Annotated in this window: 111 protein-coding genes (1 of these 111 only partly in view); 55 read left to right on the plus strand and 56 right to left on the minus strand. The window is 43.8% G+C overall.

Annotated features, from left to right (window positions below; all coding sequences use genetic code 11):
- The 7 genes from K7G75_RS09760 to uvrA form a co-directional block, all read right to left on the minus strand.
- Positions 1 to 1,009, minus strand: the 5' portion of a protein-coding gene (locus tag K7G75_RS09760) for an OmpA family protein (RefSeq protein ID WP_222984064.1). It extends 932 nt beyond the left edge of the window; only the first 1,009 of its 1,941 coding nucleotides appear in the window; its start codon is at positions 1,007 to 1,009; its stop codon lies beyond the left edge, outside the window.
- A 10-nt stretch (positions 1,010 to 1,019) separates the two neighbouring features.
- The gene (locus K7G75_RS09765) at positions 1,020 to 1,979 is read right to left on the minus strand and encodes a PorP/SprF family type IX secretion system membrane protein (RefSeq protein WP_222984065.1); all 960 of its coding nucleotides are present in this window, start codon (positions 1,977 to 1,979) and stop codon (positions 1,020 to 1,022) included.
- 41 nt (positions 1,980 to 2,020) lie between these two features.
- Entirely contained in the window at positions 2,021 to 6,547 is a 4,527-nt protein-coding gene (locus K7G75_RS09770) for a gliding motility-associated C-terminal domain-containing protein (RefSeq protein WP_222984066.1), read from the minus strand.
- A 621-nt stretch (positions 6,548 to 7,168) separates the two neighbouring features.
- Entirely contained in the window at positions 7,169 to 9,103 is a 1,935-nt protein-coding gene (locus tag K7G75_RS09775) for an OmpA family protein (RefSeq protein WP_222984067.1), read from the minus strand.
- A gap of 9 nt (positions 9,104 to 9,112) precedes the next feature.
- The gene (locus K7G75_RS09780; RefSeq protein WP_222984068.1) at positions 9,113 to 10,063 is read right to left on the minus strand and encodes a PorP/SprF family type IX secretion system membrane protein; all 951 of its coding nucleotides are present in this window, start codon (positions 10,061 to 10,063) and stop codon (positions 9,113 to 9,115) included.
- 46 nt (positions 10,064 to 10,109) lie between these two features.
- Positions 10,110 to 13,277, minus strand: coding sequence for a gliding motility-associated C-terminal domain-containing protein (locus K7G75_RS09785; RefSeq protein ID WP_222984069.1), 3,168 nt, complete (start codon positions 13,275 to 13,277; stop codon positions 10,110 to 10,112).
- 435 nt (positions 13,278 to 13,712) lie between these two features.
- Positions 13,713 to 16,490 (minus strand): excinuclease ABC subunit UvrA, encoded by a 2,778-nt coding sequence (gene uvrA / locus K7G75_RS09790; protein WP_222984070.1) that lies wholly within the window; start codon positions 16,488 to 16,490, stop codon positions 13,713 to 13,715.
- Positions 16,491 to 16,740: 250 nt separating this feature from the next.
- Between uvrA and K7G75_RS09795 the strand changes: the two genes are divergently transcribed.
- Together K7G75_RS09795 and K7G75_RS09800 are read left to right on the plus strand one after the other, a co-directional pair.
- A complete protein-coding gene (locus K7G75_RS09795; RefSeq protein WP_222984071.1) occupies positions 16,741 to 17,322 on the plus strand; it encodes a sigma-70 family RNA polymerase sigma factor in 582 nt (193 codons plus the stop codon).
- A gap of 72 nt (positions 17,323 to 17,394) precedes the next feature.
- Positions 17,395 to 17,538 carry a hypothetical protein gene (locus tag K7G75_RS09800; protein WP_222984072.1) on the plus strand — a complete coding sequence of 48 codons (144 nt, stop codon included), beginning with the start codon at positions 17,395 to 17,397 and terminating at the stop codon, positions 17,536 to 17,538.
- Between the two features lie 29 nt (positions 17,539 to 17,567).
- Here K7G75_RS09800 and K7G75_RS09805 read toward each other — a convergent pair whose 3' ends face one another.
- Positions 17,568 to 18,233 (minus strand): endonuclease III domain-containing protein, encoded by a 666-nt coding sequence (locus K7G75_RS09805; protein WP_222984073.1) that lies wholly within the window; start codon positions 18,231 to 18,233, stop codon positions 17,568 to 17,570.
- 54 nt (positions 18,234 to 18,287) lie between these two features.
- Between K7G75_RS09805 and bcp the strand changes: the two genes are divergently transcribed.
- A complete protein-coding gene (bcp, locus tag K7G75_RS09810; protein ID WP_222984074.1) occupies positions 18,288 to 18,740 on the plus strand; it encodes a thioredoxin-dependent thiol peroxidase in 453 nt (150 codons plus the stop codon).
- Positions 18,741 to 18,774: 34 nt separating this feature from the next.
- Here bcp and K7G75_RS09815 read toward each other — a convergent pair whose 3' ends face one another.
- Entirely contained in the window at positions 18,775 to 20,250 is a 1,476-nt protein-coding gene (locus K7G75_RS09815) for a TonB-dependent receptor (RefSeq protein ID WP_222984075.1), read from the minus strand.
- 76 nt (positions 20,251 to 20,326) lie between these two features.
- Between K7G75_RS09815 and K7G75_RS09820 the strand changes: the two genes are divergently transcribed.
- The gene (locus K7G75_RS09820; RefSeq protein ID WP_262420314.1) at positions 20,327 to 21,103 is read left to right on the plus strand and encodes an MBL fold metallo-hydrolase; all 777 of its coding nucleotides are present in this window, start codon (positions 20,327 to 20,329) and stop codon (positions 21,101 to 21,103) included.
- 2 nt (positions 21,104 to 21,105) lie between these two features.
- Positions 21,106 to 21,600: a hydrolase gene (locus K7G75_RS09825; RefSeq protein WP_222984076.1), complete on the plus strand. Its 495-nt coding sequence runs from the start codon at positions 21,106 to 21,108 to the stop codon at positions 21,598 to 21,600.
- On the opposite strand, the gene K7G75_RS09830 is transcribed toward K7G75_RS09825, so the two are convergent.
- From K7G75_RS09830 to K7G75_RS09870, 9 genes are all read right to left on the minus strand, one after another.
- Positions 21,597 to 22,256 carry an alpha/beta hydrolase gene (locus tag K7G75_RS09830; protein ID WP_222984077.1) on the minus strand — a complete coding sequence of 220 codons (660 nt, stop codon included), beginning with the start codon at positions 22,254 to 22,256 and terminating at the stop codon, positions 21,597 to 21,599. The two genes, K7G75_RS09825 and K7G75_RS09830, sit on opposite strands and share 4 nt — an antisense overlap.
- A gap of 9 nt (positions 22,257 to 22,265) precedes the next feature.
- Complete coding sequence (locus tag K7G75_RS09835; RefSeq protein WP_262420315.1) at positions 22,266 to 22,592, minus strand: hypothetical protein; 327 nt, start codon at positions 22,590 to 22,592, stop codon at positions 22,266 to 22,268.
- Positions 22,593 to 22,596: 4 nt separating this feature from the next.
- On the minus strand, positions 22,597 to 23,850 hold the full coding sequence (locus K7G75_RS09840; protein ID WP_222984079.1) for a dihydroorotase: 1,254 nt from the start codon (positions 23,848 to 23,850) through the stop codon (positions 22,597 to 22,599).
- On the minus strand, positions 23,847 to 25,763 hold the full coding sequence (locus tag K7G75_RS09845; protein WP_262420316.1) for a BatA domain-containing protein: 1,917 nt from the start codon (positions 25,761 to 25,763) through the stop codon (positions 23,847 to 23,849). Before K7G75_RS09845 ends, K7G75_RS09840 begins: the two co-directional genes overlap by 4 nt.
- A gap of 122 nt (positions 25,764 to 25,885) precedes the next feature.
- Positions 25,886 to 26,893: a glycosyltransferase gene (locus K7G75_RS09850; protein WP_222984080.1), complete on the minus strand. Its 1,008-nt coding sequence runs from the start codon at positions 26,891 to 26,893 to the stop codon at positions 25,886 to 25,888.
- A gap of 39 nt (positions 26,894 to 26,932) precedes the next feature.
- The gene (locus K7G75_RS09855; RefSeq protein WP_262420317.1) at positions 26,933 to 27,883 is read right to left on the minus strand and encodes a hypothetical protein; all 951 of its coding nucleotides are present in this window, start codon (positions 27,881 to 27,883) and stop codon (positions 26,933 to 26,935) included.
- Positions 27,873 to 28,562 (minus strand): SGNH/GDSL hydrolase family protein, encoded by a 690-nt coding sequence (locus K7G75_RS09860; protein WP_222984082.1) that lies wholly within the window; start codon positions 28,560 to 28,562, stop codon positions 27,873 to 27,875. Before K7G75_RS09860 ends, K7G75_RS09855 begins: the two co-directional genes overlap by 11 nt.
- A 2-nt stretch (positions 28,563 to 28,564) precedes the next feature.
- Positions 28,565 to 29,140 (minus strand): hypothetical protein, encoded by a 576-nt coding sequence (locus K7G75_RS09865; protein ID WP_222984083.1) that lies wholly within the window; start codon positions 29,138 to 29,140, stop codon positions 28,565 to 28,567.
- 4 nt (positions 29,141 to 29,144) lie between these two features.
- Complete coding sequence (locus K7G75_RS09870; protein ID WP_222984084.1) at positions 29,145 to 30,629, minus strand: S10 family peptidase; 1,485 nt, start codon at positions 30,627 to 30,629, stop codon at positions 29,145 to 29,147.
- A gap of 237 nt (positions 30,630 to 30,866) precedes the next feature.
- Between K7G75_RS09870 and K7G75_RS09875 the strand changes: the two genes are divergently transcribed.
- On the plus strand, positions 30,867 to 32,441 hold the full coding sequence (locus K7G75_RS09875; protein WP_222984085.1) for a PhoX family protein: 1,575 nt from the start codon (positions 30,867 to 30,869) through the stop codon (positions 32,439 to 32,441).
- Positions 32,442 to 32,591: 150 nt separating this feature from the next.
- On the plus strand, positions 32,592 to 34,340 hold the full coding sequence (locus tag K7G75_RS09880; protein WP_262420318.1) for a cytochrome-c peroxidase: 1,749 nt from the start codon (positions 32,592 to 32,594) through the stop codon (positions 34,338 to 34,340).
- Between the two features lie 219 nt (positions 34,341 to 34,559).
- On the opposite strand, the gene K7G75_RS09885 is transcribed toward K7G75_RS09880, so the two are convergent.
- Positions 34,560 to 35,324 (minus strand): TIGR02757 family protein, encoded by a 765-nt coding sequence (locus K7G75_RS09885; protein ID WP_222984087.1) that lies wholly within the window; start codon positions 35,322 to 35,324, stop codon positions 34,560 to 34,562.
- A gap of 4 nt (positions 35,325 to 35,328) precedes the next feature.
- Entirely contained in the window at positions 35,329 to 35,991 is a 663-nt protein-coding gene (locus K7G75_RS09890; RefSeq protein ID WP_222984088.1) for an ABC transporter ATP-binding protein, read from the minus strand.
- Between the two features lie 159 nt (positions 35,992 to 36,150).
- Here K7G75_RS09890 and msrA point away from each other — a divergent pair, with 159 nt between their 5' ends.
- From msrA to K7G75_RS09905, 3 genes are read left to right on the plus strand one after another with little or no spacing between them, the layout of a single operon-like run.
- On the plus strand, positions 36,151 to 36,708 hold the full coding sequence (gene msrA / locus K7G75_RS09895; RefSeq protein WP_222984089.1) for a peptide-methionine (S)-S-oxide reductase MsrA: 558 nt from the start codon (positions 36,151 to 36,153) through the stop codon (positions 36,706 to 36,708).
- Positions 36,709 to 36,711: 3 nt separating this feature from the next.
- On the plus strand, positions 36,712 to 37,311 hold the full coding sequence (folE, locus tag K7G75_RS09900; protein WP_222984090.1) for a GTP cyclohydrolase I FolE: 600 nt from the start codon (positions 36,712 to 36,714) through the stop codon (positions 37,309 to 37,311).
- A gap of 40 nt (positions 37,312 to 37,351) precedes the next feature.
- Complete coding sequence (locus K7G75_RS09905) at positions 37,352 to 37,630, plus strand: hypothetical protein (RefSeq protein WP_222984091.1); 279 nt, start codon at positions 37,352 to 37,354, stop codon at positions 37,628 to 37,630.
- Between the two features lie 62 nt (positions 37,631 to 37,692).
- On the opposite strand, the gene K7G75_RS09910 is transcribed toward K7G75_RS09905, so the two are convergent.
- From K7G75_RS09910 to K7G75_RS09950, 9 genes are all read right to left on the minus strand, one after another.
- The gene (locus K7G75_RS09910; protein ID WP_222984092.1) at positions 37,693 to 38,289 is read right to left on the minus strand and encodes a type 1 periplasmic binding fold superfamily protein; all 597 of its coding nucleotides are present in this window, start codon (positions 38,287 to 38,289) and stop codon (positions 37,693 to 37,695) included.
- 33 nt (positions 38,290 to 38,322) lie between these two features.
- Positions 38,323 to 40,695 carry a TonB-dependent receptor gene (locus K7G75_RS09915; protein WP_262420319.1) on the minus strand — a complete coding sequence of 791 codons (2,373 nt, stop codon included), beginning with the start codon at positions 40,693 to 40,695 and terminating at the stop codon, positions 38,323 to 38,325.
- A gap of 99 nt (positions 40,696 to 40,794) precedes the next feature.
- Positions 40,795 to 41,088: a hypothetical protein gene (locus K7G75_RS09920; RefSeq protein WP_222984094.1), complete on the minus strand. Its 294-nt coding sequence runs from the start codon at positions 41,086 to 41,088 to the stop codon at positions 40,795 to 40,797.
- A gap of 63 nt (positions 41,089 to 41,151) precedes the next feature.
- The gene (locus K7G75_RS09925) at positions 41,152 to 41,667 is read right to left on the minus strand and encodes a DUF6787 family protein (protein WP_222984095.1); all 516 of its coding nucleotides are present in this window, start codon (positions 41,665 to 41,667) and stop codon (positions 41,152 to 41,154) included.
- Positions 41,668 to 41,697: 30 nt separating this feature from the next.
- Positions 41,698 to 42,156, minus strand: coding sequence for a DUF6146 family protein (locus K7G75_RS09930; protein WP_222984096.1), 459 nt, complete (start codon positions 42,154 to 42,156; stop codon positions 41,698 to 41,700).
- A gap of 66 nt (positions 42,157 to 42,222) precedes the next feature.
- Complete coding sequence (locus K7G75_RS09935) at positions 42,223 to 42,864, minus strand: DUF937 domain-containing protein (RefSeq protein ID WP_222984097.1); 642 nt, start codon at positions 42,862 to 42,864, stop codon at positions 42,223 to 42,225.
- 69 nt (positions 42,865 to 42,933) lie between these two features.
- Entirely contained in the window at positions 42,934 to 43,884 is a 951-nt protein-coding gene (locus tag K7G75_RS09940) for a D-2-hydroxyacid dehydrogenase (protein WP_222985004.1), read from the minus strand.
- A gap of 7 nt (positions 43,885 to 43,891) precedes the next feature.
- Positions 43,892 to 44,956, minus strand: a complete 1,065-nt coding sequence (serC, locus tag K7G75_RS09945; protein ID WP_222984098.1) for a 3-phosphoserine/phosphohydroxythreonine transaminase — start codon at positions 44,954 to 44,956, stop codon at positions 43,892 to 43,894.
- A 71-nt stretch (positions 44,957 to 45,027) separates the two neighbouring features.
- Positions 45,028 to 46,023: an acyl-CoA reductase gene (locus K7G75_RS09950; RefSeq protein WP_262420321.1), complete on the minus strand. Its 996-nt coding sequence runs from the start codon at positions 46,021 to 46,023 to the stop codon at positions 45,028 to 45,030.
- 135 nt (positions 46,024 to 46,158) lie between these two features.
- Between K7G75_RS09950 and K7G75_RS09955 the strand changes: the two genes are divergently transcribed.
- The 6 genes from K7G75_RS09955 (at position 46,159) to K7G75_RS09975 (ending at position 53,692) form a co-directional block, all read left to right on the plus strand.
- Positions 46,159 to 46,512 carry a 4Fe-4S dicluster domain-containing protein gene (locus K7G75_RS09955; RefSeq protein WP_222984100.1) on the plus strand — a complete coding sequence of 118 codons (354 nt, stop codon included), beginning with the start codon at positions 46,159 to 46,161 and terminating at the stop codon, positions 46,510 to 46,512.
- 51 nt (positions 46,513 to 46,563) lie between these two features.
- Positions 46,564 to 46,692, plus strand: a complete 129-nt coding sequence (locus K7G75_RS14780; RefSeq protein ID WP_262420322.1) for a hypothetical protein — start codon at positions 46,564 to 46,566, stop codon at positions 46,690 to 46,692.
- Positions 46,693 to 46,832: 140 nt separating this feature from the next.
- Positions 46,833 to 47,927, plus strand: a complete 1,095-nt coding sequence (gene ychF / locus K7G75_RS09960; RefSeq protein WP_222984101.1) for a redox-regulated ATPase YchF — start codon at positions 46,833 to 46,835, stop codon at positions 47,925 to 47,927.
- 225 nt (positions 47,928 to 48,152) lie between these two features.
- Complete coding sequence (locus K7G75_RS09965; RefSeq protein WP_222984102.1) at positions 48,153 to 50,012, plus strand: DNA topoisomerase IV subunit B; 1,860 nt, start codon at positions 48,153 to 48,155, stop codon at positions 50,010 to 50,012.
- Between the two features lie 24 nt (positions 50,013 to 50,036).
- A complete protein-coding gene (locus K7G75_RS09970; protein WP_222984103.1) occupies positions 50,037 to 52,652 on the plus strand; it encodes a DNA gyrase/topoisomerase IV subunit A in 2,616 nt (871 codons plus the stop codon).
- A gap of 83 nt (positions 52,653 to 52,735) precedes the next feature.
- The gene (locus tag K7G75_RS09975) at positions 52,736 to 53,692 is read left to right on the plus strand and encodes a sterol desaturase family protein (protein ID WP_222984104.1); all 957 of its coding nucleotides are present in this window, start codon (positions 52,736 to 52,738) and stop codon (positions 53,690 to 53,692) included.
- Here the strand turns inward: K7G75_RS09975 and K7G75_RS09980 are convergent.
- The 3 genes from K7G75_RS09980 to K7G75_RS09990 are packed head-to-tail and all read right to left on the minus strand — an operon-like array spanning position 53,685 to position 55,321.
- Entirely contained in the window at positions 53,685 to 54,509 is an 825-nt protein-coding gene (locus tag K7G75_RS09980) for a TerC family protein (protein ID WP_222984105.1), read from the minus strand. The two genes, K7G75_RS09975 and K7G75_RS09980, sit on opposite strands and share 8 nt — an antisense overlap.
- Before the next feature lie 2 nt (positions 54,510 to 54,511).
- Positions 54,512 to 54,889, minus strand: coding sequence for a DNA topoisomerase IV (locus K7G75_RS09985; RefSeq protein ID WP_222984106.1), 378 nt, complete (start codon positions 54,887 to 54,889; stop codon positions 54,512 to 54,514).
- Between the two features lie 39 nt (positions 54,890 to 54,928).
- Complete coding sequence (locus K7G75_RS09990; RefSeq protein WP_222984107.1) at positions 54,929 to 55,321, minus strand: helix-turn-helix domain-containing protein; 393 nt, start codon at positions 55,319 to 55,321, stop codon at positions 54,929 to 54,931.
- Between the two features lie 282 nt (positions 55,322 to 55,603).
- On the opposite strand from K7G75_RS09990, the gene K7G75_RS09995 reads away from it, so the two are divergent.
- From K7G75_RS09995 to K7G75_RS10005, 3 genes are all read left to right on the plus strand, one after another.
- Entirely contained in the window at positions 55,604 to 56,716 is a 1,113-nt protein-coding gene (locus K7G75_RS09995) for a M14 family metallopeptidase (RefSeq protein WP_222984108.1), read from the plus strand.
- Positions 56,717 to 56,806: 90 nt separating this feature from the next.
- Positions 56,807 to 57,286, plus strand: coding sequence for an Lrp/AsnC family transcriptional regulator (locus K7G75_RS10000; protein ID WP_055392737.1), 480 nt, complete (start codon positions 56,807 to 56,809; stop codon positions 57,284 to 57,286).
- Between the two features lie 20 nt (positions 57,287 to 57,306).
- Positions 57,307 to 57,825 carry a DinB family protein gene (locus K7G75_RS10005; protein ID WP_222984109.1) on the plus strand — a complete coding sequence of 173 codons (519 nt, stop codon included), beginning with the start codon at positions 57,307 to 57,309 and terminating at the stop codon, positions 57,823 to 57,825.
- 7 nt (positions 57,826 to 57,832) lie between these two features.
- On the opposite strand, the gene K7G75_RS10010 is transcribed toward K7G75_RS10005, so the two are convergent.
- Complete coding sequence (locus K7G75_RS10010; RefSeq protein ID WP_222984110.1) at positions 57,833 to 58,171, minus strand: hypothetical protein; 339 nt, start codon at positions 58,169 to 58,171, stop codon at positions 57,833 to 57,835.
- 97 nt (positions 58,172 to 58,268) lie between these two features.
- Positions 58,269 to 59,324, minus strand: coding sequence for a 3-dehydroquinate synthase (gene aroB / locus K7G75_RS10015; RefSeq protein WP_222984111.1), 1,056 nt, complete (start codon positions 59,322 to 59,324; stop codon positions 58,269 to 58,271).
- A 90-nt stretch (positions 59,325 to 59,414) separates the two neighbouring features.
- On the opposite strand from aroB, the gene K7G75_RS10020 reads away from it, so the two are divergent.
- On the plus strand, positions 59,415 to 60,584 hold the full coding sequence (locus K7G75_RS10020; protein WP_222984112.1) for a proline dehydrogenase family protein: 1,170 nt from the start codon (positions 59,415 to 59,417) through the stop codon (positions 60,582 to 60,584).
- On the opposite strand, the gene K7G75_RS10025 is transcribed toward K7G75_RS10020, so the two are convergent.
- From K7G75_RS10025 to porX, 6 genes are all read right to left on the minus strand, one after another.
- A complete protein-coding gene (locus K7G75_RS10025; RefSeq protein WP_222984113.1) occupies positions 60,581 to 60,955 on the minus strand; it encodes a DUF4258 domain-containing protein in 375 nt (124 codons plus the stop codon). The two genes, K7G75_RS10020 and K7G75_RS10025, sit on opposite strands and share 4 nt — an antisense overlap.
- Before the next feature lie 5 nt (positions 60,956 to 60,960).
- Positions 60,961 to 62,160, minus strand: a complete 1,200-nt coding sequence (locus K7G75_RS10030; RefSeq protein WP_222984114.1) for an alanine dehydrogenase — start codon at positions 62,158 to 62,160, stop codon at positions 60,961 to 60,963.
- Between the two features lie 42 nt (positions 62,161 to 62,202).
- Positions 62,203 to 62,745 (minus strand): hypothetical protein, encoded by a 543-nt coding sequence (locus tag K7G75_RS10035; protein ID WP_222984115.1) that lies wholly within the window; start codon positions 62,743 to 62,745, stop codon positions 62,203 to 62,205.
- 92 nt (positions 62,746 to 62,837) lie between these two features.
- Entirely contained in the window at positions 62,838 to 62,972 is a 135-nt protein-coding gene (locus K7G75_RS14785) for a hypothetical protein (RefSeq protein WP_262420323.1), read from the minus strand.
- Positions 62,973 to 63,146: 174 nt separating this feature from the next.
- On the minus strand, positions 63,147 to 63,563 hold the full coding sequence (gene tsaE / locus K7G75_RS10040; RefSeq protein WP_222984116.1) for a tRNA (adenosine(37)-N6)-threonylcarbamoyltransferase complex ATPase subunit type 1 TsaE: 417 nt from the start codon (positions 63,561 to 63,563) through the stop codon (positions 63,147 to 63,149).
- Positions 63,564 to 63,569: 6 nt separating this feature from the next.
- Positions 63,570 to 65,114, minus strand: a complete 1,545-nt coding sequence (porX, locus tag K7G75_RS10045) for a T9SS response regulator signal transducer PorX (RefSeq protein ID WP_222984117.1) — start codon at positions 65,112 to 65,114, stop codon at positions 63,570 to 63,572.
- 36 nt (positions 65,115 to 65,150) lie between these two features.
- Between porX and K7G75_RS10050 the strand changes: the two genes are divergently transcribed.
- The 21 genes from K7G75_RS10050 to hisIE all read left to right on the plus strand — a co-directional run bounded on the left by K7G75_RS10050 (position 65,151) and on the right by hisIE (position 84,596).
- On the plus strand, positions 65,151 to 66,374 hold the full coding sequence (locus K7G75_RS10050; RefSeq protein WP_222984118.1) for an HD domain-containing protein: 1,224 nt from the start codon (positions 65,151 to 65,153) through the stop codon (positions 66,372 to 66,374).
- A gap of 23 nt (positions 66,375 to 66,397) precedes the next feature.
- Positions 66,398 to 67,429 carry a UDP-3-O-(3-hydroxymyristoyl)glucosamine N-acyltransferase gene (gene lpxD, locus K7G75_RS10055; RefSeq protein WP_222984119.1) on the plus strand — a complete coding sequence of 344 codons (1,032 nt, stop codon included), beginning with the start codon at positions 66,398 to 66,400 and terminating at the stop codon, positions 67,427 to 67,429.
- Positions 67,413 to 68,822, plus strand: coding sequence for a bifunctional UDP-3-O-[3-hydroxymyristoyl] N-acetylglucosamine deacetylase/3-hydroxyacyl-ACP dehydratase (locus K7G75_RS10060; RefSeq protein ID WP_222984120.1), 1,410 nt, complete (start codon positions 67,413 to 67,415; stop codon positions 68,820 to 68,822). The genes lpxD and K7G75_RS10060 overlap by 17 nt, the downstream gene beginning before the upstream one ends.
- On the plus strand, positions 68,823 to 69,608 hold the full coding sequence (gene lpxA / locus K7G75_RS10065) for an acyl-ACP--UDP-N-acetylglucosamine O-acyltransferase (RefSeq protein ID WP_222984121.1): 786 nt from the start codon (positions 68,823 to 68,825) through the stop codon (positions 69,606 to 69,608). It abuts the gene before it with no gap.
- A 4-nt stretch (positions 69,609 to 69,612) separates the two neighbouring features.
- Positions 69,613 to 70,179, plus strand: coding sequence for an elongation factor P (gene efp, locus K7G75_RS10070; protein ID WP_222984122.1), 567 nt, complete (start codon positions 69,613 to 69,615; stop codon positions 70,177 to 70,179).
- A 6-nt stretch (positions 70,180 to 70,185) separates the two neighbouring features.
- Complete coding sequence (locus K7G75_RS10075; protein ID WP_222984123.1) at positions 70,186 to 71,121, plus strand: UDP-3-O-(3-hydroxymyristoyl)glucosamine N-acyltransferase; 936 nt, start codon at positions 70,186 to 70,188, stop codon at positions 71,119 to 71,121.
- A 59-nt stretch (positions 71,122 to 71,180) separates the two neighbouring features.
- Positions 71,181 to 72,053: a succinate--CoA ligase subunit alpha gene (sucD, locus tag K7G75_RS10080; protein WP_222984124.1), complete on the plus strand. Its 873-nt coding sequence runs from the start codon at positions 71,181 to 71,183 to the stop codon at positions 72,051 to 72,053.
- Positions 72,054 to 72,160: 107 nt separating this feature from the next.
- Positions 72,161 to 72,910, plus strand: coding sequence for a 3-oxoacyl-[acyl-carrier-protein] reductase (fabG, locus tag K7G75_RS10085; protein WP_222984125.1), 750 nt, complete (start codon positions 72,161 to 72,163; stop codon positions 72,908 to 72,910).
- Between the two features lie 5 nt (positions 72,911 to 72,915).
- Positions 72,916 to 74,949, plus strand: coding sequence for a vWA domain-containing protein (locus K7G75_RS10090; protein ID WP_222984126.1), 2,034 nt, complete (start codon positions 72,916 to 72,918; stop codon positions 74,947 to 74,949).
- A gap of 12 nt (positions 74,950 to 74,961) precedes the next feature.
- A complete protein-coding gene (locus K7G75_RS10095; protein WP_222984127.1) occupies positions 74,962 to 75,777 on the plus strand; it encodes a prohibitin family protein in 816 nt (271 codons plus the stop codon).
- Positions 75,778 to 75,974: 197 nt separating this feature from the next.
- Positions 75,975 to 76,832 (plus strand): ATP phosphoribosyltransferase, encoded by an 858-nt coding sequence (gene hisG, locus K7G75_RS10100; RefSeq protein WP_222984128.1) that lies wholly within the window; start codon positions 75,975 to 75,977, stop codon positions 76,830 to 76,832.
- An 11-nt stretch (positions 76,833 to 76,843) separates the two neighbouring features.
- Positions 76,844 to 77,275, plus strand: a complete 432-nt coding sequence (locus tag K7G75_RS10105) for a GNAT family N-acetyltransferase (protein WP_222984129.1) — start codon at positions 76,844 to 76,846, stop codon at positions 77,273 to 77,275.
- 2 nt (positions 77,276 to 77,277) lie between these two features.
- Positions 77,278 to 78,567, plus strand: coding sequence for a histidinol dehydrogenase (gene hisD, locus K7G75_RS10110; RefSeq protein WP_222984130.1), 1,290 nt, complete (start codon positions 77,278 to 77,280; stop codon positions 78,565 to 78,567).
- 30 nt (positions 78,568 to 78,597) lie between these two features.
- Positions 78,598 to 79,647: a histidinol-phosphate transaminase gene (gene hisC / locus K7G75_RS10115; RefSeq protein ID WP_222984131.1), complete on the plus strand. Its 1,050-nt coding sequence runs from the start codon at positions 78,598 to 78,600 to the stop codon at positions 79,645 to 79,647.
- Positions 79,647 to 80,783: a bifunctional histidinol-phosphatase/imidazoleglycerol-phosphate dehydratase HisB gene (hisB, locus tag K7G75_RS10120; RefSeq protein WP_222984132.1), complete on the plus strand. Its 1,137-nt coding sequence runs from the start codon at positions 79,647 to 79,649 to the stop codon at positions 80,781 to 80,783. The genes hisC and hisB overlap by 1 nt, the downstream gene beginning before the upstream one ends.
- A 50-nt stretch (positions 80,784 to 80,833) precedes the next feature.
- Positions 80,834 to 81,418 (plus strand): imidazole glycerol phosphate synthase subunit HisH, encoded by a 585-nt coding sequence (gene hisH, locus K7G75_RS10125; RefSeq protein WP_222984133.1) that lies wholly within the window; start codon positions 80,834 to 80,836, stop codon positions 81,416 to 81,418.
- Positions 81,415 to 81,837: a GNAT family N-acetyltransferase gene (locus tag K7G75_RS10130; RefSeq protein WP_222984134.1), complete on the plus strand. Its 423-nt coding sequence runs from the start codon at positions 81,415 to 81,417 to the stop codon at positions 81,835 to 81,837. Before hisH ends, K7G75_RS10130 begins: the two co-directional genes overlap by 4 nt.
- 3 nt (positions 81,838 to 81,840) lie before the next feature.
- Positions 81,841 to 82,620 carry a 1-(5-phosphoribosyl)-5-[(5-phosphoribosylamino)methylideneamino]imidazole-4-carboxamide isomerase gene (locus K7G75_RS10135; RefSeq protein WP_222984135.1) on the plus strand — a complete coding sequence of 260 codons (780 nt, stop codon included), beginning with the start codon at positions 81,841 to 81,843 and terminating at the stop codon, positions 82,618 to 82,620.
- Positions 82,613 to 83,128 (plus strand): DinB family protein, encoded by a 516-nt coding sequence (locus tag K7G75_RS10140; protein ID WP_222984136.1) that lies wholly within the window; start codon positions 82,613 to 82,615, stop codon positions 83,126 to 83,128. The genes K7G75_RS10135 and K7G75_RS10140 overlap by 8 nt, the downstream gene beginning before the upstream one ends.
- A 21-nt stretch (positions 83,129 to 83,149) precedes the next feature.
- Positions 83,150 to 83,905 carry an imidazole glycerol phosphate synthase subunit HisF gene (hisF, locus tag K7G75_RS10145; protein WP_222984137.1) on the plus strand — a complete coding sequence of 252 codons (756 nt, stop codon included), beginning with the start codon at positions 83,150 to 83,152 and terminating at the stop codon, positions 83,903 to 83,905.
- A 94-nt stretch (positions 83,906 to 83,999) separates the two neighbouring features.
- Positions 84,000 to 84,596, plus strand: a complete 597-nt coding sequence (hisIE, locus tag K7G75_RS10150) for a bifunctional phosphoribosyl-AMP cyclohydrolase/phosphoribosyl-ATP diphosphatase HisIE (protein WP_222984138.1) — start codon at positions 84,000 to 84,002, stop codon at positions 84,594 to 84,596.
- A 59-nt stretch (positions 84,597 to 84,655) separates the two neighbouring features.
- On the opposite strand, the gene K7G75_RS10155 is transcribed toward hisIE, so the two are convergent.
- The 5 genes from K7G75_RS10155 to K7G75_RS10175 all read right to left on the minus strand — a co-directional run bounded on the left by K7G75_RS10155 (position 84,656) and on the right by K7G75_RS10175 (position 88,484).
- A complete protein-coding gene (locus tag K7G75_RS10155; protein ID WP_222984139.1) occupies positions 84,656 to 85,378 on the minus strand; it encodes a head GIN domain-containing protein in 723 nt (240 codons plus the stop codon).
- Between the two features lie 227 nt (positions 85,379 to 85,605).
- Positions 85,606 to 86,265: a hypothetical protein gene (locus tag K7G75_RS10160; protein ID WP_222984140.1), complete on the minus strand. Its 660-nt coding sequence runs from the start codon at positions 86,263 to 86,265 to the stop codon at positions 85,606 to 85,608.
- Between the two features lie 71 nt (positions 86,266 to 86,336).
- Positions 86,337 to 87,422: a translocation/assembly module TamB domain-containing protein gene (locus tag K7G75_RS10165; RefSeq protein WP_222984141.1), complete on the minus strand. Its 1,086-nt coding sequence runs from the start codon at positions 87,420 to 87,422 to the stop codon at positions 86,337 to 86,339.
- The gene (locus tag K7G75_RS10170; protein WP_222984142.1) at positions 87,406 to 87,945 is read right to left on the minus strand and encodes a hypothetical protein; all 540 of its coding nucleotides are present in this window, start codon (positions 87,943 to 87,945) and stop codon (positions 87,406 to 87,408) included. The genes K7G75_RS10165 and K7G75_RS10170 overlap by 17 nt, the downstream gene beginning before the upstream one ends.
- Positions 87,945 to 88,484 (minus strand): RNA polymerase sigma factor, encoded by a 540-nt coding sequence (locus K7G75_RS10175; RefSeq protein ID WP_262420324.1) that lies wholly within the window; start codon positions 88,482 to 88,484, stop codon positions 87,945 to 87,947. Before K7G75_RS10175 ends, K7G75_RS10170 begins: the two co-directional genes overlap by 1 nt.
- A 169-nt stretch (positions 88,485 to 88,653) precedes the next feature.
- On the opposite strand from K7G75_RS10175, the gene K7G75_RS10180 reads away from it, so the two are divergent.
- The 4 genes from K7G75_RS10180 to K7G75_RS10195 all read left to right on the plus strand — a co-directional run bounded on the left by K7G75_RS10180 (position 88,654) and on the right by K7G75_RS10195 (position 94,712).
- Positions 88,654 to 91,059 carry a TonB-dependent receptor gene (locus tag K7G75_RS10180; protein WP_222984144.1) on the plus strand — a complete coding sequence of 802 codons (2,406 nt, stop codon included), beginning with the start codon at positions 88,654 to 88,656 and terminating at the stop codon, positions 91,057 to 91,059.
- Between the two features lie 4 nt (positions 91,060 to 91,063).
- Positions 91,064 to 91,909 carry a DUF4249 domain-containing protein gene (locus K7G75_RS10185; RefSeq protein ID WP_222984145.1) on the plus strand — a complete coding sequence of 282 codons (846 nt, stop codon included), beginning with the start codon at positions 91,064 to 91,066 and terminating at the stop codon, positions 91,907 to 91,909.
- A 153-nt stretch (positions 91,910 to 92,062) separates the two neighbouring features.
- Positions 92,063 to 93,235, plus strand: coding sequence for a vWA domain-containing protein (locus K7G75_RS10190; protein ID WP_222984146.1), 1,173 nt, complete (start codon positions 92,063 to 92,065; stop codon positions 93,233 to 93,235).
- 7 nt (positions 93,236 to 93,242) lie between these two features.
- A complete protein-coding gene (locus K7G75_RS10195; RefSeq protein ID WP_222984147.1) occupies positions 93,243 to 94,712 on the plus strand; it encodes a MoxR family ATPase in 1,470 nt (489 codons plus the stop codon).
- Positions 94,713 to 94,723: 11 nt separating this feature from the next.
- Here the strand turns inward: K7G75_RS10195 and K7G75_RS10200 are convergent, their stop codons facing one another.
- Together K7G75_RS10200 and K7G75_RS10205 are read right to left on the minus strand one after the other, a co-directional pair.
- Positions 94,724 to 95,206, minus strand: a complete 483-nt coding sequence (locus K7G75_RS10200) for a hypothetical protein (RefSeq protein ID WP_222984148.1) — start codon at positions 95,204 to 95,206, stop codon at positions 94,724 to 94,726.
- A 129-nt stretch (positions 95,207 to 95,335) separates the two neighbouring features.
- Entirely contained in the window at positions 95,336 to 96,559 is a 1,224-nt protein-coding gene (locus tag K7G75_RS10205; protein ID WP_222984149.1) for a DUF418 domain-containing protein, read from the minus strand.
- 141 nt (positions 96,560 to 96,700) lie between these two features.
- Here K7G75_RS10205 and K7G75_RS10210 point away from each other — a divergent pair, with 141 nt between their 5' ends.
- Both K7G75_RS10210 and K7G75_RS10215 read left to right on the plus strand, forming a co-directional pair.
- Positions 96,701 to 97,576 carry an alpha/beta hydrolase gene (locus tag K7G75_RS10210; RefSeq protein ID WP_222984150.1) on the plus strand — a complete coding sequence of 292 codons (876 nt, stop codon included), beginning with the start codon at positions 96,701 to 96,703 and terminating at the stop codon, positions 97,574 to 97,576.
- Positions 97,563 to 98,360 carry an alpha/beta hydrolase gene (locus K7G75_RS10215; protein ID WP_222984151.1) on the plus strand — a complete coding sequence of 266 codons (798 nt, stop codon included), beginning with the start codon at positions 97,563 to 97,565 and terminating at the stop codon, positions 98,358 to 98,360. Before K7G75_RS10210 ends, K7G75_RS10215 begins: the two co-directional genes overlap by 14 nt.
- Here K7G75_RS10215 and cysM read toward each other — a convergent pair whose 3' ends face one another.
- Entirely contained in the window at positions 98,361 to 99,245 is an 885-nt protein-coding gene (gene cysM / locus K7G75_RS10220; RefSeq protein ID WP_222984152.1) for a cysteine synthase CysM, read from the minus strand. It abuts the gene before it with no gap.
- The gene (gene epsC / locus K7G75_RS10225) at positions 99,238 to 100,032 is read right to left on the minus strand and encodes a serine O-acetyltransferase EpsC (protein WP_222984153.1); all 795 of its coding nucleotides are present in this window, start codon (positions 100,030 to 100,032) and stop codon (positions 99,238 to 99,240) included. The genes cysM and epsC overlap by 8 nt, the downstream gene beginning before the upstream one ends.
- Before the next feature lie 96 nt (positions 100,033 to 100,128).
- Between epsC and K7G75_RS10230 the strand changes: the two genes are divergently transcribed.
- Complete coding sequence (locus tag K7G75_RS10230; protein ID WP_222984154.1) at positions 100,129 to 100,809, plus strand: DUF2461 domain-containing protein; 681 nt, start codon at positions 100,129 to 100,131, stop codon at positions 100,807 to 100,809.
- On the opposite strand, the gene K7G75_RS10235 is transcribed toward K7G75_RS10230, so the two are convergent.
- Positions 100,801 to 101,211: a glyoxalase gene (locus K7G75_RS10235; RefSeq protein ID WP_222984155.1), complete on the minus strand. Its 411-nt coding sequence runs from the start codon at positions 101,209 to 101,211 to the stop codon at positions 100,801 to 100,803. The two genes, K7G75_RS10230 and K7G75_RS10235, sit on opposite strands and share 9 nt — an antisense overlap.
- A gap of 174 nt (positions 101,212 to 101,385) precedes the next feature.
- On the opposite strand from K7G75_RS10235, the gene K7G75_RS10240 reads away from it, so the two are divergent.
- Both K7G75_RS10240 and K7G75_RS10245 read left to right on the plus strand, forming a co-directional pair.
- The gene (locus tag K7G75_RS10240; protein ID WP_222984156.1) at positions 101,386 to 102,180 is read left to right on the plus strand and encodes a 3-keto-disaccharide hydrolase; all 795 of its coding nucleotides are present in this window, start codon (positions 101,386 to 101,388) and stop codon (positions 102,178 to 102,180) included.
- Between the two features lie 8 nt (positions 102,181 to 102,188).
- Positions 102,189 to 103,088 (plus strand): DUF72 domain-containing protein, encoded by a 900-nt coding sequence (locus K7G75_RS10245; RefSeq protein ID WP_222984157.1) that lies wholly within the window; start codon positions 102,189 to 102,191, stop codon positions 103,086 to 103,088.
- On the opposite strand, the gene K7G75_RS10250 is transcribed toward K7G75_RS10245, so the two are convergent.
- Positions 103,085 to 103,939: a phosphatidylserine decarboxylase gene (locus tag K7G75_RS10250; protein WP_222984158.1), complete on the minus strand. Its 855-nt coding sequence runs from the start codon at positions 103,937 to 103,939 to the stop codon at positions 103,085 to 103,087. The genes K7G75_RS10245 and K7G75_RS10250 overlap by 4 nt on opposite strands.
- 186 nt (positions 103,940 to 104,125) lie before the next feature.
- On the opposite strand from K7G75_RS10250, the gene K7G75_RS10255 reads away from it, so the two are divergent.
- Positions 104,126 to 104,539: an acyl-CoA thioesterase gene (locus K7G75_RS10255; RefSeq protein ID WP_222984159.1), complete on the plus strand. Its 414-nt coding sequence runs from the start codon at positions 104,126 to 104,128 to the stop codon at positions 104,537 to 104,539.
- Here K7G75_RS10255 and K7G75_RS10260 read toward each other — a convergent pair.
- Entirely contained in the window at positions 104,536 to 105,819 is a 1,284-nt protein-coding gene (locus tag K7G75_RS10260) for a dipeptidase (protein ID WP_222984160.1), read from the minus strand. The genes K7G75_RS10255 and K7G75_RS10260 overlap by 4 nt on opposite strands.
- A 129-nt stretch (positions 105,820 to 105,948) precedes the next feature.
- Here K7G75_RS10260 and K7G75_RS10265 point away from each other — a divergent pair, with 129 nt between their 5' ends.
- Together K7G75_RS10265 and K7G75_RS10270 are read left to right on the plus strand one after the other, a co-directional pair.
- Entirely contained in the window at positions 105,949 to 106,725 is a 777-nt protein-coding gene (locus K7G75_RS10265) for a hypothetical protein (protein WP_222984161.1), read from the plus strand.
- Between the two features lie 13 nt (positions 106,726 to 106,738).
- A complete protein-coding gene (locus K7G75_RS10270; protein ID WP_222984162.1) occupies positions 106,739 to 107,101 on the plus strand; it encodes a hypothetical protein in 363 nt (120 codons plus the stop codon).
- A gap of 421 nt (positions 107,102 to 107,522) precedes the next feature.
- Here the strand turns inward: K7G75_RS10270 and K7G75_RS10275 are convergent, their stop codons facing one another.
- On the minus strand, positions 107,523 to 108,389 hold the full coding sequence (locus K7G75_RS10275; RefSeq protein WP_222984163.1) for a sigma-70 family RNA polymerase sigma factor: 867 nt from the start codon (positions 108,387 to 108,389) through the stop codon (positions 107,523 to 107,525).
- Between the two features lie 242 nt (positions 108,390 to 108,631).
- On the opposite strand from K7G75_RS10275, the gene K7G75_RS10280 reads away from it, so the two are divergent.
- Positions 108,632 to 110,143 (plus strand): DEAD/DEAH box helicase, encoded by a 1,512-nt coding sequence (locus K7G75_RS10280; protein ID WP_222984164.1) that lies wholly within the window; start codon positions 108,632 to 108,634, stop codon positions 110,141 to 110,143.
- 3 nt (positions 110,144 to 110,146) lie between these two features.
- Positions 110,147 to 111,382 (plus strand): glycosyltransferase, encoded by a 1,236-nt coding sequence (locus K7G75_RS10285; RefSeq protein ID WP_222984165.1) that lies wholly within the window; start codon positions 110,147 to 110,149, stop codon positions 111,380 to 111,382.
- Positions 111,383 to 111,390: 8 nt separating this feature from the next.
- Here K7G75_RS10285 and K7G75_RS10290 read toward each other — a convergent pair whose 3' ends face one another.
- The 3 genes from K7G75_RS10290 to K7G75_RS10300 all read right to left on the minus strand — a co-directional run bounded on the left by K7G75_RS10290 (position 111,391) and on the right by K7G75_RS10300 (position 115,143).
- On the minus strand, positions 111,391 to 112,182 hold the full coding sequence (locus K7G75_RS10290) for a DUF1963 domain-containing protein (protein ID WP_222984166.1): 792 nt from the start codon (positions 112,180 to 112,182) through the stop codon (positions 111,391 to 111,393).
- A 38-nt stretch (positions 112,183 to 112,220) separates the two neighbouring features.
- Positions 112,221 to 113,906: an N-acyl-D-amino-acid deacylase family protein gene (locus K7G75_RS10295; RefSeq protein WP_222984167.1), complete on the minus strand. Its 1,686-nt coding sequence runs from the start codon at positions 113,904 to 113,906 to the stop codon at positions 112,221 to 112,223.
- A gap of 73 nt (positions 113,907 to 113,979) precedes the next feature.
- Positions 113,980 to 115,143, minus strand: coding sequence for a metallophosphoesterase (locus K7G75_RS10300; RefSeq protein ID WP_222984168.1), 1,164 nt, complete (start codon positions 115,141 to 115,143; stop codon positions 113,980 to 113,982).
- Between the last annotated feature and the right edge of the window lie 200 nt (positions 115,144 to 115,343).

The following is a 115,343-nucleotide window of genomic DNA, read 5'->3' on the forward strand; positions in this document are numbered from 1 at the left end:
CGGTGTTTATATCGGGCCCTAGGTTTTTGGGTGCCCCGTAGGAGTTGTTCCCCAAAATCTCCACATACCAAAGATCGGATTTACCACGGCCACCACTTCTGTCAGATGAAAAGTATAGTCGTTTTTCATCAGGGCTCAACGCAGGGTGGGCTGTGGCGTAGCCATCATTGTTGAACGGCAACTCGGTAACATTGGTCCATGAGCCATCCTCTTTTTTTTCCGCTTTATATATCTTCAGGGTTATTTCCCTATCCTTGTTTTTTCTTTTTTTGCCATCCAAATAGTTGTTTCTGGTGAAATAAACCGTCTTTCCATCCTTGGTAAAAGCAGGCGTGGATTCATGATAAGGGGTGTTTATATCCCCTTTTAACGGAGTGGGATTGGCGAGATTGCTTTCATCGTCAAGCGTAGCTTCAAATAGATCTAGATACCTAAGTCCTGTCCACTCGTGGGTTTTGCTTCCCTTGGTATTTTTGGAGGAGGAAGCGTAAACCAATTTATCCTGATAAAAGGCAGGGCCAAAGTCCGAACTGGACAACCCATCGGTGATGTTTACCACTTCATATTTTTCTGAAGTACTATACACCAAGCTATCCAGTCTCGGGTAACCTTCCATAAAGTTGTTTGCGAGATTTGTGGTTGATGAAAGGGATGCGAACTTTCCCATCATTTTTTTGGATTCATGGTATTCCCCGATACTCTTGTAGCACTGTGCGGTCCTGTAGTAATATTCAGGTTCCAGATCGGTGGGATACTTATCAATGAGCCTTTTGTACCATTGTACCGCATCCGAGTATTCCCCGTTGAAGTAGTAGGTATCGCCCAAGTTTTTATATATCTGAGCTGATTCATAGCCACTTTTGACCACTTTGAGGTAGATTTCCCGTGCATCAATATATGCGTAGGCTTCAAAAACCTCATTAGCCTTATTTATGTTACTTTTCTGTGCTTGGACTCCCAAGGTGAACAATCCTGCAAACAAAAATGTTATTGAAATCTTTCTGTACATCCTTATTTTTTTAAAAGAATCTGGGGGTCAGGACTCGATCCAATCTATTGAACACATCAAATCTTAGGAAAACCTCATACGAACCATTACTATAATCTTCTATCGCCGTGGATTGATAATCATAGGCCACACCTGCGAAAACAGACCTCGATATTTGAAAACCGACCAAAGCACTAATCGCCGCGTTCCATCGATATGAGGCCCCCAGGGCATTTTTCTCATTTATTAGAAAGTTGGCAGAAGCATCCCATTGCAATGGTGCCCCACTGACAAACTTGACCAATGTGGCAGGTTTGAATTTCAGGCTCGGACCCAGGTTGAAAACATATCCCATAATGTAGAAATAGTGCAATCGCTCCACCGCAATATCATTCACATTTTGATTTTCAAGGGAACTTTCGTCAAAATGTTTGGAGTTCAGGAAGTTTGGCACGGAAACCCCGGCATAGAACTGTTCTGTTCGATAATAGATACCTGCCCCAACTTGCAAATTAAATCTTTGGTCCACATTATTTTGGAAGAGTGCATCGTTGGGATCGGACAATTCAAGTCTGCTATAATCCACGTCCAGGAGATCTACGCCCGCTTTCAGACCGAATGAAAGTTTGCTTATAGTATAGGGCGCCATATTGATGGAGTAGGAGTAATCCACAACTGCGTTGGATTCAATGGCCGGACCAATTTGATCGTGTACTATGGAAAGTCCCAGTCCCATATTTCTATAAAGCCCAGTTGGAAAATTCACGGTAAAGGTCCCGGTTTGTGGGGAACCATCGAGGCTTACCCATTGTGTACGCCCCAAAACCCCGAAGCTCAATACCTCCCTTGATCCCGCATAGGCAGGATTAACAATTTGGGTGTTATACATATATTGGGTATACTGCGGGTCTTGTTGTGCTACCGCCACTTGGGCAATCAGGAGCCAAAAAATCATATAGTTCCACTTGGCCCTTTGCAAATTGATTGTCATTCTGTTCAAGTTTGTTGTTTTTGGTGCTGATTTTTTTGGCATTAATCCCTGCTTATATAGAGATATCCTGAATAACTTTCCTCCCCAGGATTGGAACCTACAAAAGTCAGGACATAGAAGTAGGTGCCGGTTGGAAGCGCCCTTTCCTGGGCAACGGTCGTTCTTCCTTCGGATTGTCCGTTAAAAAACCTGTTGCTTAGTCCATAACCTTCTGCCTCAAAGACCAAAACACCCCATCTATTGAATATTTTAAGTGAATTGTCTGGATAATTTTCTATACCCCTGATTTCAAAGAAATCATTGACATTATCCCCATTGGGAGTTATTCCATTAAAGATTTTAAAGTTGGGATCCACTGGGTTCGTTGGATCAATGCAGCCATCCGACACTGGGGTCAACACTTCATCAGAATCGTCGGTGATAGGATTGTTTGTGACTTCTTCCAGTGCACTTACCTGAGCTTGATTGGTTACAACTCCTGCATCTATGTCCGCTTGGGTTATAGTATACTGGGCCTCGTAGGTCCATATTTCATTAAAGGACAAAACACCATCATTGTTGATGTCATTACCCGTCAAGGGACCTGTTATGCCATTTTGCAACAAAGGGTCGACAATGCTTATCTGATATAGGCTTATCGTTCCGGTATTTTCAACTGTGAAGGTATATTGGATGGTTTCTGCGCACTCGTCTCCATCCAAATCCAATAGCGTTGCCGCTTTGATCAAGTCAATGCATGAAATGGCGGCACATGCGCCTGCTACCGAGGTGATGGTGCTGTCATCCTCACTAAAGCTATTGTCATCTGAAAGGTCAGAAACTTGACTGGATGTCAAAACTTCCATGGCACTGACCTGGGCTTGGTTGATTACCTGACCTGTGTCAATATCATTCTGTCTAATAGGATATTGGGCCTGAAAAGTCCACGTTTCATTGACGGAGAGAATGCCATCATTATTAATATCGTTGCCAAGCAGGGGACCACTAATGGTACTTTGAAGCAAGACATCGGTTAATACTACTTGCTGCAAATCTATTGAACCGGTATTGGCCACTGTAAAGGTATACTGGATTGTCTCCGGACATGCATCACCATCAAGGTCCAACAATGCCCCTCCTGCAGTTTTGATAAGCCCAATACTAGCTTGTGCAACACAAGTTCCTGCCACCGAAGTGATTGTCTGCTGGTCTTCAGCAAAGCTGTCATCATCAGAAAGGTCGGAGACAGGATTGTTCGTGCCCGTTTCACTGGCCGTAACAGTCGCTTGGTTTGCAACCTGCCCGGCATCCAGATCCGGCTGGCTTATGGGATATAGTACTTCATAGGTCCAGGTTTCGTTCAAGGATAGAATACCGTCATTGTTGACATCACTTCCCTGGGAGGGCCCTGCAATCTGTCCACCCAAATTGGCATCACTCAAAACCACTTGATTCAGGTCTGATGCCCCTATATTGCTAACGGTAAAGACATATTGTATGGTCTCGGGACATCCATCCCCATCAAGATCTAACAAAGATCCGGTTTTGATAAGTCCAATGCCAGCCTGTGCAACACAGGTATTGTTGGCTCCCAGAGGAGTGGTAATTTCGACCATGTCCGAAACTTGATTATTTGTGCCCTGTTCAAAAGCAACAACTTGAGCTTGATTGGTGATCGATCCTAAATCAATGTCATTCTGGTCTATTGGATAGATCGCTATGAACGACCATGATTCCAATGGAGATAAAAGACCATCATTATTATCATCACTGTTCGGTTGCGGACCATTTATATCACCGCCCAACATGGGATCATTAAGCACAATCTGATCGAGCGTTAAGCTACCTGTATTGGTAACCAGGAAATCGTATCGGATGGTTTCAAAACAGTTATCCCCATCCAAATCAAGAAACGATGCTATTTTAATTAGGCTGATGTTAGCCTCCGAAACACAAGCTCCTACAACCGAGGTGATTGTCTGCTGATCCTCCACAAAGCTGTCATCGTCGGAAAGGTCGGAGACAGGATTATTGGTGCCCAGCTCAAGAGCAACCACATCGGCCTGGTTAGCGACCTGTCCAGCATCGATATCGGGCTGGGCAATTGGATATTGGGCCTCGTAGGTCCAGGTTTCATTTACGGAAAGAATACCATCATTGTTGACATCACTTCCTTGGGTAGGTCCGGAAATCTGCCCTCCTAGATTGGCATCGTTAAGGACTATTTGTTCTAAATCCAACGAGCCTATATTTTGTACGGTAAAAATGTAACCAATGGTCTCCGGACATCCATCGTTGTTCAAATCGAGCAGGGCACCACTATCCGATTTGATAAGGCCGATATTCCCTAGAGAAAGACAGCCCCCCACTGTTGAGGTCGTAGTGGTATCGTCTTCACTAAAACTGTTGTCATCGGACAGGTCGGAAATTTGGTTGTTTGTTACCACTTCGAAAGCAGTGATATCCGCTTGGTTAACTACTTGCCCAGCATCGATATCCTGCTGTGTCATGGGATAGATGCCCTCATAGGTCCATGATTCGCTTACCGAAAGAATTCCATCGTTGTTGAGATCACTCCCTTGAATCGGACCTGCTATTGGACCTCCCAAAATGGGATCGTTAAGCACCAACTGATCCAGTTCAATGGAACCGGTATTGGCAACGGTAAAGGTGTAACGGATGGCCTCCGCACATCCATCAATATCCAAATCAACCAAAACCCCGTTCTTGATGAGACCAATGCCCGCCTGCGCAACACAGGCTCCAACCACGGAAGTAACGGTTTGCTCGTTTTCATTAATACTGTCATCATCAGATAGATCTGAAATTTGTGTATTGCTACCTACCTCAAAAGCGGTTACATCGGCTTGGTTCAACACCTGTCCGGCATCGATATCCTGTTGCGTTATGGGATATAAGGCTTCGTAAGTCCATGATTCGAACACGGAGAGGATGCCATCATTGTTTAGGTCGCTTCCCTGGACCGGACCAGTAACCAGGCCTCCTAATTTCGTATCGTTGAGCACAACCCGATCCAAATCCATACCTCCAGTATTGAACACTGTAAAGGTGTAATGGATGGTCTCTGGGCAGCCATCACTATCCAAATCGACCAACGCACCTGGGGCTTTTATTAGACCAATATCCGATGGGCTGCAAAATCCCATCATGGACGTAACGGTCTGGTCGTTCTCATCAAAACTATTGTCATCAGAGTGATCGAACAAAAAGATGTCAAAGCCAACAAGCTTGCCTTCAACCAGGGCATCATTTGTTATAGATCCGTTTGTTAAATCAGCCAGTGTTATGGCGTATTGCGCTTCATAGATCCAAACCTCCCCTGCTTCAAGTACAGCATTCCCGTTACCGTTATTAACTAGCGTTGGTGCCACACCCCCTAGAAGGTCATCGGTCAAACCAATTTCTTCAATATCTGCCTGTCCAACATTTTGAAGGGTAAAGGTGTATTGTATGGTCTCGGGACATCCATCGCCATTTAGATCCAAAGGACTTCCCGTTTTTATAAGCCCCATTCGGGCAAAAGCCCCTGTGCAGACTTCATCATAGGGTGAGGAGGTTGGATCATCCAATGTTGGTCCAGTTCCATATGCCCCGAGCCCAGCACTATCTTGACCATCATCATCTGAAAGATCGGAAATTTGAATTCCCTGGCCCACAGTTTCCGCAAATATTGTGGCTTGGTTTATAATGGTTCCGGATTGATTAAGATCGGCGGAATATAGTGCTTGGTATTGCCATTCTTCGCCGGGGTTCAGGATCCCATCATCGCCCACATCGGAATTGGGGGCAGGGCCCGGAACAGTTCCCCCCAATAAATTATCCTCCAAAACAATATTGTGCAAATCGAGATTTCCTATATTCCTTACTGTGAATGTGTACAGAAAATTTTCAACGCATGGTGGATTACTACCATCCAAGTCAACATAGGACCAGCCCTTAACAAGTCCGATGCTTGCATTTTGGCAATTGGAGAGGTCCACAATGGTAGGTCCATCAGCAGAAGAATCTGAAGGGTGGGAGATGTCATTAACGGAAATTCCCTGGCCTTGAACATCGGCGGTAACGGTTGCGGCTTGTGTGCCAAAAAAACCATTTTCAAGGTCATTTTGTGTGATGGGGTAGTTGAAATTAAATGTCCAGGTTTCTCCCTGAGAAAGAATCCCATCGCCACCTACTCCGCCAGTATCTCCCGAAAAATCTCCTGGATTGGGGCCGGCAAGCACCCCTCCCAAATCTGGATCGGTTAAAACAATATTGATAAGGTTTTCTGCATTGGTACTTTCGTTGGTAATGGTAAATGTAAATGGAATGCCTCCACAATCCGATCCGTTTAGTACAGGGGCCGATTTAACCAAGGTAATGCTGGGCACATAAAGGCTATTGGTCATTTCAGGCTTTTCCATAAGGTGTGTGCCGAACGAGGCTATTTCCTTTTTTTCGCCCAACACCCCAAGTTCTTGGTCCATAGCCTTGTGCAAAAGGACAGGTATAGATAAAAGCAACAAACTGGCCAAGGAACCAATAAGTTCTATTTGTCGTTTTCTTGTTTTGGTTTTATGGGAGCACATAGTATTGGAGTTAGTTGTGTAAGTGAAATTCTTTGCAAAAGAGGATATGAAACCCTGCGTTCGAGGGAATTTTTTGTTGTGTTCCCAGCCGAAAGGGGTTGTGTGACAATAGGACCCATTTTTGGGTACGGCAACTTTGAAGGAAGTGGAGCTTCTTCTGTACCGTATTTTTAGAAAAAAAGGTGCTTAGTAAAAGTCTTGTCAAAGCCGATTTGGTTTGCCCGGTCCATTTATGAAGGACATGCCTATCTTATGTATGGACACGTGTTTATACAAATTTTTCATTTTTAACCGGTTGAAAGGACCACCACTTTACCAAAGGGCGATATGATTTGACGAAAAAGGCATTTAGATTGATTGAAATTTGTCAGAATGGTCAATAAACCAGGATTCGTACCTCAGGTTCTATTTTGGAACTGGTCTGTAAGCAGTTTTGGAACAGGGCAAAAAAGTACTGGGCTTACGTTGAAATGCCAAGATTGCAAAAGAGAGCCTGCAGCGGCCCTCTTTTTGAAAATTCTATAGGTTTGGTCTATGTAATGTGTTTTTTTGCCTATGGGCCAGCAGGGGATTTTGCAAGCCCTATCAGGTATTTGATCATATCAACAAGATTATATTAGCTTAATCCTTGATTATGAACATAGATCTTCGGTTTAATTGATGCTCCCGTTCACTGCACCTTACTCCATTGGAACACCTATTGATTAACTGGGATTCGCCATAGCCTTTTGCCGAAAGCCTATTGCGGTTAATCCCTTTGCGCACCAACCATTCCAATGTGGATTGGGCCCTTTTCTCTGAAAGTATATTGTTGTAGGCATCATTACCTCTTGAGTCTGTGTGGGATTCGATATGGATTGTCAATTGGTTGTACGCTTTCATGGCCTGTAAAATTTTGGCAAGTTCCACTTCGGCATCAGGTCTGATGTTCCACTTGTCAAAATCAAAATATATGGGCTGAAGGTCCAATCGGCACCCTAAATCGTTCACAGCGCAATCTGGCGGGACCAATTCTAGATTTATATTTACTGTTCGATCTCCCAAAGGTGTGTTGATGGCCTTTTCCGTAGGTTCATATTCCTTTTCTTCGTTTGTTCCCCTAAGCGCGTAAGCTGTTCCACAATCCACTATACCATCAAATTGATAAAAGCCGTCATCCCCTGTAACCATTTGGGAAATGGTTTTGTTCTGGCCGTCCATTAAAATAACCTTGGAGCCTGAAAGCGGCTCACCGGTTTTCATATCGGAAACTATACCAGTGATTGTTATGTTGCAGCTTTCACTTACCAAATAAATATCGTCTGATATACTACCCTCACTTCCAGCACGGTTGGAAGAGAGGTATCCTATCCGTAGTTCTTCATTCATTATGAAACCAAAATCATCCTGGTTGGTATTGATGGGATTTTTTAGATTTGTTATATCGGCATATGGCCCGCTTTCATCCATGGATACCACAAAAATGTCGAATCCACCTAGACCTGGGTGTCCATCACTTGAAAAATAAAGATTGTTTTTGTCGCTTATATATGGAAAGGACTCCCGCTCGGAGGTGTTGATCTTTGATCCAAGGTTTATCGGATCTCCATAGTAGCCGTTGCGTAGGATATCAACATACCATATGTCTGATTTTCCTAGGGACCCACTCATATCGGATGAAAAATATAGTTTTTTTTCATCGGGGGCCAAAGCGGGATAAGCTACGGAGTAGGAGTCATCATTGAATGGCAGTTCTTCCACATTGCCCCAGGAGCCATCACTTTTTTTTGTTGCTTTATAGATTTTTAGACTTATCAGTCTGTCTTTTCCTCTTTTTTTCTTTCCATCCATATAATTGTTCCTGGTGAAGTAGACTGTTTGCCCATCTTTGGTAAATGCTGCCGACGATTCGTGATACGGGGTATTGATATCGCCTTCCAAAGGAACGGGATTTGACAGTTTTTGGTTTTCATCCGGAGTCGCTTCATACAGGTCCAAATAGGGGAGTCCGCTCCAGTCATGGATTTTGCCACCTCTAGGATCGGTCGATGATGAGGCGTAAACGATTTTATCACCGTAGAAAGCGGGTCCAAAGTCCGAGCTGGACAAGCCTTCAGTGACATTGATAACTGTATACTTCTTATTTTTAAAATCCACAGCATTGTCCATGGAAGCATAGTTGTGCAGATGGTTTTGTGCTTGGTTAATGTTGTCGGATGATACTGTCCATTTTTCCATCATCCTTTTCGATTCTTCGTAAGCTCCCAGGCTCTTCAAGGTTTGACCTGTACGATAGTAGTAATCAGCACCTACTTGACTTGGGTATTGGGCCACCAGTTTTCTATACCATTTGGCAGCCTCCGTATATTCGCTGTTGAAGTAGTAGGTGTCGCCCAGTTTCTTGAAAATCTGTGCGGACTCATATCCTTCCTCCACAACATCCAAATAGATTTTTCGGGCATCGATATAGGCGTAATTGTTGAATTCCTGATTCGCCTTTCTAACCTTCATTTCTTGGGCCTGTAATCCTATTGCCAATAAGAGGGTCACTATAGTAACTGTAGTTCTTGTTTTCATGGATATTTTTTAAAAGAATCTTGGGGTCATAATCCTATCACCACCGAATATGTCAAACCGAAGAAAAACCTCGTATGATCCATCACTGTAATTTTCGATATTCGTGGATTGATAATCGTAGGCCACACCCGCAAAAATGGAATTTGAAATCTGGAATCCCGCCAGGGCACTGAACGAGGCGGTCCAACGATAAGCGGCTCCCAAAGTGAATTTTTCGTTGATTAGGAAATTGGCAGAGATATCCCATTGTACAGGAGATCCGCTTACCATTTTTACTAGGGAGGCAGGTTTGAATTTTAGATTGCTGCTCAAGTCAAAGACATAGCCCGTAATCAAAAAGTAATGTAGTCTTTCTACGGCTATACTTTCTGCGTCCACGTTGTTCAATGTGCTTTCATCGAAGTGTTTGGTGTTCAAAAAATTGGGAACAGAGAAGCCTGCATAGAACCTGTCAGTGTTATAATAGACCCCGGCGCCAACTTGGGGCTGTAACTGGTTATCGACATTATTTTGAAAAAGGGGGTCTTGGCTGTCAAAAATGTTCAATTTTTCGTAATCCACATCCAAGACATCAATGCCTGCCTTTAATCCGAAGGACAGTTTGCTCAATGCATTCAAATAAATTGAATAGGAATAATCAACCGTTATATTGGATTCAATTGTTGGCCCAATTTGATCATGGACAATGGAAAGGCCCAAGCCCATATTGTCGTATAGGCCTATAGGCGAGTTCACGGTAAACGTTCCGGTAGCCGGAGCACCTTCTAAGCTAACCCATTGTGTGCGCCCAAGCACACCGAAACTGATTACCTCGCGATTGCCTGCATAAGCCGGATTTATGACTTGGGTGTTGTACATGTACTGGGTATATTGAGCATCTTGTTGTGCCTGACCCATATACATGGAGCAGCAGAGCAACGCTGCTAGGATCCAATGGTTCCTTTTTGTATTTGATTTCATAATTGGATTTAAATCTTTGTTTTTATGGATGACAGAAAGGCACCACTCAATTTCGGTTTATGTAGAGATATCCCGTATAGCTACTTTTTCCAGGATTTTCAGCCCCGAAAGTCAGTATATAGAAATAGGTGCCGCTGGGCAGTTCCCTATCGGTCGCTACTGTAGACCTGCCTTCTGAAACTCCCCGGAAAAGATTGTTGCCCAGGCCATATCCATCAGCTTCGTAGACCAATACGCCCCATCTATTGAAAATCTTCACATTGTTATTGGGATAGTTTTCGATGCCTTGGATATGAAAATGGTCATTGAAGTTGTCACTATTGGGGGTAATGCCATTGAATATTTCAAAATTTGAACCAATGGGATTATTGCCATTGCCGTCACCGTCACACGGATTGGTAATTGTCGTCAATGTTAACCCATCCTCCGCATAGCTGTTGGGGTGGGACAGGTCTGAAACCATCTGGGAAGTACCCACTTCCTCAGCGGATACACTGGCTTGGTTTTCCACTTGACCAGCTTCAATATCAGTTTCAGAAATACCATAAATGAAAGTATATGTCCATTCCTCGCCAATGGAGAGAATTCCGTCATCAGCGGTATCCCCAGAATCTGGAACCGTCAATGAAGCTCCCAACAAGCCATCCTCAACGGTGACTGTGTCCAAATAAAAATCTCCAACATTGGATACCGTGAATGTATAACGGATAGTTTCGTTACAACCATCTCCATTCAAATCGACTAGCTCGCCAACTTTTATCAGTCCAATTTCTGCTATTTGCCCGCAAGCTCCCACAGTGGAAGTAATGGTCGGATTGTTTTCTGAAAAGGAGGTATGATCGGAAAGGTCGGAATACGGATCGTTATTCAATATTAAATTGGCCCTTACCTCTGCTTGGTTAATTATTTCCGTTGCATCAACATCGGCTTGGGTGAGATTATAGGTCTGGGTATATATCCATTCCTCATTTGGTCCCAAAATACCATCATCGCCCAAGTCTCCAGAAATTGGACCTGCAATAGTGCCAAATGCCAAATCGTTATCCTCGACGACCACTTGATATATATCAACCGGACTTTGATTTCTTACAGTGAAGTTATATTGGATTTGGTCGCTACAACCATCCCCATTACCATCCATTAAGGTACCCGTTTTGATAAGGCCAATCGGTCCGTTATGGTTGTCGCAGGTTCCCACCACATTGGTTTGTGTGATTTCGTCCTCTGAATAACTATCATCATCAGAATCGTCCTGCATTTGCAAATTCAGTAAGGTTCCAGAAACATTTGCCTGATTCAGCACTTGGCCGACGTCAATATCTGATTGAAGAATGTCATAATACCTGATATATATCCACACTTCTCCTTGATCTAAGACCTCATCATTGTTATCATCACCAGATTGAGGCCCTGTAATTTCACCACCAAATAATGGGTCGTTTACGATGATTTGCCCAACCGGTATTGGACCAATATTGGTAAGACTGAAATTGTATTGTATGTGATCATCACAGCCATCACCATCCATGTCCAAAAGAACACCTTGCTTAATAAGACCAATTGGCCCAGTATGGTCGTCGCATTCATTTCCATTTAACACTGTAATGGTAAAGTCATCAAGATCAGGCTGGGCAAAATGGGAAAAATCGCTTATGTCAGTGCCATTGTATGTTGCTGCAAAGATTTCGGCAATATTCTGTACTTGGCCATTGTCAATATCGGTTTGCGTTAAATCATAAAGTGCAGTATAGGTCCATTGTTCATTAATTGATAAAACAGAATCCTCGTTTACATCACCGGAAACGGGCCCCACATTATCCGCAAGAAGCGTATCTTGAATACTGATATCAACCAAATCAACATTCCCAAGATTGAATGCTGTAAATGTATATTGGATATGGTCATTGCACCCATCATTATCAATATCTATAAGAACCCCTGTTTTTACAAGCCCGATCTCAGGTTCTTGGCACAGTGAAATATCCACAACAGTTTCATCATCTTCCAAATAGCTGTCGTCATCGGACAAATCCTGCAATTGTATGGATGAGCCTTCAATATTTGCGGTTACACTGGCTTGATTTATTACTTCGCCATAATTAAGGTCATCTGAGGTAATGGTATATAGTGCGGTATAGCGCCATTCTTCATTTGGATCAAGGAGTCCGTTGTTATTGCTATCATCGAAAGGACCTAGAATGATATTCTCCAAATCAGGTATCAAGGGATCGGTGATCACAATATTTTCAAGAACCTCTGGAACCAAGCCTTTGCTGGCTACCAAGAAATCATAAAGGATGGTTACACATACAGAGCCATTTTCCACACCATGAAAGGTTGTTCCGGTTTTGATCATGGCAATATTTGGCTGACACAAGGAAAGGTCCACTACGGTCTCCTCATTTTCCAAAATACTGTCATCATCCGAAAGATCCTGTAAAATGGTTGCCTCACCTTCTATGTTAGCTGTTACGGTGGCTTGGTTTTGTACTTCTCCATTACTGATGTCAGATGGTGTAATATCATACGGTGCTAGGTATACCCATGCTTCACCGGGATCCAGGAGATTGTTATTGTTGGTATCGCCATCCGGACCTGTTATAACATTGTCTAAATCCGGTATCAGTTCATCTTCGATTTGAATGTTTTCCAAGGTTGGAGGGTTGAAACCTTCACTGGTAACCACAAAAGTGTACACAATGACATCGCATCCCGCGTTCCCACTTTGAGGATCACCTTCGCCGCTAACGCCTATTCCTGTTTTAATCAAGGCGATATTTGGTTGGCATAAGGTAAGGTCAATCACAGTTGCATCATTGCCGGTAACTTCATCGTCATCTGAAATATCATTCACAGTTACACTGGGCTCATTCAGAAGGTTGGCAGTTACATTGGCGTTACCCGCAATTTGCGTATTGTCAACATCTGACTGCGTGATTATATATGTAGCGGTATAAATCCAGGTTTCACCTAAATCCAAGGTACCATTGTTGTTGTCATCACCAGAAATTGGCCCTGGAATAGGGTTTGGACCGAATAATGGATTATCAACAACTTCAATATTTTCCAAAACTTCTCCATTGGTACTTTGGTTGGTTACCGTGTAGGTGAATTCGATTGAATCACAGCCTTCCTCATTATCCATTGCATCATAAGTTATCCCTGTTTTTATGAGTGCAATCCCTGGAGCATAGGCCATTGAAAGATTCCCCATGACAGTATTTTCTGTGTAGGGGAAGAACTCAACAAGGTTTGTTTCAGGATTTTTATTGAAATTTAAACCGAAGGCGTTATTCAAATTGATCAATAGTGCAGCAAAGCAAGGTCCCATAAGGAAACCCCTCTGCCAAGTGGTTTTAGGAATGGAGAGAATCATAACTTATTTATTGGTTATGCCAGTTGTTTCATCGGAGTCTAAAATTCCATTAAGGAGAGCTTTAAGAACCCAATGCGGCAAATTATTGGCACTGCGATGTTATGACCATATTTAGTTTTACAAGGGGGTCAATTTGTAAAAGGGGAGGTAGGCTTGATAAAAAAGGGGTTTGAATTGACGAATTTTTTGTCAGTGGATGAAAAAACAGGAGTACTGGTCATTTACCCTGTACATTCTGTTCAAGGTGTATATGGAAATATGTTTTCCAGTTGATTAAATTTTCTCTTTCAGATATTTAGCGGTATGCGATTCATTATGGGTAACCACCTCTTCGGGAGTTCCCTGCGCAATTAAATGGCCACCTTCATCACCGCCTTCGGGGCCAAGATCAATAATATGGTCAGCGCATTTAATGAGTTCGACATTGTGTTCTATGACGATAATGGAATGGCCTTTGGCGATAAGTTCATCAAAGGATTTGAGCAATTTTTTTATGTCATGAAAGTGTAGGCCCGTGGTGGGTTCATCAAAGATGAACAGGGCTTTTTCCCTTGTATTTCCCTTTACCAAAAAGGAAGCCAGCTTAATCCGTTGTGCCTCGCCCCCGGAAAGGGTAGAGGAGGACTGCCCCAGGGTTACATATCCAAGGCCCACATCTTGGAGCGGTTTCAGTTTGGCAATGATTTTGTCCTGTTTGTGTTCTCTAAAATGAAGGATTGCATCATCAATGGTAAGGTTTAGGATATTATCGATGTTCATACCCTCAAACTGTACTTCCAAAATATCCTTTTTGAACCTTTTTCCATTGCAAACATCACACTCTAAATGCACATCTGCCATAAATTGCATTTCCACAGCAATCTCTCCCTCGCCCTTGCATTTATCGCAGCGACCACCATCAACATTAAAAGAAAAGTGCTTTGCCTGATAGCCCCTAAGTTTGCTCAGTTTTTGTGATGCAAAAAGGTTTCGGATATCATCATATGCCTTGATGTAAGTAACGGGATTGGAACGGGATGAACGTCCAATGGGGTTCTGGTCCACGAATTCCACGTGCTTTACGTGGGCAAACTTACCTTCCAATGCGGTAAACTGACCTGCTTTTTCTCCATAGCCACCTATTTCCTTTAGGATGGCAGGATATACAATTTTCTTGACCAAGGTGCTTTTGCCACTTCCAGAGACACCGGTCACCACGGTCAACATATTTAAAGGAAATGTAGCATCTATATTTTTGAGGTTGTTTTCCCTTGCACCCTTTATTTTGATGAAATAGTTTGAGGTACGACGTTTTAAAGGCACGGCAATTTCCTTGGTACCGTTCAAATAGTCCGCCGTAAGAGAGTTGGCCTTGAGAATGGCATCTAGGCTTCCAGTGGCCACTACCTCTCCCCCTAAAGTCCCTGCCTCGGGACCAATATCGATGACCTCGTCGGCAGCTTTCATGATGTCCTCGTCATGCTCCACCACAATAACGGTATTGCCCAGGTCACGAAGTGATTTTAGTACCTCAATCAGATTTTCCGTGTCTTTTGGGTGCAGACCGATGCTGGGCTCGTCCAAAATATACATGGAGCCCACCAGACTGCTCCCCAGGGAGGTGGCCAGATTGATGCGTTGGCTTTCCCCACCGGACAGGGTGTTCGATTTACGGTTCAGGGTGAGATAGCCCAGACCCACTTTTTCCAGGAAATCCAATCGGGTGGTGATTTCCTTCAACAATCGGTTTGCTATTTTTGAATCGTGCTCTGAAAGCTGCAGTTCCCCAAAAAATGGTTTCAGCCTTTTGATAGGAAGTTGGATCAGGTCTGAAATGGATTTCCCATCGATTTTTACGTAATTGGATTCCTGACGCAGTCTTTTTCCCTTGCAGACCGAGCATTTTGTCTTTCCGCGATATCTTGAGAGCATTACCCGATTCTGTATTTTATAGCTTTTCTCTTCAAGCTGTTCAAAAAACCTGTGTATGCCTGTGAAATGCTCATTGCCGTCCCAGACCAATTGTTTTTGCTCTTCAGAAAGCTCATACCAGGGCTTGTGTATGGGAAAATCAAACTTGTATGCAGAATTTACCAACTGATCCCGATACCAGGACATGCTCTCGCCCCTCCAAGGAAAAACGGCATTCTCATAGATGGAAAGTGCCGTGTTCGGAATCACCAAATCCTCATCTATACCGATAACGTCACCATAGCCCTCACACTTGGGGCAAGCACCGTATGGGTTGTTAAAGCTGAAAAGGTGTACGTTCGCTTCCAAGAATTTTATGCCATCCAGCTCAAATTGATTGCTAAAAGTCCGCACCTGTCCATTGTCCAAGTTTTCTATGGAACAAAGACCCTTGCCTTCAAAAAAGGCATTGTCGACCGCATTGGCCAACCGATTGTAGAAATCCTCATCATTTTTTACGATGATTCGATCTACAACCAAATCGAAAGTCCGGCCTATGTCTTCAGGTGCCTGGTCAATACGGATTACTGCGCCATTGTATTTGATACGTGCATACCCCTGTTTGGAGAACAGTTGCAACGATTTTAAGGGATCACGTTCTTCCTTAATATATATAGGTGCCAAGAGCAGGAGTTTGGAACCTTCCTCCAGGTCCTTTATATGGTTCATGACATCACTTACGGTATGCTTCTTTACCTCATTGCCGGAAATGGGTGAAATGGTCTTCCCGATCCTGGCATACAATAATTTGAGATAGTCATAAATCTCCGTGGTGGTGCCCACCGTGGAACGTGGGTTGGTAGAGTTAACTTTTTGCTCTATGGCAATCGCAGGGGCTATACCTTTAATATAGTCCACCTTGGGTTTATCCAATTTACCCAAAAACTGCCTTGCATAGGACGAAAGGCTTTCCACATAACGCCGCTGCCCCTCTGCATACAACGTATCAAACGCCAAGCTGGATTTTCCCGAACCAGACAGGCCAGTGATCACCACAAGCTTGTTCCTGGGGATTACCACGTCAATGTTCTTAAGGTTGTGCAGTTTGGCACCTTTTATGATTATATGGTGCTTGGGATCAATGTTTGCTAAAGTGGACATGTGTTAAATTCGGGCTTCAAAGATACGACACCAAACAGTTAATACGTATATTGCACGAGTTAACATCTAAAAATGCCCAGATCACAACATTGTTTTTTGACCGGCAACCTATTTTTCTATATTTGAGTTGTAATTAAAAATCTGATAGGCCTATACAGCAATAATTACTTTTTTAAAATTAAGCTAATAACCTCGGCTTCTTTCTTGTAAAGGGAAAGTAGCATGATATTAACCAAAAAAGTAATTTGTAATGGAACTACAGATTGATGACTCGATATTAGTAAAGAACTACATCGCCGGTGACGAAAAGGCCCTCGAGGCACTCATAAACAGGCACAACCAAAGAATTTCCAGTTTTATTTATTCCAAAGTTTTGGATAGGGATGTTGCAGAGGACATTTTCCAGGACACCTTCATCAAAGTGATCAAAACCTTGAAAAGAGGGGCTTACAGCGAGGAAGGCAAGTTTTTGCCCTGGGTGATGCGAATTGCGCACAACCTAATCATAGATCATTTTAGGAAGAACAAAAGAATGCCCAAGTTTGAGGGGAGCGACGATTTCAACATCTTCTCCGTGATCAAGGATGAAAAGTTGAATGCTGAAAAGCAGCTCATCCAAGACCAAATCGAGAGCGATCTTACGCTTTTGATAGAGGAATTGCCCGAAGACCAAAAAGAAGTGCTCATCATGCGCATCTATAAGGACATGAGTTTCAAGGAAATATCCGAAAACACTGGAGTAAGCATCAACACGGCATTGGGAAGAATGCGTTACGCGCTCATCAACCTCCGAAAAATTGTTGCCCGTAACAATATCGTTTTAACGAATTAATCTGCATTCTGTCGAACCCTGCAATATTTCCATTCTAGCGCCGTTATCTATTTGAAACATTAATGCTAGAATATGGAAAATATTTACTCTGAAGAACAAGAAACCCTTAAAACGGTAAAAGCCACCAAGGAGACCATTGATTTTTTATTGAACTATTCAAAATCACTCCACGTAGTGGGAAGCAAGAATCATCAATTTGAACTTACATTGAACTAAACAGTTCAAGTAGAGACAAAAAAAGGCCGCTAATTGCGGCCTTTTTTCGTTTTATGGTACTCATCCAGCACCGATTTACGTCCAATGGTACTGGTGATCACATCCTTTTCAAGGTCCCATCCCCGCGCCGGGGAATATTCCCTACCGTACCAAATGATCTGCAAGTGCAGTTTGTTCCATAGTTCCTCCGGAAACAACCGTTTGGCATCTTTTTCCGTTTGTACCACATTTTTGCCATTGCTGAACCCCCAGCGGTACATCAATCTGTGGATGTGGGTATCCACTGGAAATGCGGGTATCCCAAAGGCCTGGGAAACCACGACACTGGCAGTTTTATGCCCTACGCTGGGAAGTTCCTCCAACAATTCCATATTCTGTGGCACCTCGCCATCATACTTTTCTATCAAAATTTTTGAAAGACCATAAATGCCCTTGGACTTCATTGGGGAAAGCCCTACGGGTCTGATGATATCCCGTATTTCCTCCACAGTGAGCTTTACCATATCAAAAGGATTGTCCGCTCTTTGGAAAAGCAAGGGAGTTATTTGGTTAACGCGGACATCCGTGCTTTGCGCAGACAGCAACACGGCGATCAAAAGGGTATAGGGGTCTTTATGGTCCAGGGGAATGGGAATGGTCGGGTAAATTTCATCCAGTTTTTCAATAGTAAAGTTTACCTTTTCTTGTTTCGTCATTTTTGTTTAACTTTGAAGTATAAAAATTAAACAATAATTTAAAGACTGAACCATATGAATATGTTGAAAGTGGGGGATAAAGTACCTGAATTTTCCTCAAAGGACCAAGATGGCAATCAAATAAATCTCAGTGATTACAAAGGAAAAAAGCTAGTTGTTTTTTTCTATCCGAGGGCAAACACCCCTGGATGCACGGCTGAGGCTTGCAATTTGAGGGACAACTACGGGGATTTGAAGGCACAAGGATATCAACTCTTGGGGGTGAGTGATGATTCTCAAAAAAAACAGGCCAATTTCAAAAACAAATACGATTTCCCTTTTCCCTTACTTGCGGATGAGGACCACACGGTAATCAATGCGTTTGGTGTTTGGGGACCGAAAAAATTCATGGGGCGCGAATATGATGGACTTCACAGGACCACTTTTGTGGTAAACGGTGATGGCAAGGTTGAAAAGGTAATTGATAAGGTGAACACAAAGGACCACGCAGTTCAACTGCTTGCTTAGGAAGAAATAAAAAGGCGCCTTCAGAGCGCCTTTTTTATGCTTTTTGCTTTACTGTTTCTTTTTTAGTGACTGATTCCTCTTTTCTGATGAAGAGTTTTTTCTTCTTAATGATTTCAGCAATTCCTTCCGGAAGCTCTTCTTCCCATCCCTCAGAACCGTTGGTTATTTTCTTCAATACGTCCCTCGAGAAAATGTGCATCACGTCGGGATCGTAATCGATAATGTCCATAACCTTTCCATTGTATTTGAAGAATTTGTAGAGTTCCTTCATCCTCGGGTGTACCTTCAGGTTGTTGCTGGTCATTATTTGTCCAGTGTCCGGGTCTTTCATCGGATATAGGTACACCTTCAAGTCCTTGAAGAACAGCTTGCCAAAAGCTTCGAGTATGCCCCCGCTCAAATGACGGTAATACCTCTCATCAAAAATGTCCACCAAATTATTTACCCCCATGGTAAGTCCAATTTTGGCCTTGGTGTAATTGTTGAAATACTCCACGAGCTTGTAATACTCCTGAAATTTGGAAATAAGCACTGTGTGTCCCAGTGAACAGAGCAATTCGGCACGATCCATGAAATCCTGCTCGTCAATTTCTCCCGAAGCCCTAAGGTTTGACAGTGTTATCTCAAACACAACAATCGTATTTTCATACTCGACCGTTTGTTCCCTGACAAAGATGTCGTACGACTTCTTGAACATGTCCATGTTCACCTTGGTAACGGGCCTGAAACTGCCCCGCAATGCCAAAATGTTCTTTTTGTACAGCACCGCTGCTGGCAGTAAGTTGTTGCCATCAGGACCGAACATTACCGCATCGGTCATATCATTCTTAATGAGCTGGAGACTCATCAATCTATTGTCCACATCCTTGAAATTGGGTCCGGTGAAATTCACCATATCAATCTCCAAGGTGTCTTTGTCAATATGATCATACAGGTATTTCAGCAGCTTCTTTGGCTTATGGAACTTGAAATAGGCTCCGTAGATTAGGTTGACACCCAAAATGCCAAGTGTTTCCTGTTGAAGTCGCGCCTCATTCTGCTTGAACCGCACATGAAAGATGATTTCATCGTACTCTTTTTGTTTGGGGTCCAACTGAAATCGGATACCTACCCATCCATGGCCTTTGTACCTTTTCGAAAAATCGATCGTGGCCACCGTATTGGCATAGCTAAAAAACAAATAGTCTGGATTGTTTTCCCTGCTGATGCGCTCTTCCACCAAGTTCATTTCGTGGTTCAGCATACGTTTCAGCCTGGCCTGGGTCACATACCTACCATCTTCCTCCGAACCATAAATAGCATCACTAAAGGCCTTATCATAAGCACTCATCGCCTTTGCAATGGTTCCAGACGCCCCCCCGGCGCGAAAAAAATGTCTTGCCGTTTCCTGACCTGCACCTATCTCTGCGAAGGTTCCGTAAATGTTTGGGTTCAGATTTATTCTTAGGGTCTTTGCCTTTATGGAGGGAATGTTTTCAAAGGCATCTTGATTGCTCGCTATGGTAGGCATATCCAATTATTTATAGTAAACAAAGTTACACTCTTCGTTCAATCTATTAAATAAATAAGTCATAATTTTGGTTTTCATGGATGAGAAGATGACCATTACTTTTTTGGGAACGGGAACCTCACAGGGAATACCGGTCATTGGCAGCAATCATCCCGTGTGCAAAAGCAGTGATCCCAGGGACAAAAGGCTGCGCGTATCCGTTTTGGTTTCCTGGAAAAATTACAACTACGTTATCGATTGCGGCCCTGATTTCAGACAGCAAATGCTGGCCAATCCCATTGAAAGGTTGGACGGTATCCTTTTTACCCACGAACATGCCGACCACACTGCCGGAATAGACGACATCCGCCCCTTTTTCTTTAGGCAGGGTGATATTCCGATCTATGCCCACAAGCGTGTGGTCAAGCAGCTTAAAAGGCGCTTCGATTACATTTTTGCCGATGACGACAGATATCCCGGTGCTCCTGCAGTCAAGGTCACGGAAGTGGAAAAGGACAGTCCCATTCCATTGGCAGATTTACACGTGATACCCATTGAAGCCTATCATAACCGTTTGCAAGTATTTGGGTATAGATTCAAGGATTTTGTATACCTGACGGATGTGAAACAGGTCCCTGAAGACGAAATACAGAAAATACAAAACGCAAAGGTTCTCGTGGTCAATGCACTACGTGAAGAAGCACATCACTCTCACTTTAATCTGGATGAGGCTTTGGAGTTTGCCATCAAAGTGGGGGCGGAGCAAACGTATTTTACACACATAAGCCACTTATTGGGATTCCATGGGGAAGTAGAAAAAAAATTGCCCAAAAATGTGCACTTGGCCTACGATAATCTAAAAATCAAAATATAGCAATGAAGAGTAAAATTTTCCTATATCTTTTTGTATTCGCCGCCTTGATAAGCCTTTATCAGTTCGTGAGCACGAATAACCTACAAAAGGCACTCAACACCCAGGTGGATGCGTTGAAGACTGAAGTTGATGGGCTCAAGGATTCCTTGCAGGATGCCCAATTGAAAATTTTGGACATTCAATATTTTTCCTTGGAAAACAATGATGATGCCCTGGTTTATTACGACCATCTGAACCTAAAGGACCCTTCCAGATATATTGAGGACAAATTGCTCGAGACCAACGAGACATCTGGAGATAACCCGCTGATTCCTTACGCAGGGATGGAAAGTGACTTCAAAATAAATAAGATCAGGGTCCTGAACCATAAATGGATTTTGGCTGATTTTTCAGACGGGAAATACTGGGGAGATCTGGTCATCCAATACGAACTGAAAAATGATCTGAGTGTGGATTTCACCCTATTGGATCATTTGCTCTACACCAGGAGCGATTAGATCCGTTGGGAAAGCCATTTCCGAAAAGAATAAAAATTTTGGGGTGACACCCCGTGGCCCACTGGAAATTCCTCATATACGTGATCAATGTTCAAGCGTTTCAGGAAATCCGGCGTTTTTTGCGCCCATTCCAAAGGAATCACTTGGTCCACCTGACCGTGTGAAGCATAGATATCCAATCCACTGTGATCCTTTTTTTGATATCCTTCCACCAGAATATTCTCATTGATATACCCACTCAGGGCTATCAAATTCTTTACTTTTTCTGGAAAGGAAAGTGCCACGGCATAGCTTAAAATGGTCCCCTGGCTAAATCCCAAAAGGCTTATGTTCCGTTCATCCAGATCATACGCTACAATGGCCTCGTCAATAAAAGCGACAATCTTGTCCCTGGATTCCCCGGCCTGTGCATCATCGCTCCATTTTCCATACTCAGCATCAAAATTGATGGCATACCATGCATGTCCAAAGGGTTCCAAATCGAAAGGAGCCCTAACCGAAATCACCTGCAGTTCTTGGGGAAGTTCTGCAGCAAACGAAAACAGGTCCTCTTCGTTGCTCCCATAGCCATGAAACAAAAAAATGGCAGGTTTTTTATCGGTTTTAATGGAGGAAGTACGAAGTAGGTGCGTTAAAGACAAATGGGCGGGGGACATATTCTCAAATTATGGAATAAAGGTAAACCATTTCTGAAAATGTTTGCCCAAGAGGGGCAGGGGGTTGTTTTTTTCATTCAGTGCCTGAAGAAACCCATATCCCCATAGCACAAGATACAGCAGATAAAGGGGGATGGATAAATAGACAATTTCACTAAAGCTTAGCACGATGGCCAATGCATGAAAAAGAAGATGTATGCCAAATGCCTGACGAATATGAAATCGGGCAAAGGCATTCTTGGGCTCCATATTCATCGTGATGGCGATCAAACAGCCAACAAGGGTAATGTATGCGATAATTGCGGTGGTCTTACCCGCTCTTGATTCGTTCTTCAATTTGTTACAACAAAATTTGATTGTTATTGATAACCCCATAGACTTTCCCCTTGAGTTTTGCACCCAAAAACATACTGTTCTTGGATGTGGAGAGCACGTCATCCTCACCAAATGTCCATTCCATATCAGGATCAAAAAGTGTCAAACAGGCTTTTTCGCCTATTTTTAGTGCAGGGGATTCAAGTCCAAACCGTTCCCGGCCCTTGGTCAACATGGAAACGATCTGTTCCATTCCCAAAATGGGAACCAAACCGCCAAAAGCTGACTCCAATCCGATAGATCCCTCTACCGCATTGTCAAATTCCACCCGCTTCTCCTCAATGTCTATGGGAACATGATCGGAAGTAATAAAGTCGATGGTTCCGTTCTGGACTCCTTTTATGAGCGCATTGCAGTCCGATTTACTCCGTAAGGGAGGCAAAACCTTAAAATTGGAATCAAATTCCTGCAAAGTTTCATCTGTAAAAATAAGGTTGTGGACAGCCACGCTGCAACTCACATCAAGTCCTTTCTTCTTGGCGGCGGCTATCAATCGAACCGACCCGGCCGTGGATATGGTGGGAATATGCAATTTTCCACCAGTATACTCCAGTATGAAAAGGTCGCGGGCCACTTGAAGTTCTTCTGCCATAGCGGGAATTCCCTTTAACCCCAATTGTGTTGACATAGGTCCTTCATGCACCATGCCATGGCCCTTTATCTGGTTGTCCTGGGGGAACGACATCACCAACCCCCCAAAATTTTGAGCATAGAGCAAGGCTATCTTCAACAAGTTGGGATTGGCCAGCTGTTTCTTGAAATCGTAAAAGGCAACGGCCCCGGCATTTTTCATATCGAACAATTCTGCCAAGTCGTTTCCTTCGGAATGGCGGGTCAATGCCCCAATGGGATGTAGGCTTGTGGGTTTTCCCAATCCCCTTTCTTTTAAGAAAACAATATCCGAACTGGTATCCGGAAGTGGATTGGTGTTGGGGTTGAGGAGTATATCGGCAAATCCACTTTTACCCGCCACAAACAAACCATTTTTGATGGTTTCCCTTTCTTCAAATCCTGGTTCTCCAAAACTGACACTGGTATCGAACCAACCAAGGGATACATGCAGGTTTTTGGGATTCACGACTTGGGTCTTGGATGGGGTTTCAATGGAAGGGGCTATTTTATCAACAATCCCATTTATTATAAGAATGTCTCGCTTTTTCAAGTGCAATTCCTTGTTTTCAGGACTTACAATCTTTGCGGACTTCAGCAGAATGTTCATGCAACGAATTTTTGAATGATTACCTCCAACAACGCCAGTAACAACGCTAAAATAACAAACCATTTCCAATAAGCACTAATACTGCTTTCAGCTTTTAACTGTTGAAATAGCTCCTCCACGGAATCATGGATGTTTGCAGCAAGGCTTTTTTCAAGATCCATATAATTGAGCATACTCTCGTTTCGGGGAAAATTGAAACTGATGTTCCTAAGTGGAGCATCATTTTCATGTATTGTATAGGTGCCGTCAATGGTCGGGTTCTCATCAAATGTAAGCCGGGTTCTGTTGGAAAATCGTTGCTGTTGGGGAATAAACTCGTAAGAATCATTGGATACTTTTAAGATGTTGTCTCCTGTTGGTTGAACGGCAACATCCACCACTTCGGGCCGGCCCAGAGTGTGGTAGATTTTGGGGGTCTTTAATCCGGAAACTCCCATATTATAAAATGTCGGCACGATTAAGGGAGAATTCTTGAAATTGGTATTGGAAAGTTCCAATGAGGCCGAGAAAAGATAAAGGCCATCATCTCCAAAGAGGAAAGGGATATTCCCCTCCATTCCCAAAACATTTGGCAGCTTTGTCTGAATGCTGAAGTATTGACTGACTGATGGATATTGGAAGTTGGTTACGTTCTTTTCAAAAACATTCGCATATAGGGGGTGATCAAAGGAAATTGATGTAATCCTTCTATCAGCCTGCAACTTTTCCAAAAGTCGTATAGCTCCCAGCCCTGACAAAAACTGGTTGTAGTTGGCCAAATCCGCATTTACGGAAGGTACAATGATTAGGGTGCCCCCGTCGGCCCTAAAAGCGTGCAACACTTTTTGCAAACTTTGGGGAATGCTTTCCAGATTGTCCAATATGACCACAGCTTGCTTGTCCAAGACGCTATAATTGAGCTGGTCCAATTCGTTTCTTGTGAAATTGAACTCATCTTCCGTGTAAAGTCTTTCCAAATAATCACTGTCCGAATTACTGATTGCCAACACATTGATTTTGGGCTTTTGGTCGATATTGAAAAAGAATCGATTGTCATACCCCAGGCTGTTGTCCGCAATCTGAAGTCGACCATTGATGACAACCCCCGAGAGCAGTGAGAAATCAATGGAAGCCCTTCCCCGGTCATTGAATGTCGCCGAACTTTTGGCAATTAAGGTGTCTGAATTATATAACGAAATGGGCAGATCTTCCTCAGGCTGTCCACCAGATATAAAAACAGTAATCTTACGCTGCTCAGAAACAGCTTCGTGTAAAGAAACGGAATCAACGGCCACATTATATCCGCTATTCGGTTGTATTTGAACCAAATATGTGTTCAATATTGAATCTATGGTGGAACCTCTCATTCGTTGTTGGAAATCGGAAATTATGATCAGATCCTTGATTGATGCGCTGGAATTTGAAAATAGGGTTTTCGCCTTGATTTGAATCTCATCCAAGGACAATTGTCGATGGGTATAGGGTAGGGACAGGAGATTGTTCTGGATATTTTTAATGTTCACGTCCCTAAACGTGTTTTCGTTCGTGAACAGACTCAGGGTATGCTCGTCTCCCACGTTTTTAATCAAATCCTGAATGGCCTTTTGCAATAGGGGAAGCCCATTTTTTTTGGCCTGCATGCTGAAGGAATTATCCAGATAGATTACCGTTTCCTTTTCTTTCAGGGCAGCTTCGTTGGCAACAAAAGGTTGGGCAAAGGCCAAAACAAGGGAAGCGAGGAGCGATATCCGCGTAACGAGCAACAACCACTTTTTCAGGCTTTGGCTCTTTCGTGATTCAGACACCACTTTTTGTAGCATGGCCACATTGGTAAAAGGTGTTTTCTGAAAACGTCTTAGCTGGAAGAGATGGATAACAATGGGGATGAGAAGGAGAAAAAGGGCCCAAAGAATTTCTGGATGTTTAAACTGCATTCCCAATTGTGATTGGACAAATATAGGGATTAAAACATTTGGCCTTAAGCATGAACGATGTTAAGACTTTGGTAATTTCCGAGGGGAATGGTCGAGGGGCCAAATATTCAAGATTTTTATCGTCAGCAAAAGAAAAAGTAGTCCCGTGCAGCCTTTTGTCCCAACCCATGCAGATAATCCTTAATATCTGACTGTGCGGCTTCATTGGCCACAGTGATTATACTCTGTGGGTTTTTCAAGTCCTTGAGCGCTTCAAAATGAACAAGCTCCTTGCCATATATTTTCTTGCCTATCTTTTGGGGATTGTCACAGAGCCATACAAAAGGCACATTTCGTTTTTGGAGCCCCCGGGCAATGCTTTTCCCCTTAAAACCGGCTCCCCAGACTACCAAAGGCCTGGAAGAGTCATGGTCCAGCTTCAAAAAATATTGCAGTTTTATGTCCAAAAAATAGTTTTGTGCGTAATGCTCATGTGTTCTGGAAGTCCTGGAATCATAGTCCCTCCATAAATGTAACACTTCGCTACACGGGATCACTTTCAATTGGTTTTCATAAAATCGAAAGGTCAGGTCGTAATCCTCGGGGTATCTATCGGGCGTGAAAGCCCCACATCGCTCCAGATCTTCATGGTATACCATCCAGCAAGGGGAGGGGATGACACACTCTTTATAGATTTCATCATAATTGCCTCCAGTTGCCGTCAACGAATTCAACCAGGCCTGGTAGCGTTCATAGCCATTGCTGATTCCTCTGTCCGAGAAATAGCAAACCTGACCAACCGAAACATGGCCTTCCCCATGTTCAAGTAGGGAACGTGCCATAACTTCCAGGCGGTTGGGCTTCATGATATCATCTGAATCCATGCGTGTGACTAAGGTTCCGTTACTTTTGGCATATGCTGTGCGCAGCGCAGGAATTATTCCAACCCCAATATTTTTGAAAACGTGGATTCGGGCATCTCTTTGGGCATATTTTTCCATAAGTCCAAGGCTGTCGTCATCGGAATGGTCGTCCACCGCCAAAACCTCCCAGTGTGGGTAACTTTGACCAATTATGGAATTGATGCACTCTGGAAGAAAATGAGCCGTGTTTTTAAAAGGAATCAGAATGCTTACCGTAGGATGCTGCATGTAACAAAGTAACAAAAAGCCAAGGCAAAAGCATGGATTTTATTGTTGACCGCCCTGTCGTTCAAGTCCGTTGGGATTGAACTTGACCTGATACAACCTGCTGTTGCCATTTTCATAACTGTTGAGGAAGCTGCTTAGGGTGTCCATGTCCTCCAATCCTTCCGTTGGGTTTTTGGTCCTTCGACTTGTGAGATATAAAACACCATTTGATTCGTCCATAAATGGACAATAATCCATGTATGAAGAATTTATGGGCATTGGAAGTGGTTTGGCCTGGGTCCACTCGCCATCCCTCTTAAAACTGATGTACAAATCCCCGCTGCCTAGTCCATCCTCGCGATTGTAACCACCGAAAATAAGGTAGGATTCGTCTCTGGAAATGTAGGCGTTGTACTCAAAGCCTTCGGAATTAATGGAGGCCGACAGCGAGACGGGTTTTGAATATCCATCTTTAGTACGGGCGCTAAAAAAAATATCATCCTTGCCAATACTTTCAGGGCTGTCCGAAGTGAAGTAAAGATTGCCATTTTCTGCAAGGGACGGATAAAACTCATTATGTTCCGTATTCACGGGACCACCTAGGTTGATGGGCGCTGACCATTCCTTCTGAACATCGGACCGTTCCACAAACCAAATGTCAAAATCCTTGGGTTTATTGATGGAATCATGCAGTGGACGGTTTGAAACAAAATACAACCGCAGGCCATCAGGGGACAAGAAAGGTTCCATATCCCGATATCTGCCCGAGAATCTTACTAGTTCTGGAGGGCTCCATGTTTCCAGCTCTTTTTTGGCCGTCACGATTACTGATATTTCTTCCGTTTGTGACTGAATCGTGAAGTAGGCTTCTGCACCAGTGTTGTCAAGTGTGAAATCCCTTATCTTATCAAATTGGGTGAGTCCCGGAATGGCAGCTTCCGGCTGTGATACCTCTTGGCTAAAGGATAATACGGAAAAACAAAAAAGAAGAGCATAGCAACTATTTTTCATGCTCAACAGCTTCTTGGATAGCATTTTTTACCAATTTCTCCATGACGGCGTAGCCTGCTGGAGTCAAATGAACCTCGTCCGTAGTGTATTCCTTGGGCAGCCCATTTCGGGTATCTGCCATGGCAGTGAAGTAGTCCAAATAGGGGACATCCTTGTCACTGGCCATTGCCTTCAACATCTGATTCAGTTTTGGAATCTTTATATTGGGTTGTAGGCCGGGACGCCACGGATAGTCATGGGCCGGCAGCACCGAGCAAACTATGGGGCATATGCCATTTGCTTCTGCCAATTCCACCATGGAAAGAATGTTGCCCCTTATCTGCTCCAAGGTCATTGGGCCGGTGTTTCCCGCAATATCATTGGTCCCTGCAAGGATTACAACAATCTTGGGCCGAAGGTCAATGACATCCTGTCGAAACCGTAACAGCATTTGGGGTGTGGTCTGTCCGCCGATACCCCGATTAATATAGTTATTGTTTGTGAAGAAATCCGGGTTGGCATCGGGCCAACCTTCGGTGATGCTATTTCCCATAAAAACAACCCTGTTATCTTCAGCCGTGGAAGTTTTTAGCTTTTTATTGGCTTCTTGGTACTTGGTTAAATTGGGCCAATCTTGACTTACCATTTTTTTACTGGACAGAAGGGAAAAGAGCATAATTGAAACTATGAGAAATCGCATCTTTAATTCTTTGGAGGAGTTATCATAATATGCGCCCGATGTGTGCCCGGGTCCATCAGCCAAGCATGACCCGGAGGTGTGGGGGTAGTGGGCAGCCCCGTACTTTCTCCTGTAGCGTAGGGCATATAAAAGACATATCGGACATATGGATTTTCGATTTCCCCGGTTTCGGCATTCACCGTTCCAGTAAATACACAAAGTGTAGCCTTGTCCGGCATCTTCAGTTTTCCTGACTTGACCTCGGCCTCTCGAATATCAAAAATTTCCTTGCCATCCTTTCCTTCTTTTTTCAGTTGTCTCCCGCGCGCCATAAATTCGTCCAATTTCTTATGGTAGGCCGCTGTTGAAAATTTGTCGTTGGTGGGGTCATCCGCCAGCGCAATGTAATCGTTGGTCCCTTCCCGCAGGGTGATGAAGTTTCCCTTGGAATCATATCCATAGACTTTGGCACCGTCCCTATAATCTGTGGGAACTGCCATTAGGGCCGTACTGATTTGCCATTCTTTGGAGGGGATTTCTTGAGCTGACATCACAAAGACGCAAAGAAGGCCAATGGAAAGTGCAATTTTTGTTCTCATCGTTTCAATATTTGGCAGGTTCTCCTTGGGTCATGGTACGCAGGATAAAGGCCCGTAGGTCGTCGTTGGATTTTTTGAGGTCCTCGCGACGTAGATACATCATATGACCGGACCGATAGCCCCTGAACTCAAAGCGGTCCTTCATCCGGCCACTGGGGTCTATCTGCCACATGGTGTACTTGGCATTGAAATAGGTGGTGGCACCATCATAATAACCTGACTGCACCAACACATTCAAATACGGATTTTGTGCCATCGCCTGGCGCAGGTTGTCCCGCACTTCATCATCATCGTTGTTCCAGGGATGCACGGGGCCAAACATATTGTATTTTATATCAGTTTTGAAGTTCAATTCCTCTTGCAGATAATAGTTGATGGCTGGGGTAAAGCTGTGCAACCACGAAGTGAGCTCGGCTGAATAGTCTGGACTGTCGCCAAAAAGTTGACGGTCTATTCCCAAATAGCGGCTATCCAAACGCCCAACATTGTACCCTTTTTGTTTCAACAGGTTTTTCCAGAAGAATTGGGTGGGCACATCGAGATTATGGTCCAGAATATCCTTTTTGTCCAAGCCTGAATAGTAGGCCATTTTTTCGGCAATTTCATTGCGTTCACTATCTGGGATGAAACCTCCTTTGGCAATGGCGGGAATCAACTTGTTGACGGTAAAATCCTCCGATTCAGGTAGCACGTCCAACAAGTCCTTGCCTTGCAAAGGAGCCGGAAGCGCTTTGTGGTGCCAAGCGGCAGCGGTGTAGTAGGGGAGATTAAGGGCACTGGACACTGGTCCTCCAACCCGGATAACCTTATAATCTGCTGGTGACACCATGATAACCCCGTTCAGGTACATCCATTGTTGGTTTTGCAGCGCCAATGACAATCCCATCACCCGGGTACCGCCATAACTTTCTCCAATGATGTATTTTGGTGAGCGCCAGCGATTTTTCCGGGTAACAAAAGTGTTCATCCATTCAGCCAGGTATTTAACATCAGCATTGATCCCAAAAAATTTGTCCCTGTCAACATCGTCACCCGTCTCTGGAATGGTCCTGGAGTAACCCGTATTGGCCGGGTTGATGTAGACAATATCGGTAACGTCCAAAACCGAAAAGGGATTTTCCTTCACACCGTACGGTTGAATCGGGTATCCCTCATCATCAATTTTTAGTATTCGTGGACCTGTGTATGCCAAATGCATCCATACCGATCCAGAACCTGGACCCCCATTAAAGGAAAACAACAACGGCCTTGACGCCCTATCTTTTATGTTGTTTCTTGTATAATAAGTATAATGAAGTGATGCAATGGGCTTTCCAGTTTCATCCCAAACCGGTTGCGTGCCCGTTGTGGCCGTATAGGTCATGCTTTCACCATTTATGGTGACCGAATGTTGGGTTGTTACTGTAGTGTCGATGGGCAGTTTTCGGTGCTGGGAATGGGAAAGTGCAATGCACAGAAAGGTACCAAGTGCGAAGTAAATGCTTTTCATGTTGCTTGTTGAATTAGTCGTGAGCTAAAAATAAGCAATTCATGTAACATTCACCAGACACCTTTGGGAATGCGAGATTAACGTTAAGTTCAATCAAAAGAAACGCTGAGTGTACATAAACTTTACACACTAACTATTTTTTAAAATGATATTAATCCAATGAAAACATACGAATAACCAAGCCCTAAACCTTACTACATAGTTTTGGAAACAATAATAACACAAAAAACTAAACGTATGGATTTGAAAAAACTAGTATTGGGATTGGCAATTGTATCCTTGTTCACATTTGGATTGAGCAGTTGTGACGGAGAGGATGGCCGAGATGGGATTGATGGCGTAAATGGGCAAGATGGACAAGACGGACAAGATGGAGAGGATGGAGAAGATCTAACGGTCGATGCAACCATTTTCGAAAATAAATCAAGCCTGGAACCTTTGGTGGCCATTGCGCCGCAATTCAGCTTTGTTAAGGCTTATTCCTTAATCAGTTCAACGGACGAACTCTCCAATGGGTTTCGACTTGTGGGTGCCCAAGACGGAGCTGGATTCCTTAAAGATGGTGATGGATATATGTATGTGGTAAATGCAGAAGACGATTATGCAGTGGCGCGCATACGTTTTGACGAATACATGAATCCAATAGAAGGGGATTGGTTGCTTAACTCTGGCGTTGCCGATTTTGCAAGACAGTGTTCCGGAACAATGTGGGAAGCAGATATTCATGGGGGATCTACCGATTTGTTTTTGTCAGCTTCGGAAAGTTTTAACTACGATGTGAAGGGCATTGACCCCTATATTCAGACACCAACGCCTACAGCAGATTTTGGATTGGACGCCCTTGGCGAATTTGCATGGGAAAACGCGGTCCCACTTCCTAGGGACACTTATTCAGGAAAAACCGTAATTATTGGAGGTGACGACGACTCCAGTGGGTCTGAGGGACAAATCACCCTGTACTATTCTGAAAACGGGGATGCCGATCTTACAGGAGGTAAAATTTATGTGCTAAGGCTGCTTCAGGTTTCTGATGGCGTTGGTGGGGTTGTGGACGTTGCTCCAGCCACCATTTATAATGAATCAAATCTGGATTTTGGGGTTACATACGACTTTGAATTTGTAGAAATACCGGAAGGGGCATCCTTGACGAAAAATGAAATGGAAGATGCCTGTGTGGGAGTTTTTGCCACAGCATTCATGAGAGTGGAAGATGTTGATTACCAAAAGGGCTCAGCTGATAATGCCAGAAATATTTTTGTCGCGGTGACGGGCCGGGGACCTGGAAGAGGAACCTACAACGATTGGGGCACCGTCTACAAAATGGAACTGGATGAAGACGCACCTTTTACTGGAAAAATTACCCAAATCATTTCTGGTAATACAGATACCAACAACATGGATGGAAATCTCCCAGAACTACAAAGTCCGGACAATATCTGTGTTACGGAGAACTTTGTCTATACCCAGGAGGATCCCAATTCTTTTGACAGAGGCCATGCCGCGTACATTTATCAATCCGATCTAAACGGCAACAATACTCGGGTTGTTTTGGAAATGATTGTTCGCAATGATTTGGACCCAACCGGGAGTACTGGGTTCAGTGGCGAGTTTGGTGCTTTGATTGATATTTCCGATAAAATTGGGGAACCCAATACTTTTTTACTTAACCTACAGCCCCATTATTGGGAAAGTGATGACTTTAAAGGAGTTGATGGGCACGACATGGAAACCAATGCCGAAGCCATAATGGCCGGAGCAAGGGAAGACGACCAAGGAGGACAGATCGTAATCCTAAAAGGTCTGCCAAGATAGTTTAAAACCACTCTGGAAATAGGCCTTCAAATAATTTGAAGGCCTTTCCATATTTGTACCGATTTGATTATGAAACGAACTTGCCTTTTTCTTGCACTACTATGCTGCGCTTATTCTTGCCGAAATCATCCGGAATCCTCTGAAAAAAGAATGCAAGGAGAAAAAAGTATAGATTGGGCCCCTGCTCAAGAATACTATTTAAAACACATTTCAAATGCAATTTTTAGGTTGGAAGAACTTGAGAAGTTGCCCATGACCGGTCCAAAAACTGAAAAAGTATTTGCATCTGTTAGGCAATCCTTTAAAAAGGCCGAGCCCTATGCGTCCTATCTAAATCCGGAAACGGGGCACCGTGCCAATGGACCTGCCTTACCCATCGTTACTGATGATACGCAAAAGGTATTGCGCCCGATTGGACTCCAAAAGCTGGAGGAAAGCATCTACAAAGGCAACGAAAGCAAGACAAGGTATCTGGAAGAATTGTCCATATTAAAAGGGTTATTGACCAATCTTAGGAACAATGTGGCCGAAAGAGCACTTGACCCTCAAAGATTTTTTATAGCCACGCATCAGCAACTAATACGTATCATAAGTGTTTCCATATCAGGTTTTGACACTCCAGTGAGCCAACTGGGCCTTCAAGAAAGCATAGTATCCCTCAATGGGCTCAAAGAGGTTTATGAAATTAGCATTCAGCATATAATACGAGATAAAAATCCCGCTCTCGATAGTTCATTTATTGAAAATATAGCGAAAGCCGTCCATTTTGTCCAAGAGAACTTAAATTTTGAAACTTTTGACAGGTACATCTTTATAAGGGATCATATGAATCCCATAACAAGAGATTGGGTGGCCATTCGCAAAGAAAGTGGTCTTTGGGAAGGAGTGAAAAATAAACCATTCAATTTTGACGCTCCCACTTTTTTCGAGGAAGACTCTTTTAATAAAGAGTTTTTTATTCCACCTGTAAACCGAAATGCCTCAAAGGCACAAATTGAACTGGGCAAGAAACTTTTTTTCGATTCCAACCTTTCCGAAAACAAAAAAATGGCCTGCGCCACATGCCATGATCCAAACAAGGCATGGGCAGATGGTATGGTGGCGAATGTTGGCAAAAATGGAAAGCCGCTTCAACGAAATACACCCGCACTGATCAATGCAGTTTTTCAGCAGCGCTTTTTCTGGGACGGCAGGGCCCCTAATCTATTGGATCAAATCACCTCGGTATTCACCAATGATGATGAATTTGATACCACTGTCCACCAGTTTTCAGCTGACATCCTATCCGACACCACTTATCTTTCACTTTTTGAAGAAGCATATGGAGGCATCTCCAAAAGAAATACGGAAGTAATAAGGGCCATATCCTCATATATTTCAACACTGAACGGGTTCAACTCAAAGTTTGATAGAAATATAAGGGGCGAAGAAGACACATTCACCGAGGAGGAAAAATTGGGCTTCAATCTGTACATGGGCAAAGCTCTTTGTGCCACTTGCCATTTTATTCCTCTGACAAATGGCACTGTTCCACCTTTTTTCATGGAACATGAGAAGGAGGTTATTGGAGTACCAGAAACTGCTGAAAACAAAGAACTTGATGACGATTATGGCTTTTATTGGAGGCATGATGAACAATTAGAAGTTCATAGGGGAATGTTCAAGACACCCACAGTGAGGAATACAGCACTAACTGCGCCATATATGCATAATGGAGTTTACAAGACCTTGGAAGAGGTTATTGCTTTCTACAACTTGGGAGGAGGGGGAGGATTGGGCTTCGACCTTCCTTACCAAACCCTCCCGTTTGATAACTTGAAATTGACAAAAACAGAGGAAAACGCTCTAATTGCCTTTGTCAAAACACTAACCGATACCGAAGTAAACGAAAATTATTGATGTGCAAGAAACCTATTCCAACAAGACCTCAAAAATTCTATTGCGAATGGGGATAAGTTCCAGATGGAGTGGAATCTAAAAAGGTAAGCAACCCTTTTTAGGTATTGACCAAAAAAAGAGGTATATCAGGATAGTATGCGGACCTTTTCTTCAATTTGATGATGCTTACTTGACATAAAAGTAGGGCACATACCTTGAATTGAAAAATTTATGTAGTAATCAGAACTTTTCAAAAACACCCAAACCAAACAATGCAAAATCATACTTTACAGGGTCCACCGGGTCCAGTCTTCGCAAGCTTTTGTCGAGTTCCATCAGTGCGGTTGCATCATTTTGTTTCCGTTTTAATAGCTTTAGCTTGCGTGCCACCCTACCGGAATGCACATCCAAAGGACAGGATAGCTGGCTGGGACTGATATCCGTCCACAGTCCAAAATCCACTCCTGAGCTGTTGTCCCGGACCATCCATCGCAAAAACATATTGAGGCGTTTGGCCGCTGAACCCTTCCCAGGGTCGGAAATGTGCTTTGTGGTCCTTGATTGGTGGGGCAATCCAAAAAACAAAGTTTTGAACTTACTTATCGCCGGTTGCATCGATTCTTTTTCTTGATTGTTGGTGAAGACAACCTCCAAGCCACCATGGTGGGTGTAAAGGTTCTGTAGACTGGCTACAAAATAGGAAAGATCTGTGCCATTAAAGGTACGATGGACAAAAGGAGATAGCGTATCAAGGTCGGCTTTGGTATGGTTCATTATGAAATCGTGGGGGGCACTATCCAAAAGCGTCATAAGTTTGGATGCATTGTTGATGATGCTTTTTCGGTTGCCCCAGGCAATGGTGGCGGTCAAAAACGCACTTATTTCTATATCCTCCTTTTTTGTGAATAGATGTGGAATTTGTAACGGATCTCCATCCAAAAAACGTGGGTGGTTATATTGCGCCGCTTTTTCCTCCAGAAAATCCCTGATCTCTGCCCGATTCATTTTCCTAAGAAACAATCAATCCGTCCACCATGGTGAGTTTACGGTCCGCCATGTTGGCCAGTTCCTTATTATGGGTGACCAAAACAAAGGTTTGTCCGAGCTCATCCCTGAGCTTAAAAAAAAGCTGGTGCAGGTTATCGGCACTTTCCGAGTCAAGATTTCCGCTGGGCTCGTCCGCCAAAATCACCGATGGGCTGTTCATCAACGAGCGCGCGACGGCAACACGTTGTTGTTCACCTCCCGAAAGCGCATTCGGTTTATGGTCATGTCGGTCGGACAATCCCAAAAAATCCAAAAGTTCCTTGGCCCGTTTTTCTGCCTGGGCTCTGGGTGTATTCTTAATAAAGGCGGGGATACAAACATTTTCAAGGGCGGTGAACTCTGGAAGCAATTGATGAAATTGAAAAATGAATCCGATGTGTTCATTGCGGAACCGAGCCAGATTTTTATCGTTCAATTGCGTTACATCCGTGTCATTTACCAACAAGGAGCTCTCGGCAAGGTTCGAGGGTAAATCCAAAGTGCCCAAAATCTGCAACAAAGTGGTCTTTCCGGCACCGGAAGCCCCAACAATTGAGACTACTTCCCCTTTTTGTACTTCCAAGTCAACTCCCTTCAAAACCTGTAGGGGCCCATAATTTTTTTTGATGTTTTTGGCCTTGATCATTCCAAATAATGCTTATGGAAGGTGAAAGTAAGGATTACCCGCGAAGGGTACAAAGATTGATAATGAAATAAGGAATTTGGTTTTGCTACGACCTATAAAGACAAAATAATCACATGGCATAATGACTGAACCATAAACTTTGTTTAATTTTGAATAGAAATGGATAAACAAAATAACAATTTGGAAACTGCCATTCTTGCTGGCGGCTGTTTTTGGTGCACTGAAGCTGTTTTTCAGCGTTTGGATGGTGTGGAATCCGTTATTTCGGGATATACGGGAGGAAACATCAAGAATCCGGCTTACCGTGAGATTTGTACTGGGCGCACGGGCCATGCCGAGGCCATCAAAATACAGTTTGATCCCACCAAAATTACTTTTAGAGAGCTTTTGGAGGTTTTCTTCGCCACACATGATCCAACCACATTGAACAGGCAAGGGAACGACGTGGGAACGCAATACCGTAGTGAAATATTCCATACAACGCCCGATCAGAAAAAAGATGCAGAGGAGTTTATTGCCCTATTGGAAAAAGAGCGCATCTTTGGAGCTCCCATCGTCACAGCAATATCTGAAGAGAAGCCCTTTTATATTGCCGAGGAGGAACATCAGAACTATTATAACGATCATAAACAGCAGCCGTATTGTCAGTTCATAATAGATCCAAAGATCAAAAAACTGAACCAATACTTTTCCAAAAAACTAAATACAGCAGATTAAAATATGTCTCCCTACAGGAATTTAGAAGAATACAATATTGAGATTACTAACGAGGTCAAAGAACATTTCTCCAAAATTGTGGACGATATCGGAGAGGATATCACAAGGGAAGGCCTGGTAAAAACCCCTGAGCGAGCCGCCAAGGCCATGCTCTTTTTGACACAGGGCTATAAACAGGATGCCACTGAAATACTCAAAGGTGCCATGTTCGAGGAGAGTTACGACGACATGGTAATCATTAAGGACATTGAAGTGTATTCGCTTTGCGAGCACCATATGTTGCCTTTTTTTGGAAAGGCCCACATTGCCTACATACCCAATGGACATATCGTTGGGTTGAGTAAAATTCCACGGGTGGTCGATGTTTTTGCCCGAAGGTTGCAGGTACAGGAGCGACTGACCCACGATATTTTGGAATGCATCAACAACACGCTTAAACCCAAGGGTGTGGCCGTGGTGATTGAGGCAGCTCACATGTGCATGATGATGCGTGGGGTCCAAAAGCAAAATTCGGTTACCACAACTTCAGGTTTTCGGGGGCAATTTGAAAAAATTGAGACCCGCAACGAGTTTCTTAAGCTGATAAGTTCCGATTTATCCTAAGCTGTTTTCCCAATTCAATAGGAATTCCTATTTTTCCCCAATGACAAAAGAAAACGCCCCGAATTACAAGAACTTGTTGTTAGGACTCTTATTTGATGGCATTGGGATGTTGTCCTTTGCCATTCCGGGGATAGGGGAGTTCTGCGATGTTATCTGGGCACCCGTAGCAGGTTGGTTAATGACCCGAATGTACAAAGGCAGGATAGGCCAGGCGGCCGGAGTCTTTACTTTTGTGGAAGAGCTGGTCCCAGGGATGGACGTTGTCCCCACCTTCACCATTATGTGGCTGTACACCCATTTTTTTTCAAAGAAAAAATAAACAGGGTTGAAAAACTTTCCAACCCTGTCATTCTAGAACAATTTTAATGGAGTGCCAATGGGTTATTCCACAGTAAGATTGAAAGTTTCAGTAATATCGGTTTCACCACCGGCATCCACCAAGGTGCCATCGTTGGGCTTTTTGGGCTCGTGGCGCAGCGTAATGGCCAATGTACCTGTGCTGGCGCTCGTGGTAGTTATTGTGAATGCAATTCCAACGGGGTTGGTGGTCGTAAAGTTTTGACCGGTTTCCTCTGAAACGTAGTCAGATTCATCATCTGCGTAATCCACCGTGGCATTTAAACCTCCATCTATAATATAAAAGAACTGATGTTCATCTGCCTCCGCCTCAATTTCTTCATTTACATTTTCTGCCGGTGATTCGGTCTCGTTCAATAAAACTACTGTACCGGAATAGGTTGTGCCTTCCGAAAGGACAATATCCTCAGGGGTAATAACAGGTGCATTGGGGCCATCGCCATCCAAATCCTGCGATTGGAATACGATTGGTGTACCGCCACCGGTAGGAGTAAGTGTAACAATCATGGTTGTTATGATTTCCTCTTCATTGACCTCCTCAGGTGTGTTATCGTCATTGGAACACGATGCCAAAACGAATCCTGAGGCAAGCGCTAGTGATAAGATTTTAATTGTTTTCATGATTTGAAAGATTTAATATGTAACGTTTTTGGGTTAATAATTCAACTTTAATTGTAAAAGAAAATTTCTTCCTAAATCATCGGCAAAAAAGCGCTGACGGTTTAGGTACTCTCTATAGTTTGTATTTAACAGGTTGTTGACCGCCAACGCGGTGGTCAGTCTTGTCCCTTTAGACAATGGAAAAACCATCTGCGACCTCAGCGTGAGCAGTTGATATGCTTCTGGGGGTGTGTTTATTTCCAAAACAACCTCTTGCTGTTGCTCTGCAGAGAACACCAAAATATTGTCCGGCACCTCATTTTGTCGAAACACATATTGGCTCTCCAGAGAAGCTTCAAAGTCGTTCCATTCGGGTTTTGAATAAATCAATCTATTGACCAAATTCACAGCGGGAACATTGATCAGTGCCCCGTCAGTGTCAAAATCCTTGCCTTTTACCATGGAGAATTGATGCTCAGTCTTCCAGTGGGAGATCCAATTGGAAAACCCATACACATCAAATCCTAACAGGCGGGCGTCGGTTTGACGATATTCCCAGACAGGAAACGCCCCTCGCAATGTGAATTCTACGCCGGAAGGTTCCAATAGAATAAAATTCTGAATCCAATTGGCATAGGGCTCCAAAGTAAATCCCCAACTTTTGAATTCTTTTTTATAGGACAACATAAACTTGTGGGACGTTTCACTATCAATTTGCAAGTCGCCCAGCTCTATCCGGGCCGCTGAATGGTGCAGTCCATCGCTGAAAAGTTCGGAGGGATTGGGTGCCCGTTGCGCCAAGGTATAGTTGAATTTGATTTCTGTGCCCATATCGGGTGTGTAGTTGGCCCCAATGGTTCCGGAAATGTTGTGGTAGTCAAAAACAGGGTTCACAAGTAATTGCGTGCCAAGATCCTGCACGACCAAATCCTGAAAAATGGTATCATATCCACGTTCTTCCCATCGTGAGGTCTGGTAAAACTTCTGTGCATCGACTCGCGTGAAATCATAACGAACCCCCGCATCCAGAAAGAGTGAATTAGTTAGCCTGTACTCACTGATCAAAAAACTTCCAAAATCCCATTTTTCGTAATCCGGGATAAGTCGCCTTACACCTGTGGCGGGATTGGCAAAATTATCCTGATATCTTCCCAATAGACCAACATGTAACTGCCATCTTTCCCTTGCATCCCATTTAAAGTCAGTGTTCACGGTATGCGTGGTCAATTCCAAGTCGATGGAGGCTCTATCATCAAGTTCACCTCTTCGCACGTCAAATTCAAACCTGCGGTTGTTTTGAAAATCATATTGTAGGTTCCATTTTCCAAGACCCTCAAAGCGTTTATAAAACTTAAGTTTCCCCAAATGATGGGTAACTTCCTGCCGTGGGTTTTGAAGATCATAGGTGAAGGGACGAACAATTTCTGGAACACCGCTGTTGATGGCCCGGATCAAATCATCAATATTGCCGATATGGGAGGCGCGCAAAACAGCTATTTCGGAGTTGAAATAGGAATATCGGGCATCCCATCCCCAAGTAAACTGATGCTTGCCTATCTGAAGCGAGGCAGCTACCTCCCGAACCCCGGTATTGGACAATACATAATCGGGTGCTTCCTGATCCCCCAATCGTTTATAGTTTCCCTGTGCTTTTGCAAACCATCCATTCCCAAAGGCTCTCGTCAATGACGATGTGATGTTTCCACCCCTTCCGTTGGACATGCCGTTAATGATGGTTTTTCCATACAGGGTATCTTTTAAGGGCACTCTGGCCATATCCATTACAATGGTGCCTCCTATGGCATCGCCTCCGTACTGTAAGGCTGATGCCCCTTTGATTACTGAAATGGAACCAGCCGCGTTGATATCGATATTGGGAGCATGCTCATCGCCCCATTCCATATCCTGCATGCGCACACCATCGTTAAGAATCAAAACACGGCTTCCCGATAACCCATGTATCGTGGGTTTAACAATGTTGGCTCCTGTGTTCAAACTTGATACCCCGCCTAATTCCCTCAAGGCATCACCCAAATTTCCGGCACTGTAGGTCTCGATGGTACTGAGCTTGAGCGTTTCCTCTTGGGACGAATTGGTTTTGTCCTTGAAGGCATCCGCAACGACCTTGACTTCATCCAACTCTTCCAGATGGTGTTCCAGCTTGATGTCCAGCCAGGTAATGCCATCCATCTCCACTTCCATAACGGTGGTATTACAAGAAGGATGGGACACTTCCAACCGGTAAGATGTCTCACAAAGGTTCTCGATTTTGAACTTTCCATCGATATCCGTTTTTACCGCTAACTGTGATTCCAAAACCATTATGGTGGCGTTGTCCAAAGGAGTCCTACTGTGGTAGTCCACCACTTGCCCGGCAAGGACATGGTCGCATTCCTGGGAATATCCGATATGGGAAAATATCGTCATGAATATGACGAAAAGCGCTGGCTTCATTATAGAGTTCAATAAATTGATATTGTGGTGAGTTTCGCTTTCCGAAAGAAAAGTCGAAAGGTCCGCTTGGGTTTATACCAAACTAAAGGGGGGAGGGCGGGAAATGTATGACAGTCCGTATTGCTGGCTTTCCCAAACGGTTTGTTCTTGGGCAACCTCAACGGTTACCGTAGTGATGGGAACAATGGGAAGGGTGACCATGGCAACGAAAGGTACCTCAACTGTCTGGTTTTCAACTAGCACGTGGCAAATCTGGCAGTTTTCAACCGTATCGCCATTATCATCTTGATGGGAATACACGTGAAGCGCGGTTACCTTGAACATCATCAAGGTGACAAAAAGAAGAACGCCAAACACTCTTGCCATGGGCTTCATAGACAACAAAACTAGCTAATTAAAGGTACAGCAATGTGTTAACAAAACTATAAATTATGGGAAGAGAAACCCCAGTCCCATACGTTTCAACATCTTTTTTTCGAAGTTCCAGAAAAACTGAAATTGGCCGAACACCCATCCTATAAAAACCAGTAGAACCTGATAAATGGGAAAGATCAATAGAATCCGGACGGTCCAAAAAACAAAACCGTTAACTGATTCCTTTCCCAATCCAATCCAATCTACCAAAGGCCCTGCAAGCTTCGCGGAAAGACTTCCGGTTATGGCAAAGACAATGAAAATGGCAATCATCTCCCATCGGTGGTCAACCTTCCACTTGTTTTCCAATTTGTTAAAGCACCAAATAAAAAAACGCAACAAGATAAAATACAGAACAAGGGAAACTCCAATGGTGAAAACCCATTCAAACCAAGTATTGTTCAACCCAAAAAGATGTAACAGCCTCCTAGCGATTAAATATGCGGTATACATCGTGGCGATAAATCCAAGAAAGGGAAAAAGCAACTGCCAATTTTTTGCTATGTCCCAACGTGCTCTGATTTTGTCCATCCCTGAGGTTTAGATGGCAAAAATAGGATTTTAAATTCTAGGGATGTAGGGACCCAAGCGTTGGTTATATTTTCTTTGGAAGTAGATGAAGTAATTGTAGAGTTTGTAGTTCACTTCGTAGCCATAGTCAATGCCCTGCTCGTAATTGATCTGCATCTCATACAGATTGGGATTGAATTGATTGGGTTGCAACACCCTCCGGTTCCATTCCATCACATAGAGCATGTTCCTGTTTTCCATAAACTGTTGTGAATAGTAACCCTCTGGACGGGCAATACTGAGCAACCAAGCATTGAAACCAGGTTCTATGATGATTATTTCGTATTCGGATTCCTCGTCCTTAATTTCGACGGGTTCTTCGTCACTGGAAACAAACACTTCTTTTTCTTCTTCGGAAATATCGATAGCTTCTTTTTGAGTGCCACAAGAAGAAATTAAAACACACGACAAGATTAAAATACCAAATTGGAGAAGGAAATTCTTTTTCATATCCTCAAAGTACAAAAAAGCCATTTGAAATCTCAAATGGCCTTGTTAAATAAAGTTAAGAAGTGACTATTTGCCAAAAAGACCGCCAAGTAGGCCACCCAATCCACCTTTTTTGCGACCTCCACTGTTCAATACCATTCCGGCCAAATCATCAATGACGCTGCCGTCACCGTCGGCGTCCAGGAAGGACTCCACCAAGGATTGTTGTTTTGCTGCCGATCTACCGCCTCCCATAAGTCCGCCCAAAAGACCATTCAATCCTTCAGGACTGTTCACATTTTGTTGTCTGGTTTGCTTGCCCAGGTAGCCCAGTAGGATAGGAGCGGCAATCTGGAGTATTTGTGCTATGGCACCGGTGTCCAATCCTGATTTGCTGCTCAATGCATTTTCAACCTGTGGCTGTTTGGCGCCGAACACATGTCCCAATATACCTGCACCATCGTCCATTACATTTTTATCCACCCCACCGCCGAAAAGGCCTCCTAAATTTTCGAGGATACTACCGTCGTGTTTGGAGGATAGGGCGTTCATCAACCCTTGTGCTCCCCCGGGAGTTGAGGCATTTTTCTTCATGGCTCCCATCAATAGGGGCATGGCCATGCTCAAAACATCCGCAGTTTTGTTTTCGGGCTGTCCAGTTTGGCCTGCGACCCCGCTTATCAATTGTCTGCCCATAGGGCTGTTGAGTAAATCCAAAATTCCTGACATGTTAATAGTGTTTAGTTAAGGCGTTCAATGTACAAAAAGATGCCTTGAAATTTCCTGCCGAAGCAAAAATTAATCCAGTAGATTGATGATCTGGGATGCCAATTCCATACCGATGCGTTCCTGGGCCTCCTTGGTCGAGGCTCCAACATGGGGACTCAAGGATATTTTTGGATGCATCAATATTCTAATCTCGGGATTCGGTTCCGATTCGTAAACGTCCAATCCCGCAAAGGCTATTTGGTCATTTTCAAGGGCATCCAATAGGGCCACTTCATCCACAATTCCACCCCTGGAAGCGTTGACGATGCCCGCACCGGTTTTCATTTGGTCCAATTCCTTTTTTCCGATCACATAACCATTTTGGGCAGGGACGTGCACGCTCACAAAGTCGGACTGCTTCAGCACGGTCCCTAAATCGTGGTTTTCCAAATTGAATTGAATGGATTGCCCATCATAAAAGGTAAGCTCGAGAGTGATTTTATCGGTGTGATGGTCGGTGTACATAACGTTCATTCCCAATCCAAGGGCCATTTTGGCCGTGGCTTGGCCAATTCTTCCAAAACCGATGATGCCCAACGTTTTACCACGGAGTTCCGTACCATTGGCGTAGCTTTTTTTCAGTTGCTTGAACTTGCTGTCGCCCTCCAATGGCATGTTGCGATTGGAGTCGTGCAAAAAACGGACACCATTGAAAAGATGGGCAAATACCAACTCCGCTACACTTTCCGATGAAGATGACGGTGTGTTTATCACATGGATTCCTTTGGATTTGGCGTATTCTACATCGATATTGTCCATGCCCACGCCGGCACGACCAATCAATTGGATATTGGAACAAGCATCGATTAATGTTTTCGGGACTTTCGTGGCGCTTCGCACCAAGAGGACCTGTATATTGTTTTTATTGATGAAGTTTTCCAATTGCTCCTGGGCCACTTTGGTGGTGATTACCTCAAAATTGGCTTTTTTGAGCATATCGATGCCGGCTTTTGCCAGGCCATCGTTTGCTAAGATCTTTATCATTTGACTATCCCTTCTTTTCCATTTCGCTCATAATGTCCACGAGCACTCCAACACTTTCAAGGGACAGGGCATTGTACATGGAAGCCCTGTATCCGCCCACGGAGCGGTGCCCGTTTATCCCACTTATGCCTGCTTCCTTGCATTTTTCATCAAAAATATCCTTTAGGGTATCGTCCGTGATGTTAAAGGTGGCATTCATGTTGGAGCGGTCCTCCTTGGCGGCAAAACCTGAAAAAACTGGGTTTAGATCAATTTCAGAATATAAGAGGTTGGCCTTTTTTTCGTTGATTTCCTCAATAGCCGCAATGCCTCCCAAACCTTTTAACCATTGCATGGTGAGCATGGATACATAAACCGGGAACACCGGAGGAGTATTGAACATACTGTCCTTGGAAATGTGGACCGCATAGTCGAGCATCGATGGAATTTTCCGGGAAACCCGGCCCAAAATTTCTTCTTTGACCACTACCAAAGTGGTCCCTGCCGGACCCATATTTTTTTGGGCGCCTGCATAGATCATATCAAACTTGGAAAAATCGAGCTGTCTCGAGAAAATATCGGAGCTCATATCGCATACCAACGACACATCGGTCTTTGGAAATTTTTTGATCTGTGTTCCAAAAATGGTATTGTTTGAGGTAAGGTGCAAATAGTCAAGATCTGAAGGAATGGTATATCCTTTTGGTATATGGTTGAAATTTTGCTCCTGCGAGGAGGCAACCTCCACAACTTCTCCGAACAAACGGGCCTCTTTTATGGCTTTTTGGCTCCATGTCCCTGTATTCACATAGCCGGCTTTCTTCTCCAAAAGATTGTAAGCGGTCATCAAAAACTGCATACTGGCACCTCCTTGAAGAAATATGGCCTGATATCCTTTTCCTTCCAATCCCAATAACTCCAGTGCCAATGAGCGGGCCTTTTCCATTATGGCCACGAACTCCTTGCTCCGGTGAGATATTTCAATAAGGGACAGCCCTATGCCGTCCAGTTCCAGTACGGCCTCGGATGCCTTTCGCATCACTTCTTGGGGCAAGATGCAGGGTCCTGCGCTAAAATTGTGTTTTTTCATGTTCTCAGTTTGGAAGCGTAAAGGTCTTAAAAAATCTTGGATCTGTAAACGGCGGGCATCGATACGGGAATTTAAATACGCAATAAAAAATCCATGGTGTCCACACCGTCCGCATAATCATTCAATCTTGGTTTTTGGGTTTCCCCGAAAGGAACATCATTTGCATATTTTCCATTGGATACAACACATTGAATGAATTCCATTTGCCCCTCCAGCTTTTGTCTCAGGGCATCTTCAGAATCATAATGGGAGTAGAACAAGGTTGCAATGGGAGAGGAAAAGCTCTCATCTTCCTTAAGAATTAGAAAGCCATTGTACAAAATTTTAAAATCACTCATTAAGTACACCGCTTTGTTATAATCGTAGTTGTTCGCATACTTATGATGGTTTATCGTGTCCTTGTAGGAAAAAAAAGCATTAAAAAACGGCTCAAAGGCATACCCTTTGGGAACAAAGATTTTTGATACGTTTCTACAGCCCAGCCCAAAATATCTAAAAACGTCCTCGCCCAAGGCCAAAAGTTGTTCCTGGGTTTCATGTCCTGTCAATATGGCAACGGAATTTCTATTTTTTCGGATGATATTGGGCCGTTTCCCAAAATAATACTCAAAATACCGGCTTGTGTTGTTGCTCCCTGTCGCGATTATGGCGTCAAAATCTTCCAGCCTACCTTCGGTAAACGAAATCCTATCCTTCAATGTCGGTTCCAGCTGCATTATATGCTCCGCAATGAAGGGCATCAGAGTTTTATCGTTGGAGGAAAGTTTTGCCAATACGCTGTTTCCTGAAAGTAGGACACACAAAAAATCATGAAACCCAACCAACGGAATATTTCCAGCCATTATTATTCCAATCGTTTTCGGCTTTGAATCTTTTGGTAGGACATATTTTGATAGCCATTGCGTCAAGTTATCCTCAGTCAATAAAAGGGCCCATTGCCGAATGGCGTGCATAATGTTTTCTTCCGTGAACCAACCATTTTGCTGACCGGCAAGCTGCACTGCATCCTGAAAATTGTCAAATCGATTTGACACTTCACTGTTGCGGTTTTCACAAAAATCCTCCATAAAACTTCCGAGTTTAACAAAAGCTTCTAAAATGGGTTGTTGTGGCATCATTATATTTGTAAACTAATCGAGTGGGCGTTATTTTTGCCAAAAGTAAGCATGCTTACAGATTTCAGCTAAAGGAAAAAGAAAATTATGGCTATTATCATAACAGATGAGTGTATAAACTGCGGTGCCTGTGAGCCAGAATGCCCAAACACGGCAATTTATGAAGGTGCGGATGAATGGAGATACAGCGATGGAACCTCTTTAAAAGGAGATGTGGTATTACCGAACGGCAAGGCTGTTAACGCGGAGGAGGTGCAGGAACCTATCAGTGATGAAATCTATTACATTGCCCCAGATAAGTGTACAGAATGCATGGGATTTCATGAGGAACCCCAATGCGCGGCCGTTTGTCCAGTGGATTGCTGTGTTCCCGATGAAGACCATGTGGAAAGCGAGGACGAGCTTTTGGGCAAACAACGCTTTATGCACCCGGATGGGTAGGCATAAAAAATTCATGTAATTTAGCCCGGGCCATACGAGTTCGGGTTTTTTATGCAAGAAAATCAAAATGAATACAACGGATTTTGGAAGCAATTGGGCTGCATACTTTCCATAGTGGCCATCTTTGGCATCATTGCCGTGTTTGTAATAGGTTTCTATCTGTTGCTAAATGGTTTTTAGTCCGGAATTAAAATCCTCCCTTTATAAAAGTTCAACTTATATTTGCACGCTTGAATTTACTTTCAATTAACAATCGTCAGTCATCAGTGGCATGACAACTGACATATTATTTTTCATTTAAAAAACAAGAAACCCAATCAATGAAAGCCGGTATAGTAGGATTGCCCAACGTAGGAAAATCGACTCTTTTCAATTGTTTATCCAACGCGAAAGCACAGAGTGCCAATTTCCCATTTTGTACCATTGAGCCCAATATTGGGGTAGTTAACGTTCCCGATGCCCGTTTGGAAAAACTGGAAGAGCTGGTAAAACCGGAGCGCGTTGTGCCCGCCACCGTTGAGATTGTGGATATAGCAGGTCTGGTGAAGGGAGCAAGCAAGGGGGAAGGACTTGGCAACCAATTTTTGGGCAACATCAGGGAAACTGACGCCATTCTGCACGTTCTCCGTTGTTTTGATGATGACAATGTGGTCCATGTGGATGGTTCCGTTAATCCAATACGGGATAAGGAGACCATAGACATGGAGCTCCAATTGAAGGACTTGGAGAGTTTGGAGAAAAAACTGGACAAGGTGAAACGGGCAGCCAAAACTGGAAACAAAGAGGCACAAAAGGAAGAAGCAGTGCTTTTGAAGCTAAAGGAAGGTTTGGAAGCCGGTATTTCCGTTCGGGCCATTGAAATTGGAAAAGACGATAGAGCGGACTATGTGAAACCCATGCAGTTGATCACGGACAAACCGGTAATGTATGTCTGTAATGTGGATGAGGCATCGGCCGTGAATGGCAATGCGTATGTGGAAAAAGTGAAAGAGGCCGTTGCCAACGAAAATGCGGAGGTTATATTTTTGGCGGTTGGGACAGAGGCTGACATCACGGAATTGGATACGTATGAGGAACGCCAAATGTTTTTGGAAGACCTTGGGCTTTCAGAACCAGGTTCGGCAAAATTGATCCGTGGCGCTTACCGCTTGCTCAACTTGGATACCTATTTTACCGCAGGAGTAAAGGAAGTCAGGGCATGGACCATCCCAGTTGGCGCCACCGCCCCCCAAGCTGCGGGCGTGATCCATACCGATTTTGAAAAAGGATTTATTCGTGCAGAGGTCATTTCGTATGATGATTATGTCAAGTATGGAAGTGAGGCCAAAGTAAAAGAAGCTGGCCGTATGCGAGTGGAAGGGAAAGAATATGTAGTGCAGGATGGTGATGTGATGCATTTTAGGTTTAATGTTTAATTATTTCAACCTGAATCCTCTGATTTTCTCTATTTATTGAAGCAAATTCTTTTTCTTATTGGTTGGACGTCGGACATCAGATGTCAGATATTGGAAATCTGGCCGTTCAAATCTCGTTTCTAACATCTGGAACCTATATCAACAGCAGTTGTTGATTACTTTCTTAGCCGTTTACTTTTATTTTTGCCCCTAAATTTTATATTAGCAAGGATTAACCCTTAACTCATGGCAGAAACCCAATATACCGAGGATAACATCCGTTCGCTGGATTGGAAGGAGCATATCCGTATGCGCCCCGGGATGTATATTGGTAAACTGGGCGATGGTTCTTCCGCTGATGATGGCATTTACATCTTACTCAAGGAAGTCATAGATAACTGTATCGATGAGTTTGTCATGGGGGCCGGAAAAACCATAGAGATCAACATTAAGGACAACTTGGTCCATGTCCGAGATTTTGGTCGTGGCATCCCACTGGGAAAAGTGGTGGACGTGGTTTCCAAAATGAATACGGGCGGAAAGTACGATACCCGTGCCTTTAAAAAATCAGTGGGGTTGAATGGGGTAGGGACAAAGGCCGTCAATGCGCTTTCCACGTATTTTAGGGTCGAGTCCAATCGCGATGGAAAATCCATGGCCGCCGAGTTTGAAACCGGGAACTTGGTCAATGAAGAGCTATTGGATGAATCTTCAAGACGCAGGGGAACCAAGGTAAGTTTCACACCGGACGAATCCATCTTCAAAAAATATAAATACCGAAACGAGTATGTGGAACGCATGCTCAAGAACTACGTATACCTAAATCCTGGCCTTACCATTGTCTTCAATGGTGAAAAGTTCCATTCAGAAAATGGTCTGCGGGATTTGTTGGAGGACAACAATAACGAAGAAGACTTTTTGTATCCCATTATCCACTTAAAGGGAGAGGATATTGAAGTGGCCATAACCCATAGCAGAACACAGTACAGTGAGGAATATCATTCCTTTGTGAATGGGCAGCACACTACCCAAGGGGGTACCCACCAAGCGGCCTTTCGGGAAGCCGTTGTGAAGACCATCCGTGATTTTTATGGAAAGAATTATGACCCATCGGATATAAGAAAATCGATCATCTCCGCTGTTTCCATTAAAGTGATGGAACCGGTTTTTGAAAGTCAGACCAAGACCAAATTGGGATCCACGGACATGGGAGGTGATTTACCTACGGTGCGTACCTACATCAATGATTTCTTAGGGAAGCATTTGGACAACTATCTCCATAAAAACCCTGAAACCGCGGAAGCACTCCAACGTAAGATCGTTCAGGCCGAAAAAGAGCGTAAGGAACTTTCAGGAATCCGTAAACTGGCAAGGGAACGGGCAAAAAAAGCGAGTCTGCACAACAAAAAGCTCAGGGATTGCAGGATACACCTCCAGGATATGAAAAAGGACAGAAGGTTGGAGTCAACCCTATTTATAACCGAGGGAGATTCCGCCTCAGGATCTATAACCAAATCCAGGGATGTCAACACCCAGGCCGTATTCAGCCTACGTGGAAAACCATTGAATTCCTATGGCATGTCCAAGAAGATTGTTTATGAAAATGAGGAGTTCAATCTTTTGCAAGCTGCGCTCAATATTGAGGAATCCATGGAAGATCTTCGGTACAACAATATCGTTATCGCTACGGATGCCGATGTGGACGGCATGCACATTAGGCTACTGCTGATTACCTTCTTTTTGCAGTTTTTCCCGGAATTGATCAAGGAGAATCATTTATATATCCTTCAAACGCCCTTATTTCGGGTACGCAACAAGAAGGAGACCATCTATTGCTATAGCGAGGAAGAAAAACGTGAGGCCATACAAAAACTCACTGGAAAACCAGAAATTACAAGGTTTAAGGGATTAGGTGAGATTTCACCGGACGAGTTCAAACACTTCATTGGAGATGATATCCGGTTGGAGCCTGTGATGCTGGACAAAGCGATGAGTATAGATAATCTATTGGAGTTCTACATGGGAAAAAACACTCCTGATCGACAGGAATTCATCATCAATAACCTTAAAGTAGAACTTGACTTGGTAGAAGAAAACCAACTGTAAACCATAAAAATATAGCCCTTCTGAATGGAAGAGAACGAAGAACTGAATGATGAAGGTTTAGAAAACCAGGATGCGCTCACCAAGGTGACCGGCATGTACAAGGACTGGTTTTTGGACTACGCTTCCTATGTTATTTTGGAACGCGCGGTTCCCGCCATTGAGGATGGGTTCAAACCGGTGCAGCGTAGGATAATGCATGCGCTTAAGGAGCTGGATGACGGCCGGTACAACAAAGTGGCCAACGTGGTAGGGCACACCATGCAATACCATCCACACGGTGATGCCAGTATTGCCGATGCCATGGTCCAGATTGGACAAAAAGACTTACTTATCGATGCCCAGGGGAACTGGGGCAATATTTTGACGGGCGATGGTGCTGCAGCATCAAGATATATAGAAGCCCGATTGTCCAAGTTTGCCTTGGAAGTCGTTTTTAGCCCAAAGATCACGGAGTGGCAACTCTCGTATGATGGTAGAAAAAAAGAACCCGTAAACCTTCCCGTCAAGTTTCCTTTGTTATTGGCGCAGGGAGCAGAAGGGATTGCCGTGGGGCTTTCCACCAAAATTCTTCCTCACAATTTCAATGAGTTGATCGATGCATCGATAAAACATCTGAAAGGCCAGCGTTTTAAGTTATACCCCGACTTTCCAACTGCGGGGATCATCGATGTCACAAATTATAATGATGGTCTGCGAGGGGGCAAGATCAGGGTCAGGGCAAAGATTTCCACTTTGGACAGGAGTACGTTGGTCATCAACGAAATTCCTTACGGCACCAACACATCCTCTTTAATAGATTCCATTCTCAAGGCCAATGACAAGGGGAAAATCAAAATCAAAAAAATAGAGGACAATACCGCAGCAGAGGTAGAAATATTGGTGCATTTACCCAGTGGTATTTCCCCGGACAAGACCATAGATGCGCTGTATGCCTTCACCGCCTGCGAATCTTCCATCTCACCTTTGGGATGCATCATAGAGGATAACAAACCCCTGTTCATCGGCGTTACTGAAATGCTGGAGCGCTCTACTGAAAATACCGTTGAATTGCTCAAGGCGGAACTCGAAATCCAATTGGGGGAACTGGAGGAGCAGTGGCATTTTGCTTCTTTGGAGCGCATCTTTATTGAAAACAGAATCTACCGCGACATTGAGGAAGAAGAAACCTGGGAAGGGGTAATCGCAGCTATTGACAAAGGCCTAAAGCCCCATATCCAACACCTCAAAAGAGCTGTTACCGAAGAAGATATTGTACGGTTGACCGAAATCCGTATCAAACGAATTTCCAAGTTTGACCTGGATAAGGCCCAACAACTCATCGAGAGCTTGGAAGACCGTATCTCCCAGACCAAGCATCATTTGGAGCACCTTGTAGTGTATGCCATTGATTATTTTAAAGAGCTCAAAAAGAAATATGGCAATGGGCGTGAGCGAAAATCGGAAATAAGGATTTTTGACGATATTGAGGCCACCAAGGTCGTTATCCGCAATACCAAACTATATGTGAACAGGGAGGAAGGCTTTATTGGAACCTCGCTCCGGAAGGATGAATACGTTACCGATTGCAGTGACATCGATGACATCATCGTCTTCACCAAGACCGGCGATATGATGGTCACCAAGGTGGACTCCAAGACCTTTGTTGGAAAAAACATCATCCATGTGAGTGTGTTCAAGAAAAAGGACAAGCGTACCATTTACAACATGATATACAAGGATGGGAAAGGCGGTCCAAGCTATATTAAAAGGTTTAATGTGACCGGAATAACCAGGGACAAGATGTATCAGTTGGGAGGGGAAAAGGCCTCATCCGAAGTATTGTATTTTTCGGCCAATCCCAATGGGGAAGCCGAGGTCGTCACGATATTGTTAAGGCAATCCGGAAGCATCAAAAAATTGAAATGGGACCTCGATTTTGCGGATGTTCTTATTAAGGGAAGGGCATCAAAAGGAAATCTGGTCACCAAATATGCCGTAAAGCGAATCGAACTTAAAGAGAAAGGCGTCTCCACCTTAAAGCCGAGAAAAATTTGGTTTGATGATGTCGTGGGCCGCCTAAATGTGGATGGAAGAGGGGAGCTTCTGGGAGATTTTAAGGGAGATGACCTGTTGTTGGTGGTAGAACAGAGCGGAAAAGTAAAAACAGTGCCCCCGGACCTGCTTACCCGTTTTAATGAGGATATGATCGTTTTGGAGAAATGGAATCCGAGAAAACCCATATCAGTGGTCCATTATGAAGGTGAAAAAGAACGGTACTATGTCAAGCGGTTTTTGATTGAAAATCCCAATAAGGAAGATCTGGTCGTTTCCGAACATCCCAAATCATTCATGGAACTGGTTTCAACAGATTGGAGACCACGCATTGAAATCGAATTTATCAAGCCGAGGGGCAAGGATGCAAAACCAAACCAAGAGGTAGACCTTGAAAATTTCATTGCTGTGAAGGGCATAAGGGCAATTGGGAACCAATTGACCTCCGAAAAGGTGAAAAGCATTAATGCGCTGGACTCATTGCCCTTTGAGGAGCCGAAGGAACAAATTCCAGAGGAAATTGAGGTGGTGGATGAGGAATCCGTCGATGGAACTGATGGCCCATCCACATCAAAAGAGAAGGGTTCCGACCAACCCACTTTGTTTTAAGACATTATTTCCCTACTTTAACCGGGAAGTAATTGACCAGCGCACATTAAAAATACACTAACCCCATTATAGCATAAGCATTTATGGATCTTACAAACCCACTGGTATACGGTGTACCGGTATTTATTGCCTTTATTTTACTTGAACTTACTTACAGTAAGACCCATGGAGATGATCACCTATATAACTGGAAGGATTTGGCTGCCAGCGGATTTATGGGCATTGGGTCGGCTCTTCTAGGGCCTTTGTTCAAAGTAATTTTTGCCATTGTCCTTTTTGAATCCGTATATGAGCTTTGTAACCCGATTGTGGATGGAGTGCGGGAAAACTTTTTGGGGCATCAATCTTTTGGTTATGCCTGGTATATTTGGCTTTTGTGCCAACTGGCGGATGATTTTACCTATTATTGGTTCCACAGGGCCAATCATGAAATCCGTATCCTTTGGGCGGCCCATATCGTGCACCATTCCTCGGACAACTTTAATCTGGGCACTGCCGTGCGCAACGGATGGTTCACTATTTTGTACAAACCTCTTTTTTATATGTGGATGCCCGCAATCGGCTTTCCTCCGGAAATGGTAGTGGTCTGTTTGGGCATTGAGGCTTTGTGGCAATTTCAGCTGCACTCGGTATATGTTCCCAAATTGGGCTTTTTGGAAAAGATTTTTAACACCCATACCATGCACCAGGTGCACCATGCACAAAACGTGGAATATTTGGATAAGAACCATGGTGGCTTCCTGAACATATTTGATAAATTGTTCGGAACCTGGAAAGAATTGGACGATACCATTGATGTGAAATACGGGGTTATCCATTCTCCACAGTCCTACAACCCGGTTACCATACTTACGCATGAGTTCAAGGATATTTGGAAGGATGTCAAAAAATCGAGTAAACTATCGCACAAGCTGATGTACATATTTGGCCCACCGGGGTGGAGCCACGACGGAAGCACGCTGACGGTGCGACAACAGCAACAACTTCAGGAAAAACACAAGGAACTACATCCCGACTTGGCTTTTCAAAGGCCTAATTAATGGGTTTGTCCTCGGCGAGGTCATCATTTTTATTGGTGTTCCTTCGCATTCTAAGATCCAAAAACTCTACCATTAAAGAGAAAGTGATGGCAAAGTAGAGGTATCCTTTTGGAATGGCGCCAATTTCATTATCAAAAACCACCAAGTGTGATAAGTGGGCCGCTTCGGTTATCAACATAAATCCAATCAAGATCAAAAAGGAAAGTCCCAACACCTGAATGGATGGGTGCTTGTTCACAAAATCCCCGACCGGATTTGCAAAAAGCATCATGATGATCACGGATACAACGACTGCCGTGACCATAAGAATAAGCGCATCGGTTGGATTGGGAGAAATCCCGTTGGTCATCCCAATGGCCGTTAAAATGGAATCAAAGGAAAACACAATGTTGATCACGGTTATCTGGATTATGGCATTTGTTAACGACGAAGACCTGGATTTGGTTACTTCCCGCTCATCATGACCGCGATCTTCAACCTTTTCATGGATCTCCTTCGTGCTTTTATACAATAAAAAGAGGCCTCCCAAAAACAAAATTACCGCTTGCCAACTAATGCCGCCGGTAATCCAGGATTCATCAATGACCAAAAAAGGCTTTTTCATCCGCGTTAGCCAAGTGATTCCGAACAGCAGCAAGATTCGCATACCCATGGCCAGGACCAACCCAAGATTGGTCGCTTTTTTTCTATCCTTTTTTTCAAGCTTGCCAGCGGCAATGGAAATGAAGATGATATTGTCTATGCCAAGGATGATTTCCAAAAAGGTCAAGGTCAATAAGGCCATCCAGGCATCTGGGCTGGTAAAGATTTCAAACATGGTCAGTGTATTTTGTATGCGGTTCCCTTAAATTTTCTTTTGTCGCCTATGGCGTTGTATTCAAATGTATAAGAAGAATCCGAGGTAGTCAATATTTTTATGTGTATTGATTTTTCCTCAGCCTTATTTTTTGGATTCAAGTTCTTGAGCACGTATTCGCAATCGTTGATCCATCGAATGGAGGAAGTATCCCGATGGCCCTCGAAATTATCCACCTCCCTGTCCTCCGCGCGTTCAAACGTGGTCGTTTTTTCCTTCCCATCAACAATTGCGGTAAACGAAAACCTTCCCGTTTTGAAGTCCGAACAATTCCTGACCGGGGGCTGTTCGCAAGAAATATGGGCAAGGATAAGTGCCAGTATTATAATAAATCTCATCATGGACGCAAGGTAAGAGGTTGCACGTAGTGATGCAAATGGCTATTGACTTTTTGTGTGATAGTATTCAAAGGTGCCATCATCGTACACAACAAATATTTTTATGGGGGTGGCGGAAGTCTTTCTTTTTGCTTTGGATGTATCGAGTTCAATCTGATGTGATTCCACTTCGAATGTATCTTTAATAATGTTCGGGGCAGGGGAAGTGGTTTTATCCTCCGCAGGAAAGCTTCCCTTTCCGTTCAACAGCCAATACAAATTCACTTCCGGATAAGTTTTCACAAGCTTCATAACAAAATCCAGACTTGGTTTGTTTCTTCCGCTCAACACATGTGAGACACTGGAACGCTGTACGCCAATGCTGTCGGCAAACACTGAAACGGTATGTCCGTAGTGTTCCATTATGGTCTGAAGTCTGGAGACAATTGAATCCATTTACAAATGTAAATGATTTATATTCAAATATACCAAAATCCAACAGTACATTCAGAAAATATGTTTATCAACAATCAATTTACTTACTGTGACTATTTATATAATAGTACATAAAACACTGTTTATTAGTGTGTTATTATATGTAAATGATTATGTAAGGTTTTTTGGTGACAAATGTGTAAAATGGCCTTAGATGACAATTACAAATGTTACTGATTGAACACAATGTGTGTTACATTTGTAATCAATCGATATGTTACTTTTGTAAACAACGCTTATGATATGATTGACCATTCACTTTTCAAGGAGCACTCGGTAACGGGCAGATATGTGACTTTGGAGCATTTGCAAAGAGTATGGATTCCGAAACTCGACAAGTCATCCTTGCTCGGCATGGGAGTTTCAGTGAATGGGACAATTATAAATGGAATTTCTTTGGGCAATGGAAATGAAAAAATCCTGATGTGGTCCCAAATGCACGGAAATGAATCAACAACGACAAAGGCTGTATTGGACCTGGTCAATTATTTGCTTGCTCCGAGCCGGCTAAGGGATATTATTTTGGACCGATGTACGCTGCTCATCATTCCATTGCTAAACCCAGATGGCGCAGCACTCTATACCCGGGAGAACGCCAATGGAATTGACCTTAACCGAGATGCAAAGGACTTGACACAGCCAGAAAGTAGGGTTTTGAGAACGGCTTTTGATGATTTCCGGCCAAGTTTCTGTTTTAATCTGCACGATCAGCGGACAATCTTCAGTGCTGGAAAAACCAACAGACCCGCCACGGTGTCCTTTTTATCCCCTGCAAGCGACCCGCAGAGGGAGGTAACTCCTGTAAGGGAAGCATCCATGCGGCTCATTGTTGCGATGAACTCCCTGTTGCAATCCAAAATTCCGGAACAAGTAGGGCGGTACGATGACACCTTTAATGAAAACTGCGTGGGGGACACGTTTCAAATGTTGGGCGCCCCAACAGTTTTGTTTGAAGCCGGCCATTCCCCTGAAGATTATGGTCGTGAAAAAACAAGGGAATATATTTTTTATGCGCTGTTGGAAGCCTTAAAAACCATTGCCATAAAAGCAGTTGAAGAATTTGATGTGAATGAATACTTCAATATCCCAGAAAATGAGAAGCTTTATTACGACGTGTTGGTAAAGAACGCGGGTGCCGTCAATCCAAATCTTGGGACTGGTGTAGATCTTGGCATCCAATTCAAGGAAGTCCTGCATGATGGAAAAATTCGCTTTGAACCCGAAGTAAAGGCCATTGAACATCTTGAAGGCCACTTTGGCCATAAACGGTACGATTGTGCACATGCTTCGGACATGAATGCTTTATCTGCGGTTCCTGAGGTGCTCAACTTGGTTCTTTCAGCGGGAAAAAGGTAATGTTTTATTTCTTGCACTTTGTTCAAAAAAAGAGCATTTTTATTAAACTTATTTTCTTAATTCACTAAATTTGATGAAAATTGTGAAACCATGAGCAAAGTAAAACTAGACGAAATAGACCATCAGATTCTGGATATGTTGATTGACAATACCAGGACGCCTTTTACCGATATAGCCAAAAAGTTGTTGATTTCTGCGGGGACGGTTCACGTGAGGGTCAAGAAAATGGAGGAATCTGGTATCATCAAAGGTTCTTCACTCACCTTGGATTACGTTAAACTTGGGTATTCCTTCATCGCCTATGTGGGTATTTTTCTGGAAAAGACACATCAGACCAAGTTTGTGTTGGAACGGCTCAATCAAATTCCATACGTTACCGTGGCCCACATTACCACAGGAAAATTCAATATTTTTTGCAAGATCAGGGCAAAGGACACCACGCATGCCAAAAACATCATTTTTAAGATTGATGATATAGACGGTATCAGCCGCACGGAAACCATGATTTCCCTCGAAGAGAGCATCAATGATAAAAAACGGTTGATGCACACCATATTCAATGAGCTTTAACGGGGTATTTTTGTAAAATCATGAAACGTTCGGACTTACCTACTTCGGAATACAATCCGTTTTATCACAACTACATCCTTGCAATACAAGAGGATACTACCCTTAATGAAGAGCTTGTTTTGGGGAAGGATAGGTTTCTGAAATTAATCCAAGACATAACGGACGAAAAGTTGAGGTATGCCTATGCGCCCGGCAAGTGGACAATTGCGGAATTATGCGTACATATAATGGATGCAGAGCGGGTGTTTCAATATAGAGCGTTGCGCTTTGCCAGAATGGACAAAACCCCACTGCCAGGGTTTGACCATGATAATTATGTACCAGCCAGTGAAGCCAATAGCAGGAAAAAGCAGGAATTATTGGAGGAGTACAAAGCGGTTCGGGAATCCACGATCCAGCTCTTCAAATCATTCACGGATGATATGCTGAAGCGGGTAGGAGTGGCCAGTGGATCACAGATGAGTGTCCGCGCCTTGGGATTCATCATCAGTGGACATCAGGCTCACCATTTGAAAATAATCAGCGAGCGTTATTTATAACCTTTTATCAAAAAATGCCATCATCGTCCAGATCCGGGCTGATCTCAAAATCATTGGAATCCAGACCGGGTTCGTCAATACTTGCCGCCAATTCCTTGGATTGATTCTGGGAAAGCTCCTTCTCTATTGCTTCCTCAAAATTGGCTATGAAATTGGATAAGCTCTTGCTTATTTTTACCAAATAGATGGTGTCGGCAGTTTTCACCTCCACAGCTTCGATGATTTCCCCATTTGGTTTTCTCAAAACGATGATGTCCTCATCCCCATAACCATAGGGGTAGGAATCGATCAAAGCCGCTGCGGTCTCATGGTCCAACTTCTTGTAGTCGATTATTATACGTTTCATAAGGGTTGGTTTTTAGGTTACCAATCCTAAGCTATAAAATTTTGGCACAGCCCATTTCAAAGAGTTGTAAACCAGGAAGTTTTAGTATGTGTACCGTTTATTCTTTGTAGTATGCAAAGGCTTTTAACAGCAAATCATCGGGAACTTTAACATCGGTAACCGCCTCACCAATGGCCTGGAGGAGCACAAAATTTATATTGCCATGGGTATTTTTTTTGTCGTAGCGTAACAACCTCAAAATGGAATCGATGTCATCCACATCAAACGCGACCCGTTCAAAATGCTGTAAGAAAGTGTTCTTAACTTCTTCAAGGGAAAGTTTTGAAAGACCCCTCAACTCATGGGACAGGTAGGCCTCCAAAATCATCCCAATTGCAATGGCCTCACCATGTAGTAATGTTTTTCGCTGGGGACTCTCCAAGCAGTACGATTCTATGGCATGCCCCAAGGTGTGCCCAAAATTCAAAATTTTGCGCAGTCCTTTTTCGGTGGGATCTTCCAGTACCACTTCATTTTTTATGGCTATGGATTTTTGAATGCAGGCAGCATCACCATAATCCACTGTCTCCCGCAATGATTTCCAATAGGATGCATCCCGTATCAGCCCATGTTTAAGCATCTCGGCATATCCACTGGTCAGTTGTCTTTGTTCAAGGGTTTTAAGGAATTCGGGGAATATCAGCACCATTATTGGCTGATTGATGACACCTATTTGGTTCTTAAGGGAACCCAGGTCCACTCCAGTCTTGCCACCAATGGAAGCATCGACCATGGAAAGCAGGGTGGTGGGAATGTTTATGAAATCTATGCCCCGTTGATAGGTGGAGGCCACAAATCCGCCAAGATCCGTTAACACGCCACCGCCTAAATTGATCAAAAGGCTTTTTCGGTCCGCATCGCCTTTGGACATGGCTTCCCACACCTTCACACAGGTGGAGATGTTTTTGTTCACTTCACCGGAATGGATTTCAAGGAGTTGGTCAATGGGAATGCCCATCTTTTGGTCAAAAATGGGCAGACAGTGTTTTTTGGTATTTTCATCAACCAACATAAAGATTTTGGAATAGCCGCTTTTGGCAACATGTTGCTGTAAGGCAGCCAGGGCCAGCTCCTCCAAATGTACCTCGTATGAATGGGACGCAATGGATTCCATAGTACTTTTTACCCCGCTAAATAAAGATTATTTTATAGATTTTTTTTCGATTTACCGACTTATATTTGATTCGTTAAAAGATTCATAATAATGGCTCCAAATTTTGAGAATACTGCAATAGCGTTTCAATTGAAAACTGACTCTGAACTGGAACGTGCCTACTTTCTTTTCAAACTTATTGCCAATGAGCCCTTGGTAAAAATAGGGACCGCAGTGACCAATTTTGCCATTAAGACGCACCTGCCCATCGAGGGATTAATCCGTGCCACAGTGTTCGACCATTTTTGTGGCGGGGTCAGTGAGGAGGACTGTTTGCCGATAATTGACAGAATGTACGAAAAAGGAGTTCACTCCATTCTCGATTATTCTGTGGAAGGCAAGGAAGTGGACAATCAGTTTGACAACGCCCTGGCAAAGACGCTGGAAATCTTGGATTTTGTAAAGGAAAAAGATGCCATTCCCTTTGCGGTTTTTAAACCAACTGGGTTTGGTCGCTTTCAACTTTATCAGAAGGTTAGTGAGGGGATTGCGTTAAACCCTGAGGAAACCGCAGCATGGGGAAGGATTGTCAACAGGTATGAACAAGTTTGCAAAAAGGCATATGACCTTGATGTTTCACTATTGATCGATGCGGAAGAAAGTTGGATGCAAAAGGCGGCCGATGATCTGGCACTCCAGATGATGCGCAAGTACAATAAGAAAAAAGCGGTAGTTTTCAACACCTTGCAAATGTACCGCTGGGACCGTATGGACTATCTTAGGGAGTTGCATAAAACTGCCGAGCAAGAAGATTTCAAAATTGGGGTAAAAGTTGTGCGTGGGGCCTATTTGGAAAAGGAAAACGAACGCGCCAAAGAACATGGTTATGCAACGCCGATTTGCGCTTCGAAAAAAGCCACTGACGATAATTTCAATGCTGCCATCGACTATATCATGGACCATTTGGACCAAATTTCCATTTACGCGGGCACGCACAACGAGGAAAGCTGCCACCGGTTGATAGCACAGATGGAAGCCAAAAAGCTGAAGCTTTCCAACCCCAACATATGGTTCGGACAGCTCTATGGCATGAGCGACCATATAACATTCAATCTGGCAGAATCGGGTTATAATGTGTCCAAATATTTGCCTTATGGACCGGTTCGGGATGTAATGCCGTATCTTATCAGAAGGGCAGAGGAGAATACTTCGGTGGCAGGACAGACGTCAAGGGAGCTTGCCTTGCTCCAAAAGGAAAAAAAGCGTAGGGAACTGCACTAGTTTTTGATGTGCACGCTTTGTACAATAACCTTGTCAAGGCAATTTTGGGCAACCAATTCCATATGCCCTCCCTCTGAATTTTGGTTGATGAAATAGGTTTTGCAGGGTTCGGATTTGGTATCACTCTTTCCAAAATCGATGTTGCCTTCCCGCAGGAAAGATTGTATCAAAAGGGTGTCATGATAGGTAAGCGGCAAATCATCACCAAAATGCAACGGCTTGGAACGCATGTCTTTCAATACTCGGCAGTTGGGGAAATAACAAAACTCGATACCATTTTCCCCGGATTTCTTCTTCAAAAAGAAAACCAGAAATACAATGCCAATGGAGAGCCCCACCAGATACCAGCCCAAACGCCTTAAAAATGCCATAAATCCTAAAAAATAAGAAAGTTAATGTCGCTGTAGTTGAGACTGAACCATTCCCCAACCGACTTGTTCGTCAAAATGCCGTGGTACATATAGAGACCGTTCCGCAACCCTTTATCAAACCGAAGTGAATGTTCCAGCCCCCCATCTTCCCCAATTTTGAGCAAATAAGGGGTAAAAATGTTGCTAATGGAAATGGATGAGGTCCTTGGATAGCGTGATGGGATATTGGGAACGCCGTAGTGGATCACCCCAAACTTTTCTATGATCGGTTTGTTGTGACTGGTCACCTCCGAGGTCTCAAAACAACCGCCAGTATCTATGCTAACATCAATGATCACAGCCCCTTTTTTCATGCTCTCCACCATGGTACTCGAAACCACTATGGGAGAACGATCCTTACCCCGGGCAGCCCCAATGGCCACATCGCACCGCTTTAGCGATTTTAAAAGATTTTTTGGCTGGATGGTAGAGGTATATATGGTCCTGTTCAATCTTGTCTGAAGATCTCGGAGTTTGGTAATGGAATTGTCAAAAACCTTGATGTTTGCCCCAAGGCCCAATGCGGAACGGGCTGCAAACTCACCAACGGTTCCTGCACCGATGATTACCACTTCCACAGGTGGTACACCGCTGATATTGCCGAACATCAACCCGTTGCCCTTACTTGTCGTGGCCATCAGTTCGGAAGCAATCAGAATGGATGATATCCCGGCTATCTCGCTCAGCGATCGCACCGCTGGATAATTGCCGTCCTCATCACGAATGTACTCGAAGGCAATGGCCGTTAACCTTTTTTTGGCCATTACCTCAAAAAAATTCTTGTTTTGGGTTTTGATCTGTAGGGCAGAAATGATTATGGTCTGGGGATTGATCAAATCAATTTCTGAAAGGGTAGGGGGCTCCACTTTCAATATCAGGGGGCAAGAGAATACTTTTTTGGTGTCGCGGGTTATCTCCGCACCGGCCTTGGTATATTCCAAATCCGAAAAATTGGCACCCTCCCCGGCCCCGGATTCTATCAACACCCTATGGCCATGGGCCGTAATGGCATTTACGGCATCGGGAGTTAGGCAAATCCTTTTCTCTTGATATTGTTGTTCTTTTGGGATGCCTATAAAAAGTTCTCCCTTTTGTTTGAGAATTTCCAGGGTTTCTTCTTGGGGTAAAAGCTGCTGTTTGCTGAAGGGGGAAGCTGGTTGGTTCATACAATGCAAATCATGGTATCCCAATAGGGATTAAAGACAAATTTACATTTTTTTTGAAAGGGTCTTTTGACGCTGCTCCAGTTTCTCCCTTTCTTTGCGCAATTCCTCCTTTTCCTTGAGTATTTGGAGTTCGGCATCCATGGCATCCAGGTCTATGCCGTGTACATGTTTGTCCACCAGTTTCAATCGAATAAAGTAAACCACAGGAACTACAACCATGGTTACGGCGATAACATACATTATTTCGTTTTCATCCACGATGTTGGAATCGAAGGTGAGAACAGCGAACAGTTGAAAGCTGTACATGGAAATGGGAATCAAGATCACATAGTACCACCAGTTCTTACAGGTAATGAACCATACCACCAAAAGCAAAAGCGGGACAATCTTATTGAAATAGTAATAGAACGCCTCGCCAACATCGTTAAAACCGTTGTTGGTGAACTCTATCCACAAAAATGTCCAGGAATCTACACCTTCAGAAATGTACTTGTACCAATAAAAAAGAATGGGGGTTATGGCAATCAAAAATGCAAATAACCCTTCCAGAATTAGTTTTTTCCGAATCTTCCGTTTATCGCTCATCACTCATGATAACATAAAAATCATGAATTTATTGCAAAAAAAAATGACCCTGCGTTGTTTACAGGGTCATTTAAAAGGTTAAGATTAAAAAATTATAGCTTTCTAATCTTCTTTTTCTCAATACTAACTGTTTGATCATCCTCAAAATCAACTGCGGTAGTAGATACTGCAGTCATAGCCAAGAAAGCAACAGCCAATAATCCAAAAAATAGTCTTTTAGTGTTCATCGTAAAAGAGTTTTTGGTTAATAAATGAATTCATTTCAAGAACAAATGTAGGAAAAATTCCCGACCTACAATGTTCTTTGTCGATAAAATTTGCGTTTTGACTAAAAAAAGCGCCCTTTCATCGACATTTGGACCGTTCATCGAAATTCCTTAAAAAGATATGTGGAATATGCTTCAATCAACATTAAACTCGACTGAGCGGGTGTTTTCATCGATAAAGTGAATATGTATGTCCAGGACATCTTCCGGAAGGAGCGAAGGAATCTTTTCTGGCCATTCCACAAAAATCCAGGCGTGTGTGTTCAGGTAATCGTCCCAGCCCATGTCCAGGGCCTCGGATTCATCATTAATCCTATAAAAGTCAAAATGAAAGGCCAACAGATTCCCATGGGCATCATGATATTCATTTACCAAACCAAATGTTGGGCTATTGCCCATATCCTGAGCGCCAAGATTTTTTAGAAGGGCTTTGATCAGGGTAGTTTTTCCAGCTCCCATTTCACCGTGGAAGCACAGAACTTTATACCGGGCATGCGCTACGATGGCCTTGGCCACCCCGTCAATCCCAGATAGGTTGAACTGTTTTTTCACTTGTTGTTATTTTGCCTCCAAAACTACAAAAGGAACAATCATTTCTTCAAGGGAAACACCGCCATGCTGATAGGTATTTCGGTAATAGCTCACATAGTGGTTATAATTATTGGGATAGGCGAAGAAAAGATCGTTCTTGGCAAAGATGAAACTGCTGCTCAGGTTAATGTTGGGCAAATAGATCTCTTGGGGATTTTTGCTCGCCAACACGTCCTTGTCCTCATAGGTGAGGCTTCGGCCCGTCTTGTATCTAAGGTTGAGGCTAGTTTCACGATCACCTATTACCTTGGAGGGTTGTTTCACGTTGATGGTGCCATGATCTGTTGTCAATATCAACTTCATACCCAACATCTGGGCCTGCTGTATGATCTCCAATAAGGGAGAGTTTTTGAACCAGCTCAGTGTCAGTGACCTATAGGCCTTGTCGTTTGCGGCCAGCTCTTTTACCACCTCCATTTCGGTCTTGGAATGCGAGAGCATATCCACAAAATTGTATACCACCACCGTTAGGTCATTGCTTTTCTGCGACTTGAAATTTTGGGCCAGCTGCTTTCCTTGCTTGAGGTTGTTTATTTTATGATATTCCCACTTTAGGTCTAATCCCAACCTTTTCAGCTGTTCTTCAAGAAAATTTGCCTCGAAAAGATTTTTGCCCCCTTCATCGGTATCGTTTTTCCACCAGTTGGGGTATCTTTTTTCCATATCCAAAGGCATCATTCCTGAGAAAAGTGCATTTCTGGCATATTGGGTAGCAGTCGGAAGAATGCTAAAATAGGACATCTCCTGTTTCTTTTTGTAATGTACGCCCAAGGTTTCCTCAAAAGCTAGCCATTGGTCGTACCTAAGATTGTCGATTACCACCAAAAGGGTCTTGCCGTGCTCCAATTCCGGCCTTATTTTCTTTTGGAATAGGGTATGCGACATGATCGGTCCTTTGCCATTGGAGAACCAAGAAGGGTAATTCTTGTCCACAAACTTGCTGAATTGCAGGTTGGCCTCTACCTTTTGCGATTCCAAGATCTCGAACATCCCGGAATCCTCAATTTCCTCCAATTGCAATTCCCAATAAATGAGTTTTTTGTACAGTTCAGCCCATTCCTCGCAGGAATTTACCATGGAAAGGTCCATCGCTATCTTGCGAAATTCCTGTTGGTAATTTGCCGTTGTTTTTTCCGAGACCAATCGTGAATTGTCCAAGCTTTTTTTCAAGGACAGCAATATTTGGTTGGGATTGACAGGTTTGATGAGATAATCGGCAATCTTTGAACCTATCGCTTCATCCATGATGTATTCCTCCTCACTTTTGGTTATCATGACGACTGGTAGGGAAGAATCAATTTTTTTGATTTCAGTTAAGGTCTCCAGCCCTGAAATGCCGGGCATGTTCTCATCCAAAAAAACAATGTCGAAAGTGGCCTGTCCCAATTCTTCAAGGGCATCCTGTCCGCTCTGGCTCGTCACCACCTTGTAATTCTTGTTTTCCAAAAAAAGGATATGGGGCTTCAGTAGGTCAATTTCATCATCGACCCAAAGAATTGTAATCTTGTTCATATAGTGATTATCTTTACAGCATTAAATCGAAACTACTTGGCGCTAACCAATAAGCTTAAATTTTTCAACGATCCAATTTACGGTTTTATTGGAACACCCAACGAACTTATTTTCAACCTGATCGAGCATTCCCATTTCCAAAGGTTACGCCGAATTTCGCAGATGGGCATGTCTTTTTTGGTCTATCCCGGAGCGCACCACACCCGATTTCATCATGCGCTGGGCAGCATGCATTTAATGACCAAGGCCATTGAGATTTTGAGGAGGAAGGGAATAGAGATTACCGAGGAAGAGGAAATGGGGCTTTTGTGTGCCATCTTGCTCCATGATATAGGTCATGGGCCATTTTCCCATGCCCTGGAAGGCTCTTTGGTAGAGGGCCTTACCCACGAGCAGATTTCCTTGGAGTTCATGAAGGAACTGAATGAGCATTTCGGTGGGAGATTGCAAACGGGCATTTCCATTTTTAAGGGTGAATATGCGAAACCTTTCTTGAACCAGTTGGTGTCCAGCCAATTGGATATGGATCGCTTGGATTATTTGAAGCGAGACAGTTTTTATGCCGGGGTCACCGAGGGCAATATCAACTCCGAGCGGCTCATTTCCATGCTCAATGTGGTGGATGGTGATCTTGTGGTGGAGGAAAAGGGGATCTACGCCATTGAAAAGTTCCTGATGGCCAGAAGGTTCATGTATTGGCAAGTGTACCTTCACAAAACCGGTCTTATGGCAGAACAATTGCTTATACGCATTGTGCAACGCGTCCGGACCTTGTTGGGCAACAATGTCTCAATCCAGGGTAGTGAACCGCTGATTTTCTTTCTAAAGCAGGAAAAACCCTTGGCAGCGAGCTCAAAGTTCCTTGAAAAATTTGCACAGCTGGATGATGTTGATATCCTGGGAGCCATCAAATCGTGGCAACACCATGAGGATTTTATACTTTCCAGATTGTGCCAGATGTTGCTCAACCGAAAGCTGCTGAAAATCAAAATAAAAAAAGGACCTATTGACAGTGAGTGGTTAAAGCACAGGCTGGATGCATGTATGAAGAGAAAGGGGCTTACGGAGGAAGAGGCAGGCTATTTTGTTTTTCATGGGGAAATCACCAATAAGACCTACAACCAAAACCAACAGATAAAGATTCTTAAAAAAAGTGGTAAGGTCACCGATGTGTTGAAGGAATCCGACCAATTCAGTTCCAAGGCACTTTCACAGACCGTGACGAAATATTTCAGTTGCTATCCCAAGAATGCCGTTTAACAAATTTTGTTACTTTTGCACAGATGAAATTTACAGCTACCCAAATTGCCGGAATTTTAGAGGGAGAGGTTGAGGGAAATCCTCAAATAGCTGTTCATAAATTGTCAAAAATTGAGGAAGGGGAAAAGGGTTCCCTTACTTTTTTGGCAAACCCAAAATATACCCACTACATTTATTCCACAAAGGCTTCCATAACCATTGTGAACAAAGACTTCATCCCAGAACAAAATTTGACCACTACCCTCATCAAAGTGGAAGATGCCTATAAGTCTTTTTCCAAATTGCTGGAATACTACAATCAGGTGAAAAACAACAAGGTAGGCATAGAAAGCCCTTCCTTTGTGTCAGAAAGTGCCACCTACGGTGAAGGTTTCTATCTGGGTGCCTTTTCCTATTTAGGTGAAAATGTCCGGATTGGGAAACATGTGAAAATTTATCCGAACGTATATATCGGGGATAATGTAACCCTCGGGGACAATGTTCTTGTTTTTGCCGGGGCAAAGATTTATTCCGAATCCATTATTGGCAACAGTTGTGTTATCCACAGTGGTGCAATCATAGGAGCGGATGGCTTTGGGTTCACACCAAATGAAAATGGGGAATATAGCAAGGTCCCACAAACGGGAAATGTAATTTTGGAAGACCATGTGGATGTGGGTGCCGGAACCACCATTGATAGGGCCACCCTGGGTTCCACCATTCTCAGAAAAGGCGTCAAATTGGATAACCAGATTCAAATTGCGCACAATGTGGAGATCGGGGAACACACGGCAATTGCAGCCCAAACTGGTATTGCAGGCTCAACCAAAATAGGAAAGCACTGCCTTATAGGAGGGCAAGTGGGTATTGTGGGCCACATTACCATTGGAGATCGTGTAAAAATTCAAGCGCAGTCTGGTATCGGAAGAAATGTAAAGGATGATGAAGTGCTCCAGGGATCGCCCGCTTTGAATTATGGAGACTTCAATAAATCATATGTACACTTTAAGAACTTACCAAAACTGGTTAATAAAATCACCAAAGTAGAAAAAAAGATTGATGGTGGAGAAGACTAGTACCAAGCAACGTACAATCAAGAACAAAGTGACCCTGCAAGGTGTGGGGTTGCACACGGGTGAAAACGTCACCATGTCATTTATTCCCGCTGAGGAAAACCATGGATTCGCCTTTAAAAGGGTGGACCTGGAAGGAGAACCCATAATTGAAGCCGATGCCAGTTATGTGGTGAACACACAGCGCGGCACAAATCTGGAAAAAAACGGAGTGAAAATCCAAACATCAGAGCATGTTTTGGCTGCACTTGTAGGGCTGGACATTGATAATGTGCTTATCGAGTTGGACGCTCCTGAGCCCCCAATAATGGATGGTTCTGCCAAGTTTTTTGTGAAGGCATTGGAAGAAGCAGGCATTGTGGAACAGCAAATGGAACGGGAGGAATATGTGGTGAAGGATGTGATTTCCTATAAAGATGATGCAACCGGCAGCGAGATTACGGTGATTCCCTCAGAAAATTACCAAGTAACGACCATGGTCGATTTTGGCACCAAGGTGCTGGGCACACAAAATGCCACCCTGGAAAATTTGTCGGAGTTCAAGACAGAGATAGCCGATGCGCGCACTTTTAGCTTTCTCCACGAATTGGAGATGCTTTTGGAACATGGGCTCATCAAAGGGGGAGACCTGAACAATGCGATTGTTTATGTGGATAAGGAAATCTCAGAATCCACAATGAAAAAGCTTGAAAAAGCTTTCAAAAAAGAAAAACTATCCGTAAAACCGAACGGGATACTGGATAACCTGACCCTGCACCATCCGAATGAAGCCGCACGCCATAAACTATTGGATGTGATAGGCGACCTGGCGCTTACGGGAACTCGAATCCGTGGTAAGGTCATTGCCAATAAACCGGGTCATTTTGTAAACACTCAATTTGCCAAAAAACTGCAAAAAATCATAAAACAAGAACGCCGCAATTCCGTTCCGGATGTCGATTTACATGCAACCCCCGTAAAGGACATCAACCAAATAATGGAAATGCTTCCGCACAGACCACCATTTTTATTAGTGGATAAAATCATGGAGCTTTCTGAGGAGCACGTAATCGGGGTGAAAAATGTCACCATGAACGAGCCCTTTTTTGTAGGGCATTTTCCAGGGGCACCCGTAATGCCCGGCGTACTTCAGATAGAGGCCATGGCACAAACGGGAGGAATTTTGGTCTTGAGCACGGTCCCAGACCCCGAAAACTATTTGACCTATCTTTTAAAGATAGATAATGTACGATATAAGCAACAGGTGGTGCCAGGCGACACATTGATTTTCAAATTGGACTTAATGTCACCCATTCGTAGGGGAATTTGTCAAATGCAGGCACGCGCCTATGCCAATGGCAGATTGGTTTCAGAAGCAGAGATAATGGCGCAAATCACCAAAGTAAAAGGAAACTAGATGAATCAACCATTGGCCTACGTACACCCTGGGGCAAAAATTGCCAAAAACGTGGTTATTGAACCCTTTACCACCATCCATAATAATGTCACCATTGGCGAGGGTACATGGATAGGGTCGAACGTGACCATTATGGAGGGAGCCCGTATCGGAAAAAACTGCAATATTTTTCCGGGAGCAGTCATATCTGCGATGCCACAAGATCTAAAGTATCAAGGAGAAGAGACCACGGTACAGATTGGCGACAATACCACCATAAGGGAGTGTGCCACTATAAATAAAGGGACGGCCGACCGCATGAAAACGGTCATTGGAAACAATTGTCTCATCATGGCCTATTGCCATGTGGCACACGATTGTTTTGTTGGGGATGGATGTATTTTCAGTAACAATTCCACCTTGGCCGGCCACGTCACCATTGGCCAGAATGTGGTACTCGCCGGGATGGTGGCCGTGCATCAATTTGTATCCATTGGCAATCATGCCTTTGTGACTGGGGGTTCCTTGGTGAGAAAGGATGTTCCGCCCTACGTGAAGGCAGCACGGGAACCGCTTTCTTATGTAGGCATTAACTCGGTGGGATTGAGACGCAGGGGATTTGAGTCCGATAAAATCAGGGAAATACAGAATATCTATCGCATACTGTATCAAAGAAACTATAACAACTCCCAGGCAGCTTCAATCATAGAAGCCGAGATGGAGGCAACTCCGGAGCGTGATGAGATTCTTCAATTTATACGAGATTCCCAACGAGGGATCATGAAAGGCTATTTCAGTTCAAACTAAAAATATGGCGAACACTTCTGACATACGAAAAGGACTTTGCATCCGATATAATCATGATATCTATAAAATCATCGAGTTCCTGCATGTGAAACCCGGCAAAGGTCCTGCCTTTGTGCGTACAAAACTAAAGAGCGTTACCACGGGCAAGGTGGTGGACAATACGTTCTCTGCAGGACATAAAATTGAGGATGTCCGTGTGGAAACGCGGTCATACCAATATTTATATCCCGAAGGCGACACCTTCCATTTCATGAACACGGATGATTACAACCAAATCTCTTTGCAAAAAGATGCCCTGGATGCACCGGACCTTTTGAAGGAGGGAGAAGTGGTGACTATAATCTTCAATGCCGAGGATAATATGCCGCTTTCGGTGGAAATGCCCGCCAGTGTCATTTTGGAAGTCACCCATGCCGAACCCGGTGTAAAAGGCAACACCGCCACCAATGCAACCAAGCCCGCCACAGTGGAAACCGGCGCCCGAATCAATGTGCCGCTTTTCATCAATGAAGGGGACAAAATAAAGGTGGATACAGAGAAGGGTGTCTATTTGGAACGAGCAAAAGAATAACGGGAAATGAAATTCCCAAAAATCCATACCCTAAAGGAAATCGCTGACATTATCAATGCCGAGTACGTTGGCGACCCCGCTTACCCCGTGCTTGGAATGAACGAAATTCACGTGGTTGAAGAAGGTGACATCGTATTTGTGGACCATCCGAAGTACTACGACAAAGCATTGCAGTCCAAAGCCTCGGTGGTGTTGATCAACAAAAAGGTGGATTGTCCTCTGGGAAAAGCACTGCTCATTTCGGATGACCCGTTCAGGGATTTCAACAAGTTGACCCATTTTTTTAAACCTTTCAAAGCTTCGAACAGTTCGATTGCCGATACGGCCCAAATTGGGGAGGGAACCATAATACAGCCCAATGTTTTTATTGGCAACCATGTCAAAATAGGCAAGAACTGTGTGATTCATCCCAATGTGGCCATTTATGATAATTGCGTAATTGGAAATAATGTCACCATTCACGCAGGTACCATATTGGGCGCAGACGCTTTTTATTATAAAAATAGACCCGAGGGCTTTGATAAATTACTGTCCGGAGGTAGAGTGGTGGTTGAGGACAATGTGGATATTGGCGCCTCCTGTACCATCGATAGAGGGGTTACAGGTGATACGACGATTAAGGAAGGTGCTAAGTTGGATAATCAGATTCAGGTTGGGCACGATACCGTGATTGGGAAAAAGTGTTTGATAGCTTCCCATGTGGGCATAGCGGGCTGTGTGGTCATTGAAGATGAAGTTACCCTATGGGGCCAGGTAGGGGTAACCAGTGGAATCACCATCGGTAAAAAGGCAGTCGTTCTCGCCCAGACCGGAATAGCTAAGTCCTTAGAAGGAGGCAAAACCTACTTTGGAAGCCCGGCAGAAGAAGCCCGGGAAAAAATGAAACAAATAGCCCATGTGAAAAGGATTCCAGAAATATTTGAAAAACTGAAAAAGAATTAAAAAAATAAATGTGCAAAATGCACGCAAACCATATTTTTGCACCTAATTAAGTTGAAGCTATGAGCGTTTTGGTAAACAAAGATTCAAGAATAATAGTACAAGGTTTTACGGGAAGTGAAGGTACCTTTCACGCAGAACAGATGATAGAATATGGCACCAATGTAGTTGGGGGCGTTACGCCCGGTAAAGGTGGACAGGAGCATTTGGGAAAACCCGTATTCAACACAGTGGAAGAAGCCGTGAAACAGGTGGGAGCTGACACCTCCATAATCTTTGTTCCACCAGCATTTGCGGCCGATGCCATTATGGAAGCCGCCAGTGCCGGAATAAAAGTCATTATTACCATCACAGAGGGCATCCCCGTTGCGGATATGGTCAAGGCCAATGATTATATTAAGGACATGGACTGTACCCTTGTCGGTCCCAATTGTCCTGGGGTCATAACGCCCGGTGAGGCCAAAGTGGGCATTATGCCTGGGTTTGTGTTTAAAAAAGGAAACGTGGGCATCGTATCAAAATCAGGTACATTGACTTATGAGGCCGCCGACCAAGTGGTGCGGCAAGGATTGGGGATCACTACCGCCATTGGAATTGGTGGAGATCCCATTATCGGTACCACCACCAAAGAAGCTGTGGAACTTTTGATCAATGATCCAGAGACAGAATGTGTGGTCATGATCGGCGAAATAGGGGGACAGCTCGAAGGTGATGCGGCGAAATGGTACAAGGCCAGCGGAAGCAAAAAACCCATTGTTGGGTTCATCGCTGGGGAAACGGCACCAGCAGGACGAACCATGGGACATGCCGGGGCCATTGTTGGAGGAAGTGACGACACTGCCCAAGCGAAAAAAAGAATAATGCGGGAATGCGGAATCCATGTTGTGGATTCACCTGCGGAAATTGGGGCCAAGGTTAAAGAGGTGGTCGGATAACAAACCGTTAAAACTATTTTAAATCCCGTGCAAAGCGGGATTTTTTTTCGGCAAAACCTAAAACAACAACTATATTTGATTGATAACCATTCAAACGAAGACACCTTATGAAAATTTTGGAAGGAAAAAACGTGATCATCACTGGGGCAAGCAGGGGAATAGGAAAAGGGATAGCCCAAGTATTTGCAAAACATGGTGCCAATGTGGCATTCACCTATAGTTCAAGTGAAGCTCCGGCCCGGGAACTGGAAAAAGAACTCAGCGATATGGGCGTAAAAGCCAAGGCATACAAGAGCAATGCGGCCAATTTTGAAGAGTCGGAAGCCCTCATAGCTCAGGTTTTGGAAGATTTTGAAGGAAGGATCGATGTGTTGATCAACAATGCCGGGATTACCAAGGATAATTTATTGATGCGCATGGGAGAGGACGATTTTGACCAAGTGATCGAAACCAACCTGAAGTCCGTTTTCAACATGACAAAGGCCGTGCAGCGCACCATGCTGAAACAGCGAAAGGGATCCATAATCAACATGAGTAGTGTGGTGGGCGTCAAGGGTAATGCCGGACAGACTAACTACGCTGCCTCAAAAGCAGGGATGATAGGGTTCACCAAATCGGTCGCCTTGGAGCTGGGATCACGCAACATACGATGCAATGCCATAGCCCCTGGTTTTATAGAAACTGAAATGACCGATAAATTGGATGAAAAAACCGTGCAGGGATGGAGGGATGCCATTCCATTGAAGCGCGGAGGGTCGCCGGAGGATGTCGCCAATGCCTGTCTGTTCCTAGCTTCCGATCTTTCGGATTACGTAACTGGGCAAGTATTGAATGTGGATGGGGGCATGCTAACCTAAAATGAATGGATTTACGCACGGTACTTTTAATTGTTTTATCAGCCGTTGCTGCGCTTACCATAGTATTTTACCAATATTTTTATAAGGACAGAAAAAAGGGATCCCTCAAGGTCCTGTTGGCCGCACTCCGCTTTGTGGCACTTTTTTCCTTCTTTTTGTTGTTGGTGAACCCGCAGTTCATCACAAACGACTATTTTTTGGAAAAACCCAACTTGGTCGTACTGGTCGATGATTCCAATTCCATGAAAGAAGCAGCCCAGAATGGGATTGTTGCGGACATCATCGACCAAATAAGGACAAACACGGACCTGCTCGATCGTTTCTCTGTGCACCAATATGCCTTCGGCGAGAAGTTGGAGGATACAGATTCACTGTGGTATGAGGAAAAAAATACCGATATAACGAATGCGCTTAGCGCAGTGGATGAAATCTTTGTGAATAATTCCAGTGCGGTGGTACTTTTAACAGACGGTAATCAAACGCTGGGTAAGGACTACCAATATTTCAGCCCATCAAAAAATCTTGCTGTTTATCCTGTTGTTGTTGGGGATACTACCAAATACCAAGATCTTTCGGTAGGTTTTTTGAATACAAACCGATATGCTTTTTTAAAAAATAAGTTTCCTGTAGAGGCCAATATCCATTACAGCGGCCGTGTACCTGTTTCCAAAACGGTGACTGTTACCCTTGATGGCACCACTGTTTATAGGGAGCGCATCAATCTGACTGTTTCAAACAACAGTCATACCCTCAGCACGCTATTGGATGCGAAGGATGTGGGGATCAAATCCGTAAAAGTACAGGTGGAAGCCTTGGAAAATGAGAAAAACCCATTTAACAATGTCAAAGAAACGGCGGTAGAGGTAATAGACGAGAAAACCAATGTGGTCATCATTTCCGATATACTTCACCCGGATATTGGCGCATTGAAAAAGGCAATTGAATCCAATGAACAACGTGTTGTAACGGTGGCAAAGCCCAATTTGCTTCCACAGGATTTGGAACAAGCGGATATTCTGCTGCTTTATCAACCAAACCGAAGCTTTCGCAATGTCTATGAACATATTGCGAAATCGGGGGTGGGCCATTTCACAATTGCCGGCACAAAAACGGATTGGAATTTTTTAAATCAGGCGCAAGAGGGGTATACGTTCCAAAATACAGGTCAAACGGAGGACATACTTCCAGTTCGCAACAACACATTTGGCCTGTTCAGTCTGGATGATTTTGAGGTGGATAGGTATCCACCGCTCAAAGGCAATCTCGGAGATTTGGAATTTAAGGAAGACGTGCAATTTGTTCTTTTTCAAAAAATACGGGGCTTGGAATTGGACATACCACTTTTTACGGTGCTTACCCCCGAAAAACAAAGGCAGGCCATCTTGTTTGGGGAAAATATATGGAGATGGCGGGCGCAGACTTTTCGAAATGATGGAAATTTTCAGCGTTTTGATAATTTTATCGGAAAATTGATGCTTTATCTCTCAAACAATTCTAAAAGAAGTCGACTAGATATTGATTATGCGCCCATTTTTGATAATGCCCAAAGTGCAAACATAAGCGCCCAATATTTTGATGAAAGCTATGTGTTTGATCCCAATGCGACCCTTACCATGAATATACAGGGATTGGACAATGGCTTTGTGCGCGAGTCGCCTTTGGTGCTCAAGGGCAACTTTTATGAAGTTGACCTAAGTGATTTGGAAGCAGGGGAATACAATTTCACCATCGTCGTGGAAAAAGAAAACCTAAAACGTTCCGGGCGATTCAAAATCTTGGATTTCAATCCCGAGAAACAACAGTTTTCCGCCGATTATGGCAAACTGGAGCAACTTGCCCAAAGAACCCAGGGGAAAATATACCTTCCAAAAGATGTTGGGACCATGATTGCCGATTTGTCCACTGTGGATCAATATCGCCCAATTCAAAAGAGCAGGCAAAATGTCGTATCTTTAATCGATTTCCGAATCCTACTCGGATTGATTGCAATGGCCCTCGCTACGGAATGGTTCATCAGAAAATATAACGGACTAATATAAAATAGAATACACATGGATAGATTACCAAAAATTGCTTTGCCGGCCATTGCGGTCATTATTTTTCTTATCATCATCATTTCAAAATCAGCGGTCACCATAGGCTCAGGTGAGGCAGGAGTACTCTACAAGGTATTTGGTGGCGGTGTGGTTACCGATGAACCTCCACTGGGAGAGGGATTCCATCTAGTGGCACCCTGGAACAAGGTTTATGTTTATGAGGTGAGACAACAGGAGGTTTTTGAAAAAATGAAGGTGTTGTCCTCAAACGGGTTGGATATCCAATTGGATGCCTCCGCCTGGTTTCAGCCAAAATATGAGCTATTGGGAAAACTGCACCAGGAAAAAAGCGAGCAGTATAAGGACCGTGTGCTTTTGCCAGCCATACGCTCCGCAGCTCGTAGTGTTGTTGGCCGATATACACCAGAACAATTATATTCCAGCAAAAGGGACGCCATCCAAAAGGAAATATTTGAGGAAACAAAAGCCATTGTGGATGACCAATACATTCAATTGAATGAAATTTTGGTGCGGGATGTTACGCTGCCCAACACCATAAAAGAGGCGATTGAGCGCAAGCTGAAGCAGGAACAGGAGTCCTTGGAGTATGAGTTCAGACTGGTAACTGCCCAGAAAGAAGCCGAAAAGGTTAGGATTGAGGCCCAGGGAAAGGCGGATGCAAACAGGATTTTGAGCGCTTCCCTTACCGATAAGATTTTGCAGGACAAGGGAATTGAGGCCACACTGATGCTGGCACAATCACCCAATGCCAAGATTGTCGTTGTCGGATCCGGCGACGATGGCCTGCCGTTAATTTTGGGAAATAACTAAATAACCCTTTTTTGATAAAAAAATATATTTTACTTTTGGAGTGAAATGAGAAACAACAACACACATCATCATTTGTATCCTTGCCCTCAAGCGAGATAGCGATGTATTGATGTGAAATAATATATGCTGACCCGTTTGAGAAATCAAGCGGGTTTTGTTTTTGGCCCCGTTTGGTTTCCGAACCTAATGAAAACCGTATGACAAAAATTCGTATTGCAGTACAGAAAAGTGGACGTTTGAACGAAGACTCCCTTAAAATACTCAAGGATTGTGGCATTTCCATCGACAATGGCAAGGACCAGCTGAAAGCCACGGCAAGAAATTTTCCTTTGGAAGTATTCTATTTAAGGAACGGTGATATTCCACAGTACCTCAGGGATGGGGTGGTGGATATTGCCATTATTGGTGAAAACGTATTAGTGGAAAAAGGAAAGGACATCATCATTGCCGAAAAGCTCAATTTTTCCAGGTGCAGGGTATCACTTGCCGTTCCCAAATCGGCAAAATATGACAGCATACAAGATCTAAAGGGCAAGCGCATAGCAACATCCTATCCCAATACAGTAAAAGAATATCTGGCAAAGCAGGGAGTGGAAGCCGAATTGCACATAATCAGTGGTTCCGTGGAAATAGCGCCGAACATTGGATTGGCCGATGCCATCTGCGATATCGTTTCTAGCGGCAGTACCCTGTTCAAAAATAACCTAAAGGAAGTCGAGGTCATGCTGAAAAGCGAGGCTGTGCTGGCAGTGTCCCCGAAAATATCAAACGACTGTAAGGAAATCCTTAAGAAAATCCAATTCAGGATACAGTCCGTTTTGCAGGGACGAAGGAACAAATATGTGCTCCTGAATGCCCCTAACGACAAACTGGAGGATATCATCTCAATATTGCCTGGGATGCGCAGCCCCACGGTGCTTCCTTTGGCCGAAAAGGGTTGGAGTTCGGTACACTCCGTAATCCAAAGTGATACCTTTTGGGAGGTTATCGACGAATTGAAACAAGCCGGAGCAGAGGGGATATTGGTCTGCCCAATTGAAAAAATGGTAGTTTAAATGATTGTTTTATGGAGACATCTTTCACCATAAAGTGGATTCCCAAAGAGGAACTGAAAAGTATTTTGCCGCTGGCATACATTCTGAACAATGGAAAAATCCCGATGGAGGTGTTGGAAAGCCGATTGGATGCAATGATTCCCATGGGCTACCAATGCTTCGGAGTGTATGATGGGGAACGTTTGATTGGAATCTGCGGTGTATGGCTATTGAACAAATTATATGCTGGGAAACATCTTGAACCAGATAATGTGATCATCGACACGGCATATCAGGGCAAGGGCATTGGTAATCTCATGATGAAGTTTTTGTTCGACCATGCCAAAGCGATAGGTTGTGAGGGAACCGAGGTCAATTGCTACGCAAAAAACAAGCGTGGGAAAAAATTCTGGGAAAGTCACGGCTATGAACCCCTTGGCTTTCACTTGGTCAAAAGATTTTGATAATGAAAAAAATATATAATCCCGCTGAAGAAAGTTGGAAGAGATTATTGGAGCGACCGACCCAAACCTTTGGGGATATTGAGGTTGTTGCCAAGGAAATCTTTCAAGATGTTCGGGACTTTGGTGATGAATCCCTAAAAAAGTATACCCAAAAATTTGATGGGGTTTCCCTGGAATCCCTGTCGGTGACTGATTTGGAAATCAGTTCGGCCGTGCATCGGTTGGATACCGACTTGAAAAACGCCATTAATCTGGCGAAGTCCAACATTGAGAAATTCCATAAGGCCCAAAAATCGAAAAGAATTGAAGTGGAGACCATGCCCGGAGTCCTTTGCTGGCAAGAAAAGCGACCCATACAAAAGGTAGGGCTTTATATCCCAGGAGGGACCGCACCGCTTTTCTCAACGCTATTGATGTTGGCCATTCCGGCCAAAATAGCCGGATGTGATGAGGTAGTGCTTTGCACCCCACCGAATAAGACTGGGGAAATCAATGAGGCGATTCTATATGCAGCGAAGCTTTGCGGTGTGCATCAAATCTATAAGGTTGGAGGCATTCAAGCCATCGCTGCCATGGCCTTTGGCACAGAATCGGTGCCACGGGTTTATAAAATTTTTGGTCCAGGAAATCAATATGTGACCGTGGCCAAACAACTGGCGACCCAATTTGGCACTGGCATTGACATGCCTGCAGGCCCGAGTGAACTGTTGGTGATGGCTGACGATTCCGCCAATGCCGCTTTTGTGGCCTCAGATCTACTCAGCCAAGCGGAACATGGCGTGGACAGTCAGGTGATTCTGGTATCCACCTCAGAAAAGTTTATCGACTTGGTGCAAAAAGAAATCGAGGACCAGATTAAGGATTTGCCCCGCTCAGCGATTGCAAAAAAATCATTGGCCAACAGTAAATCCATTTTAATGGATAATGATGAAGCGGCGCTTCAATTGATCAATGCGTATGGCCCTGAGCACCTTATCATATGCATGGAAAATGAAGATTTTTATCTCCGTAACGTTCAGAATGCAGGTTCAGTGTTTGTTGGGAACTACACCCCAGAAAGTGCTGGGGATTATGCTTCCGGCACCAATCACACCCTGCCCACAAATGGTTTTGCCAAACAGTACAGCGGCGTGAACCTTGATAGTTTTATGAAAAGCATGACCTTTCAGAAAATCACAAAAGAGGGCATTGGCCACATTGGAAATGCCATAGAATTGATGGCGGAAGCAGAAGGACTGCAGGCACATAAAAATGCCGTATCGCTTAGATTAAAGGAATTGAAAAACAATTAATATCGAGTCAAGCCCAGTCGATATCCTTTTATGAAAAGTAATTTCAACATAGCAACTTTGGTAAGGGAAAGTGTAAAAAACTTGAAACCCTATTCCTCCGCCCGGGATGAATATATCTCTGATGGTTCCAAAATGGTATTCTTGGATGCCAACGAAAATCCGTTCGAAAATGGGGTGAATAGATACCCAGATCCTTATCAAAGGAACTTAAAGGCCATTTTATCTGAACAAAAGGGAGTTTCTGAACAATCTATTTTGCTGGGAAACGGCAGTGATGAAGTATTGGACCTCATCTTTAGGGCATTCTGCGAACCAAACCAGGACAATGTCATCACCTTGCCCCCCACGTATGGCATGTATAAGGTTTTGGCGGGTATTAATGCCGTTGAAAATAGGGAAGTTTTGTTAACTGCGGATTTTGAGCCCGACGTCCCTGAAATTTTGGCCGTAGCCGATGAAAATACCAAACTGCTGTTCATCTGTTCCCCAAACAATCCTACAGGCAATGCGTTTTCCGATGAACACATCAAGCAATTGCTGGAATCCTTCAGGGGACTGGTGGTCATCGACGAGGCTTATATTGATTTCAGCCAAAAGAAAAGCTGGCTTAACAATTTAAAGGATTGTCCCAACCTGGTTGTGACCCAAACCCTTTCCAAAGCTTATGGCATGGCGGGGATCCGCTTGGGAATTTGTTATGCATCCGAGGAGATCATCACTGTGCTGAACAAGATAAAACCTCCATACAATGTAAATCAACTGACACAGCAACAGGCTATGGGACGGATTCTCGACCAAAAAGCCATTCAGCAAGAGGTATCTCAAATATTGAAAGAGCGCGGCGCTTTACAACAGGAGTTGGGAGACTTGGAGTTTGTAAAGGAAGTTTATCCCTCCGACTCCAATTTTGTTTTGGTGAAAGTGGACCATGCCGATAAGCGATATCAGGAGTTAATTAACAAGGGTGTTGTGGTTCGCAACCGTAGCAACCAACCTTTGTGTGGAAATACGCTGAGATTCACCGTGGGAACCCCCAAAGAAAACAAAAAATTGATAGCCATTTTAAAACAAATGAAATAATGGGCAAGAAGGTACTTTTTATAGATAGGGATGGCACCATAATAAAGGAGACGGCGGACGAACAGATTGATGCGTTTGACAAAATCGCATTCTATCCCAAAGCCTTTACTTTTTTGGGAAAAATTGCCAAAGAACTTGATTATGAGCTGGTCATGGTGACCAATCAGGACGGGTTGGGTAGCGATATTTTTCCCGAAGAAACGTTTTGGCCCGTACACAATTTCATATTGAAATGTTTTGAAAATGAAGGGGTCATCTTTGATGAAGTGCTTATTGACCGAACCTTTCCAAAGGATAATGCCAATACCAGAAAGCCAGGCACGGGAATGTTGACCAAATATTTTTCGGATGGATACGATCTCAATAATTCCTTTGTCATCGGAGACAGGCTCACCGATATGGAACTGGCGAAGAATTTGGGCGCAAATGGCATCTTCATAAATGATGAAACCCATCTGGGAACTGGCGAGATAACCATCAAACGGGAAGAGCTGAACCCTTTTATTGCTATGGAAAGCAATGATTGGGAAAAAATTTATGAGTTTTTAAAATTGGAAAGTCGCATTGCTGAAATCGCCAGAAAGACCAACGAAACCGATATCCAAATTAAGCTCAACTTGGACGGCACAGGTAGAAGCAATATCAAAACAGGACTGGCCTTTTTTGACCATATGCTGGACCAACTGGCCCGTCATGGTCAAATGGACCTGGAAATAAGGGTGGATGGAGACTTGGAAGTGGACGAACACCACACCATTGAGGACACGGCCATTGCGTTGGGCGAGGTTTTTTCAAAAGCATTGGGAAACAAATTGGGTATTGAAAGATATGGTTTCTGCCTTCCCATGGATGATTGCCTGGCCCAGGTGGCCTTGGATTTTGGGGGCCGTAGTTGGTTGGTCTGGGAAGCCGAGTTCAAAAGGGAAAAAGTGGGGGATATGCCCACTGAAATGTTCATGCACTTTTTCAAATCATTCTCTGATGGGGCCAAGGCCAATATAAACATCAAGGCCGAGGGCACCAACGAGCATCATAAGATTGAGGCGATATTCAAGGCTTTTGCAAAGTCCATAAAAATGGCGGTGAAGCGAGATGCTGAAAAAATGGTTCTCCCATCAACAAAAGGAACGTTGTAGTGAAATCTAGATTTCTCCCGATGGTCGAAATGACATTAGAAAAATATTGAATGAAGATAATTATAATCGATTACGGCGCAGGTAATATCCAAAGCATCAAATTTGCGATAAAACGCTTGGGCTATAATGCAGTTTTGAGCCACGATACGGAAGAAATACTACAAGCGGATAAAGTCATCTTTCCTGGTGTGGGCGAAGCAAGTTCCGCCATGAAAAAATTAAGGGCCTCCGGCCTCGATGGGTTTATTCCCAAATTGAAACAGCCCGTTTTGGGCATTTGTCTGGGGATGCAGCTCATGTGCCGTCATTCGGAAGAAGGGAATACCCAAGGCCTTGGGATTTTTGATTTGGAGGTGCATAAATTTCCAAATTCCGTGAAAGTGCCACAAATTGGGTGGAACCAGATCATGGGCCTCAAATCAGACTTATTCAAAGGTATCCCTGAGTCGTCCTATATCTATCTTGTGCACAGTTTTTATGCCCCATTGGGAAAGGAGACCATAGCCATGTCGGACTACGCATTTCCGTACAGTGCGGCGTTGCAGAAAAATAATTTTTATGGAGTCCAGTTTCACCCTGAGAAAAGTAGTAGTATTGGAGAACAAATCGTAAGGAATTTTTTGAACCTGTCATGAAAAGTGAATTTTACATATCATCGGATAAGAATCAATTGGACATTCCAAGAATCCATCAAGCGGTAAAAAGCTCCTATTGGGGCGGATATCGCACCTTGGAGATGACAAAACAGACCATAGAGGCCTGCATGTGCTTTGGGGTTTATTCCAAAACGGATGGGCAAGTTGGTTTTGCCCGCGTGCTTACTGACAAGGTGGTCTTTGCCTATTTGATGGATGTGCTCATTTTCCCGCCCCATAAAGGAAAAGGATTGGGCAAAATGTTGGTACAGCATATCATGAAATGCCCCGATATCAAAAACGTACATACCATAGCGTTGAAGACGAAGGACGCCCACAGTTTATACGAACCTTATGGTTTTATCAAGGTGGCGGGGTCGGAACTGTGGATGGCCCTGGACAGAGCAAAATATGATTGAAGCATGAGACTGATACCCGCAATAGACATCATTGACGGTAAATGCGTGCGATTGTCTAAAGGAGATTATGGCACCAAAAAAATCTACAACGAAAACCCTTTGGAGGTGGCCTTGGAGTTCCAAAGCTATGGCATTGAATACCTTCATTTGGTGGATTTGGACGGAGCAAAGTCAAAACATATTGTCAATCACAAAGTGTTGGAAAGCATAGCATCCAAAACCACACTTCAAATTGATTTTGGTGGTGGCCTGAAGACGGATGAAGACTTGCACATTGCTTTTGAAAGCGGGGCCAGTCAAATTACCGGTGGAAGCATTGCCGTAAAGGATCCGGAGACCTTTTTGGGGTGGCTGCAGACCTACGGTCCTGAAAAAATCATTCTTGGCGCCGATGCCACTGACGAGAAAGTGGCTGTTTCGGGCTGGCAGGAAGAATCGGACCAAGAGCTGGTTCCCTTTATACAAGCCTACCAAAAAAAAGGCATAAAATATGTCATCTGTACGGATATTGGTAAAGATGGCATGTTGGAAGGCCCATCGTTTGAGCTGTACCAAAAAATAATTGCCAAGACCAAAAAATGGGAAACCCTGATAACCGGAAGTGGCGTGGAGGATAAAGAGATCATTGGAATCAATTTGATTGCCAGCGGAGGGATTTCAACCTTTGAAGAATTGCCGAAGCTCGAAAAAATTGGCTGTGAAGGTGCTATAATTGGTAAGGCAATCTATGAAAATCGCATTAGTTTAAAACAACTTGAAAGTTACATTCTTGAAAATGGATAAAGCAAGACAAATACAGGAGGAACTCATATGGAATGCCGGCTATCGTATGGATGAAAGTCTTCGTATGATCAGAATCTGCATGTCCGGACTTTCTGAAAAGGATATCTGGGAAAAACCGAATGAATCCAGCAATAGCATTGGAAATCTGATCATCCATCTTTGCGGGAACATTACCCAATATGGTATAGCCTCCCTTCGGAATGAACAGGATGACAGAAAACGGGACGAGGAGTTTTCCGTTTCATCAGGGTATACCAAGGAAGAGTTGGTACAGAAACTGAGCGACACCATTGCGGAGGCAAAAAGGACCTTCTTCGACACCCCTTTGGAGGAGTTATTGCGGAAAAGGGAGGTCCAAGGATTTAATTTTTCGGGGGTTGGCAATATCATCCATGTAGCCGAGCATTTATCGTATCACACGGGGCAGATTGCTCTTTGGACCAAAATATTGAACAATAAATGCCTAGGTTTTTATGATGGTGTGGACCTGAACGCCAAGAACCGATAAAGCCATCCCTGATAACGGAATATGCTTACAAAACGAATTATACCCTGTTTGGATATCAAAGACGGAAGAACCGTAAAAGGGGTCAACTTTGTTGATTTGCGAGATGCCGGTGATCCTGTGGAGCTGGCCCAGCGATATGCCGATGAAGGTGCGGACGAATTGGTCTTTTTGGATATTTCCGCAACGGAACAAAAAAGAAAAACCTTGGCAGAACTGGTCTATCATGTGGCAGAAGCCATCAACATCCCCTTTACTGTGGGCGGGGGAATTTCATCTGTAGAAGATGTGGACATACTGTTGAAAAATGGTGCGGATAAGGTATCTATCAACTCTTCAGCGGTGAAAAGACCGGAACTCATTAATGAATTGATGGCCAAGTTTGGTTCCCAATGTATTGTGGTTGCGATTGATGCGAAACAAATCGATGGAACATGGAAGGTACATCTGGTGGGCGGCAAGGTGCCTACGGACATTGATTTGTTCGAATGGGCCAAAGAAGTGGAAGCCAGAGGCGCTGGGGAAATCCTGTTCACATCCATGGACCATGATGGCACCAAAAACGGTTTTGCCAACGCTGCCTTGGCCAAGCTGTCCAATTTGGTAAACATACCCATAATTGCCTCGGGCGGGGCCGGGGAGGTTATGCATTTTGCGGATACATTTAAGGAAGGAAAGGCCGATGCAGCATTGGCCGCCAGTGTGTTTCACTTTAGTGAGATAGCAATAGCACACTTAAAGCAAGAGCTAAAAAAGGAAGGGATTCCAGTAAGGATATAAAACTGTCATTTTGTGTGTGGGCGAGACTTTTTTGCCTTTACGTCGCACTCGTTTGCTGACAAAGACGGATTCAAAGTGACTTAAGACTGTAGATATGAAAATAGATTTTCAAAAAGACGGTAATGATTTGGTACCGGCCATTATTCAGGATGCCAAGACCAAAAATGTATTGATGTTGGGGTTCATGAACGATGAAGCCCTCCAAAAAACCCAGGACACTGGGAAAGTCACCTTTTTTAGTCGTTCCAAGCAGCGCCTGTGGACAAAAGGGGAGGAGAGCGGCAATTTCCTTGAATTGGTCGACATCAAAGTAGATTGTGATAATGACACACTTCTGGTGATGGCCAATCCAACCGGTCCTACCTGCCATAAGGGCACCGATACCTGTTGGGGAGAATCCAATAAGCAATCCTACGGCTTTTTGACGCAGTTAGAGGAAGTCATTCAATCGAGGAAGGAAAACCAGGATAATGAGAAGAGCTATGTGGCTTCCTTATTTCGTGAAGGCATCAACAAAATTGCCCAAAAAGTGGGCGAAGAAGCGGTGGAAACCGTAATTGAATCCAAAGACAATAACGATGAGCTTTTTTTGGACGAAAGTGCGGACCTTTTGTTCCACTATCTCATACTGCTTCAAGCCAAGGGATATCAACTAGCCGATGTTGTAAAGGTTCTGGAATCCAGACATTAAGGTGTGTGGCCCATGCGTCAACGAAAAAGGCTCCAATTTCGGAGCCTTTTTTCTTTTTTCTAATCCCTTTTTCTGACCTTGGAATTTCCGCTTAGGCGTTCCCGAATTACTTCCGCATCGCCCTTATAGTTTAGTTCGCTATTCCCAGATGCATCTACATCAATTGTTTTGGAAACCGAAAGGAAAGTGTCGCTATCGCCAGACATTGTCAAGATCAGGTCATCCGTGAACAGATCGTAGTCTCGCATTAGGCTATTTCCCGCCAATTTGGCATTGATGCTTTTGGCCAACCCGTAGATGTCCAAAACAGAATTTCCAGTTGCTGTCACAGTCAACCTTTCAGCATCCACATTGCCTGAAAACCAGCTATTTCCGGATGCTTCAATAAATAGATTATCCGTTACCAATAAGTTTTCAAGCTCAATCAAGGAGTTTCCAAAAGTGATAAAATTAGAAATTTCTGATGTAGTGATGTAAGCTTTCAGTGTTGCATTGCCGCGAACGTTGATATTGTTTTCCATCCGTATTTTTAGCGTGCTTCCATCTTTGGTGACAATAATTTTGTCCTGTAGGTTTTCATTGGCCTGTATTTCAATGCGTTCTTCACCGTTGGAAAACGTAACAAAGGCTTCAAAATCACCGGAGACCTGCAAGCCATTGTACCCTGAAAATGAATACTCAACGGTTGAGATTTCGTCCGAAGCCCTTATGGATTCGGTGTCGCAAGAGGACATTAGTAGTGCGGTGGCCATGACAAGGCCAAAAAATAATCGTGATTTCATTTTGATTGATCTTTTAAAATTTTCGTGTTCACAGTCCCGAAATCCTCTCAGGATGGTTCAATTAGGGCTGTCAGATTCCAAGGATCTATTTGACATCGTAACGGGAATCCATCGCAATGGAAAATGATAGCGATTTGCCCTTCCTTTTTTGATGTATAACCTATTATCTTCCGTGAATACTCGTAGTGCTATTATTGATTGTTGTTTTTTGATTGATGCATTCATTGTTATAGTTGTTTTTTGTATCGATTTCTTCCCATATTGAAAATACCCAGCTTTACACCTATTCCCCCTGAAAAGCCATTGATCCTATCCACTGGGCTGTCTACCAATTCAATTCTACTTGAGAAACGATATTTTATGCCTGCCTCCAGTTGTAAGTACCTTGAAATATTAAATAGGGCACTAACGCCTGGCTCTAGAATAAACACGGCATCCACATCATCATTATGGATATCAATATCTTCGTTTCGTCGCACTGCGTCGCCATCAATGTAACCGACGGCACCTGCACCAATGAGCAGTGGAAAGGACAGACTTACGACAGACCTTCCGAAAAGAATAGGCTCAAGATGAAGTCCACCGTAGGCGGCGAACAAGTCTTCATTTCGGGTTCGAGGAGTGAAAAGATTCTGATCCGAATACAAAAAATTACCTGAAAACCCGATTTCAAACTGTCGATTGGCCACATAGGCGATTTTTATGCCGCCAATGTAGGTATCCTCTCCCTCAATTTCCCCGTATGCCGTGGATATGCCAAGATAGACGCCATGAACCACATTGCTCCGATCATTAAAAGTGATGTATTCTTCATTATCGTTTTGGCCTCGTGACATCGTGGTGAGGAGTAAAAAAAATAAGGCTGCAAGTGTTTTTTGATTGTTCATTATGTTAGGTTTTTTGATTGATTTCTGTTAAAGACAATTAAAAGTTTAAAGGGTTGCACTTTATGCAAAAATTATTCCCGTAAGGTCACAATCCCTTTTATCCCCTGAATGGAAATAAGACCACGAACTTCCTTGCCGTAGGTTGCCTCAATTTCACGAAGCTTACGGCCTTTGTCCAGCATGGTTGAGTTCACATTTTCAAAGGATTTGGGCAAACGTACCACACCCTGCTCCAAGGTGGCCTCAAACCGGTGCGGAAAATCGGTCACCTTCAAATCAATGTCCGATGATTCCTGCTCAATGGTTATTTCGGATTCCGCGGTCAGGATTTGATTTATCCGAAAGTCCGCAATTTTCATGTTCAAATCCACATCCTGGGTCAGACGTTCCAAATTAAACGTGGAAAATTTAAGGCTTCCATATACGGTACCTGCTTCATCCACCGTAATGTTATCCTTGTTTGAATGCACTTCAAAAGAATTGACCGTGTTGATTTTTATTTCCGTTCCACTACTGTTCAATTGTAGGCTTTTGGAATCTTCCATGTCCAGTACCCCATTTTTTAAGTCTAAACTGGCATAATTCAAGTTCCGGGCCTTGACTTTTCCGAATTTTAATATAATGTCGGCCTTACCCAAATCTTCATTTATCCATAGGTCCCCATGTTCAATTAAAACATTCAAAGGCCCGTTCCAATCTTCAATAAATACGTCACCAAAGCGATTGGTCACCTTGAGCTTCACCTTTTTGGGCAAAAACACTTCATAATCTATCTGAACATGGCTTCGGTCAAGGTCTATGGGATTGGTCCGATTGAAAAAATCGGCAAACCACCCGGTGTTCTTGTTTGAGATTTCAGAAGTGATGGAAACCATTCCGCTTCCCGACTTGAATTCAGGATTTATCCGTCCCAACAAATCTTTGGCATTGTCCCGTTTGCGATGGTTTACCCTAATTTCGATTTTAACCGAGACCTTGTCCTGTTCCCATCCCGTTAGGGTGACATTGCCATACTTGTTTTCCAAACGTAGTTCTCCCGCATTGGTGAGGGGAAAGCTTCTTTCCACAGTCTTGGACACCCTCTCCTGCGCCATACCGATATGCGCCGAAAGCAACAACATTGCCATCCAAAGGGCTAGTTTATAACGTGTATCCATAATCATTATCGGATTTTTTAGATTCGTTTATCTGCTGCAATAAGTTTTCAATGAGTTCGATGCGTTTTTTGTAATTGGCTACAATAGCTTCCAATATTTGCTCATTGTCAAGGTTCTTTTGCATTTCCATTTTAAGGACATCGTATTCAGAATCGAGTTCATCCATGAAGGACAAAAACTCGGTCTTGTCCTCTTCTGTTAAGTTGGGATTCTTCTCCACCAGCTTTACCTGATACGAGACCAGAGTCTTGTAGTGCATATCAATTTCCAGCAGTTCTTTGGACACATACTGTGTCTGGGTAGTGCTTTCACCAAAGACGGTCAGTCCAATAAAGCTTGCAATCCCCAACAAAAGAACCACACTGGCGGCAATACGAAACATTGGCCGTTTCCAGAGCGGGATTACCTTTGGTTCCTCTTTTTGGAGCTCAGCCGAGATATTTGCCCAAAGTTTGGCGCGGTCCGCTTTGTGCTCATCGAACAGAGTGGCATGCTCTCGAATGTGTTTTTCAAAATTGTCCATTACAATTCGCTTATGATTTCCAATAATTTCTTCTTTGCCCTATGGTATTGTGATTTGGAAGTGCTGCTCGAAATCCCCAATATCTCACCAATTTCAATGTGGTCGTATCCCTCTATCAAATACAGACTGATGATCTGTCGGTACCCATCGGGCAATTTTGAAATGCCCAATTGTACTTTTTTTAGGTCCATCGCATCGGCTTCCTCGGGTTCTTCATCTGCCAAATGAAACTCATGGGTTTCCATGGGCGCCACTGGAATGCGTTTCACCTTAAGGTGATTGATGCTCTTGTTGATGACAATTCGCTTCAGCCATGCTCCAAAACTACTTTCATACTTAAAATGATCAAGGTTTTTAAAGGCATCCACAAAACTGTCCTGTACAATATCCTCGGCGTCTTCCTTATTCCCTAAAAACCGAAGCCCTACGTTATACATCGCATCTACATACAGGCTATACAGCTCGTATTGCGAACTGGAATTACCGGTCTTGCATTGCTCAACCAAGATTTGATGTGTAAAGCGGATGTCGGTTTTCAAAGGTTTAGGTTGATGCCTTTTGTGGTTAAAGACAATTGCAAAAGTAAAGGGTTGCACCCCCAATGAAAAATATTTTGAAATCATAAAACTTTATCATCAAATGCAACCTCTCATTTTTTGACCTGTCTATTGGTGGTGAAATTTTTATACAATCATAAACCATCAAAAAATGAACAGTAAATCACATCTAAACCCGGCAACCAAGACCATCGTTTGGTTGCTAAGGGCCTTTTTTCTTGGAAGCATGTTGGCCATGGGCCAAACCAGCCACACCATTAGCGGAACCGTAACCGATAAAAGCAATGGGGAGACCCTGTTCGGCGCGTCCGTGTTCCTTGTAGGCACTACCATAGGGGGAGTGACCAACGAATACGGCTTTTATTCCATCACCGCTCCCGAAGGGGAGTACGTTTTCACCATATCGTACATGGGCTACAATGATGTCACGATCAATATCAACCTGAATCAGGACATCAAAAGCGATGTGGAGATTGCCGAATTTTCCACCGAACTTGACGAAGTTGTGGTCACTGCGGAAGAACCAGAGCGGGCCATTTTGCAAAAACCTGAGATGAGCGTGGTTAAAATGAACGTGGGAACCATTAAACAAACCCCCGTGGTTTTGGGTGAAGTGGATGTTTTAAAAGCACTTCAGCTATTGCCGGGTGTTACCAACAATGGCGAGGGTACCGGCGGTTTTCACGTTAGGGGAGGTGCACAGGACCAAAACCTGGTACTGCTCGATGAGGCCATCATCTATAACACCTCTCATATGTTTGGTTTCTTTTCGGTCTTCAATGCCGATGCAATCAAGGACGTAAAACTTTACAAAGGAGGCATCCCGGCACGTTTTGGGGGCAGGGTATCCTCAGTTTTGGATATCCGTCAGAAAGATGGTAACAGTAAGGATTTTGGCCTGACCGGTGGCATTGGGGTCATTTCAAGCCGATTGACAGCCGAGGGCCCTGTTTTTGGGGATAAGGGTTCCTTTCTGATTGCAGGCCGTCGTTCGTATGTCGATTTGATCTTAAAAGCAGCAGGGGAGGACAACAGTGTTGCTTTTTATGACCTGAACCTGAAAACCAACTACAGTATTGACCGTAACAACAAACTGTTTTTGTCCGGTTATTTTGGACGGGATGCGTTTGATTTTGACGGAATTTTTGAAAACAGTTATGGCAATGCCTCAGGGAACTTGCGTTGGAACCATATTTTTAACGACCGTCTGTTTTCCAATCTTTCCGCCATTGTCAGTCGCTATGATTATTATCTAAATTTTGACCAAGAGGACTTTGAATGGGTTTCTTCTATCATCAATTACAACCTGAAGTACGATTTAAAGTATTATTGGAGTGATGTGTTTTCCCTGGATTTTGGAGCTAATGGTATTTACTATGACTTTGACCCTGGACAAGTACAACCTACCTCGCCCGACTCCCCGGTCAATCCCTTGAAATTGGACCAAAAAAGGGCACTTGAGACGGGCATCTACATGAATGCAGAGCATAAACTTACGGATAGGTTAACGGCCCAATACGGGTTGCGTTATAGTGCCTTTTCGCGCTTGGGCGGACAACCCATCACTGAATATGCGAATGCTCAACCTGTGGTGTACAATTCCACCTTGGGCATATATGAAAGGGGAGAGGCCATTGGAGAAACGGAATTTGCAAGGGGAGACGCCATCGAAACCTTTGGCAATTTAGAGCCTCGAGTTTCATTGGCCTACCTCTTGAATGAGGATTCATCCATAAAAGCGGGCTTTTCTAGGGCCGCACAGTACATTCATTTATTGAGCAACACCTCTTCGGTAACGCCCTTGGATGTGTGGACGCCCAGTGGGCCTTTTATTGAACCGCAGTTGTCCAATCAGTATGCCTTGGGGTATTTCCGAAATTTTCTGAACAAAGCCTATTCCCTTGAGGTGGAAGGGTACTATAAAACCGTTGACAATCGCATCGATTATATTGATGGGTCAGAATTGATTGGCCAAAACACCATTGAGACTGAAATTTTAAATGGTGAAATGCGTGCCTATGGTTTGGAACTCCTGCTTCGTAAAAACGAGGGCGATTTAACAGGGTGGATTGCTTACACCCTGTCCAAATCAGAACAGCGCACTCCAGGAGGAATCGCTGGTGGCCCAGGTATCAACAACGGGGATTGGTACAACACCTTTTTCGACCGTACCCATGATGTTTCAGTTTCTGGCTCCTATCGTTGGAACGACCAATGGAGTTTTGGCGCCAATATGATATTCCAAACGGGAAGACCGGTGACCTATCCCAATGGTCAGTACGAATATGAAGACCTATCCATCGCAAGCTACGCTCAAAGAAATTCGGATCGTTTGCCTGCCTACCATCGTGTGGATGTTTCAGCAACGTTTAAACCTAGGAGATATCAGCATAAACGCTTTAAGGGAGAATGGGTGTTGAGTATTTATAACCTATACCACAGAAAAAATGCAGCAGCAATTTCCTTTGGCCAGAATGTGGAAACCGGTGCCAACGAAGCAACCCGGACTGCCATTTTTGGCATTGTACCTTCTTTAACCTACAACTTTAAATTTTAAAATAATGAAATCAAGAATAAAGACAATATTTGCAATCCTCACCGTATCGCTTGCTTCCTGCACCGATGTGGTGGATGTAGAAGTTCAAAACGGACCCGAACGTTTGGTTGTTGAAGCCTCCTTGGATTGGGAAAAAGGAACAGCGGGCAATGTTCAGACCATTCGATTGCGAAAGTCGACTCCATTTTTTGACACTAAGACTACTGCAGATGTGACTGGTGCTTCCGTGGTGGTTACCAATGACACCAGTGGTGAAACCTTTGCTTTCATGGACCAAAACAATGGAATTTATCGAACGACAAATTTCCGGCCTGTTTTGGGTCAGTCATATTCCCTTCGTATTGAATACGATGGAGAAGTGTACACGGCACGGGAGACCATGACCCCGGTAACGGATATTACCAATGTTTTTCAAGATAGGGCCGAAGGGTTTGATGACGAAGCTTTGGAGGTGCATGTGGTATTTACCGATCCGCCCGAGGAAGGGGATAACTACCTGTTCAGATTTCAACGTGAAGGGGATTTGCTCCCTGATTTGGAGGTGGCCGAAGACGAATTTATCAATGGCAACGAAATAGATTGGTGGTACGAGATAGATGATGATAACGAAAACTTGGAGCCTTTTGAGCCAGGTGATGTGGTCAATATTGAAATGTACGGTATTTCAAGACCGTATTACGACTATATCAAGATTTTGATAGACCAATTGGGCGGTGTGGGCATATTTGAAGCCACTCCCGTAGCGGTTAAGGGCAATTGCATAAATGAAACAAACCCTGATAATTATGCTTATGGCTATTTCCGGTTGACTGAGGTGGTCAAAACCAGTTACACCTTTTTGGAAGACTAGTCTTTAGGTTGGTTTGATGTGTGAAAGTGTCAGGTTACTAGTGCCTGGCACTTTTTTTTTGCAACAAATAAAGGAAGTAAATATTCAACCTTGGCTGCGTTAAGTTTTTTGTAAAGCCCCAGCCATTACGGCGAAATACCTTAATTTTATGTAATGGCTATGAACACTAGAAAAGGATTTCGGTTTACCACCTACGAAGCCCCGGACCAAACCCCGTTTGAAAAGCTATTTGATATTTTCCAGGAACTCATCACCCATACCTCTGGTGATTTTGATGAGGCCATCGATTGGTTGCGGGAGTTGGATAAGGAATATGAGCTCACCGATGAGGACTATACCATTGATGATTTTATCGAGGACCTGAAAGCCAAAGGATATATCCGTGAGGAGTTTGATGATGGTGGTGGGCAAATCGGCGAGGATGAAGCAGGGGAAGATGGTGATGAAGGACAGGGTAGAGGAAAAATATCGATTACCGCTAAGTTGGAGCGTGTGCTTAGGCAACGCGCCTTGGACCAGATTTTTGGAAAACTCAGGCGCAGTGGCTCGGGAAGTCACCGTACCGGAAAGTCCGGGAGGGGCGATGAACATACCGGGGATTTTAGGGAGTATCGTTTTGGGGATACCTTGGAACATATTTCGATGACCGAAAGCCTAAAAAATGCCCAGATCAATCATGGAATAGGGGCATTTACTTTGGATGAAAACGATTTGGTCGTTGAGGATACAGATCATAAAGCCCAGATGAGCACCGTACTGATGATTGATATCAGCCACAGCATGATTCTGTATGGGGAAGATAGGATAACACCGGCAAAAAAGGTGGCCATGGCGCTTGCAGAACTCATTACCACGCGATATCCAAAAGATACTTTGGACATTTTGGTTTTCGGAAACGATGCTTGGCCGATTCCCATAAAGGATTTACCGTATCTTAAAGTTGGACCATATCATACCAATACGGTAGCGGGCTTGCAATTGGCGATGGACATGCTACGGCGCAAAAGGAACACCAACAAGCAAATCTTTATGATCACTGATGGAAAACCTTCATGCATTCGGCTTCCCAATGGTGATTATTACAAAAATAGCGTGGGATTGGATGATTATATCGTTGAAAAATGCTATACCATGGCACAACAGGCCAGAAAACTTCATATTCCCATCACCACGTTCATGATAGCACAGGACCCCTATCTAAAACAATTTGTGCGGGAATTTACACAAGCGAACAACGGAAAGGCAATTTATACCGGGCTTAATGGCTTGGGCGAGATGCTATTTGAGGATTACGAACAAAACAGAAGCAGAAGGATAAAAGGATAAAATATATATGGAATTGAATCATACCAAAATAAAGACCATTGCCGATTTGAAGGCCGCTGGATATGAGAGCAGGAGCATCAAAGATGAGCTCCGTGAAAACCTTTTGGAGAAGATTTCAAAAGGGGAAGAGGTCTTTCAGGGTGTTTGGGGTTATGAAAACTCCGTTGTGCCAGAATTGGAAAGGGCGATTCTTTCCAGGCACAACATCAACCTATTGGGATTGCGTGGACAGGCCAAAACCAGGTTGGCGCGATTGATGGTTGGATTATTGGACGAATGGATGCCCATTGTGGCCGGGTCTGAAGTGCATGACGATCCATTGAAACCCATTTCACGGTATGCCATGGAATTGATCAAGGAGCAAGGGGATGGCACTCCCATTGTCTGGATTCATCGGAACGAACGTTTTTATGAAAAACTGGCTACCCCAGATGTGACTGTGGCAGACTTGATCGGCGATGTGGACCCCATAAAAGCCGCCAATCTAAAGTTGTCCTATGCCGATGATCGCGTCATCCATTTTGGCATGATCCCAAGGGCCAACCGTTGCATCTTTGTAATCAATGAGCTGCCAGACCTTCAAGCAAGAATTCAAGTGGCTCTTTTTAACATACTGCAGGAAGGGGACATACAAATACGCGGATTTAAGGTTCGATTGCCTTTGGACCTTCAATTTGTGTTCACTGCAAACCCTGAGGACTATACCAACCGGGGAAGCATCGTAACTCCATTGAAAGATAGGATTGGGTCACAAATATTGACCCATTATCCAGACAATGTGGAAATAGCCAAAAAAATCACCAAGCAGGAAGCCCGACTGGACCAGAGGCAATCCGATAAGATTTATGTGCCTGACATGACCATGGATTTATTGGAGCAGATAAGTTTTGAGGCCCGAAAGAGTGAATATGTGGATGCAAAAAGTGGGGTCAGTGCCCGAATGAGCATCACGGCTTTCGAAAACCTGCTGAGCACCGCCGAACGACGGGCGATAGTTACCCGGGACAATAAGACTACTGTCCGGCTAAGCGATTTTATGGGGGTTATCCCCTCAATTACCGGGAAGATTGAATTGGTATACGAAGGTGAGCAGGAGGGCGCCGGTTTTGTGGCGGAAACCTTGATTGAAGAGGCCGTTAAATCATTGTTCTCAAAATATTTTCCCAAGATAGACAAACTACAGCGCAAGGATGAGGAAACCGAATACGATGAACTAACCAGTTGGTTTTTTGAGGGAGAGGGATTTGAATTGCTGGATGACGACCCTGATGCGGATTACAGATCCAAGTTGGATTCCATCGGTCCGCTCGATCGGTTGTTGCGGAAGTATATGTCATCCCTGGCCAAAGAGGACTCTTATTTTATAAAGGAGATGCTGTTATGGGGGCTAGTGGCCCATAAAAAGTTGAGCAAACAACGTTTTGTGCAAGGGTTTCAATTTAAGGATCTTTACGGAAGTTATATCCGAGGCCTATAGCGAAAGAAGGCTTAGTGCCAGATATTGAGATTATCGTTGTAATTCTCAAAATTATAGGTGCCTATATATTTTTTTCGTTGCCAAAATGAAAACATCGTCAGCATGGGCAACAGGCTGTGGAGAACCAACGTAATTGTGGCCACCGGTTTGAAGGTTGGCGGCACCACATGCTCGGAAAAATCACGGTAGGAACCCAATACCAGAAAACTATCATATATCTTGAAGAGATAGATTATCATCAAAACGTACAGTACATACTCCAGATTCCGCATTTTGGGATCGGGAAGCTCAATCTCCGTAATCTTGAACCAAACCACGTAGAGGTATAAAAAATGGATCAAGCTAAGAAGGGGAAAAATGTAGTTATCCAACTTAAGAAAATAGAACCTGTTGGTGTATATGCCATAGAAATCCAAAACAATCAATGCGACCAGTATCAGTGCCGTTAAAAAAACATTTCTCTTCCAGTTCAGGATGTCGTTAAGTAGGCTCATTTGTAGTATTTTTCCTTATTTGGGATTAAAAAACACTTAAATAACGGTATATTTTTACAGTTTATTTTCAATAAATCGATGAAAACCCAACAATGTTGGATAAGCAGGAATTTGTGTTGTGAAAATGTATCAACCTTCTTTTTTAAGGGGAAAAGCTTTTAAAAATGTTGCACTCCTCCATAGCCACTCAATAGGCCCATAACGGAATCTTTCCAACCACCATTTGCTCAGAAACATTTGCACGGCCACAAGGATTATGGCCAACCCAAAGGTATAGATATTACGTAGTTCCCCAATAAGTCCCAAGCCCCATCCAAAAAGCAGAAAAGTACCTACCACACTTTGAAAAAAGTAGTTCGTCAATGCCATTTTACCATAAGGCGCAAAGCGAGACAGCCATTTTTGGGGCTTGGTTTTCTTGTAAAGAATCACAAAAACACTGATGAATAGGAAAGTCATGGCCACATTGTTCAAGTCGTAAGCCGTAAGTCCAAGCATGGCCAGCCAATTATCAAACTTCACATCGGGTCCCATACTGCCAAAGATGACGGCCATTGCCACTCCAGAGAGCAAGAATAGCACCAAGGACCATATCCAGGTTTGCTTTATCAGTTTTTTGTGTTCTTTGTAGTTTTTGAAAAATCCCATTCTACCCACATATAGGCCCAACAGGAAAAATCCAAATGTGAGATAGCCACGGCCAAAAATGGCAAACTGAAAGTCCATCTTATTGAGATGGCTCATCCATGCGTTTACTGAAAAAACATCAATTAAACTTCCATTCTTTATTGTTTCGTAGTAGGCCATCACCGCAGGATCGTCACCCGAAATACTCAAGTTTCCAAAGAGGCTGTCCCCTTGGGTAAAGGCAAACACAACATAACGTCCCAATCCTAGGAACAATAACGCTGAAAACAATAGGACCCAGGGATTTTTTACTTTATAAAATGGAATCAAAAATATTCCTAGAAGGGCGTAAATGGTGAGAATGTCACCCGCGTAAAAAAGACTGTGCGCATATCCGATAAGCAATAACAGCACTAATCTCCAGAGAAACCGACCTCCAAAATAGGCACCTTTTTGGGCCGCATTATCCATTTGTATAAAAAAACTGAGGCCAAAAAGAAAGGAAAAGAGTGCAAAAAACTTCCCTCGGAAAAAGAACCCGATAAAAACATCCACAATGGTATCGGGAATTCCTTGATGCACCGCTTCTGTAAAAGCAGTGGGAGGCGGACCCCCGATGTAATTCTCAACTAGGTGCACGAGTACTATCCCTGCAAGGGAAAAACCCCTCAGAGCATCTATGATTTCAATTCTCTCTTTGACGGCAGGCGGGTTAGTGGCGGTCATTTTTGTTTTTTTGATTGATGATTATGTTCTATAGGACTAAAGTGTTGTTAAACTGTTACAGTATTGGGTCATTTAATGGATTCATCAGATCGCAATATATGATATCTGTATTTTTCGTAATTTGGATCAAACACCTTTTGTATGCCAAATTGGCTCTATATTTTGATTATTGTACTCGGGGGCTACATTTTGATCAGTGTTTTGCTCTATTTCCTTCAGGATTACTTTTTGTTCAAACCCGAGAAACTTCCCAAGGATTTTCAATTTTACTATGACAACCAAGAGACCGAGGAGTATAACGTGGAAACGCGGGATGGTGCCGTAATAAATGGGCTCAGATTCCGGTCCAAAAACCCTAAAGGTGTGGTTTTCTATTTAAAGGGAAATTCTAAAAGTATAAAAGGCTGGGGCAAATTTGCCGTGGATTTTACCCGGCACGGATATGATGTGATCATGGTTGATTACCGGGGTTTTGGTAAAAGTACGGGAAGAAGGACGCAAAAGGCCGTAAAACGGGATATGCAGCTCATTTACAACAAGTTAAAGGAAAAGGTAGACGAAAGATACATCATACTGTATGGGCGCTCCATGGGTTCGGGGTTTGCCGCTAAGCTCGCCTCAATGAACGACCCAAGAATGCTCATTTTGGATGCTCCCTACTATAGTTTAAGCAAGGTTGCCAAAAAGTTTATCCCATTCATGCCCCTTTCCATACTGATAAAATTCCCCATGCCCACTTACAAATGGCTGAAATACGTCAATTGCCCCATACACATCATACATGGCACGGATGACCGATTGATTCCATATAAAACGAGTGTCAAACTATCCAAAATAAGACCGGAACTTACAAAGCTTTATACCGTAATAGGAGGAGGGCACAAGAATTTGAACAATTTTGAATCGTACCATGAAATGCTTGAAAAGATTGTGACCAGCAAACCACAAAAAGTGAATTTGGAAGGTTCCAGCATCCATGTGAAACATTCATCAAAAAGGGCCAATGCGAAGGCTTAAAAGCGTATTGTTCCTGGCATTGTCCCTATTGCTGTTAACTACTGTTATGCTATATTTTTTACAAGAAAAGCTCATTTTCATTCCTACCAAGCTCTCCGAGAACCATACTTTTTCGTTCCAACAGCCCTTTACGGAATTCTTTTTGGAGGCCACTGATGGGGCCAGACTGAATGCCTTGCATTTTTATACGGATGAACCCAGGGGATTGATCCTTTATTTTCATGGGAATGCCGGAGACCTTTCCAGATGGGGCGAAATTGTTTCGCCATTTACAAGTTTTGGGTATGATGTGGTGATCATGGATTACAGGGGTTATGGCAAGAGCACTGGTAAGCGCAGTGAAAAAGCACTTTACAATGATGCGCAACTTTTCTACGATTGGGCATTGGAGCATTTTGAGGAAGATGAGATTTTGGTTTATGGCCGTTCGCTTGGGGCCAGCATAGCAACGCATTTGACCTCTAACAACAATCCAAGCAAACTCATTTTGGAGACACCCTTTTACAGTTTGATGGACGTGGCGGAGGACCGATTTGGATTTTTGCCCCTAAAAACCATTCTTAACTATAAGATGAATTCCTTCGAATTCATGCAACGGGTAAAATGTCCGGTCTACATATTCCATGGCACGATAGACCAAGTTGTTTCCCATGCATCCGGCAAAAAATTGTTTGAATCAATTCCCCACGATAAAAAAAGGATGTTCAGCATCGAGAATGGTACGCACAACGACCTAGGCGAGTTCGATGCCTATTGGAAAGGAATTGAAAGCATTCTGGATTAATCAATCGAACAAATCCGAGGACAAATAGCGGTCCCCACGGTCGCAGACAATGGAAACGATGGTTCCGCTATCCAGTGTGGCCGCAAGTCTAAGCGCAACCACAGCAGCCCCGCCACTGCTAACTCCGGCAAAGATTCCTTCTTCCTTCGCCAAGCTACGGGCCATGGCCTCGGCCTCTTCCTGGCTCACTTCCATGACAGTGTCCACCTTGTTCTGGTCAAAAATTCTAGGGAGATATTCCTCTGGCCATTTTCTAATACCAGGAATTCGGGATTCATCGGTCGGCTGTACTCCAATAATCTGGATATTTCCGTTCCTTTCCTTTAAATAGGTTGAAGTGCCCATAATAGTGCCCGTTGTGCCCATACTGGAAACAAAATGGGTGATGGCCCCATTGGTATCCTTCCATATTTCAGGTCCGGTGGTCTTGTAGTGTGCCCTCCAATTATCATCATTGCCAAACTGGTCAATCATGCGATATCCCTCATTTTTTACCTTGGCTTCGGCATAGTCACGAGCACCCTCAATGCCAATATCCGAAGAGGTCAGGGTTACCTTTGCGCCGTAGGCGCGCATGGTCTGCACCCGCTCTTTGGTAGAATTTTCGGGCATCACCAATTCTATATCCAAACCATAGATTCCGGCAATCATGGCCAGCGCAATGCCTGTATTGCCACTTGTGGCTTCTATCAATTTGGTCGATGGTCCAATCTCACCCCGATCCAATGCACATTTTATCATATTATAAGCGGGCCGGTCCTTTACACTGCCTCCCGGATTCTGACCTTCCAACTTAAAAAAAAGCTTCACATTCGGGTTGGTGTTCAAAACCTTGGAAACCACAAGAGGGGTGTTTCCAATTAAATCAAGAATGGCTTTAGACATTGCTTGGCGCTGTTTTTATTTTGATTTCTGGCGTATGGAACACCGTGGAGTTCGGTGGAACCGAAGCTGTTATCCAGGCATTTCCACCAATTACGGAGTTTTCCCCAATCACGGTATCACCTCCAAGGATTGTGGCGTTGGCATAGATGGTGACATTGGACATAATGGTGGGGTGTCTTTTGGTTTTTTGAAGGTTCTTGGCCACGTAAAGGGCCCCCAAGGTTACTCCTTGATATATTTTCACATGATCGTGGATTATGGCCGTTTCACCAATTACAACTCCGGTGGCATGGTCAATGAAAAATGATTTTCCAATGGTCGCTCCTGGGTTTATGTCCACACCTGTTTGCCTATGCGCATATTCCGTCATTAATCGCGGCACCAATGGAAATCCATGCACATAAAGCTCGTGGGCCAACCGATAGATGGCAATGGCATAAAAACCTGGATAGGCCATATAGATTTCCTGTATGGATAAGGATGCTGGGTCGCAATCCAGAATGGCCTCGGCATCCAAATTGAGTTTTTCCAAAATCCCGGGCAAACCTGAAATATAATTCTCCCAGACCTTGGCACAAGGTTTCTCAAGCTCCCAGCATGCCAGATCGGTCAAACGGGAAAACTTGGTCTCAAGGATGTCCAAATTTTCAGCGACCTGGGTGTTCACGTCAAAGAGCGTGTAGAACAGCAAATTGGTGAAGGCTTCGGTTTCTTCCTTAAGCCTATAGTCCAAATAGGGTTGTTTTTTATGCCTATTGAGTTCTTCGATGATTTTTTCTTTGTCCATACCTTCAATTAGAATCTTAAAATTACCCAAAACCTTTCCGGTCGCCCAAGTAAATGACTAACTTTAGCTTAAAAATAACACATCAACAGAAGTATTGTGGACCATATAACAATTTCCAAAGCCACTTTCGATTTTTTAAAGGATTTAGGTCAAAACAACAATAAGGATTGGTTTGAAAATAACAAGGACGCCTTCAAAAAACATCAAAAAGCGGTGAAGTCCTTTTTTGAAACGGTCAAGAATCGTTTGGGCCAACATGACGATATTGAAAAAATGAAGATGTTCCGCATTTATAGGGATGTTCGCTTTTCAAAGGATAAAACGCCCTATAAAACCCATTTGGCCGCATCGTTTTCAAGACTGGGTGCGCATTTGCGTGGTGGATATTACCTGCATTTTACCCCTGGGGGAAGTTTCATGGCCGCAGGTTTTTGGGAACCGAACAAGGAGGACTTGTTCAGAATCCGAAAAGAATTGGAAATGGACGCCTCTGAATTTGAATCCGTTATCCAACAGCCGGAACTGAAGAAATATTGGGGCGAACTTCAGGGCGAGGAGGTCAAAACGGCCCCAAAGGGTTTTGACAAAACGCACAAAAACATAGACCTTATTCGAAAAAAGCAGTTCATTTTTGTGCGCAATTTCTCCGATAAGGAAGTTTTCGCTGCCGATTTTCTACAAGAGGTTGACAGCTCTTTCAAGGCAATACGGCCTTATTTCGACCTGATGAGCGAGATATTGACCACCAATTTGAACGGGGAGTCCCTTTTAAACTAAAATGGCCCTGTCGTCCAATAGTTGTACATGATCTTTCAATCGTTCGATCACCATGTTCATCATACGCTTGTTTAGGGCTGAACTGTTCTGGATGTAAGTTCGATATTCTTCAATGGCAAATTGCCCTATGATCATTCCCTTCAAAGAGTTCCTAAACTTGATGTCCTTTTGGATGGCGTGTTCTATATATGCCAGCTTTTTCTCTAGGGACAGCTCATAAAAATACCCCTTGTGTTTATTGATGTAATTTTTGAAGGCCTCGATGAGCAGTTCATTTTGCAGTTTGATGACGGGTCGAAGGGTTTGGTTCTGAAATCGCTCGTCCAAACTCATGTCATTGTGGAGCAGAGCTTGTTTCACTTCCGGACGAAGGTCCAAAAGACTCTTGGATCGTGAATCCATGATTGAAAGTTTTAATAAAATTAAGCAAACAGGGAAAGGGGGATTTCAACAAATTTGATAGTTTTCCACGATGTTATGAACAGGCGTGTGGACTTCATCCTGGTTACGACGAGAAATACATCCTAATAATTTGAGTATTTTTAGTGGGAATGAATTCGAAACCATCAACCATTGATGAAAGCTAAAATCTACTGTTGTCTCATACTTGTTTTGTGTTCAATTAGCTGTAAAAAGGACAAAAAGGATTCGGTTAATTGGCATACCAAGAAAGAGGCCGAAAAAAATGCCACCCACAATACCCTTTTGGATGTCGAACGGGAACTAGGCTGGGAATTGCTTTTTGATGGCAAGACCCTAAACGGATGGCATCTATTTAACAATCCAGGCGCTGCTTCTGTTTGGAAGGTTGAAAATGGAACGCTTTACTGTGCTGCCAAGGAAGAGGGCCTTGCACATGGCGATTTGGTCACCAATGAAAGCTTTGAGAATTATGAACTTGCACTGGAGTGGCGGATTTCAGGTCGAGGAAATAGTGGAGTTTTTATCAACGTTCAGGAGGCCCCAAAATTTTCAGCAGCTTGGCAAACAGGTCCCGAATATCAAATACTTGATCCCGAGCACATGGATTACCGGGTTGAAACAAAAAAAACGGGATGCCTTTATGGCTTTTTGCCTCAGCTTAATGAAGCTGTCACAAAAACCAAGGGACAATGGAACCAAACCAAAATAATACAGAACAACGGCAAGGTTGAATTCTATTTGAATGGAACGATGACCGCCTTAACTGATTTTAACTCCAAGGAATGGAAAAAAATGATATCCGATTCCGGTTTTAAGGACCGTGAAGGGTTTGGACAAGCGGTAAAGGGTAAAATTGCCTTACAAGATTGGTATTTTGAAGCTTGGTTCAGGAACATAAAAATCAGACCTCTTAAAACACAACCGATCGTTTCGGAGAATTCGTTATAAAAAGATTTATGAAATTCGGAAAAGTAGACCATCCAGAGCTTATAGATTTCACCATTCCCCCCGACCATCCGGAAACTTCAGTGGTGCTGGCTAAAAACAAAACTGGGCCAGAAAACAAGGTTTATGTTGGTTGTGCCAAATGGAACCGTCAGGATTTGAAGAATTTTTATCCCAGGGGCACCAAGGATGAATTGGTTTATTACGCCTCCCAATTCAATAGCATTGAACTCAACGCTACTTTTTACCGCATTTTCCCGTCCGAGCAATACCAAAAGTGGTATGACAAGACTCCCGATGGGTTCAAGTTTTTTCCAAAAATGACCAACGAGGTCAGCCATCTGCGACGCTTGAATGATCAGGTGTACCAAACCGTGGACCGCTATTTGGAAGTCACCTCCCTTCTTAAGGAAAAGTTGGGCACTATTTTTTTGCAGATGCACAACAATTTTAATCCCAAAAACTGGGATAGGGTAGTGCGTTTTGCGGAATATTGGCCCAAGGAGTTTCCATTGGCCATGGAATTTAGGCACACGGATTGGTTCAATGATGAAAAAGTGGCCCAAGAGCTATATCACCTGTTGGAAACGCATGGTATTGCCAATGCTTTGGTGGACACGGCAGGGCGTAGGGATCTTATGCACATGCGTTTGACCAATAATGAAGCATTTGTCCGCTACGTGGGGGCCAACCATAAATCCGACTATCCCCGCCTGGACGATTGGGTGGGTCGCCTGACCGCTTGGCAAGGCAAAGGGTTGGGGAACATACATTTTTTTGTTCACCAGAACATGGAATTGGAATCCCCATTACTGTCCGCCTATTTCATAGAAAAGCTAAACAAGCGACTGGGTACTAATTTGAAAATCCCAAGGACCTTGCAGACACCCGACCCACAAAAACTTTTCTAGTACGGCATCCCAACCTCCACAAAAGTGTTCTGCATGTGATATCTAGGGGAAATAGGTGCCGCCATACAGCAGGTGGATCCCAAATAAAAGAGGGAAAGTTCCTGAAGCTTTTTCACTGGTTCGCCTAGCGCAATTCCTTGGGCAAGCTCTATGGTGCCCACCGCTGGGCCACCGACAATGGACAAATGCCATACTTTGTCATTGTCGTCCGTAATGTCAATATTATAACGCTCATTCCTAAAAGCGGGCAGGGAGGGCGTTTCTTTATAGATCCAGGGACGGAGTACCACCAAATCACCGGGCACATGCTGTATTCGGGTAATGGTCCCATCTATGGGTGCGTGTATGCGGTGGTAGTTCTTGTTGTGCAAAAAAACATTGGTAAAGGTATATTCTTCAGGAATTTCGCGGTCGCTTAAACCAAACACCGTAGCTACGGAGAGCACGTCGCATTTTACCCTTACCAAATTCAACTGCCCCACCTTTTGCTCATCACAAAGAAGCCCCTCACAAGGCCAAACAAAGGGACTTTCGTATTTAGGAAGTTCCCTGAACTCACGGATAAAAAAATCTTGGAAGCTTTCAAACGAGCTTTTCCCATGGGGCGGTTTAAACTTATCCAAGTAATCTTTATCAGAATAATTAAGCCGTATGTAAGGCTTGATGATCCGCTTTGAAAACGATTTGTCATAAATGGAACTGTACCAAGAAGATAACCTGCGTTGAAGATGGCTTGGAATATTGCCCCAAATTTCCACGGACAGGAAGGTATAGAATTTGGCCCTCCAGGTGGGCACTTTAAAAACGGTGAAGCCGGGGTCCGAATAGTACTCCGTAATCGATTTTGTCATGATGGTTCGTTTTGTTTGATACAGAAATTTATTGGGATTATTTTTTTCACCCCTCGGAATTAAGAAAAGTTTATTTAATGATTAACATATTTTGTAAAAATTGAAATCTTTCTGTTAAAATGATGAAAGGAGGGATAGCAAGGCTTTCATGGCTTAATTTTGCTTGAAAACCCAAATTTTTCGTTTATGCGATTCCATACCAGAAAATGGGTAAAGCCCGAAGATCTTAATGCAAACGGCACCTTGTTTGGAGGAAAGCTTTTGTCCTGGATTGATGAAGAAGCTGCTCTTTACAGCATCATTCAATTGGAGAGCAAAAAGGTGGTGACCAAATACATCTCCGAAATCAACTTTATGAGCACAGCGGTGGAAGGGGACATTGTGGAAATAGGTATTGATGTCATCAAGTTTGGCCACACTTCCATTTCCTTGAACTGTGAAGTCCGTAACAAAATGACGCATGAAAGTATCGTTACGGTTGATAATATCATCATGGTCAATTTGGATGAAAAGGGAAACCCTTCTCCACATGGTAAGACCAAAATTGAGTATGTAAAGGACCGCTTGGCCAAAAAAGAGGAGGAAAAGGGAAAATCTTAATGGGGTCCTGCTGCTATAGCCTGGACTTCGTCCAGTACCCGCAGCAGGTTGCCGCCCCATAGCTTGGTTATTTCTTCCTCAGTATAACCTCTTTTTACCAATTCCAAGGTAACATTAAAGGTCTCCGAAGCATCGGACCAGCCGGCAATGCCGCCACCGCCATCAAAATCGGAACTAATCCCCACGTGATCTATGCCAATCAGGTCAACCATATAATCAATATGGTCCACTAAATCAGAAACGTCCACAGCGGGAGGTGCATCCGGGTCCATCGAAGCCAACTCGTTCGCCCGCTTGGTCACTTTAGGGTAATTTTCCATGTATTCCTCTTGCTGTTCCGCGGTCAAAGAGAAAAATTCTGAGCGCTCAAACCAATTGATCCCCAACGAAGAAGCTACTTTTTCATAGATGCCCTTCATATAAGCCGCTCGCGCTTCTTGCTTTTCTGTGTTCAAATAGGCATTAAAGGCGACGGTTTGTACTACACCTCCATTTTCCTTTATCAATCTCAATTGCTCATCATCCAAGTTTCTGCTATGGTTGCATAAGGCCCGGGCGGATGAATGTGAGGCAATTATTGGCGCTTTGGAAAGGGCCACCATTTGTTTCATGGATTCTTTTGATGGATGGGATACATCAATCATAATACCAAGTCTATTCATCTCTTTTACAGCTTCTTGTCCAAGTTCACTTAAACCATTGTGCAACCAAATTCCATCTTTCTCACCAGTATGCGAATCGCAAAATTGACTATGGCCATTATGGGACAGGGAGATATAGCGGGCCCCCAATCTGTGGTATTCCTCAAACTTGGAAAGGTCCTCGCCAATGGGATATGCATTTTCTACCCCGATCATGGCCACTTTCTTGCCAGCTTTGGAGATTCTTCGAACATCGTCGGAGGTAAGGGCCAGACCAATTTCCCCGGAAGCGAAGGTGCTGCAGAGTTTATGTATGGCATCAAACTTGGCCAAGGCATTCTCAGAAGCTTTTGCATAGCCTTCAGCGGTAAGCGAATCCTGTCCTGTATATACAATGAACCAGGCCACATCCAGCCCGCCTTCTTTCATCTTGGGAAGATCTACCTGGGTGTTCAACTTTTGCGAATAGTTGATACTGTCGGTGAAGTTCTTCACATTGATGTCCACATGAGTGTCCACAGTAATCACCTGTTCATGTATCCTTTTGGCTTTTTCTTCCACGGTTTCCATTTTGGTTTGGTTCTTATCGGCACACGAAAACAACAATGTCAATGCGCACCACAGGTATACTTGTTTCATTGGCCAATATTTAAACCTACAAATAAAGCAATTTGACAACAAAATAAGCGCGCTATGGAACAATTAATTGGGTGGGTTGCCTTAAATCAAGATTTTTAATGGATTACAACAGACATAACTCCATACAAATTGAGAACAAGGGATTTACTAAGGTATTTGGAAAAACTGGAAATTGGATTGAGCAATTTTTCCTATGAGGAACTGGGCATTGTTGAAGCCGGGGAATTGAAAAGATCTTTTGAAATTTTTCGAAATGGCCTTGAGGAAAAAGTCTTCGGGGCGGATGAAATGAACCAATTGGAGCATATGTTCGATACTATGGGCATAGAACCATCCCGTCAACAACCACCGACACTCCCGGATGGAATCGTATCCAAAGACCGAGAAGCATTGGTTTCCTTGATTGGATCGCTTGAGAAAACTGGGCTTAACGCAGAGCAAAAGAAGATAACCGAGGCCATGAAATCCCTTGCCCTGGGAATCGAAAGTCGCTTCCTGGAAAACAAAAGCGGGGGGCGTTCAACCCAAATGACGGCAGAATCAAGCTTTGTTTCCGACACCATAAACCTAAAATTGGTGTTGGAGGAATGTATGGGCCAGATGGAACTTCTCGAGGAACTTATAAAACGCTACAAGCACAACATCCTGGAATTTATTGGCTGTGCCAAAGTCAATCTTGATATGGAAAACTTCAAGGAAATGCGCACCGCTTGCCAAAGGATACTGCCAACCCTAAAAATGATGAGGATAAATGGACTGACACAAATCGTATCAGAAATGGACCATGTGTCCAAAACGGATATGGATCTAACCTATTTGGGCTTTCTCTATGATCAATTTCTTGAAGAGTTCCCGAGGGTAGAGGCACAGGTAGATTCCGAATTAAATGCCCTGAAAACCATGTAAGACCCAAAACACCATGAAAGATAATGACTTGCCAAAGTACCACCAGAGTATCTTTCATCAGTTGTTTGAACACGCCGCTGATATAGACTGTAAGCTTTTGCTTCTGGATGAGATCCTTGAAATAGGGGACGTGAAGGAACTACCGCTATTGGAGTTGCTTTGCGCTTCGGAACACCCAGAGGTAAGAAAAAAGGCGTTGAAGGTGAAAGCTGCCTTCTATGAAAAAATGGGGATAATTCCCAAAAATGAAACCAAAAGACTGCCCATGAGTCTTTGCTTTCTCTACGATGAATTTAATATAAGGCCCACAAAGGTTGACAAAGACCTGAACATGGATTTTGAGGTCACCTTGGAAATCTTCAACACAGACCTTTAGATCATGGAGCGATCAATTCTTAATTTCCGCGTTTCACAACTTTTATCCAAGTTTTCACCACAATTTATTGGAAAGCCATAATGTTTAAGATAGGTTTACGTTAATAAGATAGACCCTAAAATCATACCGCACCATGTTATACGACACCTACGGAGAAGAATATCTTTCCTTTTTGCAGGAACTCAACGAGATACTAAGTTTGAACCAATTGGCCGAATTGGATTACCTATAGGCCATCCCCAAATTTTGCCCCATGAAGAACAGGAACCACGAAAACACGTCCTATTTAAATTTTATTCAGGATCTGAACGATATTCTAGCTGATTTTGAGATCAACCAGCTGAATAACTTATGAGAGTTTAAAGTGATTTATCATTTAAAAGGGGAACCAAAATTGGTTCCCCTTTTTTATTTAGGTCAGTTATTGTCCCAAATAGGACTTAAGAATCTTGCTCTTGGAGGTATGTCTGAGCTTCCGTATGGCCTTTTCCCTGATTTGCCGTACCCTTTCACGGGTCAGATCAAATGTGCTGCCAATCTCTTCCAGGGTCATGGATTGTTGGTCACCTATGCCATAGTATAGCCGAACCACATCAGCCTCTCGGGGAGAAAGTGTCTCCAAGGCCCGGTTGATTTCCGTGTTCAGGGATTGATGCATGAGCCCGCGGTCAGGTTTAGGGGAATCCCCGGTATTCAGTACATCATACAAACTGGAGGTCTCGCCTTCTTTCAAGGGTGCATCCATGGATACGTGCCTTCCGGTATTTTTTAACGACTGTTTTACCTCCGTGACGGTCATGTCCAGTTCCTTTGCAATTTCCTCCGCTGAAGGAGGCCTTTCATGGGCCTGCTCCAGGTATGAAAATGTTTTTTTGATCTTATTGATGGAACCAATTTTGTTCAAAGGAAGCCGAACCACACGCGATTGTTCCGCCAAAGCCTGCAGTATGGATTGTCGAATCCACCAAACGGCATAGGAGATAAACTTGAATCCCCGGGTCTCATCAAACCGTTTGGCCGCCTTTACCAAACCTACATTCCCCTCATTGATAAGATCGGGCAACTTTAATCCCTGGTTTTGATATTGCTTGGCCACAGAAACCACAAACCGTAGGTTTGCATTGGTCAATTTCTCAAGGGCAGCTTGGTCACCGGCCCTGATCCGTTGCGCCAGTTCCACTTCTTCCTGGGCAGTGATCAAATCAATCTTACTGATATCTTGAAGATACTTATCCAAGGATTTTGACTCCCGGTTGGTTACTTGCTTGATGATTTTTAACTGCCTCATATATACATTTGGTTAAAAGTGATTATAGCTTACATAATAATGCATAAAAGCTAAATTTCCAAGTAAGAAATGTTATTCTTATCAAAATCTTATGAGCAGGCGGCTATATCCATGTGAATCAGTACCTAAGACATATGTTGATAGTATCTTGAAAGAATTGCCATAAAAGCAGTGCCCTGTCGCCCAAAAATCTTATAATTTTGTAGGGTTTTAAAATTACGGACCCAAAAACCACTTTTCCATTGGAGGTACAAAAAGCGGACAATAAAAAAACACTGTACAACTATCAGCAAGAAGATCTTAGAAAAATCTTTGAGCACATCAACAAACTGCCCGAGGGTACCAATATTTTGTACCAATTGCCCACGGGAGGTGGCAAAACAGTGATTTTTTCCGAAATAACCAGACGATACATCAAACAGACTGGGAAGAAAGTGATGGTCCTTACCCACCGAATTGAGCTAAGCAAGCAGACCTCCAAAATGTTGCGCGGTTTTGGGGTAAGCAACAAGATTATCAACAGTGATGTGAAGGAACTGTACGACCAAGACGATTATATGTGCTTTGTGGCCATGGTGGAAACGCTGAACAATCGACTTCAAGAGGAAAAAGTGGCAATAAACAACATTGGTTTGGTGATCATTGATGAGGCCCACTACAATTCGTTCCGCAAGCTGTTCAAATATTTTGATGATTCCACCATCCTTGGCGTAACGGCCACCCCGCTGAGTTCCAACATCAAACTGCCCATGAAGGACCACTACAAGCATCTCATTGTAGGGGAGTCCATAAAATCCTTGATTCAAAAGGACTTTTTGTCCAAGGCCAAACTGTACAACTACGATGTCAGTCTCAAAACCTTAAAATTGGGCATTCATGGGGACTATACCGTAAAGTCGTCGGACGAATTCTATGGAAATCATAGCATGTTGGGCAAATTGCTGTCCGCTTATGAGGAAATTGCCAAGGGGACTAAAACCTTGATCTTCAACAATGGCATCAACACCTCGCTCTACGTGTATGAAACCTTTAAAAAAGCAGGATACAACGTCCGCCATTTGGACAACAAGAACAATGCCACCGAGAGGCGGGACATCTTGGACTGGTTCGCCAAAACTCCCGATGCCATATTGACCTCCGTGAGTATCTTGACCACCGGCTTTGATGAGCCTACCGTGGAATCCATCATCCTGAACAGGGCCACACGGTCGCTTACCCTATACTTTCAAATGATAGGAAGAGGTTCGCGCGTACTTCCCAACAAAAAGGAGTTCAATGTCATAGATTTGGGGAACAACATTGCCCGCTTCGGTCCGTGGGACGCACCGGTGGATTGGCAGGAAATTTTCCATTTTCCGGATTTCTATTTGGAAAACATCAAAAACGATGAGGACATAGAACGGGATTTTGTCTACGAGATGCCGGAAGAACTGAAGGCCAAGTTCAGTAAGTCCGATAAAATAACCTTCGACATCAAGGAAGAATACAAAAAAGTCTTTGCCCAGGGTAGAAAATCAAAAGAAGTACTGGAACTCAGCATTGAGCAGCATGCCCAGATCTGTGTGGAGAACAGTGAGGACGTTTTTGATGCGCGTATTCTGGCCAAGGAACTCAAGGAAGAGATTGCGTACCGCGTGAAGCAATATTCCTACTGCATTATGAACAACACCAAAAACTACAAAGAGTGGCTCGAGGAGGATTATGAAAGGAAATTGAGGTCAAGCATATCCAAAAAGTTCGCCGCAATGATGTAGCCCATGAAGAAAGCATTGTTCATCGGCTTTGTTTGGCCCGAACCCAGCACCACGGCGGCGGGCCAGCGCATGCTACAACTACTTTTTGCTTTCAAGGGTTTTGGTTACCATCTCACTTTTGCATCCACAGCTACAAAAACAGCACATAGCCATAATCTGGAAAGCCTGGGCATAAAAACAGCTGCGATCAAACTAAACCATGTAAGTTTTGATGCTTTTGTGGCAGAATTGAAACCCGATATTGTGGTTTTTGACCGTTTTATGGTCGAGGAACAATTTGGTTGGCGTGTTGCAGCACATGCACCGAACGCCATCCGCATACTGAATACCGAGGATTTGCATTCCCTTAGAAAACATAGGGAAGTCTGTCATCGAAAAGGAGAGGTGTTCACCGTGAAGGATTGGCTGGATGGGGATATGACAAAACGAGAAGTGGCCAGCATCTATCGGAGCGACCTCTCGCTATTGACATCCACTTTTGAGATGGAATTGCTCCATAAAAGATTGAAACTGCCCCAGGAAATCCTGATGCATTTGCCTTTTCTGCTGAATGGGATTGATGAAGAAAAGGTCAAATCATGGCCGCCCTTTGAGCAACGGGAAGGCTTTATTACCTATGGCAATGGCAGGCACGAGCCAAATGTCCACTCCGTTATGTATCTGAAAAAATCGGTGTGGCCTTTACTTCGAAAAAAATTGCCCAACGCAAGCCTGCAAGTTTTTGGGGCATATTTGCCACAACAAATACAGGAAATGCACAATCCTTCGGAAGGGTTTCTGGTCTTGGGCTGGGTGGAAGACCTGGACAAACAAATAGCCAATTCCCGCGTGTGCCTAGCACCGCTACGCTTTGGTGCAGGGATCAAAGGAAAATTGGTTCAAGCCATGCAAAATGGCACCCCAAGCGTTACCACAACTGTTGGCGCGGAAGGTATGCTGTCCGGATCGAAATGGCCTGGAAGCATTGCCCATAGCGATGAAGAATTTATCAATTCTGCCCTAGCGCTCCACAACGACCAAATCCTTTGGAGCAAAGCTCAACAACGCGGAGTTGAGTTGATCAACCAGGGATACTCAAAAACCAAGTGGCTCCCTCAGTTAAAGGTCAAACTTGAGTGGTTCCAACAAAACCTGACGCAACATCGTTCTGAAAATTATGTTGGGGCCTTGTTACAGCACCAGACCTTGGCCAGTACCAAGTTTATGGGCAAGTGGATTGAGGAAAAAAATAGAAAGTGACCAAGTTGTTATCCCACTACAAATGAAAATTGATTTGATTCCCTGTCCTGAAACAGCTTGCCAGTTTCACCATTAGGGAAAGTTACCGTGGCTATCTTCGAAGTTAGAATGCCATTATATTGAAAAAGCAATTGGTCAATCGCGGCAGCCGTTTTGGGATATGCCTCAGTTTGGTCCCAGCAGGGATAGCCGAATAGCTTGTCCCTAGAAATACATTTTTTGTCCCCACATTCGTCCAACAGACCAATGTTGTCCCATATAAAGTCCAGGGTCGTTTCCCCAATTTGGTCAGCCAAATAGTCCATTTTTTCATTGAAGTCCACGCCGCTGGGGTAATCATCCACTTGTTGCCAAGAGGCTATTACGACTTCGTTTTGCATCTTTTGCCAAAGAATATCCAGGAAGGAGCTATGACTTTCAAAGAATTGATCAAAATCAACAGGAATATGCGCCGAAGCACCAACCGTATCCAAACTTCGTAAAACAGCACCCCGTAGTTTAGGATATTCAAGCTCGCAACGGCTGCCATCTGCCCTTAAATTGAGACACTGGAAACATTGGACCAATCGGTTTTCTTTTTTTTGAATGGGCATTTCCGAAAGGTTGAGTTGGAAAATAAGAGGCATCAGCCGATTGCAAATAGGGCAGGAGGGCCAATCTTCTTCATGCCTCAAATACGGGAATCCGTTGTATTTTGAATGTGCTGAAAATTGCGGCCCCGATTCATTGTGTACCAGTTGGGGAAGATAGGCTGGTTTCCTCAAGGAATCCAAAATGGTGGCTATTTCTTCTTTTTTCATGATTTGGGAACAATAAAAAATAGGATTTTCTTTTCAAGTTATTTATCGCCTTTCCAGCCAGGTCCGCGCACCACCCGTCCGGGAAACTTGCCCGTATGCTCACCATGTTCCAAGACCTGCGTGCCATTGACAAACACGTGTTCCATTCCGGTTGCATATTGGTGTGGGTTTTCAAAAGTGGCCAGATCTTTAATGGTTTTTGGGTCAAAAACGGCAACATCTGCATAATTACCAACGGCCAGTTCCCCTCTTTTTTTGATTCTCAGGTTGGTGGCGGGCATTTTGGTCAATTTGTGAATGGCCTCCTCCAACGAAATCACCTGCTCGTCGCGGACATATTTTCCCAACAGGCGAGCCACATTGCCATACGCCCGGGGGTGTGTGTTGGACTTGAGGAACACCCCTTCGGAGGCCAAGGAACCTCCATCGGAACCAAAGCTCATCCAAAGCAGTGCCATTTGTTTTTTCACATTCTCCTCGGACATCAAAAAATATATGGTCCCTACGCGGCTGCCATCCTCAATAACCAAATCCATGGCGGTCTCTTCCGGTGAAAGTCCCCTCATTTCGGCAACTTCCTTCAAGGTTTTACCAGTTAGGTATTTTAAGGAATCGTTCTTGAAGCCCACAAGCAAAATCTTACTCGGGTCGCCAGCGGCCTGCATAAGACTTTCCCAGGCATCAGTGGGCGTGGTCATTTCCTTAAGCACTTGCTTTCTTATTTCTTGATCTTGCAAGCGTTCCGCCCATTTTTCATACCCGCCTTCCTGTACCCACGGCGGCATGGACGCATCCAATCCCGTGGCACCGGCCACATAGTTGTACATGTTCGCGGTGATCTTCAATCCGGCGGCCCGTGCCGAGTCCACCTTGGCCACCACGGCATCAAACTTATCCCAATTGGCTTTGCCACTTTGCTTCAAATGATAGATTTCAGCCCGTATATCGGCCTTATCGGCAATTTCGATGAGCTCATCCAAACTTTCCAACAGTTTTTCTCCCTCACTGCGCATATGGCTGATGTACATGCCGTTATATTCGGAAGCCACCTTGCACAGTTCAATCAATTCTTCGGTGGAGGAATAAAAGGCGGGCGCATAGATCAGTGAGGAACCAACACCTAAAGCACCATCTTCCATAGCCTGTTTCACCATCAATTTCATGGAGTCCAGTTCCTGGGCCGTAGGGGGTCTGTCCTCGTAGCCCACCGTATGTATCCTGAGCGTGGTTGCGCCCACAAAAGAGGCCACATTGGGCGAAATGCCTTTTTCGGTCAGATGTTCAAGATATTCATCGAGCGTGGTCCAGGGGATGCCGAATTTAATGTCGCCCTGGCTTTCCAGCTCCTCCTTTTTCATTTTTTCGTTCAGCGGCCCCATGGACCATCCTTCCCCAAAAACCTCGAGCGTAACCCCTTGTTTGATATCGCTCATGGACCGACCGTCCTCAATCAGGGATTCGACGGCCCAGCTCAGCATATTGATGAAACCCGGGGCCACTACATTGCCAGTGGCATCGATTTCCAAATGGCCCTTGGCATTTTTAAGGTTTCCGATGGCGACAATGGTGTCTGCATTGATGCCGACATCCCCAACAAATGATGGGCTGTTGGAGCCATCAACGATATGGCCATTTTTAATGAGTACATCAAATTGCTGCTGTTCCTGGCACCCAAAAAAGAGCATCAAGCAAAGAAAAAATGGGAAAGGGTGGAAAGTTTTCATACGGTTGGTCATCAATGGTTTTCTACTTTGATTTCCACCTAAGTTCGGCCATTTTTCTGAAGCCACAAAAAGGTCATGGAAAGTTTAGGGGGATGAACGTTCTGGATACAATTTTTCCATCCTTGACTTCATACACCGTAAAACCTGAACGAATCTTGAAACCGTTGTTTTCATAGGTATCCGGTCGGGTAATGGCCGAGGTCTGTGCGAACAAGGTTTCCGAATGCTCAAATTGGCCTTCCTGTGCAGCATGGTAATGCCCTGAAAGGGCAAGGGGGTAGGGCCGGTCACCAATCCGTTTTTTTACTTCTCCAAAATTGTACACAATATGCCGATGCTCCAGTTTCCCATCCTGTTCCAACAATTGGGGTCCGTAAAAAGTATGGCTGTCAAAATCTTGGAACGAAAAACCGGGGGAAACAAAGGGTATGTGGTTAAAAGTGATTATGGGCGTGTGCTCCGGCAATGGTTGTAGGTCCTTTTCCAGCCATTGCAGTTGAAGCGAGTCCACCCCACCAAAATAATAGAGGTTCTGATAATCCACCCCGTCGATGGCCACAAAATGGACCCCACCATGATTGAAGGAATAATAATTGGGACCTAGAAAATGGCGGTACATTTTTTTGCCATACAGCGGATGGTCCTGGCTGATCAGCGACTTGTCCCGTTCAATGCCAAATAGCTCATGGTTGCCCATCGAACTATACACGGGCACTTTTATTTTTTCAATGGCCTCCCGATACATGCGATAGTAATTGCTGGCCGTTTCCTCGTTTACCCGAAGGGCATCCCGTATCAAATCGCCGGTGATGACCACAAAATCCACGGCCAGGGAGTCCACAAGCTGCCGAAAGCGTTGCATACGGGGAAGATTCAGGGAATCCACGTGCGTATCGGAGGCATGGATAAACCTAAAATGGCTCTGGTCCCCGGTTTTTTGCAAGGGAAAACTGACCTGAGCAGCTTTGGGCTTAAAAAAATTCCCCGCATATCCATTGGGCTTGGAAATGAAAACGTAGGGGAAATCGGTGGTCGAAACCAAGCAGAAACTGCCTGTGGCATCACTGATTGCTGTGGCTGCCTGGTCCGAGACCACCACACCGGGAATGCCTTTTTCGTTTGCCTCTTGGGCACCATTGCCATTGGTGTCAACAAAAACCTTTCCTGTGATTTCCAGATTTTGAGGATAAAGGCTAGAGCCCAACAAAAAGGCGAAGAAGACCAATGTTTTTTGCATGATTTAAAGCTAGCAAAAAGAATAAAAAGAAATCCTTTATTTTTTGTTGGCATTTCGGGGAAGAGGAGGTTTCGTTATCGGTCTCGTATTAGAATAGTTGCCGTTTCGTGTGCGAGGATTTTCCGCAGGAAAATCAGACGTAACAAAATAGCAGCTACCCTTGTTTAAGCCCTAATGTAGCAATTATTTTTATACGTTGT

This window comes from Flagellimonas meishanensis (assembly GCF_019880545.1).
Classification (GTDB): domain Bacteria; phylum Bacteroidota; class Bacteroidia; order Flavobacteriales; family Flavobacteriaceae; genus Flagellimonas; species Flagellimonas meishanensis.

Coding starts and splice junctions, on each gene's coding strand:
- K7G75_RS09840 (WP_222984079.1), bottom strand. CDS start 23,850: ATGAACATTCTGCTGAAGTCCGCAAAGATTGTAAGTCCTGAAAACAAG.
- K7G75_RS09870 (WP_222984084.1), bottom strand. CDS start 30,629: ATGAAAAGCATTTACTTCGCACTTGGTACCTTTCTGTGCATTGCACTT.
- K7G75_RS10215 (WP_222984151.1), top strand. CDS start 97,563: ATGCGAAGGCTTAAAAGCGTATTGTTCCTGGCATTGTCCCTATTGCTG.
- hisB (WP_222984132.1), top strand. CDS start 79,647: ATGGGCAAGAAGGTACTTTTTATAGATAGGGATGGCACCATAATAAAG.
- K7G75_RS09770 (WP_222984066.1), bottom strand. CDS start 6,547: ATGTGCTCCCATAAAACCAAAACAAGAAAACGACAAATAGAACTTATT.
- uvrA (WP_222984070.1), bottom strand. CDS start 16,490: ATGTCCACTTTAGCAAACATTGATCCCAAGCACCATATAATCATAAAA.
- K7G75_RS10135 (WP_222984135.1), top strand. CDS start 81,841: ATGAGACTGATACCCGCAATAGACATCATTGACGGTAAATGCGTGCGA.
- fabG (WP_222984125.1), top strand. CDS start 72,161: ATGAAAATTTTGGAAGGAAAAAACGTGATCATCACTGGGGCAAGCAGG.
- K7G75_RS10195 (WP_222984147.1), top strand. CDS start 93,243: ATGGAATTGAATCATACCAAAATAAAGACCATTGCCGATTTGAAGGCC.
- K7G75_RS09990 (WP_222984107.1), bottom strand. CDS start 55,321: ATGGATTCAATTGTCTCCAGACTTCAGACCATAATGGAACACTACGGA.
- K7G75_RS10095 (WP_222984127.1), top strand. CDS start 74,962: ATGGATAGATTACCAAAAATTGCTTTGCCGGCCATTGCGGTCATTATT.
- K7G75_RS10270 (WP_222984162.1), top strand. CDS start 106,739: ATGAAAGATAATGACTTGCCAAAGTACCACCAGAGTATCTTTCATCAG.
- K7G75_RS10140 (WP_222984136.1), top strand. CDS start 82,613: ATGGATAAAGCAAGACAAATACAGGAGGAACTCATATGGAATGCCGGC.
- K7G75_RS09830 (WP_222984077.1), bottom strand. CDS start 22,256: ATGTCCCCCGCCCATTTGTCTTTAACGCACCTACTTCGTACTTCCTCC.
- K7G75_RS09845 (WP_262420316.1), bottom strand. CDS start 25,763: ATGCAGTTTAAACATCCAGAAATTCTTTGGGCCCTTTTTCTCCTTCTC.
- K7G75_RS10235 (WP_222984155.1), bottom strand. CDS start 101,211: ATGGATTCACGATCCAAGAGTCTTTTGGACCTTCGTCCGGAAGTGAAA.
- msrA (WP_222984089.1), top strand. CDS start 36,151: ATGGATAAACAAAATAACAATTTGGAAACTGCCATTCTTGCTGGCGGC.
- serC (WP_222984098.1), bottom strand. CDS start 44,956: ATGAAAAAACACAATTTTAGCGCAGGACCCTGCATCTTGCCCCAAGAA.
- K7G75_RS10090 (WP_222984126.1), top strand. CDS start 72,916: ATGGATTTACGCACGGTACTTTTAATTGTTTTATCAGCCGTTGCTGCG.
- K7G75_RS09930 (WP_222984096.1), bottom strand. CDS start 42,156: ATGAAAAAGAATTTCCTTCTCCAATTTGGTATTTTAATCTTGTCGTGT.
- K7G75_RS10290 (WP_222984166.1), bottom strand. CDS start 112,182: ATGAAAAAAGAAGAAATAGCCACCATTTTGGATTCCTTGAGGAAACCA.
- K7G75_RS10025 (WP_222984113.1), bottom strand. CDS start 60,955: ATGGCATTTTTAAGGCGTTTGGGCTGGTATCTGGTGGGGCTCTCCATT.
- K7G75_RS09765 (WP_222984065.1), bottom strand. CDS start 1,979: ATGACAATCAATTTGCAAAGGGCCAAGTGGAACTATATGATTTTTTGG.
- K7G75_RS14785 (WP_262420323.1), bottom strand. CDS start 62,972: ATGAACACTAAAAGACTATTTTTTGGATTATTGGCTGTTGCTTTCTTG.
- K7G75_RS10205 (WP_222984149.1), bottom strand. CDS start 96,559: ATGACCGCCACTAACCCGCCTGCCGTCAAAGAGAGAATTGAAATCATA.
- K7G75_RS09785 (WP_222984069.1), bottom strand. CDS start 13,277: ATGGGGAATCTTTCAATGGCCTATGCTCCAGGGATTGCACTCATAAAA.
- K7G75_RS09925 (WP_222984095.1), bottom strand. CDS start 41,667: ATGGACAAAATCAGAGCACGTTGGGACATAGCAAAAAATTGGCAGTTG.
- K7G75_RS09915 (WP_262420319.1), bottom strand. CDS start 40,695: ATGACGATATTTTCCCATATCGGATATTCCCAGGAATGCGACCATGTC.
- K7G75_RS10210 (WP_222984150.1), top strand. CDS start 96,701: ATGCCAAATTGGCTCTATATTTTGATTATTGTACTCGGGGGCTACATT.
- K7G75_RS10275 (WP_222984163.1), bottom strand. CDS start 108,389: ATGAGGCAGTTAAAAATCATCAAGCAAGTAACCAACCGGGAGTCAAAA.
- porX (WP_222984117.1), bottom strand. CDS start 65,114: ATGAACAAGATTACAATTCTTTGGGTCGATGATGAAATTGACCTACTG.
- efp (WP_222984122.1), top strand. CDS start 69,613: ATGGCGAACACTTCTGACATACGAAAAGGACTTTGCATCCGATATAAT.
- lpxD (WP_222984119.1), top strand. CDS start 66,398: ATGAAATTTACAGCTACCCAAATTGCCGGAATTTTAGAGGGAGAGGTT.
- folE (WP_222984090.1), top strand. CDS start 36,712: ATGTCTCCCTACAGGAATTTAGAAGAATACAATATTGAGATTACTAAC.
- K7G75_RS10245 (WP_222984157.1), top strand. CDS start 102,189: ATGAAATTCGGAAAAGTAGACCATCCAGAGCTTATAGATTTCACCATT.
- K7G75_RS10300 (WP_222984168.1), bottom strand. CDS start 115,143: ATGCAAAAAACATTGGTCTTCTTCGCCTTTTTGTTGGGCTCTAGCCTT.
- K7G75_RS09815 (WP_222984075.1), bottom strand. CDS start 20,250: ATGCCTACCATAGCGAGCAATCAAGATGCCTTTGAAAACATTCCCTCC.
- K7G75_RS10035 (WP_222984115.1), bottom strand. CDS start 62,745: ATGAGCGATAAACGGAAGATTCGGAAAAAACTAATTCTGGAAGGGTTA.
- K7G75_RS09885 (WP_222984087.1), bottom strand. CDS start 35,324: ATGAATCGGGCAGAGATCAGGGATTTTCTGGAGGAAAAAGCGGCGCAA.
- K7G75_RS09775 (WP_222984067.1), bottom strand. CDS start 9,103: ATGAAAACAAGAACTACAGTTACTATAGTGACCCTCTTATTGGCAATA.
- K7G75_RS10200 (WP_222984148.1), bottom strand. CDS start 95,206: ATGAGCCTACTTAACGACATCCTGAACTGGAAGAGAAATGTTTTTTTA.
- K7G75_RS10010 (WP_222984110.1), bottom strand. CDS start 58,171: ATGAAACGTATAATAATCGACTACAAGAAGTTGGACCATGAGACCGCA.
- K7G75_RS09800 (WP_222984072.1), top strand. CDS start 17,395: ATGGAAAATATTTACTCTGAAGAACAAGAAACCCTTAAAACGGTAAAA.
- hisF (WP_222984137.1), top strand. CDS start 83,150: ATGCTTACAAAACGAATTATACCCTGTTTGGATATCAAAGACGGAAGA.
- K7G75_RS10180 (WP_222984144.1), top strand. CDS start 88,654: ATGAACAGTAAATCACATCTAAACCCGGCAACCAAGACCATCGTTTGG.
- K7G75_RS09880 (WP_262420318.1), top strand. CDS start 32,592: ATGCAAGGAGAAAAAAGTATAGATTGGGCCCCTGCTCAAGAATACTAT.
- epsC (WP_222984153.1), bottom strand. CDS start 100,032: ATGGACAAAGAAAAAATCATCGAAGAACTCAATAGGCATAAAAAACAA.
- K7G75_RS09950 (WP_262420321.1), bottom strand. CDS start 46,023: ATGGAGGATTTTTGTGAAAACCGCAACAGTGAAGTGTCAAATCGATTT.
- aroB (WP_222984111.1), bottom strand. CDS start 59,324: ATGGAATCCATTGCGTCCCATTCATACGAGGTACATTTGGAGGAGCTG.
- K7G75_RS09975 (WP_222984104.1), top strand. CDS start 52,736: ATGGATCTTACAAACCCACTGGTATACGGTGTACCGGTATTTATTGCC.
- bcp (WP_222984074.1), top strand. CDS start 18,288: ATGAATATGTTGAAAGTGGGGGATAAAGTACCTGAATTTTCCTCAAAG.
- K7G75_RS09820 (WP_262420314.1), top strand. CDS start 20,327: ATGGATGAGAAGATGACCATTACTTTTTTGGGAACGGGAACCTCACAG.
- K7G75_RS10295 (WP_222984167.1), bottom strand. CDS start 113,906: ATGAAAACTTTCCACCCTTTCCCATTTTTTCTTTGCTTGATGCTCTTT.
- K7G75_RS10075 (WP_222984123.1), top strand. CDS start 70,186: ATGAAATTCCCAAAAATCCATACCCTAAAGGAAATCGCTGACATTATC.
- K7G75_RS10165 (WP_222984141.1), bottom strand. CDS start 87,422: ATGGATACACGTTATAAACTAGCCCTTTGGATGGCAATGTTGTTGCTT.
- K7G75_RS09970 (WP_222984103.1), top strand. CDS start 50,037: ATGGAAGAGAACGAAGAACTGAATGATGAAGGTTTAGAAAACCAGGAT.
- sucD (WP_222984124.1), top strand. CDS start 71,181: ATGAGCGTTTTGGTAAACAAAGATTCAAGAATAATAGTACAAGGTTTT.
- K7G75_RS10170 (WP_222984142.1), bottom strand. CDS start 87,945: ATGGACAATTTTGAAAAACACATTCGAGAGCATGCCACTCTGTTCGAT.
- K7G75_RS09850 (WP_222984080.1), bottom strand. CDS start 26,893: ATGCAGCATCCTACGGTAAGCATTCTGATTCCTTTTAAAAACACGGCT.
- K7G75_RS10255 (WP_222984159.1), top strand. CDS start 104,126: ATGCGATTCCATACCAGAAAATGGGTAAAGCCCGAAGATCTTAATGCA.
- K7G75_RS10250 (WP_222984158.1), bottom strand. CDS start 103,939: ATGACAAAATCGATTACGGAGTACTATTCGGACCCCGGCTTCACCGTT.
- K7G75_RS10155 (WP_222984139.1), bottom strand. CDS start 85,378: ATGAAATCACGATTATTTTTTGGCCTTGTCATGGCCACCGCACTACTA.
- K7G75_RS09980 (WP_222984105.1), bottom strand. CDS start 54,509: ATGTTTGAAATCTTTACCAGCCCAGATGCCTGGATGGCCTTATTGACC.
- K7G75_RS10105 (WP_222984129.1), top strand. CDS start 76,844: ATGGAGACATCTTTCACCATAAAGTGGATTCCCAAAGAGGAACTGAAA.
- K7G75_RS10000 (WP_055392737.1), top strand. CDS start 56,807: ATGAGCAAAGTAAAACTAGACGAAATAGACCATCAGATTCTGGATATG.
- K7G75_RS10005 (WP_222984109.1), top strand. CDS start 57,307: ATGAAACGTTCGGACTTACCTACTTCGGAATACAATCCGTTTTATCAC.
- K7G75_RS10160 (WP_222984140.1), bottom strand. CDS start 86,265: ATGAACAATCAAAAAACACTTGCAGCCTTATTTTTTTTACTCCTCACC.
- K7G75_RS09875 (WP_222984085.1), top strand. CDS start 30,867: ATGGATTTGAAAAAACTAGTATTGGGATTGGCAATTGTATCCTTGTTC.
- K7G75_RS09855 (WP_262420317.1), bottom strand. CDS start 27,883: ATGAAAAATAGTTGCTATGCTCTTCTTTTTTGTTTTTCCGTATTATCC.
- K7G75_RS10185 (WP_222984145.1), top strand. CDS start 91,064: ATGAAATCAAGAATAAAGACAATATTTGCAATCCTCACCGTATCGCTT.
- K7G75_RS09890 (WP_222984088.1), bottom strand. CDS start 35,991: ATGATCAAGGCCAAAAACATCAAAAAAAATTATGGGCCCCTACAGGTT.
- K7G75_RS10260 (WP_222984160.1), bottom strand. CDS start 105,819: ATGAAACAAGTATACCTGTGGTGCGCATTGACATTGTTGTTTTCGTGT.
- K7G75_RS09905 (WP_222984091.1), top strand. CDS start 37,352: ATGACAAAAGAAAACGCCCCGAATTACAAGAACTTGTTGTTAGGACTC.
- K7G75_RS09965 (WP_222984102.1), top strand. CDS start 48,153: ATGGCAGAAACCCAATATACCGAGGATAACATCCGTTCGCTGGATTGG.
- hisD (WP_222984130.1), top strand. CDS start 77,278: ATGAAAAAAATATATAATCCCGCTGAAGAAAGTTGGAAGAGATTATTG.
- K7G75_RS09780 (WP_222984068.1), bottom strand. CDS start 10,063: ATGAAATCAAATACAAAAAGGAACCATTGGATCCTAGCAGCGTTGCTC.
- K7G75_RS09825 (WP_222984076.1), top strand. CDS start 21,106: ATGAAGAGTAAAATTTTCCTATATCTTTTTGTATTCGCCGCCTTGATA.
- K7G75_RS14780 (WP_262420322.1), top strand. CDS start 46,564: ATGCAAGAAAATCAAAATGAATACAACGGATTTTGGAAGCAATTGGGC.
- K7G75_RS10240 (WP_222984156.1), top strand. CDS start 101,386: ATGAAAGCTAAAATCTACTGTTGTCTCATACTTGTTTTGTGTTCAATT.
- lpxA (WP_222984121.1), top strand. CDS start 68,823: ATGAATCAACCATTGGCCTACGTACACCCTGGGGCAAAAATTGCCAAA.
- K7G75_RS09935 (WP_222984097.1), bottom strand. CDS start 42,864: ATGTCAGGAATTTTGGATTTACTCAACAGCCCTATGGGCAGACAATTG.
- K7G75_RS09805 (WP_222984073.1), bottom strand. CDS start 18,233: ATGACGAAACAAGAAAAGGTAAACTTTACTATTGAAAAACTGGATGAA.
- K7G75_RS09955 (WP_222984100.1), top strand. CDS start 46,159: ATGGCTATTATCATAACAGATGAGTGTATAAACTGCGGTGCCTGTGAG.
- K7G75_RS09865 (WP_222984083.1), bottom strand. CDS start 29,140: ATGAGAACAAAAATTGCACTTTCCATTGGCCTTCTTTGCGTCTTTGTG.
- K7G75_RS09985 (WP_222984106.1), bottom strand. CDS start 54,889: ATGATGAGATTTATTATAATACTGGCACTTATCCTTGCCCATATTTCT.
- K7G75_RS09995 (WP_222984108.1), top strand. CDS start 55,604: ATGATTGACCATTCACTTTTCAAGGAGCACTCGGTAACGGGCAGATAT.
- ychF (WP_222984101.1), top strand. CDS start 46,833: ATGAAAGCCGGTATAGTAGGATTGCCCAACGTAGGAAAATCGACTCTT.
- cysM (WP_222984152.1), bottom strand. CDS start 99,245: ATGTCTAAAGCCATTCTTGATTTAATTGGAAACACCCCTCTTGTGGTT.
- K7G75_RS10190 (WP_222984146.1), top strand. CDS start 92,063: ATGGCTATGAACACTAGAAAAGGATTTCGGTTTACCACCTACGAAGCC.
- hisIE (WP_222984138.1), top strand. CDS start 84,000: ATGAAAATAGATTTTCAAAAAGACGGTAATGATTTGGTACCGGCCATT.
- hisH (WP_222984133.1), top strand. CDS start 80,834: ATGAAGATAATTATAATCGATTACGGCGCAGGTAATATCCAAAGCATC.
- K7G75_RS09860 (WP_222984082.1), bottom strand. CDS start 28,562: ATGCGATTTCTCATAGTTTCAATTATGCTCTTTTCCCTTCTGTCCAGT.
- hisG (WP_222984128.1), top strand. CDS start 75,975: ATGACAAAAATTCGTATTGCAGTACAGAAAAGTGGACGTTTGAACGAA.
- K7G75_RS10285 (WP_222984165.1), top strand. CDS start 110,147: ATGAAGAAAGCATTGTTCATCGGCTTTGTTTGGCCCGAACCCAGCACC.
- hisC (WP_222984131.1), top strand. CDS start 78,598: ATGAAAAGTAATTTCAACATAGCAACTTTGGTAAGGGAAAGTGTAAAA.
- K7G75_RS09910 (WP_222984092.1), bottom strand. CDS start 38,289: ATGAAAACAATTAAAATCTTATCACTAGCGCTTGCCTCAGGATTCGTT.
- K7G75_RS09795 (WP_222984071.1), top strand. CDS start 16,741: ATGGAACTACAGATTGATGACTCGATATTAGTAAAGAACTACATCGCC.
- K7G75_RS10060 (WP_222984120.1), top strand. CDS start 67,413: ATGGTGGAGAAGACTAGTACCAAGCAACGTACAATCAAGAACAAAGTG.
- K7G75_RS09920 (WP_222984094.1), bottom strand. CDS start 41,088: ATGGCAAGAGTGTTTGGCGTTCTTCTTTTTGTCACCTTGATGATGTTC.
- K7G75_RS10130 (WP_222984134.1), top strand. CDS start 81,415: ATGAAAAGTGAATTTTACATATCATCGGATAAGAATCAATTGGACATT.
- K7G75_RS10020 (WP_222984112.1), top strand. CDS start 59,415: ATGGCTCCAAATTTTGAGAATACTGCAATAGCGTTTCAATTGAAAACT.
- K7G75_RS10030 (WP_222984114.1), bottom strand. CDS start 62,160: ATGAACCAACCAGCTTCCCCCTTCAGCAAACAGCAGCTTTTACCCCAA.